Source organism: Vibrio sp. 10N.286.48.F5 (assembly GCF_041469785.1).
Taxonomy (GTDB): Bacteria; Pseudomonadota; Gammaproteobacteria; order Enterobacterales; family Vibrionaceae; genus Vibrio; species Vibrio crassostreae_C.
In genome coordinates this window covers 1-115,343 of sequence record NZ_JBFRLG010000004.1, presented here as the reverse complement: position 1 = coordinate 115,343, position 115,343 = coordinate 1, and the positions used below count along the sequence as shown (strand labels likewise).

The 115,343-nt window shown below is 44.7% G+C and carries 98 protein-coding genes, 1 pseudogene, 1 riboswitch and 1 other annotated feature (1 of these 101 running past the window's edge); of the genes and pseudogenes, 39 read left to right on the top strand and 60 right to left on the bottom strand.

What is annotated here, in order from left to right:
- From AB4185_RS03280 to AB4185_RS03265, 4 genes are all read right to left on the bottom strand, one after another.
- Window positions 1–1,135, bottom strand: the 5' portion of a protein-coding gene (locus AB4185_RS03280; RefSeq protein ID WP_017068753.1) for a lipocalin-like domain-containing protein. Its footprint begins 14 nt before the window's first position; only the first 1,135 of its 1,149 coding nucleotides appear in the window; the start codon lies at window positions 1,133–1,135; the stop codon falls past the left edge of the window.
- Window positions 1,125–3,578 carry an ABC transporter permease gene (locus AB4185_RS03275; RefSeq protein WP_017065398.1) on the bottom strand — a complete coding sequence of 818 codons (2,454 nt, stop codon included), beginning with the start codon at window positions 3,576–3,578 and terminating at the stop codon, window positions 1,125–1,127. The genes AB4185_RS03280 and AB4185_RS03275 overlap by 11 nt, the downstream gene beginning before the upstream one ends.
- Window positions 3,559–4,230, bottom strand: a complete 672-nt coding sequence (locus AB4185_RS03270) for an ABC transporter ATP-binding protein (protein WP_017060385.1) — start codon at window positions 4,228–4,230, stop codon at window positions 3,559–3,561. Before AB4185_RS03270 ends, AB4185_RS03275 begins: the two co-directional genes overlap by 20 nt.
- Before the next feature lie 122 nt (window positions 4,231–4,352).
- Entirely contained in the window at window positions 4,353–5,726 is a 1,374-nt protein-coding gene (locus AB4185_RS03265; protein ID WP_372134848.1) for an MATE family efflux transporter, read from the bottom strand.
- A gap of 98 nt (window positions 5,727–5,824) precedes the next feature.
- On the opposite strand from AB4185_RS03265, the gene AB4185_RS03260 reads away from it, so the two are divergent.
- Window positions 5,825–7,255, top strand: coding sequence for a DUF2867 domain-containing protein (locus AB4185_RS03260; RefSeq protein WP_372134846.1), 1,431 nt, complete (start codon window positions 5,825–5,827; stop codon window positions 7,253–7,255).
- 125 nt (window positions 7,256–7,380) lie between these two features.
- On the opposite strand, the gene AB4185_RS03255 is transcribed toward AB4185_RS03260, so the two are convergent.
- The 3 genes from AB4185_RS03255 to rsuA all read right to left on the bottom strand — a co-directional run bounded on the left by AB4185_RS03255 (window position 7,381) and on the right by rsuA (window position 10,153).
- Window positions 7,381–8,040 carry a DUF2913 family protein gene (locus AB4185_RS03255; RefSeq protein WP_017060382.1) on the bottom strand — a complete coding sequence of 220 codons (660 nt, stop codon included), beginning with the start codon at window positions 8,038–8,040 and terminating at the stop codon, window positions 7,381–7,383.
- The gene (locus AB4185_RS03250) at window positions 8,040–9,257 is read right to left on the bottom strand and encodes a Bcr/CflA family multidrug efflux MFS transporter (protein ID WP_017060381.1); all 1,218 of its coding nucleotides are present in this window, start codon (window positions 9,255–9,257) and stop codon (window positions 8,040–8,042) included. Before AB4185_RS03250 ends, AB4185_RS03255 begins: the two co-directional genes overlap by 1 nt.
- Before the next feature lie 200 nt (window positions 9,258–9,457).
- On the bottom strand, window positions 9,458–10,153 hold the full coding sequence (gene rsuA, locus AB4185_RS03245) for a 16S rRNA pseudouridine(516) synthase RsuA (protein ID WP_017060380.1): 696 nt from the start codon (window positions 10,151–10,153) through the stop codon (window positions 9,458–9,460).
- 97 nt (window positions 10,154–10,250) lie between these two features.
- On the opposite strand from rsuA, the gene AB4185_RS03240 reads away from it, so the two are divergent.
- The 4 genes from AB4185_RS03240 (at window position 10,251) to AB4185_RS03225 (ending at window position 14,744) form a co-directional block, all read left to right on the top strand.
- Complete coding sequence (locus tag AB4185_RS03240; protein WP_102320610.1) at window positions 10,251–11,993, top strand: DEAD/DEAH box helicase; 1,743 nt, start codon at window positions 10,251–10,253, stop codon at window positions 11,991–11,993.
- Window positions 11,994–12,173: 180 nt separating this feature from the next.
- Window positions 12,174–12,572, top strand: a complete 399-nt coding sequence (locus AB4185_RS03235) for a PepSY domain-containing protein (RefSeq protein ID WP_017066076.1) — start codon at window positions 12,174–12,176, stop codon at window positions 12,570–12,572.
- A 61-nt stretch (window positions 12,573–12,633) separates the two neighbouring features.
- On the top strand, window positions 12,634–13,293 hold the full coding sequence (locus tag AB4185_RS03230) for a response regulator transcription factor (protein WP_372134844.1): 660 nt from the start codon (window positions 12,634–12,636) through the stop codon (window positions 13,291–13,293).
- Between the two features lie 104 nt (window positions 13,294–13,397).
- The gene (locus tag AB4185_RS03225) at window positions 13,398–14,744 is read left to right on the top strand and encodes an ATP-binding protein (protein WP_017066077.1); all 1,347 of its coding nucleotides are present in this window, start codon (window positions 13,398–13,400) and stop codon (window positions 14,742–14,744) included.
- A gap of 77 nt (window positions 14,745–14,821) precedes the next feature.
- Here the strand turns inward: AB4185_RS03225 and AB4185_RS03220 are convergent, their stop codons facing one another.
- Window positions 14,822–16,129: an LssY C-terminal domain-containing protein gene (locus AB4185_RS03220; protein ID WP_017070602.1), complete on the bottom strand. Its 1,308-nt coding sequence runs from the start codon at window positions 16,127–16,129 to the stop codon at window positions 14,822–14,824.
- A 14-nt stretch (window positions 16,130–16,143) separates the two neighbouring features.
- Window positions 16,144–16,872, bottom strand: coding sequence for a glycosyltransferase family 2 protein (locus tag AB4185_RS03215; RefSeq protein ID WP_372058832.1), 729 nt, complete (start codon window positions 16,870–16,872; stop codon window positions 16,144–16,146).
- A gap of 367 nt (window positions 16,873–17,239) precedes the next feature.
- Between AB4185_RS03215 and rplY the strand changes: the two genes are divergently transcribed.
- Entirely contained in the window at window positions 17,240–17,518 is a 279-nt protein-coding gene (rplY, locus tag AB4185_RS03210) for a 50S ribosomal protein L25 (protein ID WP_017060373.1), read from the top strand.
- A 168-nt stretch (window positions 17,519–17,686) separates the two neighbouring features.
- Here rplY and AB4185_RS03205 read toward each other — a convergent pair whose 3' ends face one another.
- From AB4185_RS03205 to AB4185_RS03170, 8 genes are all read right to left on the bottom strand, one after another.
- Window positions 17,687–18,079 (bottom strand): NUDIX hydrolase, encoded by a 393-nt coding sequence (locus AB4185_RS03205; protein ID WP_017060354.1) that lies wholly within the window; start codon window positions 18,077–18,079, stop codon window positions 17,687–17,689.
- Between the two features lie 61 nt (window positions 18,080–18,140).
- On the bottom strand, window positions 18,141–18,902 hold the full coding sequence (locus AB4185_RS03200) for a nucleotidyltransferase domain-containing protein (protein ID WP_372134842.1): 762 nt from the start codon (window positions 18,900–18,902) through the stop codon (window positions 18,141–18,143).
- A gap of 14 nt (window positions 18,903–18,916) precedes the next feature.
- The gene (locus tag AB4185_RS03195; protein ID WP_372134840.1) at window positions 18,917–19,453 is read right to left on the bottom strand and encodes a GNAT family N-acetyltransferase; all 537 of its coding nucleotides are present in this window, start codon (window positions 19,451–19,453) and stop codon (window positions 18,917–18,919) included.
- Window positions 19,454–19,503: 50 nt separating this feature from the next.
- On the bottom strand, window positions 19,504–19,899 hold the full coding sequence (locus AB4185_RS03190; protein ID WP_017067223.1) for a DUF3465 domain-containing protein: 396 nt from the start codon (window positions 19,897–19,899) through the stop codon (window positions 19,504–19,506).
- A 58-nt stretch (window positions 19,900–19,957) separates the two neighbouring features.
- Complete coding sequence (locus AB4185_RS03185; protein ID WP_017067224.1) at window positions 19,958–20,209, bottom strand: TIGR03643 family protein; 252 nt, start codon at window positions 20,207–20,209, stop codon at window positions 19,958–19,960.
- 123 nt (window positions 20,210–20,332) lie between these two features.
- Window positions 20,333–20,854: a GNAT family N-acetyltransferase gene (locus AB4185_RS03180; protein WP_017079040.1), complete on the bottom strand. Its 522-nt coding sequence runs from the start codon at window positions 20,852–20,854 to the stop codon at window positions 20,333–20,335.
- Between the two features lie 146 nt (window positions 20,855–21,000).
- Window positions 21,001–21,813: a hypothetical protein gene (locus AB4185_RS03175; protein WP_372134838.1), complete on the bottom strand. Its 813-nt coding sequence runs from the start codon at window positions 21,811–21,813 to the stop codon at window positions 21,001–21,003.
- A 218-nt stretch (window positions 21,814–22,031) separates the two neighbouring features.
- Window positions 22,032–22,457: a hypothetical protein gene (locus AB4185_RS03170; protein ID WP_017065381.1), complete on the bottom strand. Its 426-nt coding sequence runs from the start codon at window positions 22,455–22,457 to the stop codon at window positions 22,032–22,034.
- 528 nt (window positions 22,458–22,985) lie between these two features.
- Between AB4185_RS03170 and AB4185_RS03165 the strand changes: the two genes are divergently transcribed.
- A complete protein-coding gene (locus tag AB4185_RS03165; protein WP_004734640.1) occupies window positions 22,986–23,177 on the top strand; it encodes a hypothetical protein in 192 nt (63 codons plus the stop codon).
- 205 nt (window positions 23,178–23,382) lie between these two features.
- A pseudogene (locus AB4185_RS03160) lies at window positions 23,383–23,802 on the top strand (BLUF domain-containing protein).
- A 106-nt stretch (window positions 23,803–23,908) separates the two neighbouring features.
- Here AB4185_RS03160 and AB4185_RS03155 read toward each other — a convergent pair.
- From AB4185_RS03155 to AB4185_RS03145, 3 genes are all read right to left on the bottom strand, one after another.
- Entirely contained in the window at window positions 23,909–24,859 is a 951-nt protein-coding gene (locus AB4185_RS03155) for an OmpA family protein (protein ID WP_372134836.1), read from the bottom strand.
- A gap of 62 nt (window positions 24,860–24,921) precedes the next feature.
- Window positions 24,922–28,437 (bottom strand): hypothetical protein, encoded by a 3,516-nt coding sequence (locus tag AB4185_RS03150; RefSeq protein WP_372134834.1) that lies wholly within the window; start codon window positions 28,435–28,437, stop codon window positions 24,922–24,924.
- A 27-nt stretch (window positions 28,438–28,464) separates the two neighbouring features.
- Window positions 28,465–38,859: a hypothetical protein gene (locus tag AB4185_RS03145; RefSeq protein WP_372135066.1), complete on the bottom strand. Its 10,395-nt coding sequence runs from the start codon at window positions 38,857–38,859 to the stop codon at window positions 28,465–28,467.
- Between the two features lie 306 nt (window positions 38,860–39,165).
- On the opposite strand from AB4185_RS03145, the gene AB4185_RS03140 reads away from it, so the two are divergent.
- Window positions 39,166–41,025, top strand: a complete 1,860-nt coding sequence (locus AB4185_RS03140; protein ID WP_372102264.1) for a helix-turn-helix domain-containing protein — start codon at window positions 39,166–39,168, stop codon at window positions 41,023–41,025.
- 28 nt (window positions 41,026–41,053) lie between these two features.
- On the opposite strand, the gene AB4185_RS03135 is transcribed toward AB4185_RS03140, so the two are convergent.
- The gene (locus tag AB4185_RS03135) at window positions 41,054–41,920 is read right to left on the bottom strand and encodes a LysR family transcriptional regulator (RefSeq protein ID WP_372134832.1); all 867 of its coding nucleotides are present in this window, start codon (window positions 41,918–41,920) and stop codon (window positions 41,054–41,056) included.
- 144 nt (window positions 41,921–42,064) lie between these two features.
- Between AB4185_RS03135 and AB4185_RS03130 the strand changes: the two genes are divergently transcribed.
- Window positions 42,065–42,439 (top strand): nuclear transport factor 2 family protein, encoded by a 375-nt coding sequence (locus AB4185_RS03130; protein WP_017060338.1) that lies wholly within the window; start codon window positions 42,065–42,067, stop codon window positions 42,437–42,439.
- A 204-nt stretch (window positions 42,440–42,643) separates the two neighbouring features.
- Here the strand turns inward: AB4185_RS03130 and proX are convergent, their stop codons facing one another.
- Genes proX through proV form a run of 3 tightly spaced genes read right to left on the bottom strand, consistent with a single transcriptional unit; the run spans window position 42,644 to window position 45,929 of the window.
- Complete coding sequence (gene proX / locus AB4185_RS03125; protein WP_017065955.1) at window positions 42,644–43,651, bottom strand: glycine betaine/L-proline ABC transporter substrate-binding protein ProX; 1,008 nt, start codon at window positions 43,649–43,651, stop codon at window positions 42,644–42,646.
- Window positions 43,644–44,738, bottom strand: a complete 1,095-nt coding sequence (gene proW, locus AB4185_RS03120) for a glycine betaine/L-proline ABC transporter permease ProW (protein ID WP_102393819.1) — start codon at window positions 44,736–44,738, stop codon at window positions 43,644–43,646. The genes proX and proW overlap by 8 nt, the downstream gene beginning before the upstream one ends.
- 3 nt (window positions 44,739–44,741) lie before the next feature.
- Complete coding sequence (proV, locus tag AB4185_RS03115) at window positions 44,742–45,929, bottom strand: glycine betaine/L-proline ABC transporter ATP-binding protein ProV (protein ID WP_372134830.1); 1,188 nt, start codon at window positions 45,927–45,929, stop codon at window positions 44,742–44,744.
- Window positions 45,930–46,571: 642 nt separating this feature from the next.
- Between proV and AB4185_RS03110 the strand changes: the two genes are divergently transcribed.
- Complete coding sequence (locus tag AB4185_RS03110) at window positions 46,572–47,309, top strand: HAD-IIB family hydrolase (protein WP_372134828.1); 738 nt, start codon at window positions 46,572–46,574, stop codon at window positions 47,307–47,309.
- Between the two features lie 29 nt (window positions 47,310–47,338).
- On the opposite strand, the gene AB4185_RS03105 is transcribed toward AB4185_RS03110, so the two are convergent.
- The 3 genes from AB4185_RS03105 to AB4185_RS03095 form a co-directional block, all read right to left on the bottom strand.
- Complete coding sequence (locus tag AB4185_RS03105; protein WP_017068050.1) at window positions 47,339–47,551, bottom strand: TIGR02450 family Trp-rich protein; 213 nt, start codon at window positions 47,549–47,551, stop codon at window positions 47,339–47,341.
- Window positions 47,552–47,692: 141 nt separating this feature from the next.
- On the bottom strand, window positions 47,693–50,140 hold the full coding sequence (locus tag AB4185_RS03100; RefSeq protein ID WP_017060333.1) for a molybdopterin guanine dinucleotide-containing S/N-oxide reductase: 2,448 nt from the start codon (window positions 50,138–50,140) through the stop codon (window positions 47,693–47,695).
- A 22-nt stretch (window positions 50,141–50,162) separates the two neighbouring features.
- Window positions 50,163–51,257, bottom strand: coding sequence for a NapC/NirT family cytochrome c (locus tag AB4185_RS03095; protein ID WP_017060332.1), 1,095 nt, complete (start codon window positions 51,255–51,257; stop codon window positions 50,163–50,165).
- Window positions 51,258–51,564: 307 nt separating this feature from the next.
- On the opposite strand from AB4185_RS03095, the gene AB4185_RS03090 reads away from it, so the two are divergent.
- Entirely contained in the window at window positions 51,565–51,840 is a 276-nt protein-coding gene (locus AB4185_RS03090) for a nitrogenase-stabilizing/protective protein NifW (protein ID WP_136979680.1), read from the top strand.
- A 135-nt stretch (window positions 51,841–51,975) separates the two neighbouring features.
- Window positions 51,976–53,100, top strand: coding sequence for a M14-type cytosolic carboxypeptidase (locus AB4185_RS03085; RefSeq protein ID WP_136974637.1), 1,125 nt, complete (start codon window positions 51,976–51,978; stop codon window positions 53,098–53,100).
- A 143-nt stretch (window positions 53,101–53,243) separates the two neighbouring features.
- Here AB4185_RS03085 and AB4185_RS03080 read toward each other — a convergent pair whose 3' ends face one another.
- Both AB4185_RS03080 and AB4185_RS03075 read right to left on the bottom strand, forming a co-directional pair.
- Window positions 53,244–53,600, bottom strand: coding sequence for a hypothetical protein (locus tag AB4185_RS03080; RefSeq protein WP_017060329.1), 357 nt, complete (start codon window positions 53,598–53,600; stop codon window positions 53,244–53,246).
- Between the two features lie 267 nt (window positions 53,601–53,867).
- Window positions 53,868–54,494 (bottom strand): LysE family translocator, encoded by a 627-nt coding sequence (locus tag AB4185_RS03075; protein WP_017060328.1) that lies wholly within the window; start codon window positions 54,492–54,494, stop codon window positions 53,868–53,870.
- A 209-nt stretch (window positions 54,495–54,703) separates the two neighbouring features.
- Between AB4185_RS03075 and AB4185_RS03070 the strand changes: the two genes are divergently transcribed.
- The 3 genes from AB4185_RS03070 (at window position 54,704) to AB4185_RS03060 (ending at window position 56,847) form a co-directional block, all read left to right on the top strand.
- Window positions 54,704–55,942, top strand: coding sequence for a DEAD/DEAH box helicase (locus AB4185_RS03070; protein ID WP_372134826.1), 1,239 nt, complete (start codon window positions 54,704–54,706; stop codon window positions 55,940–55,942).
- Between the two features lie 253 nt (window positions 55,943–56,195).
- Window positions 56,196–56,417 (top strand): hypothetical protein, encoded by a 222-nt coding sequence (locus AB4185_RS03065; protein ID WP_017057116.1) that lies wholly within the window; start codon window positions 56,196–56,198, stop codon window positions 56,415–56,417.
- A gap of 127 nt (window positions 56,418–56,544) precedes the next feature.
- Window positions 56,545–56,847, top strand: coding sequence for a thiamine-binding protein (locus tag AB4185_RS03060; RefSeq protein ID WP_017065764.1), 303 nt, complete (start codon window positions 56,545–56,547; stop codon window positions 56,845–56,847).
- Window positions 56,848–56,904: 57 nt separating this feature from the next.
- Here the strand turns inward: AB4185_RS03060 and AB4185_RS03055 are convergent, their stop codons facing one another.
- Both AB4185_RS03055 and AB4185_RS03050 read right to left on the bottom strand, forming a co-directional pair.
- Complete coding sequence (locus AB4185_RS03055) at window positions 56,905–57,072, bottom strand: hypothetical protein (RefSeq protein WP_017060325.1); 168 nt, start codon at window positions 57,070–57,072, stop codon at window positions 56,905–56,907.
- 109 nt (window positions 57,073–57,181) lie between these two features.
- Entirely contained in the window at window positions 57,182–57,445 is a 264-nt protein-coding gene (locus tag AB4185_RS03050; RefSeq protein ID WP_372134824.1) for a DUF1289 domain-containing protein, read from the bottom strand.
- 188 nt (window positions 57,446–57,633) lie between these two features.
- Between AB4185_RS03050 and AB4185_RS03045 the strand changes: the two genes are divergently transcribed.
- From AB4185_RS03045 to AB4185_RS03025, 5 genes are all read left to right on the top strand, one after another.
- Complete coding sequence (locus AB4185_RS03045; RefSeq protein WP_004734625.1) at window positions 57,634–58,080, top strand: META domain-containing protein; 447 nt, start codon at window positions 57,634–57,636, stop codon at window positions 58,078–58,080.
- 428 nt (window positions 58,081–58,508) lie between these two features.
- A complete protein-coding gene (locus AB4185_RS03040) occupies window positions 58,509–59,675 on the top strand; it encodes an ABC transporter substrate-binding protein (RefSeq protein ID WP_372134822.1) in 1,167 nt (388 codons plus the stop codon).
- A gap of 5 nt (window positions 59,676–59,680) precedes the next feature.
- On the top strand, window positions 59,681–61,381 hold the full coding sequence (locus AB4185_RS03035) for an ABC transporter permease (RefSeq protein WP_372134820.1): 1,701 nt from the start codon (window positions 59,681–59,683) through the stop codon (window positions 61,379–61,381).
- Window positions 61,347–61,997, top strand: a complete 651-nt coding sequence (locus AB4185_RS03030; RefSeq protein ID WP_017065359.1) for an ATP-binding cassette domain-containing protein — start codon at window positions 61,347–61,349, stop codon at window positions 61,995–61,997. Before AB4185_RS03035 ends, AB4185_RS03030 begins: the two co-directional genes overlap by 35 nt.
- On the top strand, window positions 61,987–62,604 hold the full coding sequence (locus tag AB4185_RS03025; RefSeq protein ID WP_017060320.1) for a CDP-alcohol phosphatidyltransferase family protein: 618 nt from the start codon (window positions 61,987–61,989) through the stop codon (window positions 62,602–62,604). Before AB4185_RS03030 ends, AB4185_RS03025 begins: the two co-directional genes overlap by 11 nt.
- 93 nt (window positions 62,605–62,697) lie before the next feature.
- Here the strand turns inward: AB4185_RS03025 and AB4185_RS03020 are convergent, their stop codons facing one another.
- From AB4185_RS03020 to AB4185_RS03005, 4 genes are all read right to left on the bottom strand, one after another.
- The gene (locus AB4185_RS03020) at window positions 62,698–63,651 is read right to left on the bottom strand and encodes a class I SAM-dependent methyltransferase (protein ID WP_372134818.1); all 954 of its coding nucleotides are present in this window, start codon (window positions 63,649–63,651) and stop codon (window positions 62,698–62,700) included.
- Window positions 63,652–63,659: 8 nt separating this feature from the next.
- A complete protein-coding gene (locus tag AB4185_RS03015; protein ID WP_017060318.1) occupies window positions 63,660–64,358 on the bottom strand; it encodes a TIGR01621 family pseudouridine synthase in 699 nt (232 codons plus the stop codon).
- A gap of 177 nt (window positions 64,359–64,535) precedes the next feature.
- Complete coding sequence (locus AB4185_RS03010; protein ID WP_065583883.1) at window positions 64,536–66,152, bottom strand: methyl-accepting chemotaxis protein; 1,617 nt, start codon at window positions 66,150–66,152, stop codon at window positions 64,536–64,538.
- Window positions 66,153–66,340: 188 nt separating this feature from the next.
- Window positions 66,341–67,774, bottom strand: a complete 1,434-nt coding sequence (locus AB4185_RS03005) for a sodium-dependent transporter (RefSeq protein WP_050546918.1) — start codon at window positions 67,772–67,774, stop codon at window positions 66,341–66,343.
- Window positions 67,775–68,140: 366 nt separating this feature from the next.
- Here AB4185_RS03005 and cls point away from each other — a divergent pair, with 366 nt between their 5' ends.
- Together cls and AB4185_RS02995 are read left to right on the top strand one after the other, a co-directional pair.
- Complete coding sequence (cls, locus tag AB4185_RS03000) at window positions 68,141–69,595, top strand: cardiolipin synthase (RefSeq protein ID WP_065583881.1); 1,455 nt, start codon at window positions 68,141–68,143, stop codon at window positions 69,593–69,595.
- Between the two features lie 188 nt (window positions 69,596–69,783).
- Window positions 69,784–70,968 carry a cystathionine beta-lyase gene (locus AB4185_RS02995; protein ID WP_017065338.1) on the top strand — a complete coding sequence of 395 codons (1,185 nt, stop codon included), beginning with the start codon at window positions 69,784–69,786 and terminating at the stop codon, window positions 70,966–70,968.
- 244 nt (window positions 70,969–71,212) lie between these two features.
- On the opposite strand, the gene AB4185_RS02990 is transcribed toward AB4185_RS02995, so the two are convergent.
- The 7 genes from AB4185_RS02990 to pspA all read right to left on the bottom strand — a co-directional run bounded on the left by AB4185_RS02990 (window position 71,213) and on the right by pspA (window position 78,537).
- Entirely contained in the window at window positions 71,213–71,779 is a 567-nt protein-coding gene (locus tag AB4185_RS02990; RefSeq protein ID WP_017065337.1) for a DNA-3-methyladenine glycosylase I, read from the bottom strand.
- Window positions 71,780–71,855: 76 nt separating this feature from the next.
- Window positions 71,856–74,966, bottom strand: coding sequence for an efflux RND transporter permease subunit (locus AB4185_RS02985; protein ID WP_017065336.1), 3,111 nt, complete (start codon window positions 74,964–74,966; stop codon window positions 71,856–71,858).
- Window positions 74,959–76,044, bottom strand: coding sequence for an efflux RND transporter periplasmic adaptor subunit (locus tag AB4185_RS02980; RefSeq protein WP_029222096.1), 1,086 nt, complete (start codon window positions 76,042–76,044; stop codon window positions 74,959–74,961). Before AB4185_RS02980 ends, AB4185_RS02985 begins: the two co-directional genes overlap by 8 nt.
- A 1-nt stretch (window position 76,045) precedes the next feature.
- Window positions 76,046–77,080, bottom strand: coding sequence for an efflux RND transporter periplasmic adaptor subunit (locus tag AB4185_RS02975; protein ID WP_065583879.1), 1,035 nt, complete (start codon window positions 77,078–77,080; stop codon window positions 76,046–76,048).
- 157 nt (window positions 77,081–77,237) lie between these two features.
- A complete protein-coding gene (gene pspC / locus AB4185_RS02970; protein ID WP_029222097.1) occupies window positions 77,238–77,624 on the bottom strand; it encodes an envelope stress response membrane protein PspC in 387 nt (128 codons plus the stop codon).
- Window positions 77,617–77,850 carry an envelope stress response membrane protein PspB gene (pspB, locus tag AB4185_RS02965; protein WP_004734605.1) on the bottom strand — a complete coding sequence of 78 codons (234 nt, stop codon included), beginning with the start codon at window positions 77,848–77,850 and terminating at the stop codon, window positions 77,617–77,619. The genes pspC and pspB overlap by 8 nt, the downstream gene beginning before the upstream one ends.
- A 15-nt stretch (window positions 77,851–77,865) precedes the next feature.
- Entirely contained in the window at window positions 77,866–78,537 is a 672-nt protein-coding gene (gene pspA / locus AB4185_RS02960) for a phage shock protein PspA (RefSeq protein WP_004734604.1), read from the bottom strand.
- A gap of 316 nt (window positions 78,538–78,853) precedes the next feature.
- Here pspA and pspF point away from each other — a divergent pair, with 316 nt between their 5' ends.
- From pspF to AB4185_RS02925, 7 genes are all read left to right on the top strand, one after another.
- On the top strand, window positions 78,854–79,876 hold the full coding sequence (gene pspF / locus AB4185_RS02955; protein ID WP_372134815.1) for a phage shock protein operon transcriptional activator: 1,023 nt from the start codon (window positions 78,854–78,856) through the stop codon (window positions 79,874–79,876).
- 102 nt (window positions 79,877–79,978) lie between these two features.
- Window positions 79,979–81,601 carry an ABC transporter substrate-binding protein SapA gene (sapA, locus tag AB4185_RS02950; protein ID WP_372073090.1) on the top strand — a complete coding sequence of 541 codons (1,623 nt, stop codon included), beginning with the start codon at window positions 79,979–79,981 and terminating at the stop codon, window positions 81,599–81,601.
- Window positions 81,601–82,563 (top strand): ABC transporter permease subunit, encoded by a 963-nt coding sequence (locus AB4185_RS02945; RefSeq protein ID WP_017060307.1) that lies wholly within the window; start codon window positions 81,601–81,603, stop codon window positions 82,561–82,563. Before sapA ends, AB4185_RS02945 begins: the two co-directional genes overlap by 1 nt.
- Window positions 82,550–83,437 carry a putrescine export ABC transporter permease SapC gene (gene sapC / locus AB4185_RS02940; RefSeq protein ID WP_017065331.1) on the top strand — a complete coding sequence of 296 codons (888 nt, stop codon included), beginning with the start codon at window positions 82,550–82,552 and terminating at the stop codon, window positions 83,435–83,437. The genes AB4185_RS02945 and sapC overlap by 14 nt, the downstream gene beginning before the upstream one ends.
- Complete coding sequence (locus AB4185_RS02935; RefSeq protein ID WP_017060305.1) at window positions 83,437–84,438, top strand: oligopeptide/dipeptide ABC transporter ATP-binding protein; 1,002 nt, start codon at window positions 83,437–83,439, stop codon at window positions 84,436–84,438. Before sapC ends, AB4185_RS02935 begins: the two co-directional genes overlap by 1 nt.
- Window positions 84,435–85,217 carry an ATP-binding cassette domain-containing protein gene (locus AB4185_RS02930; RefSeq protein WP_017060304.1) on the top strand — a complete coding sequence of 261 codons (783 nt, stop codon included), beginning with the start codon at window positions 84,435–84,437 and terminating at the stop codon, window positions 85,215–85,217. The genes AB4185_RS02935 and AB4185_RS02930 overlap by 4 nt, the downstream gene beginning before the upstream one ends.
- 36 nt (window positions 85,218–85,253) lie before the next feature.
- Complete coding sequence (locus AB4185_RS02925) at window positions 85,254–86,033, top strand: DUF2927 domain-containing protein (RefSeq protein ID WP_372134813.1); 780 nt, start codon at window positions 85,254–85,256, stop codon at window positions 86,031–86,033.
- 98 nt (window positions 86,034–86,131) lie between these two features.
- On the opposite strand, the gene AB4185_RS02920 is transcribed toward AB4185_RS02925, so the two are convergent.
- On the bottom strand, window positions 86,132–86,521 hold the full coding sequence (locus AB4185_RS02920; protein ID WP_004734596.1) for a DUF2750 domain-containing protein: 390 nt from the start codon (window positions 86,519–86,521) through the stop codon (window positions 86,132–86,134).
- 149 nt (window positions 86,522–86,670) lie between these two features.
- Window positions 86,671–87,576 carry a manganese-dependent inorganic pyrophosphatase gene (locus tag AB4185_RS02915; RefSeq protein ID WP_017065328.1) on the bottom strand — a complete coding sequence of 302 codons (906 nt, stop codon included), beginning with the start codon at window positions 87,574–87,576 and terminating at the stop codon, window positions 86,671–86,673.
- Between the two features lie 201 nt (window positions 87,577–87,777).
- On the opposite strand from AB4185_RS02915, the gene AB4185_RS02910 reads away from it, so the two are divergent.
- Window positions 87,778–88,992 (top strand): putative manganese transporter, encoded by a 1,215-nt coding sequence (locus AB4185_RS02910; protein WP_372134811.1) that lies wholly within the window; start codon window positions 87,778–87,780, stop codon window positions 88,990–88,992.
- Between the two features lie 370 nt (window positions 88,993–89,362).
- On the opposite strand, the gene torA is transcribed toward AB4185_RS02910, so the two are convergent.
- Genes torA through torE form a run of 3 tightly spaced genes read right to left on the bottom strand, consistent with a single transcriptional unit; the run spans window position 89,363 to window position 93,265 of the window.
- Window positions 89,363–91,825, bottom strand: a complete 2,463-nt coding sequence (torA, locus tag AB4185_RS02905) for a trimethylamine-N-oxide reductase TorA (RefSeq protein ID WP_017067667.1) — start codon at window positions 91,823–91,825, stop codon at window positions 89,363–89,365.
- A 24-nt stretch (window positions 91,826–91,849) separates the two neighbouring features.
- Window positions 91,850–93,031 carry a pentaheme c-type cytochrome TorC gene (torC, locus tag AB4185_RS02900; RefSeq protein WP_004734592.1) on the bottom strand — a complete coding sequence of 394 codons (1,182 nt, stop codon included), beginning with the start codon at window positions 93,029–93,031 and terminating at the stop codon, window positions 91,850–91,852.
- A gap of 51 nt (window positions 93,032–93,082) precedes the next feature.
- On the bottom strand, window positions 93,083–93,265 hold the full coding sequence (gene torE, locus AB4185_RS02895) for a trimethylamine N-oxide reductase system protein TorE (RefSeq protein ID WP_017060298.1): 183 nt from the start codon (window positions 93,263–93,265) through the stop codon (window positions 93,083–93,085).
- A gap of 438 nt (window positions 93,266–93,703) precedes the next feature.
- Here torE and AB4185_RS02890 point away from each other — a divergent pair, with 438 nt between their 5' ends.
- On the top strand, window positions 93,704–94,498 hold the full coding sequence (locus tag AB4185_RS02890; RefSeq protein ID WP_004734590.1) for an ABC transporter permease: 795 nt from the start codon (window positions 93,704–93,706) through the stop codon (window positions 94,496–94,498).
- Window positions 94,499–94,852: 354 nt separating this feature from the next.
- On the opposite strand, the gene focA is transcribed toward AB4185_RS02890, so the two are convergent.
- Both focA and AB4185_RS02880 read right to left on the bottom strand, forming a co-directional pair.
- The gene (gene focA, locus AB4185_RS02885) at window positions 94,853–95,695 is read right to left on the bottom strand and encodes a formate transporter FocA (RefSeq protein WP_065583873.1); all 843 of its coding nucleotides are present in this window, start codon (window positions 95,693–95,695) and stop codon (window positions 94,853–94,855) included.
- Between the two features lie 362 nt (window positions 95,696–96,057).
- Complete coding sequence (locus AB4185_RS02880; RefSeq protein WP_102332943.1) at window positions 96,058–97,365, bottom strand: ATPase; 1,308 nt, start codon at window positions 97,363–97,365, stop codon at window positions 96,058–96,060.
- Between the two features lie 257 nt (window positions 97,366–97,622).
- Here AB4185_RS02880 and AB4185_RS02875 point away from each other — a divergent pair, with 257 nt between their 5' ends.
- From AB4185_RS02875 to AB4185_RS02865, 3 genes are all read left to right on the top strand, one after another.
- Window positions 97,623–97,853 carry a TIGR02647 family protein gene (locus AB4185_RS02875; RefSeq protein ID WP_372134809.1) on the top strand — a complete coding sequence of 77 codons (231 nt, stop codon included), beginning with the start codon at window positions 97,623–97,625 and terminating at the stop codon, window positions 97,851–97,853.
- A gap of 114 nt (window positions 97,854–97,967) precedes the next feature.
- Window positions 97,968–98,822, top strand: coding sequence for an NAD(P)H-binding protein (locus tag AB4185_RS02870; protein ID WP_017060279.1), 855 nt, complete (start codon window positions 97,968–97,970; stop codon window positions 98,820–98,822).
- Window positions 98,815–99,480, top strand: coding sequence for a YdcF family protein (locus tag AB4185_RS02865; RefSeq protein ID WP_032545711.1), 666 nt, complete (start codon window positions 98,815–98,817; stop codon window positions 99,478–99,480). Before AB4185_RS02870 ends, AB4185_RS02865 begins: the two co-directional genes overlap by 8 nt.
- A gap of 149 nt (window positions 99,481–99,629) precedes the next feature.
- Here the strand turns inward: AB4185_RS02865 and AB4185_RS02860 are convergent, their stop codons facing one another.
- Entirely contained in the window at window positions 99,630–100,208 is a 579-nt protein-coding gene (locus AB4185_RS02860) for a thymidine kinase (RefSeq protein WP_017060277.1), read from the bottom strand.
- A 98-nt stretch (window positions 100,209–100,306) separates the two neighbouring features.
- Window positions 100,307–101,692, bottom strand: coding sequence for a cysteine--tRNA ligase (cysS, locus tag AB4185_RS02855; RefSeq protein WP_017060276.1), 1,386 nt, complete (start codon window positions 101,690–101,692; stop codon window positions 100,307–100,309).
- Window positions 101,693–102,057: 365 nt separating this feature from the next.
- Here cysS and AB4185_RS02850 point away from each other — a divergent pair, with 365 nt between their 5' ends.
- The 4 genes from AB4185_RS02850 to AB4185_RS02835 all read left to right on the top strand — a co-directional run bounded on the left by AB4185_RS02850 (window position 102,058) and on the right by AB4185_RS02835 (window position 105,354).
- Window positions 102,058–102,552, top strand: coding sequence for a peptidylprolyl isomerase (locus AB4185_RS02850; RefSeq protein WP_017060275.1), 495 nt, complete (start codon window positions 102,058–102,060; stop codon window positions 102,550–102,552).
- Between the two features lie 77 nt (window positions 102,553–102,629).
- Window positions 102,630–103,364, top strand: a complete 735-nt coding sequence (lpxH, locus tag AB4185_RS02845) for a UDP-2,3-diacylglucosamine diphosphatase (protein ID WP_017060274.1) — start codon at window positions 102,630–102,632, stop codon at window positions 103,362–103,364.
- Window positions 103,365–103,487: 123 nt separating this feature from the next.
- Complete coding sequence (locus AB4185_RS02840; protein ID WP_029235300.1) at window positions 103,488–104,705, top strand: EAL and HDOD domain-containing protein; 1,218 nt, start codon at window positions 103,488–103,490, stop codon at window positions 104,703–104,705.
- Between the two features lie 136 nt (window positions 104,706–104,841).
- Window positions 104,842–105,354 carry a YchJ family protein gene (locus tag AB4185_RS02835; RefSeq protein ID WP_017060272.1) on the top strand — a complete coding sequence of 171 codons (513 nt, stop codon included), beginning with the start codon at window positions 104,842–104,844 and terminating at the stop codon, window positions 105,352–105,354.
- A gap of 241 nt (window positions 105,355–105,595) precedes the next feature.
- On the opposite strand, the gene hisIE is transcribed toward AB4185_RS02835, so the two are convergent.
- The 9 genes from hisIE to AB4185_RS02790 all read right to left on the bottom strand — a co-directional run bounded on the left by hisIE (window position 105,596) and on the right by AB4185_RS02790 (window position 114,840).
- Window positions 105,596–106,246 (bottom strand): bifunctional phosphoribosyl-AMP cyclohydrolase/phosphoribosyl-ATP diphosphatase HisIE, encoded by a 651-nt coding sequence (gene hisIE / locus AB4185_RS02830; protein ID WP_017060271.1) that lies wholly within the window; start codon window positions 106,244–106,246, stop codon window positions 105,596–105,598.
- Window positions 106,243–107,016: an imidazole glycerol phosphate synthase subunit HisF gene (gene hisF / locus AB4185_RS02825; protein ID WP_017060270.1), complete on the bottom strand. Its 774-nt coding sequence runs from the start codon at window positions 107,014–107,016 to the stop codon at window positions 106,243–106,245. Before hisF ends, hisIE begins: the two co-directional genes overlap by 4 nt.
- Window positions 106,998–107,735, bottom strand: coding sequence for a 1-(5-phosphoribosyl)-5-[(5-phosphoribosylamino)methylideneamino]imidazole-4-carboxamide isomerase (gene hisA / locus AB4185_RS02820; protein WP_372134807.1), 738 nt, complete (start codon window positions 107,733–107,735; stop codon window positions 106,998–107,000). Before hisA ends, hisF begins: the two co-directional genes overlap by 19 nt.
- A 43-nt stretch (window positions 107,736–107,778) precedes the next feature.
- On the bottom strand, window positions 107,779–108,393 hold the full coding sequence (hisH, locus tag AB4185_RS02815) for an imidazole glycerol phosphate synthase subunit HisH (RefSeq protein ID WP_017060268.1): 615 nt from the start codon (window positions 108,391–108,393) through the stop codon (window positions 107,779–107,781).
- A 9-nt stretch (window positions 108,394–108,402) separates the two neighbouring features.
- Window positions 108,403–109,491 (bottom strand): bifunctional histidinol-phosphatase/imidazoleglycerol-phosphate dehydratase HisB, encoded by a 1,089-nt coding sequence (gene hisB / locus AB4185_RS02810; protein ID WP_017060267.1) that lies wholly within the window; start codon window positions 109,489–109,491, stop codon window positions 108,403–108,405.
- Between the two features lie 129 nt (window positions 109,492–109,620).
- Window positions 109,621–110,661 carry a histidinol-phosphate transaminase gene (gene hisC, locus AB4185_RS02805; protein WP_017060266.1) on the bottom strand — a complete coding sequence of 347 codons (1,041 nt, stop codon included), beginning with the start codon at window positions 110,659–110,661 and terminating at the stop codon, window positions 109,621–109,623.
- Window positions 110,662–110,670: 9 nt separating this feature from the next.
- Window positions 110,671–111,972 carry a histidinol dehydrogenase gene (gene hisD / locus AB4185_RS02800; protein WP_017065318.1) on the bottom strand — a complete coding sequence of 434 codons (1,302 nt, stop codon included), beginning with the start codon at window positions 111,970–111,972 and terminating at the stop codon, window positions 110,671–110,673.
- A complete protein-coding gene (gene hisG / locus AB4185_RS02795; RefSeq protein ID WP_017060264.1) occupies window positions 111,972–112,868 on the bottom strand; it encodes an ATP phosphoribosyltransferase in 897 nt (298 codons plus the stop codon). Before hisG ends, hisD begins: the two co-directional genes overlap by 1 nt.
- Window positions 112,869–112,921: 53 nt before the next feature.
- Window positions 112,922–113,057: a sequence feature (His leader region), on the bottom strand.
- 190 nt (window positions 113,058–113,247) lie between these two features.
- Window positions 113,248–114,840 (bottom strand): Na+/H+ antiporter NhaC family protein, encoded by a 1,593-nt coding sequence (locus tag AB4185_RS02790; RefSeq protein WP_372058799.1) that lies wholly within the window; start codon window positions 114,838–114,840, stop codon window positions 113,248–113,250.
- 112 nt (window positions 114,841–114,952) lie between these two features.
- A riboswitch (Lysine riboswitch) is annotated at window positions 114,953–115,130 on the bottom strand.
- Between the last annotated feature and the right edge of the window lie 213 nt (window positions 115,131–115,343).

Here is a 115,343-nt window from a genome sequence, read left to right as displayed (position 1 = left end):
ACTGCATAAAGCCTGTCGCTTCATGACTCCCGCTCGCCTTAATCGGCCCTTCCCAATATGGTATGACAAATGGAAGCCACATATCCCTGCGTATAATACGCGTTGTGAGGTTAATATCATGCTTAGGGACGTTAATGATCCACTGCAAAGGCATCCGTCTTCCATTCATCAACGTTGTATTTTGCAATGGTTGAATGGAAATGTCGGATTCCGTTAATTGGTAAACTTTGCCTGAGCGCGTTGCTAATGTCCCGAATATGTAAGGCAACTGTTGGTTATGACGATAGCGGTTAATGCTCAGCGCTGTGCCGTCATCGAGGTTAAATACAAACCAATCCCAACCTTGTTGGCCCACTCCAAGTAAGCCACTGCCCCACTCTTTATGTACCCACGCAGTTCCTTCCACTTCCTTGGTAACGCCGTCTAGGTTCAACACACCACTCAACGATAAAAATGGAGCGCTGAAGTTATAAGACGCGACAGGTAATAAGTCGTGCTTTTTCTGATAACCGTTATCGCCGTTGAGCACATAGGGCCCTTTTGCAATGGTGTCGAGTTCAAGTCCAAACGTGTCTGTTTGCACTTGAAGGCGTCCTGGGAATGGGGTGTTGCCGAGTGCACGCCAGTTCCAGTTATCAATCCAAAGCCTGAATGGACGATTAGTCATTCCCGCTTGGCCAATGCCGCCACGAGCCATGCGCTGTTCTTTCCATACTTTGGACTTAGAAGAGACCACTACATTTGAGATATAGACTTGAGGGCTTTGCCACCCTGGTGTTTCACGTTCGTCCGTTGCGATACGGAAAAAGCTCCACTGGACCGAATAGTCTTTACCATCATCACCTTTCAAAGATGCAAAGTAATGCCACCACTCGTGCTGAAACTCTGGGTGGAACTTAAAATCTTGTGGTAGCGAAACATTACGGTCTGGCAAAACAGGTTCGAACACATTGAAGTGTTCATTAACCAATATTGAGTTAACTTCATTCACGCCCTTTTCACCAGGATCGATGAAATAGGAGTAATAACCCCAAACACTTAAAAAGATGCCGAAGAAACTGATTAATAGCAGAGAAGACAGAATTCGTTGTCTTAACTTAGTTGAAGTATTCCGTAAAAACATACTAAAGCGCATCCCTCAGTGACTTCATCGGAGTGTTCCGAATCATTCTCATCACTGGTAAAGCACCAGCTAGCATCAATGCTGCCATGGCCCATGCAAATGTCTGCAAATAGTCCCAAGGAATCACTTGTAACTCGAGTGACCACCCAAAAGACTGCTTTATCACGATATCAACAATTAGGCTCGCTAACGCCAATCCGAGCGGAATCGCAATTAAGGAGGAAATAAGCCCAAACACAAACAACTGCAAACTACCTGTCAGGATCAGCTCTTTCGCCGAGACACCCAAACAGCGCTGCAAGGAAATATGCCTTTGGCGAGACACTTCTCCCGCAACCGTCGCGAAGAAGATACCGAAGACGGCGATAACCAAGGTGATGTTACCTAGTGTATCTGCAATCGCGAACGTCCTATCGAACACCCGCATTGCTTGACTGTGAATATTGTTGTTATCGAAAACACGCTCAGAACCAAGTCTAAATACGCTTTCTAATCGGCTGCGAAGCCCTAATGAATTCACATCGTCTTTGAGTATTACCCCAAGTCCGACATTACCCCGCCCTGCAAACCCATACAGCCAGTTTCGATGCGACATCATGACTTGATGGTAAGGGTTACCATAATCGTAATAAACACCGACAACCTGCCAACCAGAGCCGAGACTGTCATAGAGGTCAATGTAGTCGCCAGGGCGAATCCCCAGCTTGAGAGACATCGATTCACTGATCAACACACCTTTAGAGTGATGTAAGTGATACCAGTAATTCGGAATACCTAATTTGATCGTCAGCGCTTCTAGCTCACCTTCAGAAGGACCCGTACTGATCACCTGAATGCTACCAACTGGAGACGCCACATCTTTCTCCCAACGCCACCAAACCGAATCCACTTCAGGTTGGTCGGATAACCAATTACTCATACGAGCAGCGGCATTGTTGGTTGGGTAGATATACAGATCGGCAGCCAAACGCTGTGTTAGCCATTTATCAGTGGTATCTCTAAAGCTACCGACCATGGTTTCTACACCAATATTGGCTGTTAAGGCCAACATAAACGCCATCGTCGCCACGCCACGGTAACTCATACTGGAAGCAGCATCAGCAAAGAACCAGCGAGCGCGAACCCAACGCAAAGAATAAGAGAGGCTGTTAAATAACTTCCACATCAAAAACGGGGTAAATAGCGCCACACTGATCAGCATTAGCGCGATAATCGCAAAACCCGTCTCTTGAGTCTGAGGGGCTTGATACACGGCGACAGCGGCAACCAAGAAGCCACAGCCAATCAACGCTTGCCAAGTGAACTCGGTACCCGCAAAGCGCATCAAAGATAAGCGAGAGGTCAAACGAATCGGTTGTGATCTAAGCAAGCGCACCAATGGCCAAGCGCACGCTAAAAACGCACCAAGTAACGCCATCAATAAGCTGTAGCCGCTCCATCGCCAATTCCAGTCGATCGTTAAGCCAACGTTGGCGTCGTATAAGTCGCCTAAGCTTGAAGATACCGCTGGTAACAATTGGTTGGCTAACATGACACCGAATACATTACCGCAGATCCAGCTCAGTACGACCAATATCAACAATTCTAAGCAAAGCGCTTTAGCCAATTGCCAGCCCGATACACCTGTTTGTCTTAAGATTCCGACTAACGGTTGGCGCTGAATAAATGACAACGACATCGCTTGATAGAAAATAAATAAACCAACCACAAACGACAGCATACCCATCGCTTTTAGGTTTAAGTGGAACGCACTGGTCAGCGACTCAAGCTCTGCCTTAGAGCTACGAGAGATCGTCAAACCATTAGGTAACATATTTTTAAGACGTTCAAACTTCTCAGTGGGCATGTCTGAACAAGCAATCACTGAAAGCCCAGCACTGCGTTTAAGCATTCGGAGCAAGGAGATATCCGCAATCAACCTTGTACCATTAATCATATTATTTTGATCAACAACCACAGGACCAAGTTCAGAACCATCCATCAAAGGGATGTAATCACCGTTGTGCCATTCCATGTGTTCAGCAAGATCATCACTGACAAGGATTGGATATGGTGGCTTCATGAGGTTCAAAGCGGTGAGATCTTTTAACGCTATACCAGGTTGTAGCTGAAGCATAGAAACAGGATCTATACCGACAACCATGAAGTTTGCGCCATTTTCATCAGTGATACGATGGTGATCAAGAGGAGAACACTGTTGAAAACCTTCACGGCGAAGTTGGATATAAAAGCCTTGCGGGATTTTATTGGCGTTGTGTTTTGGTCGAATACGGTAAGGAAGAGGATTCGAAAAGAGTTTTTCGCCATGCGCATAGCTTTGCTTGGCGTGTTGGTTGATAGCAGTAACACCAACCAAAAGTGATACGCCGAGGGTTAAACCAAGCCATACCAAAATAATCTGCAGTGGGTAACGTCGATAGTGACCGAGTAGTGCCTTAACTACGGGCCATAACATGCAGTTGTCCTCCTTGTAGACGGATCCTACCATCCATATGCAGAGCTACTTTTTCACTGTGTGTTACCAACAGCAACGTACATTCTAATTGACGAGCCAAAGAGGTCAGCAAACGCATTACCGCTTCTGCATTACGCTCATCTAAACTACCGGTCGGCTCATCGGCCAGCAATATTTTTGGTTCCATATAAAGCGCACGCGCAATGGCCGCACGTTGTTGTTGGCCACCAGACGCTTCTTCAGGGTAACGGCCAAGTAAAGGCATAAGATCTAAAGCAGAGAGAATCTGTCTCCAGAGACCTTTGTCTTCAGGTAAGCCTTTTAACTGGCGGCAAAAACGGATGTTATCGGCAATATTTAACGTTGGCAGTAAGTTGAATTGCTGAAAAATATGGCCAATGTTGTTTCTGCGATAAGCGGTGCGGTCACGCTCGGTTGAGTCGTGCATATTGAAGTGAGGAAAAGCGATTTCACCTGAGTCCGCTAGGTCTAAGCCCGCGATAAGATTCAGTAAAGTACTTTTACCTGAACCGCTTTCTCCCATTAATGCCAGCTGGTCACCTTGGTTTAATGTTAATTCAGCACCTTGCAAAACAGGGTGAAACTCCCCCCCATCGACATAGCCTTTACATAGGTCTGACAGCTTTAACATTAAACAGCTCGCATTAGTTAGAATTTGGAAGGAGAATCTACACTAATTCCCTGTTAGGAGGAAGTATTTTGAAAGATAGATCACACGCCAACGATAAAGTGATGCGATTGGTGCGCCCTACTTCAACTTCCTATCAAGTTTTTAATCCATTTTCTTGTTTTCATGCGATAGAGCGACCCGCCCCACTTGAGGACTTCTTCCGTTAGGAAAAGCAGATATACCCACTCAGGTGGAAACTTAAAATAGATAGCCGCGATGGCTGCCAATGGGATACCGATCACCCACTGAGCAATCAAATCTTGATAGAGGCAGAACTTCACATCACCACCCGCTCTCAACACCCCAACGATCACAGTCAATGGCACCGAGCGAATGACAATACCCACACAGAGGATCAGAATGAATTTCTCTGAGAGGGCTCTGGTTTCTTCCGTCAGTGCGCTAAAGGCATTAAGTATTGGCGTTTGAACGAAATAGAGAAAAACGGCTACAACAATACTAGTTAAGAAACACAAAATTGTTAAGCCAAGCGCTTGATAGTAAACCGCTTCATTGTTTTTCGCACCAAGTTGATTACCCACCAAAACAGCTGCCGCATTCGAAAGGCCAATCAATAAACTCAATGAGATAGATTCAACCGGCGTCATGACCGATAGCGCAGCCAGACCTTGAACGCCCGATTGCCCCATGATCGCGTGGTAAGCAAACAAACCACCCGCCCATGCTAAGAAGTTAAACGTGGTCGGCAGAGACAGCTTCAAGAAGCGAACCACCTTATCAATCGAAGCTGCCGCTTTAATATCGCAAAACTTAAATGCTAATAAATGCTTAGAGAAATAGAGATAACCAAACAAAGTCGCGACTTCAATCGCGCCACTCAGTACCGTCGCAATCGCCGCACCTTTGATTCCAAGCGCAGGAAAGCCTAAGTTACCGAAGATCAGCACCCAGTTAAAGAACACGTTAGACAGGATGCCGATACCGCTGAAAAATGTACTTAGCCCGGGTTTGTGCATCGCTCTCAAACCCACAGCCATACTGCTGACACACGATACCGCTAGCATGCTAAATGACGTAATTACGATGTATTCAACGCCTAAGTTGATGACCTCTTGAGAGTCGGTCGTCACGCCCATGATTTGTGCAGGAAATGAAACGAAAAACGCGATAGTCAGTAAAGCAAACAGTGTCGACACCAGCCACGTCAGCGCAGTGCTTTCTCTCACACCTTGTCTGTTACCCGCGCCCCAATATTGAGCAGTAAGAAGAGCACCGCCCGTGGTAACACCCACCAGCATAATGGTCGTCACGAACATCGCTCGGCTCGCCACCCCCACAGCTGCGATGTCTGCTTCGCCAAGTTGGCCCAACATCAATACATCCACCAAGCCTCGGCTTGAAAACATAATGCTCTGCAAGGTGATGGGCAGTGCAATCGCAATAAGCCTGCGAACAAAATCACCTCGTGTGTGATGAATAATTGAAGAGAGCAACATAGAGAGATACCTAAACGGAACGTATTGATGAATAAAGATAAATATCGCGCTATTATATCAATGTTCGGTTTTTAACCACAGATATAAATGGAGTAACAATGAAGAAAGTACTGGTTTTAGGCGCTTCTGGATATGTTGGTTCGCAACTCCTCCCTCTCCTGCTTGAGCAAGGCTATCAAGTCACGGCAGCAGCAAGGCATATCGACTATTTAAAGGCACGGACCGAGCCTCACGAAAGCTTATCGCTTGAGTATCTTGATCTGGCCGATCAAGCTGCGACACAAGCCTTAGTCCCCGACTTTGATCTTATCTTCTTTCTCGTCCATGGCATGGCGGAAGGCCACGACTTTATCGATTATGAGCTGAACTTAGCCCGTAACTTTGTTTCTGCTCTTGGGCCAAAGAATCAACACGTCATCTACCTGAGTTCTTTACAGCCTCAGACTGGTGATTCAGAGCACCTTCAAGCGAGAAAGAAAACCGGCGAATTGCTTCGTAAAGGGCCTGTACCCGTTACCGAACTTCAAGCTGGCGTGATCATTGGCCCAGGATCTGCGGCATTCGAGATCATGCGAGATTTCGTGTACAACTTGCCGATTATGATTGCGCCAAAATGGGTTGACTCTAAAGCCAACCCGATTGCTTTGCAGAACCTGAACCACTATTTACTAAAACTCGCACAAGACACGCCTAGCGAAAGCCAAACCTTTGAGGTTGGCGGGCCGGATATTGTCTCTTACCGAAACCAATTTGCTCATATTGCCAAAACCGCCGATCGTCCACTCAAACTATGGGCGACATCGCTACTGACACCAAAGATTGCTTCATATTGGTTAGGTGTGGTGACTTCTGTACCGTCTAACATAGGTAGAGCACTACTTGCAGGCTTAAAGCACGACTTCATCGCCAGTTCGACCATCATTAGAGAAAAGTACCCTCAGAAGCTTATCTCGTTCGAAAATATGGTTGAACAAGCCATTCACGCTGAAGGAAACTTTGTCAAAAGCAATGTATGGGGCTTTGATAAAACCGCATTCAAACGCTGGCAAGCTGGGTATGGCTATTACCCGAAGAAAACAGGCGCAAGTATCACCTCAAGCGCTTCATTGGAATCGCTTTGGCATGTTGCTCAGCAAATCGGAAGCCCGAAGCAAGGTTACTTCTTTGCTAACACTTTATGGCGCACACGCGAATGGTTGGATGTTCTTTTCGGTGGCGGTGTACCGGTTCGACAAATGCCAAAAGGGCCCAACCTAAAAGTCGGTGACAAAATCGATTCATGGAAGGTCATTCGCTGTGAAGAGAATCAGTTTTTATCTCTGCTTTTCGGTATGAAAGGCCCCGGTTTAGGGCGACTCGAGATTACTGTCTCTGACCACGGTGGCTCTCGCGAGCTGAATATCTCGGCTTGGTGGCATCCAAAGGGGTTTCTAGGGTTACTGTATTGGTTTGCTATGATGCCAGCCCACCTGTTTATTTTTAAAGGCATGGTGAAGGCAATTGAGAAGCAGGCTAAAGAACAGGATTAAAAGCAGATGCGGGATTCGGGTAACGGGATGCGAAAAGACTTAACAGCAAATTAGCGACACGCGCTATGAGAGACAAAAAAGAGCGGATAATTCCGCTCTTCGTATCTCTCATCTCGAATCCGCTATTAGCCGATAACGCTAATTGGGATCTCAGCCAGTTGGTTGCCTTGGTTAGCAGGGTAAACGATGTATTCACCGTGATACTTCACCGCAGACTTATAGTCCGTTACTTTGTGAAGCATGAAGCCCGCTTCCATCGCCGCTTGGATGAACTCAGCATGGTTGCCACGAACAAACCAGTTCATTGGCTTAACCATCAACTCCCCGTCGAAAGAGTCGTCACACTGTTTACCGCATAAAGCAAAAGAGTGCTCGCCATCGGTGAAGAATTGAATCTTGCCGCCAGTCGTTAGCTCGTCTTCACTCGATACGCTCCAACCCATCTCGTACATTTTGTCCATGAACGCTTCAACATCACTGTCTTTTAGCGTTTTAGGCTCTTCGCCTTCAGGGAAAAAACGTCCGTAAAACGCAGAAATACGTTTAAAGGTAAAAGTTAAATCAGAGTTGTTGCCTTTTGAGCGACCCTGTTTCTGCCAGCGAACTAAGTCAGGCACAATCACGCGATCATAAGCTTGAGATTTAATCGCTTTTGTTACCCAACGAACAAGATAAAGGTTGTTCGCGATAGGTGCGTCGATCGCTTTACCAGACTTATGCAGAGCATACAGCTCGCCCAGCGCATCGTTCACTAACTTCTGAATTTCAATATAGTATTTTGACATTATGCCTTCTTTCCTAATGTCCAATATAGTAATGCTGACAGTATTGCACATGCTGCCATCATCATAGCCATTGGCCCTGCAGTGTCACTTGGTAGCATAGCAACAATTGCCCCCACTACAGAACCAGTACCAAATCTTAATGTGCCTGCAAGCGAAGAAGCTGTGCCGGCCATATTCGGGTATCCGCTTAAAAGCAGTGCCATTGAGTTACTACCAATGGTAGACAGTGTGCCGATAAACAGCATCACGAATGGCACAATACCCCACAAACCGATATCTAACATCCAACCGACTAACAGACCTAAGCCTGCAAACAGTTGAATGGTTAAACCGACTCTGAGCATAGCGTGAGAGCCCACTTTCTTAACGATTCGACCGTTGATGCTCGTCATCAAGATCATAGCAACAATATTCAAGCCGAACAGGTAGCCAAACAGATCAGGGCGAACGCCATAGATATCGATGTAAACGAATGAACCTGCCGTTAAGAACGCAAACATCCCTGAAAATGAGAATGCACCAGAGAAAATCAGGCCCATCGCCGTTGGGTTCTTACACAGTCGAGCATAGTTACGAATCGTTGTTTTAAAGCGCAATGGTTGTCGGTTTTCTGCAGGAAGCGTTTCTGGGATCTTCATCGATACCGCCAGAATCACGATCACCGCAAAAATAGCCAGAACCCAGAAAATTGAACGCCAACCGAACCACAACGCTAAGTAACCGCCAATCATCGGAGCAACCAATGGCGCAACTGTCATCACCAAAGTAACGAAAGACATGGTTCTTGCGAAATCTTCACGATCGAACATATCTCTTACCACCGCTTGGATGATAACGGCCGCCGCAGCACCAGCAAAACCTTGAGCGGTACGGATGTAAGTCAGCGCTTCAATGCCATGAGTTGTCGCACTCACCATAGAAGCGATAGCAAACAAGAACACACCAATAAGCAGTACAGGCTTGCGACCATAGCTATCCGCCAACGGGCCATGCAGCAACTGCCCCAGCGCGAAACCTGCGGTATAGGCTGTTAGCGTGATTTGTACCTCACCCGCCGTCACACCAAGATCTTTAGCAATGGTCGGCATCGCTGGCAGATACATATCAATGGCTAGCGGAGTAAGTGCACCAATCGCACCTAGAATCAAAAACAGCACTAAGCCTAATTGAGGTGTTTCTAGTTGGGAGCTTTGGCTCTGTGAGGTCGATGTTTGCATGGTTCTCCGAATGTTCAACTGATAGAGCTAGGGACTAGCGTGAGTACGCGAGTCAAAGATTGGCTGAGACTTTCCTAGTACCAGTCAACATCATCAGCCGACGCTATCCATGGTCGGCTTTACAACGAAAGGGCTATTTCCAGCAAAAGTGGTCTCTTGTTAAGAACAATTTCTTGTTAAGAGCAACTTCTAGCTAAGGACTACTTCCAGATTGAATCGACTTCTTCTTGCGTTAGGTAACGGTATTCACCTAACTCTAAAGATTCGTCCATCTCAATTTCGCCAATACGTTCACGGTGTAGTGCTTCTACCTTGTTACCAAGAGCAGCAAACATACGTTTAACTTGGTGGTATTTGCCTTCGTGAATCGTTAGCAGCACTTCACGCTCTGCACGAACTTCTAGGTGTGCAGGAAGTGTTAGGCCATCTTCGCTCTTAAGCTGGATGCCCTCTTTGAATTTTTCAACGTAATCGTCTTCAACAGGTTCAACCAACCACACACGGTACGTCTTCTCACACTTGTGCTTTGGCGAAGTGATACGGTGAGACCACTTACCATCGTCTGTAATCAACACAAGACCTGTTGTATCAATATCTAGACGACCAGCAAAGTGCAGCTTGTCCATTTTGATTTCATCAAGTAATTCAAACGCGATACGATTTGCGCCATCTTCATGCGAACAAACAAAGCCTTCTGGCTTATAAAGCATGATGTAACGTGGGCCGTGAACATTCAGTTCATTGCCTTGCCATTCCACAACGCACTCTTCAGTTACCTTGAGTGAGCCGCTTTTTTGAATGACATCATTTACTGTCACTGCCTTGGATTTTAATAAGTGTGTTGCTTCTCTTCGAGTGACGCCTAATGCATCGCACAGAAATTTATCTAAACGCATGAATACCTCAACTAATCTAAGTCGGGTATTATAGTCACCTTTGCTCAATTAGTTGAGCTATTTCACACTATTTGTTTTCCTTCTTACAAGACGCGATATGTATACACTCCGCCCGTACCAAGCTGATTCTGTAAAATCAGTGATTCATTACTTCAGAAAACACCAAACTCCGGCAGTGCTCGTGCTTCCGACAGGTGCAGGAAAAAGCCTTGTGATTGCAGAGTTAGCAAGGCTTGCGAAAGGTCGAGTGTTGGTGCTTGCTCACGTAAAAGAGTTGGTTGAACAGAACCATGAAAAGTATGAAGGTTACGGGCTGAAAGGCTCGATTTTCTCTGCGGGTTTAGGACGCAAAGAGACCGACCAACAAGTCGTGTTTGCTTCGGTGCAATCTGTGGTGCGAAATCTCGATTCATTCTCTAACCAATTTTCGCTGTTGGTTATCGACGAATGCCACCGTGTTCCCGATGAAAAGACCAGTAGTTATCAGAAAGTCATCACTCACTTACACGAGAATAATTCGGGCATCAAGGTGCTTGGATTAACAGCGACCCCATATCGTCTTGGGATGGGTTGGATTTATCAATACCACACTCGCGGTCAAGTGCGTTCAGATGAGCCACGTTTCTTCCGCGACTGTATCTTTGAGCTGCCGATTCGTTACCTGCTCGATGAAGGTTTCTTAACTCCTGCACGCATGATTGATGCACCCGTGTTGAGCTATGACTTTTCGCAGTTAAAGCCCGCGAGCACTGGTCGCTACAAAGAAGCAGAACTCGACATGGTGATCGAGCAATCGAAACGAGCGACCCCACAGATTGTCGATCAGATTATTCACCTAGCCCAAGATAAACTAGGCATCATGGTATTCGCTGCGACCGTTCGACACGCGCAAGAGATCCTCGGCTTATTGCCAGAAGGTGAAGCTTCAATTGTGATTGGTGATACACCAACTCTCGAACGTGACCAAATTATCAGCGACTTCAAAGAACGTAAAATCAAGTTTTTGGTTAACGTATCGGTATTAACCACAGGTTTTGATGCGCCACACGTCGATTTAATCGCGATTTTGCGCCCGACAGAATCCATCAGTTTGTATCAACAAATCGTTGGCCGTGGCTTACGCCTATCTCCGGGTAAAAAAGAGTGTTTGGTGCTCGACTATGCGGGCAACAGTTACGACCTCTACCAACCTGAGGTTGGCGACCCTAAACCCGATTCAGACAGTGAAATCATCACCATCCCTTGCCCTGCGTGCGGCTTCAATAATAACTTTTGGGGCAAGCTAGACAGCAATGGCTTCTTGCTTGAGCACTTTGGGCGCAAATGCCAAGGCTACTTTACCGATGAAGACACGGGCGAGCGCGAGCACTGTAATTATCGCTTCCGAGCGAAATATTGCGGTGAATGTGGTGCTGATAATGACATTGCTGCGCGCATTTGTCATGAGTGCGATGCAACCTTAGTCGACCCAGACAAAAAGCTAAAAGAAGCACTGAACCTAAAAGATGCCTTGGTATTTGAATGCTTGGAAATGGACCTCAACGTGCTTAAAGACGAGAAAGGTAAATCACAACTTAAGGTCACCTATCGCGGAGAAAACCAAGCGCAAGTGCATGAGTTTTGGTCATTAACCAGCAAAAAGCAGAAGCAGAACTTCAAAGACCAGTTTGTTCGCCCTCACCTTGCAGACAGACATCGCCCTTTCGAAGAAGCCTCACCGACGAAAGTGGTTGCTCACCAACATAGATTCCGCCCACCTCAATTCGTGATTGCCCGTAAAGTCGGACGCTTTTGGAAAATGAGAGACAAGATATTCGAAGACGAACTACAGCAGCGTTAAGGTTAAGAATAAAAGTAAGTCTTACGTTCTTAACACTCGGCAATTAATCTTATGTATTAAAGCCTGCGCCATTTAAGCGTTAAGTTTTTCGGTATCAAATTCTCATTATTAATCAGGTTCACTTTCTGTTCAGAATTACTTTTTTATACTGAACGCTATCAACCTTCTCTAGGATTCGCTATGTTTAGTAAAGCTATGATTTCTTTGTTTTCTATAAGCTTAGGCTTATTTGTTTCTGCTGGCGCATGGGCTGACTCACATCATAATGGTCATGAATTAGTGCAGGACGTTCATAAAGCAGGAACCAGCATCGAATTTGAAGAAGATCAAGACGAAGTCTATGAAGCCGTACGAGAAGGCTACATTCGCCCTTTCTCAGAAATGTATGCGGCGGTTGAAAACGATCTTCATGGCAGAATCATTAAAGTAGAACTAGAAGAAGATGACGACATTTGGGTGTATGAACTAAAAATCAATTACCAAAACAACATCATCAAAGTCGAATACAACGCTGAGACGTTAGAAATGCTTATGATCAAAGGCCGCAACTTTAAAGACGCAATTAAACACGGCGACTAGTTACGTACGACGAAGAGCTAAGCACGACGAACAGTCATTAGAAGAAATTAGAAGAACAATTATGAAAATTTTAGTCGTTGAAGATGAGCCTCGTTTGGGCCAACAAATTATTGAAACACTTGAGGGGCCCGACTGGGTTCCAGAGCTCTCTCAAGATGGTATCGACGCACTCTACCGTGCAACGTCAGAAGAATGGGACGCGATTGTCCTCGATTTAGGTTTACCTAAGCTTGACGGCCTAACGGTATTAAAAGGCATTCGAGACGAAAACATCAACACGCCAGTGATTATCTTAAGTGCTCGTGACACGCTAACTCAACGTGTTGAGGGCTTGAACGCCGGTGCTGATGACTACCTAACTAAGCCATTTGAGATGGTCGAGCTGATTGCCCGTATCCGAGCTCAACTGCGCCGAGCATCAGGCAGTGCTGCTCCGATACTTCAAATCGGTGATCTAAGCCTAGACACACGCAGTTCTAAAGTGTTGTGGCAAGGTCAAGCAATTAGCCTCACGGCGCTGGAATATAAAGTTGTCGCGTACTTCATGCATAACCAAAACAAGGTTATCTCGCGCACTGAGTTGGTTGAGCATATCTACAAGCAAGACTTCGACCGAGACTCAAACACGGTTGAAGTGTTCATCGGTCGTATTCGTAAGAAAATCGCACCAAAGATCATCAAAACCGTTCGTGGCCTTGGCTACCAACTGAATGCTGAATAGCTCAGTCGTCAATCACGCCAAGAGCAACCATTAATTAAGTGGACAGCCTGTTCTGATCATCGCAATACGATAAGTTACGATGAGCAAAGGCAGGTTGGAAATGCATGAATCTAAAGAAACGAACACTTAAAAACATCAGTTTAAAAAGCCGCTTGCTCCTTGCTGCGGCTTTTTGGCTAGGTGCGATGATATTAGCGGCTGGTGTCGGGATTCCGAAACTGGTTAACGACTACCTCGTCGATGACATGAAGCAGCAGCTTGGCTTAACCATGGATGAGTTAACCGCCAATATCGAAACCAATGACAGTGGTAACCTGATCATGGCAGAGCGTCTGTCTGATCCTAGGTTCAACCAGCCCTACAGTGGTATTTATTGGCGCGCCGCTACCCAAGAGCAGATCATTCGATCTCGCTCGCTATGGGATAAAGACCTCACCATCAAGCGTTCACCGATTCACACATCAGTCAAAGGGCCAGAGAAAGAAAAGCTGATTTACATCGAGCAAGATATCTACCTGCCTGAACTGAGCGACCCTGTCACGATCACCATTGGTATTGATGAAGATCCATTAGAATCCACACTGACAGAGCTTACTGGTCAAGTCTGGTTGATCCTAATGTTGCTGTTTGTTGGCGTGCTGATGTTGATCGGTATTCAAGTCAGTTGGTCGTTATTACCGCTCAGCAAGATGCAACGCGAACTGGTAATGCTAAGAAACGGCGAGCAAGAAGGGTTAAGCGATAACTACCCGAAAGAGGTTTCTCCATTAGTCTCTGACCTCAATGCCCTGCTCTTTCACTATCAAGAGTTATTAGAACGAGCTCGTAACCACGCGGGTAACTTATCTCATGCGTTGAAAACACCGCTTTCAGTTCTAAAAAATGAGATAGAGCGACTTCCAGAGGATGACAAGGCACTGCTGCAACAGCCCATTCATCAGATTCAAAGCCAAATTGATTATCACCTTGGCCGCGCTCGTATGGCAGGTGCAATGAACATTCTTTCGGTGAAGTCTTCACCTTGTGAGCGTGTCGAAGCTATCTCAATGGCGTTTGATAAAGTCTACGCTGCCAATGAAGTCACCATGATTAACGAGCTAGACTCTGAGATTGAAGTGGCAGTAGAAAAAACCGACCTTGATGAAATGGTCGGCAACCTACTCGAGAACAGTTACAAGTGGGCGGGCAGCATTATTCGCGTCCATGCAAATGAACTCGACGATGGCAACATAGAGTTGGTGATTGAAGATGATGGCCAAGGCATTCCTGAAGAGAAGCTTGAGCAAGTGACCAAACGTGGCGTCCGACTTGATGAAACCACACCAGGAACAGGCTTAGGGCTTAATATCGTAAATGAAATGGCACACAGTTACCGAGGCAGCCTAACGCTCAGCAAGAGCTCAATGGGCGGCTTAAAAGCTTCTCTGGTGCTTAAAGTAAGTAAAGGCTGAACAAGCTAAGTAAAAGTTAAACACAATAAGCCCTAACGTAATGCTAGGGCTTAATTCTATCGACCTTATATACAACTCTATATATCGTTCACAGCAACATCCAAAGTTTGTGAATTATCACTAAGGGTCGTTGCTCCAATCGTTAATACCCGGCCATCAGTGTAATAGTCATGATCGTCATTGATCACTTCCACCGTTGCTAATGGGTACTTGTCTAACTCGATGTCTGGTAGTAACGTTCGTATCTGATTAGCAAGCCGATCTCGCTCTTCATCAACATTAGGGTCAATGTTATGAAGCACGGTCACAATGCCTGAGTAAGGCGTGACTTTAAGGCCATCATCATAGCTAATTGCGCCTAACCACTGAGGCTGGTTAGTTTTAATATCAACACCTGCACGCCACCAACGAATATGGCTGCGCTTCATCAGGTTACCCGGCAATTGAAAAGCCATATCTTGCGGCTTGTCTCGCCAATATAAATCAGACACTGGCGGCGTTTTTTCTCTAAGCAATGCGAGATAACCAACCCATTCAATCTCATTTCGAGAGAAGGTTTGATTCTCTATCCAGCCTAATTGCTTCATTAAGTCTCTTGGGGTTGCTCCAACATAAATTACGTTGATCGCTTGCGCCGAGTAGAACGAAGATTTACCGGGGAACGCTTTATAGGTAACCGAGTTCCAGTCGACTTTGTTTATTTGAGCCGTCTCTGGTTGATTCTGAAAGTCATCCGCTTTCCAGAAAAAGTGAGCGTAGTTCGCAAACAATACCCACGCCAACAACAGCGCACTAGACTTAAGTACTAAGCATCGCCACTTCATTCGGTAACCGATAATGGTGAAGACTAATACCGCGAACACACCAACGATCAAGCTATTATGCTCCGAGATAAATATCTTAAGGCTATTAAGCCACGGGAAGTTTTCAACGCCGTGCGCCAGTAACATGCCCCAAGCAATGAACTGCCCTCCACCAAGGGCCAAACCGATAAACGCCAACACACTAAAATTACGCCACGGTACACGATGCGAGCCAGCTATAAATGGCACAACCCAAGCGATAGGCCCTAATAAACGAGCAAAAAGAATGATGTATGTGCCTTTGCGAGCAACCAGATAGCGGCAGCGCGCAATTAATCTTTTGGTTTTAGGGCGAAACTTAATGAGCCTTCGTTGCACCTTAACACCGTATTTATAACCAATGAAATAACTGAGTTGATCACCAAGCAAACCACCTAGCATCACCAAAACCAACGCCATCCATGCACCTGAATACAGTTGAAAGCCCGCTGCGATAAAGAACGGCTCTCCCGGTACAAATAGGTTTGGGCCAATGAGAGCATCACCCAATGCTCCCAGAAACAACCCTAGTCCATCAAACATAACAACCTCAACGCTTACTGTTCTTTGTAGTGACCAAACTTGTAGTTCATCTCGTTATTACGCATTTCTCCTTTAAAGAAGCGTCTTACATTGGCTTTAAGATAAGTAGAGCCTGTCTTCACAACGCCATCTTGGTCTAAGCGACGTGGGTCAAAACCAAAAGTCATATTTAGGAATCTAAATCGCCATGTTTTGCTCGCACGTTTTACGTAGTCACAATCTTCACACAGGACGATCTCTTCATCGAAACCACCGATCTCTTCATGTGCTCTTTTGGTTGAGAAAATACACGCGCCAATCGCGGTTGGGAAAAAGAACTGCGTCGCAAATAAGCCCGCATTAAACAGCCCATAACCGAGTTTATGAACCAGTTGCAGCCCTTTTGAACTCATGTATACGCCAGCAACTTCAAGCTTCTTCTCTTCTAGTTCATAAAGCGCTTTCGCAAGGAAGTTTCGAGGCAAGCTCACGTCAGCATCTAAGAAAAGGATTCGGTTGTATTGCGCCAATGAAGCACCCGTGTTTCGGCCAAGGCTCACACCACGGTTTTCCATGTGATGCACCGTTAATTTTGGCAACGCGTTTTCATAAGCTTGCGCCACTTCTCTGGTGTTATCTTCACTGTTCGAGTCGACAACAATCACTTCAAACTCTTGGTGGGTTTGCACGCTCAACTCTTCCATTAAGCGGCTAATGCGTTTCTCTTCGTTTAGCGTAATTACGACAATGCTTACCGGTTTCATATTTTCACCTATTCATTCTGCTGTTTAATTAACACTAAGATTAACGAACTAAGACTTAACCAAGTCTTAGGCAAACATTCATTTTCCGTTCATTAACTTGATGATTTAGCAGTGATATAAATAGATAAGGATTGCGATGTAAAAGGGAGTAAAATGCGCTAAACAAGCGTTAGCGAACGTTTTATCTCCAAACGAACCCATTATCGAAGGAAATTCACTTTGAGATGGGCTTCTGACTTGCTCATATTGGAATGTGATGTTAGTATCCGCGCTCGCTTAAGCATGAACTTTTATGTTTAAGCATTACCACACACTCAAGGTCGCATTGAGGTGTGAAGTTAATTTTTACTAATTTGAGAGTAAAACTATGAAATTTGAAGCAGTAGTACGTACTGAACTAGGTAAAGGTGCGAGCCGCCGCCTACGTCACGCTGGTAAATTCCCAGCTGTAATCTACGGTGGCGAAGCTGAAGCTGTAGCTATCGAACTTGTTCACGCTGACGTGATCAACCAAATGGACAAGCCTGAATTCTACGAAGCAATCACTCTACTGATTGACGGCGCAGAAGTTAAGGTTAAGCCACAAGACGTTCAACGTCACGCGTTCAAGCCAAAAGTTGAGCACATGGACTTCATCCGCATCTAATTCCCTACCAAGGAATAAGATTGGATTAATCCAGCCTTCTGCATAGAAAAGATAATCGATCTTACCAGTCGAGAAATCTAGAAATTCGAAACCCCGATGCTACCAACATCGGGGTTTCACCGTTTTTGAGCCCTCAAAAAACGTCCAAAACATCTTATCGAATCCAAACTAAAGATACCTACCCACGCGCTCTACTTCTTTCAAAGCAATACCATCGGCTGCTATACCAACAGGAGCTGAACCTAGTGAATACCACTTAACATCATCAGTCTCTTGAGCGGTGATATCTCCTTTCCAGTCACTCACGATAAAATAATGAATCAACTGAAGTTCCTTCGTAGGATGGTAAAGCGAACACAAGTATTGGTAATCAATCGGAACAACATTAAGCTCTTCATCAAGTTCACGAAACAGCGCCTGAACCTGGTTTTCACCGTGTTCAATATGGCCGCCAGGTATAGTGATTAAACCGGGATCGGTCTCCCTAGACTCACTACGCTTTTCTAGTAATACCTGCGATTCCTTCAGCATGATAAAAGAAACACACTCGTGGACATCCATCTAATTTTCCTAAAGCCGTTACAAAGGTAGTTAAGTTTGTTGTTCTAGCTTGTGTTAATGCTTAATTTACAACAAGCTTTTTACTCAGCCTTTCATACAATTCAAAAGCTTCTGTTTTAGATATCAAATTTCCGAGAGCGTATTGATGAGCTAGCTCAATATCGTCGCTTTGATTGGAGTAATAGCGCTTGGCGACTGCAGCACACTGGCTCAGGTTGGTGTACCAGCTGCCGTCTTGCTCAGCCACAAAGTAATACGCCGCTAGCACTAACTTTTTGCCAATTACCTTAACGACATCCGCATCAGTCATTGTTTTGAAACTCGAGGGCATTTGCTTAAGAAAAGTCGATAAATCGCCATTAAGAGCTTGGGCTATTTCATTACTGGGCTTATATCGTGGAAACTTTATAGATAAATCATTCCCCCAAACACAACTGCAACAATGCTTGAGCCAAAACTGCCAATGGAATTCTTCGTTGGGCTGCAGACCCTCTGAGACAGACCCTGGATCAATATCAAGCTTAGTCACTTGAGGATAGGTTTGGGGTATGGTGTCGGAAAGTAGGTTAAATACTTCCTTTTCTCTCTGACCAACAGGCGTAGCAAGTACGATAGAAACATCCAAATCAGAGCGACCAACAATGGCCGTTCCTCTAGGCACGCTTCCATACAAGTAGATACCATCAACTTGACCTGGAAGTTCTCTTAGCAGCGAATCAACGACTGCTGACACCACTTCTTGAAATTCAGGCGCAATGTTCTTTGGCGAATAAAGATTTTGAATGAACCCTTCTCTATCGAGCCCTCTATCTAGCTTCTGCATACCACTTTCCATCACTAAGCCTTTTTCCAATCAGAACGTAGAACCGCCAACACAACTGTATCCCACCATTGACCTTTGAAGAATCGATGATCTTTAAAACACGCTTCTTGTTTCATTCCTAGTGACTTACATAATTTAATCGCAGCCAAGTTCTTGCTGATGGTTTCAGCGTAGATACGGTGTATGCCTAACTCTGAGAAACCAAAATCAGCGAGGGCTTCAGAAGCTTCTATAGAAAGCCCTTTTCCCTGAATTTCCCTTGAGAAAGCACAGCCCATTGAAGCTTGTTTATCGCGTTCAAGACGTAAACAAACGATTCCAATAAACTTCCCCGAATCTTTGCTTTCAACCGCTAGCTGATAGGACTGGCGTGGTACTTCCAAAGCCTGTGCAACAAACAACTGGGTTAGCTCTCGATATTTGTTAGGTTCACAATCACTTTCATCATAGAAACGCTGATACTTAGCGTCTTGAGACATCGCAACAAAGGCACACTCGTCTTCGAGACTCATATCTCGAAGAATCAACCTGTCAGTTTCCAGCTTAAACATCAAAATTCCTTTTTATCTTATAGCCTTGAAAGGAAAAGTCTCGGAGGTGTTTACTCGTATACTTTCCCGTTATGCTTCAGCCAACCATGAGTGTGATGATTACGAGGGTCTTTGTGCGTCCAGTGCATTACGCCACCTTTCTTGTTCCATTCATATTCACCATAAAATTCAACTCGATCGCCCTTTGCCAACCCCTGAACACGAGGCGCTAAGTCAATATTATGTGCGACTAACAAGGTTTGTCCGCTATCGAGTCGCAAAATGAATTTCTGATGTCGAGAGCCTTTATTATCATCAGGAAGTACTCGATACACCGTACCCGATCCGCGCACCTGAACGTCGCTTTGGTGATTTTCGTAAGCTTGCTTAAGTCGCGTATCATTCGCTTGAACATGACTGATGCCGAAGCTAAGCAGCACCAAAAGTAGAGCGCAAAATTGTTTCATTCCTTTCATTTCCCATATCTGTGTGTTGATTTGGGATACTGGCTGGGCATCCCCTCTTTTAACGATGCTTGTACTGAGTCGGACAATAACCTCTCGAAACGTCCGAACTGCGCAGTTTTACATGCTTGGTCGAGCGCCCAGAAACACGTGAACGCCACAGCTTAAAACTGCCAAGCTTGAGATGGCTACGCATAAAACGAATCACTTGCGATTCATTTAAACCAAATTGGTGCTCTATTGCCTCAAATGGCGTTCGGTCTTCCCACGCCATTTCGATAATTCTTGATTCATTCTCTTTAGATAGCATCATGCATACTCTTCCTTTATAAACTGGAAGAAATACGCCCGTCTTAGATTTAAAGATCACAAGTGACCACTTTGAACTACACGACTTATAAAGTTCAATAAAACAACAAGCTAACTCAAATTATGGCTATTTGCTTTCCAGCCACTCAGAACGCAATAGACCATACTTAATCGAGTCATAATACTCGCCTTGGTAATAACGCACTTTTCTTAGCCTAGCTTCTTGCTGGAAGCCTAATTTGAGGGCTAGTGACATCATCCGCGGATTACCCGACCAAGTGGTTAAACCGACACGCTCTATCTGCTTGTTTTCGAATAGGTAAGATACCCAAAGAGGAAGAGCTAACGCAGCAATACCCTGACCCCAATAGTCGGAGTTATAAATGACTACTCCGGCTTCAAGCCAACGTGTCTCTTCACACTCCCAATAACAACTGACAGTACCTACAGGCACATCGTCTACAACCACCAACTGTAAGTCAGATCCATTGAGTAACCGTTGAAACGAACGGCTTTCAAACTCTTCTAGTGATGGCGGTGAGTATGGAAAATAAGGGCCGTTAAACTTCGTCCACTCATCGTTTGAGATAACCAATGCATAAATGGCGGCCAATTCGCTTGGCATTGCGGGCCTAATAGTTACTTGCATCTTCTCTCCTTGGTTTGGTGCTTAGGTATGGTTCTTGGTCTAACTTCTAGAGGGATTAATCTCGACCACAACAGCTAGTAATCTCATAATAACCATTAATAATAAAGTAACTAAATCGGATGATTACCAATCTAGCAACTAGGCAATCATGGGGTTAAATAAGCTTGTGCGAACTCTCTAAGCACTCTTGCATTATTGTGGTGTTTGCTATCTCCGCATTTTATGCCATCTACTCTGATGTCCGGGCTGGAATATGCAGGTATAACATCTCGCTCATAAGACATCACTGTCCCTCTGTCAGCACAAATTGCACCGAAGGAATATTGAGGAGCTCTTGGATACGTTCCAGAAATGTAACTTTCGATACTATCAAAATCTTTCAATAACGTTTTATAGTCATGATTAGCACCACTTAAATGGCCAATTTCATGCTCCATTAAGTAATCAGGGCAGTTTATCGCTAAAGAAAAAAAGTAGGATACCGAAGATGACATACCACAATAATCAGACTCAAAGCTAAAATTATAATTAGAAAATACTATCCCAGTAAAAATGGGGACGCCGTCTTCTGTTGTTTCTGGAATCGGTTCTTCCATCGAGAGTTTTAATAACCTCTCTGCTGCGCCCAAATCTTGAAACCAAAGGCTGTCGATTTCAGACGTATAAGTCACCTTAGTGACTTTTCTCGTCATAGGGACGCAGGAGTTTTTTAACACCAGATTCGAATAGCTTTCCCATGTCGCTATTTTAGAGGCTATAAATGCTTTGGAATATTCATCTAACACCGATTCATCAACATAAAGGTGGATTTCTGTATTCAAAACCTCGCTCTGTACACAAGTAGGAAACTCGATGCTTTGAGCATTGGAGAGTCGACTATTGCTCAACACTATAATCAAAACACAACCAACTAACTGGATGAGCCTTTTAAAAGAACTCTCACTGACTCGTGTATTCATTTCCACCCTCTCCCTATATTCAAAACCACAAAGAGCATCAAAAACGCCGTGACTTAAGATTCATATCAACCCCCATTACACATATAAGCATTGGCCTCTCAAAGTAACCTGCACTACCTGTGTTTTTCAGAAAATAAAAAGCTCGCCATACAATGACGAGCCTTGTTGATTATGGGAGCTTAACGCTTATAAGACCTTAACCTTAACAGATCTAGCCACTAAGACAGCTGATCGCGTAAAGCCAATTCAACGTTTTTCAATACTTTGAACTCTTCTCGAGTACAACCGCGCGCCACGGAAACCCAATGGTCGCCAGTTTCATCGGCCCCTTTAAACTCTGCACGCAACTCATATCGTCGCCATGTAACAAACGCCAAAATAAAGGTCAGTGCAAGCATTGGTAAACCGAACTGAGGAACAAATGCCCAAGTCGCCGCCGAGAGGACTAAAGCCAACGAAACGATATTGATTGCGTTTTCTTTAAGACCCAATTGACGAATTTCTAACTGTTTGATTTTACGTAAGCTATACACATCTTTTTTAACTCGGAGTTCATCAGAACCCACCAGAAAGTCTGATGCTTTGTATGACCTACGAAGTCGCACTAAATTCGCTAACCTGTTGCGTGTTTGGTTCTTATTCATCGCCTTTCTCCATGTTATTTAAAGGTTAGTAAAAACTAATATAATCATGAAGTTAATGAACGAATGATTGTTTTATAAATCAAACCAATATTAAAATCAAGCCTATGCAATTAATAACAATTATAACAACACCACTTAGCATATAAAATTCAAATAAAAAGAAGGCTTATTGAGGAGTCTACTCATCGTAAATCGATGTACTTTAGTTAAGTGAGATATAGGCCGATAATATTTCCAATAACCGACCAAACATACCAAACGGCGGGCATAATTCCTCCTGCTTTGTAACCACTTATTTCAACGCGATTTTTGCGACAAACTTCGTGTTCAAGGAATGCTGAACAGTGGTCACATAACGCTCCACTTGTCATAGGTCGCATAACTCCCTTGCCCACTATCCATCCGACTTTTAAATACCTGAATCACTCAATTGAACATATCAATATAGCTTATCGATTAAGCAATTGATCTCATAATGTAGAGTCTGTACGCTTACGTTATGCACACGGTTACCTAATGGAGATCACGATGAATGAACTACTGACATGCGCTATGGAACAGAAACAACGAACAACAGTGACGAGTTTATTCGCAAGAAATGGATTCAAGATCGCGGCTACTGACTTTGATGATGTGACTTTCGAACGAGAGAGTGTGTTGGTCAATGTTCGTTTTGATGCGTCTTCAAACGTTGAATCGATTTCAATTCTAAACAACTAACGAGATCACTAGCAGGCCGCTAAAATGATTGAATAACCAACATTCGAGTCATTTTAGCGTATCTTGCGACCAGTTCTTTTCTACGTCATCCCATCCTCTTCTCTTCCAAAAGCCTCCGAGTGACAATTAGATCAATAACTCGCAATTCCATCAGCTTGGCTTATATTTATTAATACCCTTTGAACAAAAATTCGAAATGATGCCTATGTTCCTAACTCGGTTAATTTATGTCAGTACGCTTTCCGAATGTTGTGATTCCAAAGCATTGGAGGAGATACTCGCTATCTCGCGAGATCATAATCGGCAAAGCCATTTAACGGGGCTCCTCAGCCATAATCAAAAGTACTTTCTTCAATGTATTGAAGGATCTAGAGAGGCCGTTAACCACACGTACAATCATATTCTTAACGACGAGAGACACAATCACGTCGCAATACTTTATTTTAAAGAGATTGATAGCAGAGAATTTGGAGATTGGTCGATGGGAGACATTCCGCAGTCCAATTTAACCGAGCTGTTGAACTTACAGTTTTCAACATCTGATCAATTTAACCCCTACTAAATGTCTGGCGAAAGTGCTTACCGAATGCTTTTAGAGTTAAAGCAAAATTTGCCATCTGAATAGATCTTCGACCCGACTTAATCCCTAGAGTTAGCAACAAAAAGCCCCAACGTGTGGGGCTTTTTGCGTTTTATTGTAGAGGCGTCTATTCGTTATTCTTCGGTGATCTCTAATCGCTCTCGCTGCTCGACGTCTCTTGTTCACTGCCAGCAAGAGCTTGCTGTTCGGCGGTAATATCAGACTCTTTGAACACAATGAACGCGCGGCGGTTTAATGCATCGGCTTTTTCAGAGCGTTCATTAATCGCAGGCTGCAACTTACCAAATGACTTCACTTCCCAGTTGAACTGCTTAGGGTCAAGTTTGGTTTTGAGGTATTCAACCACCGTTTCTGCGCGGCGCTCTGCCAACTTTTCATTGTAAGAAAGTGAACCCGCTTGGTCGGTGTGCCCTGCCACCATTATGCTACCTTGCAGGCCGCTCAACTTCGTTGTGAAGTCATCTAACTGAGTTAGGTCTTCTTGCTTGAGTACTGACTTATCGAAATCGAAGTGCGGCGTCATTGCCATATAAACTTTACGTTCTGGTTTTGGCGGCTCACAGAAAGGCATCTCTTCGTACTTCTGAGCTTCTTCAAACACGATAAATGCACGGCGGTTCTCCGCTCGGTCTTTATCTGTCTTACCAAACAGAAGAGGTTGAGTCTCACCAAGATGTTTCACTTCCCAGTCATATTGCGTTGGGTCTAGTTGCCCTTTCAAATAATCTGCGACCGATTTAGCACGGCGCTGTGAAAGGCGCTCATTATATTCGAGAGAACCCTTGAAATCAGTATGGCCGACAATCGTGATGCGCCCTTTTAAGCCTCTGATCTCTTTAACAAAGGTATCTAAGTTGATCTTGTCGAGGTCGCGTAATTGATATCTATCAAACGCAAAATGCTCTGCGATGGCGATATGCACCTCACGCTCTGGCGCCAAACACTCGCTGATTAAAAACTTAGACACATCGATACCAGCAAACTTGTCTCGGTTCTCCTGACTCACATAGGTGTCGGTTGCACAGCCGGACAGCAGCAAAGTACTCATCACTGCGCTTATTAGGAAAATAATTGTTTTCATCTTACTCTTAACTGTCACTTCGAATTCTCAACTCTTAACTTTCAACCCACTTTGGGGCAGGCTTAGATCTTACCGACTAAGTTAATGAACACACCGGATGCGTCGTAGTCGTCATCATTGGTTAAGTCACTATCAAACGCAGAGAAGTTATAACCAATCCCCATTTTGAAGTTCTCGCCAATGTGCTTGTTCACCGAAACTAGCGCACCGTGTTCTAGCTCATCGTTGAGTGTGTCTGTTTTCCAGTGGTATTCACCCGTCACATCCCACTCTTTCATCACGCGATAAGAAGCGCTAAGTCCATATAGGTCGATGTCACTTTTAACCATCTCATTCGCACCAGATGCTCGTTCAAAAGCTTGCTGTTTGTCTTTATGGGCGTACTTAGTACCGACGTCCCAATGTTGGTCAATCGAATAGATCGCTTCAACTTCAATGATCTGACTGGTTTCGTCTTGATAATCCACATCGCGATCCAGTTGATCGAAATCTGCAATATACGTGTAGCGGCTCAGTAAATTGAGTCGATCGTTGTAGATCGGACGATACGCGAGGCCGCCAGTGGCTTCAGTAAATTGCGCCATGGTTTCGCCCGTAGTCTCGCTTTCGGTAATGGAGTAGTTGTACTTGCCGAACAATGTGTACTCTTCCGTTAAGTGATGCGTATAACGGTTGGTCGTCACGATTTGTTGAAGTTCTCGCTGAGCGATGTCAGGGTCGTCTTCACTCTTATCCACTCGGTATTCAAATTTGTGGCTAAGGGTTATGTCATCTAGGTCAATTGAGGCATTGAAACTGATGGATTCACGCTCTGTGGTAATGTTCTGGTCATCTTCAATTTCACCAAGCTGATAACCAATCCCCATCTCGACATCTTCCGTCACATCGTAGCCAAAGCCGTATGAGTCGATACGGCCATGACCATCATTTTCATCAACAAACTGGTTCTCTTGGTAAAAATCGACACTGCTGGTGAGGTCTGCACGCTGACCAACAATCACGTTGTTTTGGCCTTCGTAGTTATCATCTACATAAGTTACGTAGGTTGAGTGGTCATCGGATACATCGTAAGTCACAGTCGCTTCTGCTACTTGGCCTCGGTCGCCATCGGTGTATTCGCCACCAAGAGACAAGTCTTCCAACACTTGGAATTCAGCGCCAATCGACGCGCTGTCGTTTTCATCATAGTCATCCGACTGATCGACGGTCTTTTGCCCTTTAACGTAAACGCTGTTCTCGCTGTCCCACATGTATTCCAAACGCACACCCGCTAAGGTGGCATCACTGTGCTCGTCGTTTTGGTTAAGCTCTTCAGTTTGTTGCCCTGCCGCCGAAACCTTAATGTGCTCGGTGATTTTAACTTGAGTCTCAATCTCAATCGTTTCAGTATCTGTTTCTAGATTACCATCGACATCGCGCTCTTCATTGGTCGAGAAGCGAGAGAGAACCGCCAAGCGATCGGTAGCTTGCAAACGAAGTTCAGCACCGTATGCCTCTTGCTCTAAATCATCGCTGCTGCTTGCGTAGCTGTATCCCGCGTCTTTGTCTCGATACCAAAGTTTCAGGTCATTACCAACAGCACCAAAAATGGTTGGAGCAAGATCATAAAGGCTGGTGACAGCTGTGATTTGGACACTGTCGCCCTCGCGGTCTTCCAATGTGTCGCCAATTGGCGTAAAGGTTAAGCCGCCATCAACAGAGACAAAATTCGACTCAGTTTGAGTACCTTCACTGTGTGCAAACTCAGCCTTAATGTAGGTACCTTCTGTTGCACGCAACGTTAAGTCCGTACCGTAAGACTCGTAGTCTTGGTTGTCCTTTTCTTGAGTTGCATACGTCACGCCAACACCAACGTAATCGTTGATCCAACCTTTAGCACGACCACCGTAAGACATCGCGTCTAATGAATCTGAACCTTGTGGAACATACTCATAATCGACAACCAGAAAGTTTTCGTAATCATCGCCGTTTTCAATCACGCTACCAAAGCTATCGGATAGGATGTTGTCGAGTGGCTTGGTCAAAATAATTCGACCTTGGTATGGGTCAAAATCATAGTCGACACCCGGCTCAAGTGGGATTTCATTCTGCACTAGGCCAGATTCATCTTTTACTTTTACATAAACCTTGTCGCTTCCTGGTACCGCTTCACCATGACGAAGAAAGTACAGAGAACCGCCTGTGCCCAAGAACTCATCGTGTGCATACAACGAGTCTGCTTCTGCGGTAAAACCAACCACGTTCAAACGATCTTCACCATATTGTGTAGTATCGCGAGTGCGATAATCGGCTTTGAAACCATAGAGGCTACGGTTGTAATCGTTGTTCTCGGTGCCTGTTAAACCCGTGTTGTAGTTACCCCACAAGTATTGAGACTTATCGTATTCAACATTGAGGTAAACCTTGCCTTTGGTGTTGACCACTTTTTCGATGTTTGAGCTGTCACCATAGTTACCGTAATAAAGCTCATCGTCGTCTTCGAGGATATCGAACACATCCGAATCGTCGGAGGCGAACGGATGTTTGAACATGTCTTTGATTTCACTTTCTCGCGTATCAAAGTGAGTCGTTACACGAAGTTTGTCGCCAAATTTACCCTGACCAAAGTACGCTAAACGACCTTGGTTATAGATGTCATCTTGGTACTGGTCATCGACACTTAATGCATCGCTATTACCAGACACATTGTTCTTACCAACATAAAGATCAGCCAAGCCGGTTTGTGCGTAGTAAGTATCTGGAATACGAACGTACAGCTTGTAACGACGTTCATCACCGTTATCAAACACAACCTTGGTTGGGAAAATGTAGGAGTCTGTAGGTAAGTACTGCTCTGCGTATAAGTTGCCATCTTCGACATCAAATTCATCTTCACCGATGATGACTTTATCTACGCCCTTTAAGCCGGTGCCGATAAATTTCGCTAAGCCCGCATTGGTCGGGATGTTGTGACGCATCAACTTAGCTTGGCCGTAGCTTTTATCTTTGCTCTCTTCATCGTCGTTATCGTTTCGGTCGATATCGACTTCAGAGTCCGGCTTGACTAAGTCAGTCACACCAACGGTGGTCACATCCATGTTGCCATCTTTGTCCCACGCTTTTAGGCGGAACATCAGCTGCTCACCGACCTCAAACTGATAATCAACATCAGTTTGACCATCCCAATTGATGTCAGAGTCGTTCGCCAGTTTATCGCCTTCAAGCACAGCGATTGGCTCAGACAGACCAAAGTCACCCACTCGGTACACTTCCAACTGGTACTTTTTGATGTAGTAACCGTAGTTGGTGGTAATGGTGAAACCGACGCTGTCACGCAGTGTGCCTTGTTCGACTTCTAATTCATCGCTGACACTGACATCTAATACTGGGTCAAAGCGAGTGATGTCACGGCTTGCCCAAATAGCGCCTTGCTCTAAGTAAATACGCGAGCTGTCTTGGTCTTGGTTCGGCTTGGTGATTTCAATGCCAGTCGTCTCAGAACCGAGTTTTTCAAGCTTACCTGTGTCTTTCGCTACCGCCATCACAGGAATGGCCGTTAACACACACGTCGCTAAACGAGACTTACTAAATACTTTCATACAATTTCCAGTTACGGTTCCAATGGCTTACTTCTGTTCACTTTGTTGGTCTTTGCGATGAACGCTAAAGTTGAACTTGGTGAGCTTGTTCGGGGTAATTCGCAACACTTTTGGGTTTTCGCTCACCACTTCCATGGAGGTGGAGAGCGAATCAGTGTCCAACTTCACGAGGAAGTTCTTACCTTTCTTATTGAGTACCCATTGGTCGGGCACGTGGTAACGACCGTACTGGTCTGTGTAAATAACGATTCCCTCAACCGTCATCAACTTAACGCCCGGAATACCATCTTCGTAAATACCTTTGTTCTCGATAACGATTTCCCACAGGTAATCCTCACCATCGCGATACAGGTTTCTGGTTACGTTGAGATTTTCCGCGCTCAGTCCCTTCTTCTTATCGGATTCATGCTTAAACTGAATCTGACCTTGTGCGTCGAACTCGATGCGAGAGCCCGCATCAGTCGTGACGTAGAAATCAAAGCTTTGCTGCGTGCGAGTTTTAAATTGAATCACCACTTTGCTGGTTTCTGGCAGTGTTCGGTTCACTGAATGTCCCCAAAGGTCACCAAGCTCCAAACCTTGTTCAAGTGCAGTGGTTATCGCACCATCTTGAATAGCAACGTCTTGACCATCACGAATGATGTGCGTCGAATCAGCGATGTAGCCTTGTGTTGCTAAGTTTGCAGTTAGCTCAACATCAAACGCGGTTGCATCAGCTTGGAATCCATCTTTGTTATGATCTTCAAAAACTTTACCGATGATCGATGAGGTATCGAACACCTTGTCCGGCTCAATGGTCACTTTGGCGGTGTCTTCATTAGAAACAGCCGAGCCATCAACCTTCGCTACTGCGGTGTTGATGTAATCACCAAAAGTGGCACCTACCGAGACACGCAATAAGTAACGAATACGCAGCTTCTCGCCCGGTTCAAAGCTCAACGATGTGAACATTAACTTGCCCGTATCTGATGGATCTTGAGAGATAACCTGATCGTCTTCCGTACCGAACTCACCATCAATGCCGCTTAGCACAACTTCTGATGTATCCACGATGTATTTCAGACCACCTGGGTAACGGTCTTCCACAGTCACGTTCTTAAAGTAAGATTCATTGTTGTTCTCAACGATGATCTCGTACTCAACCGCATCACCCACTTGCGCGGTATCTTGCAACGCAGACTTGGTCAGCTCCAACTCTCCAGAATTATCAGGAATCTTCTTGATATGAGTAGTTACACTGTCGCTGGTTTCGGTACCGTCAGATTCGGTCGCCGTAAAGGTATTGGTAATGTCGTCATCCAAGCCCTTACCTAGCGTACCCACGACCTCAAACGCGTAAGCATTTCGTTTGTTGGATTTCAGGTTAACGGTAGTGTCTAAGTCTTTATTCGACGGGAAAGAATGACGCTGAATAACCGCGCCCGAGTCGTCGACTTCCACACCTTCAATTGTCCAATCGATAAAGACTTTATTAGCAGTGCTGTTTTGTAGCTCACTGATCTCATCGGTTAGACGAACATTAGCCGCGTTACCTTGACCGTTGTTGGTCACGGCTAAGTAATAAGTGACACTGTCGTCATCTTCGGTGTATTCAGGCTTATCAGAACGTTTTTCAACAACCAGATCAGCACCCACTGGCGGCAAATCCAAAGCAGATACTTGATCTGCCACTGCCTGCATCGAGGTTTCAGAGGCCAACATGCCTTTAGAACGAGCGCGCATCGCTGGGCTACCAGTTAAGTCGAGGTAGTATCCAAGCACATCGATATTAGTCAGCATGTCTTCGTTGACCGTCAATGTGAACGTGTAATCAATCTTGCCGCCCGGCGATATGTCGACCAAGGTGAACAGGTCTTTGTCGTCATCAAAGGTGCCAGGTTGAGTTTCAGCCCCTTCTGATGTTGCCGTTAGTGTCCATTCATCAAACGCATTACTAAAATTACCATCAATATGATCACCCATGGATTCAGAGAACTGGGTGTAAAGCGCGACATCTTTGGCTATACCTCGGCCTATGTTTTGCACCACTAAGTGATACTCAACCTGCTCTCCCGGCACGTAATACGGGGCATCGGTAAACAGCTCAGCTTGAACCACAGCCGCAACTGTTTGAACTGGAGGACTGATAACATCGCCGCCATCTACTTGCGCAGTATTAATGATGTGTCCGGTCGCGGTATCGACTACGGTGCCTTTTGAGCGGAACACAACTGTGCCGTGCGGTGCAATATCCACACTGTACTCAATTGGGCTAATTTGCTCCGTCGTCGTTCCTACCGTGGTTGACTCAACAACCAAAGAAGTGGTTCCAGCAACAAAAGCAGGCCCAGTGGTACCATCGTAATAGCCCACCTCTATCGTGCTCATGTCATCGACAACACTTAAATCGCTGATGTAGTTGTTAGAGGTGTTTTCAATGGTAATCAAGAATTCCAGCTCACCACCCGGCTCATACTCGGTTTGTACGTTAGTTTTCGTCGCAACAAACTCAGAGTCTTTCGGTGTCATGACTACCGTTGAGTCTTGTGGTGTTCCGTTATAAGTGATGGTTGCCGTGTTACTGATATCGCCAATCGCCGTCGTACGAATCAACGCCTTAACATGGAATGTCACGGTACTTTGTGGCGCCACATCCATACTCACATCGATATCTTCACTCAAGTCGAACGTCTTGGGAGTGACAACAGAGCGATCATCCGAGGCGTCAAAGCTCACTTCCCATAGTAGGAATGCCGACTCTTGTTTATCCGCGGTCGTGTCGACTTGAATGTCACTGATGATGTCTTGAAGTTGAACACCAGATGCAAACGCATCAGAGCTGTTGGTTACGGTGATGTCGTAGTTAATCAGCTTGGTTACTTCATACGATGGCGTATCAACCGTCTTCTTGACCGAAACCGTCGCCAACACTGGTGTACTGGTAGCACTGTCATCAAATGTTGTGCCGTCAAAGGTCGCTGATGCGATGTTAGTAATATCGCCTGTCGCCAACGGATTAGTCGCAACTTGAATAGTGAAAACAATACTGTCTTGAGGCGCAATATCGAGCGTCTCATGAAGGCCTTCACCACGGGTTGCATCCGGTACTGGGGTTTCACCGGTTGTCGATACCGCCGATATTTGGATTGAAGCAGGGTCAAAAGCTTGTTCAGTCGTACCACCTGCAATCGTGGTTTCAACCGACTTCAGCGCATCTTCAATAGCAACATCTTCAGCCCAACCTAAGCCGTTATTCTTAACGGTCACGGTGTACTGAAGTGTTTCTCCCGGAAGGTACTCTGCTTTATCGACATCTTTAGTGATCTCAACTTGCGCATCTTCTGGAATGTAGGTCGCGTCTGCAGAGTGCTCACCGTCGTCGCTATCAACTTTAACGACGTTAGTGATCTCGCCTTTGGCCTTATCATTAACAGTGTTGGTCACGACAAATGAATAACTGTCACCCGGGTGAATGCTGTAAGTCGCACTATAACCCTGTGCGTTATTAACCACATCTTTGCGAGCGTTCAGGGCTGGATCGCCACTGCCATCAAGCTGTTCGTCGCTAATGATCCAATTACCTGTCAACGCTTGCTCTTGATCTGGGCTGTTAGCCACCTCTGTCATGATGGTATCGATGCGATCCGTCAGGACTTGATCGACAAGGTAACCTTCACCTGTGTTAGCCACGGTGATCTTGTATGAGATAGGTTGACCCGGTTGATACTTAGCATCAGGTTCTGCAATTGGCGTCGTTTCTTTGGTTAGAACCAATTGACCCGACTTCGGAGTGAGAAAGCCTTCTCGTAAGCGAGCGATCTTCGAATCGTCCAAACCATGTCGTAGATAAGCCGTATTGGTAAAGCGCCCAATCGCATCATCACGAACCTTACCTTGAACGTGAATACGGACAGCTGTGTACTTATCACCACCACCCGTACCAGCATCGTCACGCCCAGCCATCTTGATCGATTCAACAGGTAAATCGATGTCTGGACTGTTTTGACCAACTAGCTTATCTAACTCTGAAAAATCATTAGCGTCAGGGTCTGATGGCGCGGAGTTATAAAGCACATTGTAATCGACGCTCCACTCCGTGAGTGCGGTTTGCATCGAACCATCGACAGTTTCGACTTCGAAGCCACTGATGATGTCACGAATCGAAAACAGGCCAGAATCCACATCGTCATTGGTGATGTCGATATAGTAATTCACTGTTCCACCCGGCACGTACTCAGGCGTATCCGTCCATTTATCAATCAGGATATTCGAGCGGCCAGGGTTGAGGGCAATATCGTTGGTGTTATCGCCATTCACTTGTGCTGTATTGGTGATGGTACCTGTCGCTGACGTAGAAACTCTGCCTTTCACGTCAAATACAATGTGCTCACCTGGGCGAAGGTCGACAGTTGCATTCAATGGTACACTGCCGTTGTAGTTACCTCGTACGTCATAAGAACCAACAGGTTCCACAGCAATCGCGGTGGTCCATTCAGAGAACGCATCATCACCATCTTCGGTTTTGATGGTATGAATAGCATCGATAACACTCACGTCATTCGCGATGCTATCACCCGTATTCTCTAGCGTAACTTGATACTCAACATCCCCGCGAGGTGCGTAGGTACAGCTACTGCCATCGTTTGAAGGAACTGAACAACCAGCCGATTCACCATCGGTGTAAACCAAGGTTTTGAAATAGTCGAGCTCAGCTTCTTGAGGTGGGATAGTTTCTGACGTCGCAGACTCATTTTCTGCCGTCACTCGGTTGGCTTCGATAGTTCCCAAAGCGTCATCACGGATAACACCCGTTAAGTTAAACGTCAGTATTTCACCTGCGGCAATATCGGTTTCAATATTCAGGTTATTGTTTGGGTTATAGCTAGGAACATAGGTATCGACGTTGGCATCAATACCATTACTGATTTCGTGAATGATATCGCCCGAAACAAAGGCAGACTCCATTGTTCCGCCAATAACCTCAACTTGGATATCCTTTACCGTGTCTTTGATTTGAATATCATTCGCCCAACCGTTTTCAGTGTTAGTGACCACAAATTCATACTCAACTTCGTCACCCGGCAGATAGGTATCCCCATCATTGAACGGGTTGCCGTTAATCGACACCACGCGTTTTTCAACACTGATATTATTTCCTAGTGGCATTAGAGTCGCAGTACGAACCTTACCGTCATAATTCGCTTTGTTTTGAATATCGCCCAACGCATCCTCACGAATCTCAGCATGGATGGTGAACGTTAGGCTTTCTTGAGGCGCGATAACAATGTCGTTATCAATATTGACGTTATTACCAGAAACGAAGTCAACCGCGTCTGTAATCGAACCTACCGCTGCCGTTTTTTCTAGCTGCACTTCCCAACCAGATAAAAATGGCTGGCCGACAGGGTCAGTGCCAGACGTCGAGGCATCTTCTGCAATGCGAGTCTGAATTGCAGAAATAGTATCTTCAAGGCGAGAACCATACTCAATACCATTACCCGTGTTCTTAATTTGAACTCGGTAGTAAACCTCACTTTCACCAGCGACTTGAGAATACTCAGTCTTTGCCGAGGAGAGGCCTGCGTCATAAAATGCTTTCTTAGAGAACGAAATTTCAGGCTCAGCCATCTTTGCAGGTGGAGATACGGCAATTAGTTCATTTCCGTCATCTTCATCGATGTACGCTCGGTTAGTGAAAGAACCTACTGCTTTCGGACTGATTTTGGCCTTGATGACGTAACGCACAAACGATGACAATACTACACCGCCAAAGTTGTCTGCCGATATATCAAAGTGCGTATCAATCGGTTGATTGTCTTTAATCGAGTTATCTACATCAGGATCTGAAATCCCCGATCCATCAGCGAAAGTTTCAATCGTCCAACTATCAAACGCCGAACCGCGAGTTCCATCGTAGTATTGAGTCGTTATCTGGTCGATATCATCACGCAGGCTAATGTCATCAACGTGCGCCGATGCGATGTTCTCGATTAGGATTTCATACTCGATGTAGCCGCCAGGCATGTAATTGGTAGCACCAACCAACTCATTACCATCCGTGTCGTAGTAAGCCAGAATGTTTTTTTCGTAATCAATTTTGCGACCAGTTTGCGAAATATTATGAGATATCGTGTCGCCATCGACGGTTAGAACGTTAACAACATCGCCATTGGCTTTGTCATTGATGGTCGCGACAACTTGGTACTCAAGCTTAGCGCCCATCGGAATATCGGCTTCAACATTTAGGTTACTGTTGGTTGATGTGTAAACATTGCCAGCACCTGCGCCCGCATCCACATACTCAGAATCAGTTCCAGTTGCGATCGATGTGATGGTCCAATCTGAATACGCTGGTCCTGTATTACCATCCACTAAGCTGACCGTAATATCTTCGAGGTTATCGACGATTGGAATATCGTGAGCGTTACCTTTGCCGTCATTCTCAATCACTAAGTGATAGGTCACGGTTTGAGCGGGCTCGTACACCGCTTCATCAGTCGTTTTATCAAAATCTAAATGGTAGCCATCGGGAATCACGACGGTATCTCGATAATGAATATCACCGACCGCATCCGGTCTTACGGTACCTGTTACTGTGTAAGTCACGTCTTCGCCAGCATCGATATCAATCGAGGTTACGATGTCAGTGTCGTTCGCAACATCACCGTCTTTGGTACCATCTGTTGTACCCGCGTTCGCAGGATCGCTCTTAGCAACCGCCACCGTAAACTTGTTTGAACCTACCGAATCATCGAAAAATGGATTACCTGAATTGCCATCTTGTAGCTCCACTGATATGTCATTAATCAGTTCGTTAACGTCTACGTTGTTTCGATAACCATGTCCATCTTGAGAGTTGTACCTAATGGTATAAGTCAACTCATCTCCCGGAGAGTAGCGGTTAATGTTAGTAGTGCGAACAACGCCGCCGTTATTATGTACCTGATGGTTTTCAGCCACGGCACGTTTGGCATACTCACAATCGTCAGTACAACCGGCATTATCATCATGAATCAGCACGGCTTCGTTGCGGATTATGCCGCCGTCTCTGTCCGCTACACCGTTAGATACCGCATTGTCTTTGACATGCGCCTTAATACGCACCGTGACAAAGTCTTTGGCCGGAATTGAAACTGGGAACTCCACATCTTCAGTCGTTTGAGGGCCGAAACCAGAGCCAGTATCAACAGACCAATAGTCAAACGGGTTTTGATTAAGAACATCTTCTACTTCACCATCTTTATCATTCGCTAGCGTAGTAGTGATCTCACTCAGGCGATCCATGAAGATAAGATCGGTCTCATCAGTGTCGCTGTTATTGCCAATAACGATGGTGTAGGTGAGATCTTCACCCGGCGTGTAGCGGACAACATCGGTCGTTTTGGCTAATGAAACATTGATGTCATAGGTACTGTGTGAGTTATCTATTTGAGCGGAAGAGCTGTGGTCACGGTCTGTAATAGGATCGTAAACATCAACACGGTTCGATACTTGTTCTTCTTCATAGTCAGACTTAACAATGCCGCTCACCTCATAGTGAACCCACCCTCCGGGAGTGATATCAACGTCGGTATCGATGTCAGTGTCGTTAGCAATGTCACCGTAACGAGAACCCGGTTTATCTGTGTTGGTCGAACCTACAATTGTCCAACTATTAAAGAAGTTAAGCGCTGAAATACTATCTTGTACCGTTGCGTCATTTGCATAGCCAACACCGCGGTTATAGATATAAATATCGAACGTAGCGCGCTCACCTACAACAAAGTCGGTATTTTGAGCGGTCTTAGCGACTACAAGATTCGGCTCGCTAGGATAGGTACGTACCGTATCCGATAGATTAGTATCTGGTCCCGTCACTGTTGCGGTATTGGTGAATGCTCCCCAAAGAATCTCACTGTCGACACTGCGATCGAGTGTCCCAACAATGGTATAAGTAATCGTCGCACCTGGCGGGAGCTGAGCGGTGGCATCCAGATCATTGTTATCCGAGAACGATCCAGGGTCAGTCACGGCTTTCACCCACGGGGAGTCTGCCTCTCTTTCTGCACTGATCGTCCACGAAGAGAACACGGGCTTGGTATCACCCGGCTCGTGAAGTAACTCTGCTTCTATGGTACTGATTTCATCTTTAACATTGATGTTAGAGGCGAAACCGTTCCCTGCTGGGTTGGTAATGCTGATCGTATAAGTGACAGTATTGGTGGTGTCGGTATACGCGTTTTGTTCGTCATGACCATCAACACGCTTATCCAATACTAAGTAGTAATCTCGTGGGTATGAGCCTCTATCGGAATAAAGTACGCTGTCAACCGTCACTTCATTACGGATTTCATCATCGGCAATGGGGTTTACGATCGCGGCAATGCTATAAACGATCTTATCGTGTGGAGCTAGCTTTGCCTTCACATCTAAGATCTTTTGATTCTTCTGATTACCTTCTATGTCATCAGTAAAGCCGGGATCACTGTTTGTCGAAATTGAGCCGTCAGAGGCATAAGATTTCGCAGTAATAATCCAGCTCAAATACGCTTTAGTCGGTGTATCATTAATAGACTGAGTCATGACAGAGACTAAATCATCATAAACCGGTATATCAATCGCATAGCCGTCACCGTTATTCTCTACCGTGATGTCGTAGTTCAGGGTACCGCCAGCTGAGTAGTAACGAGAATCCACTTCCTTTTGGACCTTTAATTTCGAGTTTGGCATTTGGACGCCAGAACCCGACTCGCCTAAGTTATCCCCTAAGCACAAGCCGGCATCGGTACCATCATCAACAATCTGCCCCACACTGGTGTCTGCCACTTTTGCGGTCAGCTTATAATGAACGAAGCCCTCAGGTGCGAGGTCGACTTTCAAATTGATGTCGTTTGTTGTCCAAGTATTGTAATTAAATGAACCATAATTCGATCCTTCACCACTTCTATCAGCGACTTCAAGCTTCCACTCGGAAAATGCTGAAGCATTAGAGCCATCCGCTTGCTCTGTCACGATACAAGCAAATTTATCGACAACTTCGATATCGTTGGCGAAGAACTCTGTGTCCTTGTTAGAAATAACAATGTCATAGACCACTTCGTTATCACCGACTATCCCCGGAACATAAGTCGTATCTGTGGTGTTCTTATTACGTGTAATTTGACTTGATGACGTCGTCAGAACGTCTTTCGAATCGAGAATATTGGCCAAAGCATCGCCAGAATCTGCGTGGCCATCAGCATCAACCACTCGGGCTGCAACTTGGGGAATTTGACCAATAGACACAGGGCTAACGTCCACCACAACGGAATAAACAATCTGCTCACCGGGATAGATAGACACTTTGTCTTCTAGTGACTTGTTGGACTCCTTTCCAGATGCATTGAGTTCAGAAAGGCTATTAGAACCGATCGAGGTCACTTCATTGGTCCAAAAATCGTAAGGGTTACCAACCGTGTCAGTTGCGTTCTTTTCGTTGCTGACATCGTTACCTAGATCGGTTTCAAGATCCGCAAGAAACTGCTGAACCGAATAATAGTACGCGATACCAGTGTTTGCTTGATTAGCAACCGTGACCGTATAGGAAAACTCATCGTCGACTAGGTAGTTATCCGATTGGTTCAAGGTATGTGTCAGGGTGATACTAGGCTCAGTGGGTGGAGTGATAACCTCATCAACTGTGACCAAGTCATCGCGTGTTTCAGCGATTATACCGTCATTAACGATGTCGCCGACTAAATTGTCGGCAACGGTCGCTTTAATTTCGTAAGTCACAGAACCGCCTATATCAATCGACGCATCACTTACTGATAAGTCCCCTGATTCGGCGAAGGTGCCTGGATCGCTTTTGCTGCCTTCAACCTTGGTGGCAGAGTTAACGTTGTCAGTAAAAGCTTGTTGCAAAGCCCCTTCAATATTGAGTGCCTTTATATCTGAAATGATATCTTGAACGTCGAGCGCCTGAATAAACGTATCGCCAGTATTCGAAACCTTAATCTTATAGGTGAGTTTGTTATTGAGTTGATAGTTCGCTTTATCGACCGAAACAACAACATCATGTTGATACACACCACGCTGAATGGATTCTGTATTTGATTCAACAGCATCCAATAGTCCAGTGCTCGCACTTGCGAAGTTATCAATCGTACCGGCTGCGTTAGCAGAAACGGTGGCGACCATGGTGTAGGTCACTGACCCACCAGCCGCAATACGCACACCTGATGCATCTAAGTTTCCGAAGCGACTGTAATCACCTGGAGATGACAGGAAGGAGGATTGCGCTTGAGTCGAGACTTGCGAGAACGCGCTGACATTATTCCCTTGGTCATCTGTCGTTAAGATATTTAACAGCTCATCCTTAACGTCCAACTCAGCAATAGCTTTATCCGACTCATTCGTTAAAACAAGCGTATAAGCCACCTCTTGGTCGTTGTCGTAAGACGCGCTGTCAACAGACAGATCCATAACAAGACCCGTTGTGTCCGCATAGGAGGCAAATGGAATCAATAAAATAGATAAGAAAAAGGCAAGGTTGTATCTGAACATTAACGCGCACTTCACAGTAGATTGACAAGTGTCTAGGCAAAAAGCCATAGATTTGACGTCACTAATTTGGCACTTAGCCTATTAGGGACATGCGCAACATACAGTTCAAATAATCCGAACAATTAACATCTGTAAAAAACAAATTACTGAAGATGTTAAATAGAGAATCTGATGTCTAAATTAGAATCAAGACATTGAGTTAATTATCAGAAGGTTAATGTTTTAATGAGTGAGTTTTCACAGTTGTTACGTAACTTCAGAAAGGAACTTCAATTTACACAAACAGAGTTTGCAACCTACTTAAATCAGCTGGACGACGAGTTTAATGCGGTTGACGTCGTAACGATAAATCGTTGGGAAAACAGTAAGGTAAAGCCTAGTACATACAAAGCACTCAAGATCTTACAGTACCTTGGCGGAGATTTGTTTGAGACAATAAAGAGCTTTAAATCCGAACAAAAAGACACACTAATCGAACTGTTTTTAAACGAATCCTATGGCTCATTTCAAAGTAGAATTTCAGCTCTATCAGGCCTGAATCAACAACAAGGCAAACGCAACTTTAAGTCACGGCCTTTAATGTCAGAGCCGTGTGACACTGGCGTTATCGACAGAATCAAACTACTTTCTAAATTCACAAAAGTCGATATTTCGCCATTGGACCAAATTGATTTATATCTCTACTACTGTGAGAAAAAAGCACATGGTCACAAGCTGATCAATGTTGATGGCGACATTGTGAGTCACAACGTAGGCTTTTTCTTTGAAGACCATCAATTTGAAACATTAAAAACTCAAGAGCTAGATCTAAGAATGGCCTGCTCTTTAAATTCAAGCAAAAGCATAAATTATTTTAATATAAGCTCACACTCAGAGACAAAAGATCATGTTATTGAGCATATAGTTTCAGACATACAGTTACTTTCTCAGAACAAAAACATTAAAAAATATTCTGTTTTAGTAAAAGACCCCAATATGATGAGACTCTTGAAGAGTGTGGGGTTTGAAGTATTTAAATTTTCAGAACCTTCTGCTAAAAAATGTAATATTACATTCAAAAATAAATATTATAGCTACTGTATATTAACGATTGATAAAATAGACTATCTGACTAATCGGAACGTAATGTCACTAATCAAAGATGAATATTCTACCATGATGAAATTTCCGCAATTACTGCGCGAAGCGCGCAAGAAATTGAAGTTAACGCAAAAGGATTTTGCGGCATACATTAATCACTTAGATGATGAATTCAGCTCTGTAGATGTCGTAACGATAAATCGATGGGAAAATAGCAAAGTAAAGCCAAGTAATTACAAAGCCCTAAAGCTACTGGACTGCCTTGGTCTGGACTTGTATACAACGTTGAAATCCTTTGATTCAGAAGATAACGAAGACAGTGCATTACTTGAAGACTTCCTTCGTGAGAGGTTCTTTTCGTTTCAAAGCCGAATATCGTCTATCACTAAAGGGGAAATAGAAGAAGGCTGCGACTGTCAGATCATGCCACTAATGACAGATCAGAATGACAAATCAGTAATAGATAGAATAAAGCTGATTTCACAATATACAAAGGTGGATCCTTCAGCTCTTGATACTATCGACCTGTTTCTCTATTGCAGTGAAAAAAAGGCGCATGGCAGAAAAATGGTCGATGTTAATGGCGATATTGTTAGTCATAGCCTAGGTTTTTTCTTCAACGAAGAGGTATTCGAGCAATACCAAAATAAACATCTACATATTAAGCAAGCCTGCTCTTTAGATTCTAATCATAACTTAAATTACATTGTGGTTAGCGGTCACTCTGAGAAGCGTGAACAATCTATTGCGAACCTGATTTCCGATATGAAGCTTCTTGCAAGAAATACTAAGATTAAAAAGTATTCCATGATCATAAAGAACCCAAGTGCATTGGAACTTATGAAGAACATCGGATTTGAAATATGGAAGTTTTCAGAACCAACAGAACAAAAGTCGAACATCACCTTCAAGAACAAAAACTACCGCTATTGCGTACTGACTATCGACAAGATCGAATTACTGAGTAATAAACATGTTATTTCTTTTATTAGTAAATATGGTTAAGCACCGGATTTTACCAACGATAGAAAGCTTATACTAAATTCTGCTTAAGCTTTTCTTCCAACGCTTGGATACACAGCTTGATGGCGATAGGCGTATTTGAAGCAAATGGGTTTAGCGCATAAACCGTGTTGGTGGGTAATTCAAAGCTTGGCAGCACGTCGACAACATCACCAAATAACTGAGGAATGCAGAAATCTGGAATCACACCGATACCAACACCTGATTTAATCAGTGCAAGGCAACTGTGGAACGAATTGGTGACGCAACTAGCTTGCTGTTGGTAGACAAAGTCCTGCTCAGTTTGAGAACTAAAATGATGAGTCACCTGCTTTCCCTGCCAAGAGTTTGCAATGTAAGGAATCGATTCAAGCTCACGTTTACGCATGCTTTCAACGCCACATAACACATCTTTAAACTCACCTAAACGCTTTTGCTTTAAGTTACTGTCACGAGAACTGCCCACTCGTACCGCGAGATCAATATCGTGCTCCATGAAGTCTAAATGCTGATCGTCGCTTATCAGTTCTGGCTTTAACTTCGGATATTGTTTCATCAGATCGGCAATAACAGGCGCTACCAATAAATCCATCAAGGCATTCGGAGCTGTGATACGAATCCGGCCTTGTGGCTCTTCTAGCTCGGCTTTTGCCATATCCCAAGCCGATTCAGCGATCACATTGATGTCTTTGCAACTCAAATAAAAGCGCTCACCCATGCTTGTCAAAGTTTGTCTTCGTGTTGTGCGTTTAAGGAGAGAGGCGCCTAACTCTTGTTCTAGAATTTTGAGATGTTGACTGACGACAGATTTAGACAACTCTAACTTTTCAGCCGCAGCCGAGACTGAACCCTGCTCTACGATATGAGCGAAAATCGACATCTGCTTTAGCTTACTCATCTTATTGTTCTCTTTTTACAAACAGTATTTTCTATTATCTCTGTTTTTCAAATCAATTTCCAAGACTAAACTCAATTCAACTTATCGAAATACCAAATAAAAAAGACAGTGCTCGAAACAACAAGACTGTTATGGAGAAAGACAATGTTAGACAACCAAATTTTAGAAGCATGTAAGCAAGGCATTAACGCGTGGCAAAAGGCTTTCAACAACCAAGATGCGAAAGGTTGTGCCGATCAATATACTAAAAGCTGTGTAATGGAAGCGCGTCCATTTGGTACTTTTGAAGGTCATGAAGCGATTCAAGCATTTTGGCAAAACATCATCGACCAAGGTTTCAAAGACGTTGATTACACCGATGTAAAATGGGAAGAGCACCCAGACGGCGGTTACATTCTTACCGCGAGTTGGACAATGAACAAAGCGTTTGGCGTTGTACATCATGAACACTGGGCACTTGAAGCCGATGGCTGCGCTCGCTTAGTCAGCGACAACTTCGAAGTTCAAGGCGAACGCTAGAGCTGTAATTAACAGCTAGAAGCTCAAAAATAGAAACAGAAAACAAAAAGCCAGCAATCCAAATGGACTGCTGGCTTTATAATGTTCACTCTTGTCGCCCTTTCACTTGGTTTGAAGGTGATTGAGTGACTCTACACAATCACTCAACACGCTCATCATTTCAAATCAAAGTGTCTGGTAAGACAGAACAAATCCAAGTCAAAGTTACAGTGCTGCTTTCTTCGCTTCTGTAATCCAACCATCGAACGTGCTTTGGTTCGCTTTGATCCAACCGTTTACGTGCGCTTCGATATCAGCAGAGCTGTTCTTACCTTTACTCATCATCATGTTCTGAGCGCTTACATCATTGATGTTAAGTTTGATGATTTCAAAAAGCTTCGCTGCTGATGGGTTGTTCTTAGCAAACTCTTTATTCGCAATAATGCGCATTGAGTTCATTTCGAAGCCGTAGTTTTTGCCGTTAGATAGCGTCGTATCCACGTTCGAACGCTCGCCAGGAAGTGCTGAGAAAGGAACTTCTAACCAAACTACATCTTCGTTAGGCACCAATACGCCACTTACCCAGTAAGGTGTCCACGTGTAGTAAAGGATTGATTCACCCTTTTGGTAACGAGAAATTGTATCTGCAATGATTGCAGCGTAGTTACCTTGGTTGTGAGTTACCGTATCGTCCAGTTTGAACGCTGAAAGTTGGTGTTCAATCACCATCTCACAACCCCAACCTGGGTTACAGCCTGTTAGGTCTGCTTTGCCATCACCGTCCGCATCAAACAGCTTCGCGATTTTTGGATCAGTTAATTGACCAATGTTGGTGATGTTGTACTTTTCAGCCGTTTTCTTATCAATTAGGTAACCTTGAGCAGCGCCGCTTACATATTGGCCTTCACGGTAGAATTTCTCATCACCACCTGCCATTGTGTATTTATCAGCATGAAGCGGGAACCAACCTACCGTTAGAAACGTTGCGTCACCCTTTGCAATCGAGGTGTAGCCTACGTTGTAGTCCACTTCTTGAGTTGATTTCACGTCATAACCCAGTTCTTCTAGAGCACGGTTAACGATCAATGTTTGGAATGTCTCTTCCGCTACAGACGATTGAACAGGCTGAACTGATACGCCATCACCCGGTAGGCTTGCTGCCCACACGTTAGTCGATACCGCTAATGTAGAAACGATGCTTACTGCGAGTTTACTCTTCCATGAATTATTCATTGGTGTTTTTCCTTAATTGAAGTTCTGATTTGTTACCGCGATTAAGTACATTCAGTACAAGGGAAACAGGTCCCATGCGATACCAGCGTAATTTTGTATTACCAGCATTGACACCCAGTACTTGGGTGATTCTGTCTAATAAGATGGCTAAGATAACGATGCCTAAACCACCAACAGCGGCCAGTCCCATATCCAAACGGCCAATACCTCTCAGTACCATTTGACCTAAACCACCTACCGCAATCATTGATGCGATAACCACCATCGATAACGACAACATCAGTGTTTGGTTCACGCCCGCCATGATAGTTGGTAATGCAAGTGGCAGTTGAATTCGGTAAAGCATCTGCTTTTTGCTTGCACCGAATGAGTGACCCGCTTCGATCAATTCTTCCGGAACTTGCTGAATACCCAAGATGGTCAAACGAACAACAGGAGGAAGTGCGAATATGATGGTCACCACGACACCCGGAACGTTACCGATACCAAACAACATGACGATCGGTACTAAATAAACGAAGGCTGGTGTGGTTTGCATAGCATCCAAAATTGGGCGCACGAATTTAGCCGCCGTGTTACTTCGAGCGAGCCATATCCCCATGGGTAAGCCAATCAATAGGCAGAAGAATACGGATGTCATGACCAGTGACAATGTGGTCATTGCTTCAGACCAAGCGCCAATCAAGCCAATGAAAGTCAAAGATACGGCCGTTGCAACGCCAAGCTTCAAGTTTGAAAACTGCCATGCCACCAAGAACAAAATGATGAGCATAAATGGGGCTGGCGTAGACACCAATGCCGTTTCAAATGAACTTAGAATGAAATCGATAGGTACACGAATTGCCTGGAATAATGGGCGTCCGTGCTCAACTAACCAATTCAGTCCAGACTCAACCCAAGTGTCAACAGGCAGCACAGCCTCTGCAAAAGGGTTAAGTGGATCAAAAGGTGTCGTTTCAACGGTTTCGCTGCTTAACCAATCCGCTGACGGTGAGGTATCAGCGGATTGACCCCAAGGATCACTTGCAGGTTGAGCTGGAGGAGCCGATTGAGACCATGGGTCATTATTTGTTTGTTCAGACGACATGATCTACCCCTTATCCAATGTTTGTAACAGTCGTGACTGAGTCACCACGCCAAAGTAATTACCTTGCTCATCCACAACAGGCACTGAGTAAGGCACACCACCAACTAGGCCAAGCACATCATTGATTGGTAAATCAGGGTTTAGCGTTAATCCATCATCGAGCTGCGCGCTCACTAATGATTTGTTCTCTTTGTGAGCTTTACGAAGCGAGTCAATAGAGACAATGCCGGAGTAACGGCTGCTCTTCTCAACTACGATGCCGTATTCGCGGTCGTTATCCATTAAAATTTGCAGAGCGGACGCCGGGCCATCGTGTTCTGATTTTTTAAATACCGCGGCTGGCTTCTTACGCGCAATGTCTTTCACAGTAAGCACGCTTGCCACGTTCACACCGCGGAAGAAAGCTTCGACATAATCGTTGGCTGGGTTATTAAGAATATCGTCTGGAGTACCTACTTGAACCACTTCGCCATTTTGCATAATCGCAATTCGGTCACCGATACGCATCGCTTCATCCAAATCATGCGAGATAAAAACAATGGTTCGTTTATCGTCATTTTGAAGGCGAATAAGCTCATCTTGCATTTCTGTACGAATCAAAGGATCGAGCGCCGAGAACGCTTCATCCATCAACAAGATATCTGGGTCACATGCTAGTGCACGAGCCAAACCAACACGCTGCTTCATACCACCAGACAACTCATCTGGGTAAGATTCTGAATATGCGCCAAGGCCAACACGTTCAAGTGCTTCAAGTGCTGACTGCTTTCGTTGCTCAACTTCAACACCCGCAAGCTCTAGACCAAATGCGGCATTCTCGATGACCGTCATATGCGGCATCAAAGCGAAATTTTGGAAAACCATCGAGATGTTGTTGCGGCGAACTTCGCGGAGTTCATCTTCTGAGATGTGGGCAATGTCTTTGCCTCGAAGAAGCACATTGCCTTTGGTTGGTTCGATCAAGCGGTTAAGAAGGCGTACTAGGGTTGATTTGCCAGATCCTGACAGTCCCATTATGACGAAAATCTCGCCTTCTTGGATACTAAGAGAAACATCGTTAACGCCGATCGTTAGCCCTGTTTCTTCGAAAACTTTATCTTTATTTGCGCCTTCATTAATCATTGTAAAAGCACGGTCGGTGTCTTCACCAAACACCTTGTACAGTCCCTTAACTTCCAGTATGGGATCCATGTAATCTAATCCTTTCTCAGTTATTTAAACTTAAAAATGGTTATTTAAACCCGAAAAACAATTAGCACTCTAAGTAATTGGCACATGTAAATCAAGGAGCTTCGTGCGGTAAAACAAGGTGACAGACCGAAACCAGACCAGTGACAGCAAGACCAAAAAACAAGCAAAAATATAACAAACCATTGATAATTAAAGGGATAGATTAGACAGATGCACTACCAACATTATGTATTACTTAGTCGTAGATTATTGAATATTAATTTTACATTAGAGTAATTAATAGGCTGAATGAACCAACAAAAGCCACAATTAGTTCGTACACAAATAATTCGAATACGAACTATTTATTAAGCTTTCATGATGTTTCCGAGGCGAAAGTTCGCTCGGTAGAAAAGATAAGATCAACTCTCAATCTCTACCTAAAAACCAAAGGTCAACCGGCCTAAAGTCAGCGAGTTGAAATCAACCTTTTCAACCAAGAATTTTAATACATCACACCAACTGTGATACTTGCTGCAAACTCTCAATTGGCGATTACCTAAGCTGGAATTCAACTTGTAGAGTGCTCACTGCTGAGCCATTCTTTATAAAAGAAATAGACATTTCCCCGCGATGAATGAGAGAAAAAGACAAGGAATTCGAATGATAAAAATGTTGGTGTGTGACTTTGACGGTACGCTTGATGGAGGCTCATCTCACGGTGTTAACCAGCTATTTGATTACCTCACAGAACAACCTGATATTCGCTTTATCATCGCGACAGGAAGAACATTACCTTCGATTCGAATGGGTTTAGAATCGGATAACTACCCGAAGCCACACAGTATTATTAGCGATGTGGGCACCAAAATTCATCATGTTCATTCCCAAAAACCAGACCATGTTTGGCATAACCAACTGGAAGCTTCTTGGAACAAATCAAAGGTAGAGACGGCTCTCGCCCCCCTTGATTTTATGGGTGAGCGCATAGAAAACCATCAAGGCGATTACAAGATCACCTTTGAAGGAAAGCTTTCAGAGCCTCAACACGAACTGATTGAATCTAGCTTGGAGATGCACGGCTTAGATGTCCACCTAACGTATTCACACGACTGGTATCTAGACATCACACCAAAGGGAGTCAACAAAGCAACCGCTATCCACCATCTTTTGAAGCAACACGATTTGAGCGTTGCAGAAGTGTGCGTCGCAGGTGACTCAGCTAACGACACCTCAATGCTCACCATTGAAGGCGTAAACTCGATACTGGTTGCTAACCATTACCCAGAGGTTGCTCACCTATCGGATAGAGACAACGTATACACGAGTAGAGCAACACATGCTGAGGGTGTCTTAGAAGGCCTTAAATACTGGCAAGGACGTGCAGCAGCGGGTAATTAGAAATAAGGACTGCTCCCTACTTGCTATCCTTATTTCCAACCGGGAAGCCAATGATCCTTGTCGGTGAGATCCCGCCAGTTGATGTCTTCCTCTCGTTTGGTCATCACCGCTTCTATCAAACAACGAATAACCTCCCCTTCTTCAAACTCTACCTCTGTGACCATAAAGTGTTTTTCTTTCTTTACAGGGCTAACGGCCGTCCATTTACTGCGAAGTAGTTTCTTTGGATTGATTCGATTCATGAGTTAATTTCTCGCTTAGATGTCATTGATTATTATGGATTGTCTAGCCGACACTGAGTAATAGTCTTCGTCGCAAGAAAAGGATCAAAAAAAGCCAGCGATTAGGCTGGCTTCATTCAGTTAGCTATTACTTGTTAAAGATTAGCCGTTTTTAGGTGGATCAAATGCCGTGAGTTCTAATACTGGACCTGTGTATTTTTCAATCTTCACAAGCGCAGAGTTTGCAGCACAGCCATTCGCCAAACGAGAAGTCGGGATATCCAACGTAAGCACGTTACAGCCACCGTTTTTACATAGACCTGTGTCTTTATCTAAATCAGGCCAACCGCCTTCATGGATACATACAGAGCCTTGTTTGATGCCATCCGTCACTAATGCACCCACCAATACTTGTCCACGACCATTATGTGCACGAACCAAGTCACCCGTTTTAATGCCTCGAGCTTTCGCATCTTCAGGGTGAATTGAAATCGGCTCACGGTCTGCAATCGCATACTCTTCGCGGATCTTCGCGTAGTTGAACTGGCTATGCAGACGGTGCGCGGCGTGCGCTGTCATCAGTTGCAGTTCGCCATCTTTAGCGTTGCCTGTGTACTCTGTTGGTTCTAACCAAGTTGGGTGTGCAGGGCAATCATCTAGTTGGTAACCTTCAATGGTTCTTGAGAATATCTCGAACTTGCCACTTGGTGTACCTAGTGGGTTCATGATTGGGTTCTCACGAAAATCAGCGTAACGAACAAACTGTGCGTTCTTCTCGTTCCACTTCATCTCGATCAACTGATTATCTTCCCAGAACTTGCTGAAGTTAGGCATTACGATACGCTGACCACGACCACCTTGCTGTGCGGTTTTGTAAAAACCATACAGCCATTCCATCTCGGTCTTGCCTTCGGTGTACACATCACGACCACCCGGAGCAAGTAACTCAGACATGTCCGCAAATACATCGAAATCGTTACGAGCTTCACCTTGTGGCTCAACCACTTTCTTCATTGGCACTAAGTGTTGGTTACTGTAGTCACCCGTCATCGTCATATCATTACGTTCAAACGATGTAGTAATTGGCAGAACAATATCCGCGTGCTTAGCTGCTGCTGTCCAGTAAGGTTCTGAGATAACAATCAGCTCAGGCTTTTGCCAAGCTTTGATCAAGCGGTTGGTATCTTGGTGGTGAGTAAAGTTCGCACCGCCTGCCCACCAGATCATTTTGATCTCTGGGAACGTTAGGTTGTGACCATTGTGATGGTAGCTTGAACCCGGGTTTTCTAGCGCTTCAACAATACGCGCTACAGGGAATGCGTTCACAGATCCTGAAACAGCCCAATCGTTACCCGCCGAAGAACCACCGCCAAGTGACGCTGAAATCGCAGGAAGTACGCCTGCATCACGAGCAGGGTTACCACCGTTTGAGTAGTGGTAAGAAAGACCGAAACCACCACCAGGCAAGCCAACTTGACCTAGCATTGTCGCTAGCGTAACCAACATCCAGTGACGTTGTTCACCGTATTGTTGACGCTGCATACCCCAGCCAGACATCAGCATAGTACGGTTCTTACTGAAGATATCCGCAAGTAGCTCAAGCTGCTTCACTGGCACACCACAGATCTCAGACGCCCACTCAGCAGATTTTTCTACGCCGTCTTCCTTACCCATCAAGTAAGCTTCGAATACGTCGTAACCTGTTGTGTATTTACCCAAGAATTCTTTATCGTGCTTGCCCTGTTTCACTAACGTGTGTGCGATACCCATCATCATGGCTACGTCAGTCATTGGGTGAGGAGCAATCCACTCTGCGTTGTCACCAAAAAACTCGATAGTCTCAGAGCGCATTGGGTCAATCGCAATCACTGTCTTGCCCGACTTCTTCAACTGGTGGAAGAACTCAAGACCTGCACAGTCGGTTGAGCTCCAAGCGATCTTCAAGGTGTTAATTGGGTTTAGGCCCCAAAGTACCACCACATCACTGTGCTCAAGGATAACTGGGTAAGTCGTCTGCTGTTCATACACCTCAATCGAACCCACAACGTGCGGCATGATAACTTGCGCAGCACCTGTTGAGTAATCACCTAAGTGACCAGAGTAACCACCAGCCATGCTCATGTAACGTTGTAGAAGCGTTTGCGCTTTGTGCAGAACACCACTTGAACGCCAGCCATAAGAGCCTGCGAATACAGATTCCGCACCGTGCTCTTGACGAATACGTGAGTGTTGTTGGTGAATCAATTTGTACACTTCATCCCAAGAGATACGAACAAATTCATCACTACCACGTACACCTTCAGGTGCAGATGGGTTAGCCAAGTAGCCTTTACGAACCATAGGGTACTTAACACGCGCTTTGGTGTGTACTTGATCAGGGCCTGTGGTCTGCAGGCTATTTGGAACCGTTTGTGCCAGTGCATTCGTCGTCGACACTAACTTACCATCTTTCACTTCACACAGCATTGGTCCCATACGACCTGATGTTAGAACACCAGAACCACGTTTGTCCGAAGCAATTGCGCTCATCGGCGTCAAAGATGTGAATGCCAACGCACCAGCTGTAATACCTGTGCCTTTCATAAATCCACGACGTGTCATATTAGTCATAATTTTATCCTTCTAATTCTCTTTAGTGACCAACAACGTCTTTCGCGTGGTTTTGGAAGTACTTAGTCAGCAGCTCAAGGTTTTGCTCAGAAATGTCTGTACGGTCGCCCATACTTTTCGCAACAGGTCCCCAAGCATTCACAGTGAAGTGGTTTGAAGGAATTTTCGCGTGACACGTTGCACAGTAAACGTTGTCCAACTCTTCTGCGTAAGACCAGATTGGGTCTAGTTTATCGACAACTGGAGAAGTGATATCACCCGTTAGCGCAACTGAACGCCACTCGTTACCGTAAGCATCGGCTTTATAGTCACCAGTAGTCAGTGCTTCTTGACCTTTGTCTGTCAATGTCGCAACGATTGCACGTTGGCCTTCACCGAAGTAAAGCACTTGCTCTGCACCTTTCATTTGGAATGCATTCAAAGTCACAGTACGGTTGTCGCCTTCAGCCTTGACCACTTGCAGTTCTGCTGTTGGGTTTACACTGCCGAAGTCACCCATTGCGATATCGGTTACTGGGTAAACCACTTTCGCATCTGCTGGCGTGTTTTTCGTAAATGCGATCAGGGTATCGAACGCTTTGCTATCTAGCTGAGCTTCAGGAGCAAAATGTGCAACGCCTTTGTGACAATCGATACACGTTTGGTTATTTTCGCGACCATAAGCATGCATTTTTGCTGCATCACGAGATTGCTCGAACTCTTCCATTGCATCGAATTCGTGACAAGAGCGACAAGTCGCTGAGTCATTCTCGCGGAATTGAGCCCAAACTGTCTCAGCCATCTCTTCACGGTGTGCTTCATATTTCTCAGGCGTGTCTATCTTACCTGAAATAAATTCGTGGTAGATGTCTTTGGACGCTCTTACTTTGGTGATCACGTAGTCAATCGGATCAGTTGGAATGTGGCAATCGGCACATTCAGCTCGAATGCCTTTTGCGTTACTGAAGTGTACAGAACCTTGGTATTCTTTGTGGGGTGCTTCCATTGTGTGGCAAGAAACACAAAACTCAGTGCTCGATGTATAGTGCATAACGGCTGCAGTTCCCCCTAAGGTTAACCAACCAATACCTATACCAACCGCCGCTATTAGTGCGATATAACGTTTTTTTATTGTCATAATTCTTAATCATCTTCAACAATTGGTTACAATTAAGATCAGAATAGTACTTTAGGGGTAGATCAGTTTGATTTGGATCATAAATCGCATTCTGAGGAACAAAGATTGAACCTTTATGAGAACCCAAGGGCACTTCACGAAATTATTCCCCACCAGATACAATCGCCCACCAAATAAGAATCGACGGTTAAATATCTATTATTGATTAATCTAACATCAACGAGACAAAACGGCTTTCTAAGTCAAAGAAGTAAATTGTAAATCTATTACAATATTGGCTATCTATTTTTCATAAACTCCTCACTCAATGAACCAAACAGAATTCCAACAAAAAATAGCGAGTTTCACCGCCATCGAACAAGCGCTTGATTACTTCGAAATTGGCTTTGATAGCAAGTTTATCGACCAAAATAGAATAGAGCTTGTGAAGCGCTTTAATGGTTATCTGATCCTATCGAAACCCGATGATTGGTTCTCAGGAAGAAGAGCGCTGAAAAACGCTTATTGTAAGGTTCAACGCAGCAAGTTAGATCGCCACACACGTTCAGCCTGTCGTGGGTGTACAACTTGTCAGCGTCGATAGATAGGAAGTACTGCTCAAAGTAGAGAACTAAAAAGTAGATAGTTGAAATAACATCTCATTACGATTTAGTTAGTGGTTTGCTCGAAAAAAAGTGTGCTAGTCTTACGGCAACTCAACTACGAGATAAAAACTACAATGAAAATTTTCAGCAATTTCGAAAGCGGCAACATTCACGTCGTTTCTGCAGATTCACCACAAAACATTCAACTGACTATCCCAGCAGACTACCAAACTGAAATCTCTCAGTGGTTTCACTTCCGCTTAGAAAGTGAAGCTCAACAAGCTCACCACTTTGAAATCGGTCAATTGGCAACATCTGCCTACCCTGAAGGCTGGAAAGATTACGATGTGGTTGCATCGTATGACCGTGAAGAGTGGTTCCGTATCCCATCTCAGTTCGATGGCGATACATTAAGCTTCGATATCATCCCTGAACACGATTCAATGTACTTCGCGTACTTCGCGCCGTACTCATACGATCGTCACCAAGATCTTCTGCACAATGCTCAAACGCACCCTGCTTGTAAGCTTGAAACTCTAGGTCAGACGCTAGACAACAACGACATCACTTTGCTAACCATCGGCGAGCCAAGTGAAGAGAAGAAAAACATCTGGGTTATTGGTCGCCAACACCCTGGCGAGACGATGGCTGAATGGCTGATCGAAGGCCTGCTACAACGCCTACTTGATGAAACAGATACGGTTGGTCGCTCTCTTCTAGACAGCGTTGTGTTCAGAGTTGTACCAAACATGAATCCAGATGGCAGCATCCGCGGTCACCTGCGTACTAACGCGATTGGCGTAAACCTGAACCGCGAATGGCAATCACCTTCTATGGAACGCAGCCCAGAGGTATTCCTTGTTCGCGAGCGTATGCTGGAAACGGGCGTTGACCTGTGTCTAGATATTCACGGCGACGAAGCGATTCCATATAACTTTGTAGCAGGTAGCGAAGGCACACCTTCTTACAACGAGCGCATCGCGAAGCTAGAGAGCCACTTCAAGCAAGCACTGCTCACTATCACGCCAGAGTTCCAAGATGAATTTGGTTACGATAAAGACGAACCAGGCAAAGCAAACATGACAGTTGGCACAAACTGGATTGGTGAGCAATTCAAGTGTTTGGCTTACACCGTCGAGATGCCATTTAAAGATCACATCAGTCACGCTGACGAACTTTACGGCTGGTCTCCAGAACGAAGTGTCGCGTTTGGTCACGATATGCTAGCCGCAGTTTGGGCTACAGTAGACGAGCTATAAGGCGAACTAAGCTCATTAGCTTTACCTGTATCGCCTTTGGTTTATAAGAATCTGGGCTATAGATAGAACAAAGCCCAGCACTTGTGAAAGTGCTGGGCTTTTTAATATCGGCTTGGATGAGTGAATCTAACTTTAAAAGCTTTCTATGCCACTCTGAGGCTAGCAAAAAACACTGGGTATCTTTGCCTAATGTGGCGTTGTTCAGACACCATATCTTTGAAGCTCGGACCTTGTGATAACTGAACGATCACTTCGTCACCTTCTTGTCGCAATACAGCACCGCTAATATCGATACTGTTGTTGTCATGCAACCTCAAGGTGCCGGCCATTGAAAAGCCACGATAAACCGGAATGATGTTACGCATCATCAGGCGTACACCCTTTTCAGAAACTTCGCTGACATGAAAAAGCTCATCCTTAATTCGCATCACCGGACGAGCCTTTTGAGGGTACTTTAAGCGGTAATATTTGCGTTTCTGGGTGAATGAATCTTCACGCATTGGTGACTCCCTGTCTCTGTTATTTCGGTCAAGCAATAGGCTGTAGCTTCAATTGGTCTCAAATAAACACATTCACCAAATTGATAGCTAATAATTATATCGACTTCCCGAGCTAATGCTTTAGAGATTTATACAGAGAAACACTGATTGCTTAGCATTCAGTAAAAAATGAGAACTGAATCGGAAATGAAAACTAAGATGGAAACGAGAACTAAGCCGGAAATGAACTGAACCAATAGCTAAAAACCCAATTCTTCGCATCGCACCCTAAAGCTGAAACAATGCCAACTGAATGCTGAAGCCCACGAATAGAATCCCACACACAATGTTCATCATTTGCGAGGTGCGCTTTTGAACTAACAAGCGCTTAAAGGTATCCGCCATTAAGATCACAACTAAGAACCACATCGACACCACTGACGCTTGAATTGCACCAAGTATCAAACTGTCTGTCACAATCGCATCTGTTGAAACAAATTGAGGGAATATAGAAAGATAAAACAGGACAATTTTAGGATTCAGTAGATTAGTGAGAAGCCCTTTGAAAAATTGCTTATAAAGCTTACTTCCCGATGCACTGACCACAGAGAGCACGCCCTCTTGAGCGCGCAGCGCCGCACGAAAATGGTTATACCCAAGCCAGACAAGATACAAAACCCCAGCCCACTTTAGCCCTTCAAAGGCCATGGGAGTGTTCGACAGTAATAAGCTTATGCCGTTAGCCGAGATAAAGGCATGAAAAAAGAAACCACATGACACGCCCAACACGTTCACAAATGCGAACAGCTTCCTTTGAGTTAAGGCTGTGCTTAATACCAACAGCGCATTTGGGCCCGGGATAATGGCAATAAAAAACACGATAACGATAAACAGCCAGATACTGTCCCAACTCATTTCGATCTCATTTCATGAACATTTTTAGGGCGGACATTGTACGTCCATTCAGTGCCATTACAATATGATAAACGCTTAATTATCGCGTATAGCTAACAGACACAATTCGCGCGTATAATGAATGTGTTTATCGTCTAACATACAAAACTGATTCTCTAACATTTGTAGCCCTGATAGACTCCACCTCCTTTTTGATACTTGGTTCATTTATGTCATTTGATAGCCTAACCCTTAACGCAAAAACCGTCTCCGCGCTCTCATCTCAATTCAATAAGCCGACAGAGATACAGCAAGCGGTAATTCCTACCATTATTGCGGGGAAAGACGTACTCGCATTGGCTCAAACGGGCAGCGGTAAAACATTGGCGTTCGGCTTACCTTTACTGAATAACATCAACCAAGATGTGAATGAACTGCAAGCACTGATCATTGTTCCAACCCGTGAACTTGCATCTCAAGTGACCAAATCTTTAGAACCGATCGCGACAACGCTCAATATCAAATTGGTAACGCTAACGGGCGGCGTAAATACTGATGATCGACAGCAACAATTATCGACTAAACCACAATTAGCCATCGCCACACCGGGCCGCCTACTTGCTTTAATCAAAAGTGATGAACTGGATATAGCTCGGTGTTCATCATTGGTTCTTGATGAAGCCGACCGCCTGATCGACATGGGATTTTGGCCAGATATTCAAGCGATTACTTCAGCACTACCGAGCAAACGTCAGTCACTGTTGTTCTCTGCGACACTTCCGCCCGAATTAGTAGGTCAGGCTGAAGAGCTTCTTTCAAATCCAGTTAAGGTCACGACACATCAAGAAAACAGCGTGGTCGCGGCTATTGAAGAAACCCTGTATTTAGTGAACAAAGGCAGTAAAGCTCAAGCGCTCATCGCACTACTCAATCAACACACATGGCCGCAAGTATTGGTATTTATTGGCGCAAAAGACAATGCCGATGCATTAACCAAACGATTGAATAAAGCCAAAATCAGTGTGAGTGCGTTACATGGAAATAAGAGCCAAGAAGAACGAGAGCAAGCATTAGAAAGTTTCAAAAATGGCGAGACTCGTGTGCTTATCGCGACAGACGTGATGGCTAGAGGCATTCATATTGATCAATTACCTGTCGTAATTAACTTCGAATTACCTTCTCACTCAGCAACTTACGTACACCGCGTTGGTCGTACAGCAAGAGCAGGAAGTACTGGCTGCGCGGTCTCTCTGGTTAGCCACAGCGAAACTGACTACCTCAATGCGATTCGCACCTTGACCAATAAGCCGTTAGTGCTGCAACCATTAGAGGGTTTCCCGGTTACCGACAAACCTGCATCTGAAGTGACCGCTCGCAAGCGTCCACCTAAAGATAAAATGGCCAATCGAAGAACAGCTAAAAAGAAAAGCATTAAGCAATTTAAAAGCAAACCAAATAGCTCTAAGTAACCAGAAATAACTCTAAGTAACCAGAAATAGAATGGTCAGCTCAGTTTGTACTGGGCTTTTTTATATGCAACAAAATACAAATTCACACCCAAAAACTTCCCTAAAGTTGCCAACTTAAATGACACTTTTGTGAATTATGATGCCAACGTATTGATTCTTGGTTGCTCAAAAAAAATACTCTTAAATCACGTTGACGCCCCTATATCTAGCAACTAGATTTTTCTATTAGTGTCTACAACAGGAGGTCATTGAAATGAAACGTGCTAGCTCTACATATCGATTACAACTGATTAAGGAAGTGGCAACTCGCCGAGATCGTCAACGTTCCAATGACCCGATGGCAAACTACATACAAACCCTAATAGATAATAAAGATGATTGTGATACTTCGGTTGAACGCAACCAGAGGTTCAGTGGCAGTCATTTTGATGAGCACATAGGTGGTTGGGTAAGTGACCACTGGGGTAACAAGTAGGACAAAGAGAGTAATCCAACCAGCATAATCGCTGTAGAATTCGTCTCCGAATTAACCTATCATCTGCAACAATTCCCTATCCTAGAGTAAGCAGAAAGTGTCTGAGTTAAAAAGAGAAAAAGAAGTGATGGTTGCCTTCCAAGTGATACCTCGCGTTAAAGAAGGCAACAACTTCGAAGTGGTTGATAAAGCCATTGAAGTTGTGAAAGCTGCCGATGTGCCTTTCCAAGTCGGTGCGATGGAAACTACGATGAAAGGTGAACTCAACCAATTACTCGATATCGTTAAAAAAGCAGAACAAGCTTGCTACGATGCAGGGGCGGTAGAAGTGATCACAAACATTAAGATTCACAGTAAAACCACCGAGGCCGATGATACATTTTGCACGTACCATCGTGGTGTAACGAAAGCGAATCACATGTTTGTTTAATCACATTTTTGTTTCTGAAAACTGAGCTTTAAGAAAGGCTCTGAAGAACCAGTGGTGTTATTGGAAAGGCATGTCTGAGAGGTGAGAAAGGATTTCCATTCGTTCTTCTTCTGACATCGAATGCCAATCACGCGGAGTCTCTTCAGGGTCATCTTTTGCCCCGATCGGTTTTCGGTCAAGTGCTTTGACTGGCTCTTTTTTGATTTTTACGTTCTTTTTATTCATACCGACACCACTCCTTCAGGTACAAAGGTACCTACTTTAATATTACACCCCAACCATTATGTAAAGTAATAGTTACTTCGGAGTTAAATAAAATCTAAATACTTCCTCTTTAGCCAAAAAGATCTCTTTGGGGACTGGTATTTCCCTCTTCATCGACCTGCTTACCAATCAAGTTTTTTTGATTCATTATTTTTCTTCTATAGCGCTGACGACACAGCTTTATCACGTGCAATTGTTCTGACGGTGTCATCGACATCCAATTAAAGCGCTCTTCTCTCTTGCGCATACAACCGTTGCAATAGCCTTTGTCATCGCTTGAACAAACCCCAACGCAAGGGCTTGAAACTTGGAAAAACTCTAACTGCTCCACCATGCCTCCTTACACATTCAAAATTACGCTTACTCTCTCAAAAATAAGCGATTAATTTGTCGCCTGGCTCGTGAAATCCATACTAAACTATGACCTTATACTGACACATATAGTGTTTTGTAAACTATACTTTGAACCCATCAAGTTACACTTATCCGGTAACTTCGTTCTTTCCTTTGGAGCCTTATAATATGAAGTTTAGTTCAAAAAAATTACTAGCAGTAGCCGCTTTACCTATGATGCTAGCAGCATGCACAACAACAGGTGACAACGCGATGCAAGTAACACCAACCGATCTACAGCACCATAATTGGGAACTTGCGCAAATTGATGGCAAGGACATTGTGAAAAGCGAAGACCAAGCAGCTCCTCGTCTAGAGATCGGCGAAAAGATGACTGCAAACGGCATGGCTGGTTGTAACAACTTCTTCGGTCAAGGCGAGCTGAAAGACGGTCAATTCCGTATCAAGCAAATGGGCATGACAATGAAAATGTGTCACGGCTCTGCGATGGAAATCGAACAATCGGTTTCTGCTACTCTAAGCGAGTGGAGCGACGTAACGCTAACAAACGATACGCTAGTACTGAAAAACGATGTACACACGCTAACGTACACAATTCGTGACTGGGTAAACTAATCCGTCATCGAAACCAAATACTGATTAAAGGAGCCTGATGGCTCCTTTTTTATTGTCAGCTTGCCCTCACTACTTCTTCAAAATTGACACTCATCGCCGACTTTTCGTACCAGCCTCCAATAAACCTCAAAAATCTCTCATTTAGATGCAATAAATTCAACGGTTCAGCGGTCTGTTGCTAGGATGGCAAAAGCCTAGAGTCTGTCGAGTTTTCGAGGTGATTACAGATCGAACAAAACTCAACCGAGAACTCCCTGCTTGTTCTCAAGTAATTGATTGAATTTACTGTTGAATTAGAATTTATTTCAGAAACAGATAGAATAACTATTAGGGCATGTTGATCTTTCGTTAACCACGAAGGGTCAACACGCCCTAGGGAGTTTGACAATACAATGCTCTTGCCCGTTCACTACCAAATGGAAAAGTTTATGAACAATATAGTAAGTACGTTAGGAATCATGGCAACCGTTGCATACAGCGCAACCATTTATGCTGATGAAGCAACATCCATCGACAGCTGGAACCAAATAGAACAGCAGGCAGAGGGAGAAACTGTCTACTTTCACGCTTGGGGCGGAAGCCAAGAGATCAATCGTTACCTACAGTGGGCAGGCAAGAAATTACAAAGTGACTACGGTGTCACGTTAAAGCATGTGAAAGTGACCGATATTGCGGAAACCACCACTCGACTGCTTGCTGAAAAAGCGGCAGGAAAGAACAGTGAAGGCAGCGTCGATATCGTCTGGATTAATGGCGAGAACTTCCGTTCGATGAAAGACAACGCGCTATTGTTTGGGCCATTTACGGAATCACTTCCAAATTGGCAGTATGTCGATAAGTCTCTGCCAATTGATGTCGATTTCTCAGAGCCGACAGAAGGCTTAGAAGCACCGTGGGGCGTGGGACAACTGGTGTTCATTCATGACCAAGAAACACTTCACAACCCGCCACAATCATTCTCTGAGATGTTAAGCTACGCTCAGGCTTTCCCGAACCGCTTAAGCTACCCTCGCCCACCAGAGTTTCATGGCACGAGCTTCATTAAGTCACTACTGATTGAACTAACAAACAATAACCCTGCGCTGGCTCAGCCGGTTTCAGAAGACAACTTCCAAGAAGTAACGGCACCACTGTGGGCTTACTTAGATAAATTCCATAAAGTGGCGTGGCGCGGTGGAAAGCAGTTCCCAGCAGGCACATCGGAAAGCATCCAACTTCTGGATGACGGACAGATCGATCTCGCGATTACGTTTAATCCAAACTCTGTTTATTCAACACAAGCCAGTGGTCGCTTAGCCGAAACCACTAAGGCTTATGCTCTAGAAAGCGGCGCTCTATCTAACATTCACTTCCTTGCGATTCCTTGGAACGCCAATGCAACCGCGGGTGCTCAAGTGACCATTAACTTCTTACTGAGCCCTGAAGCACAGTCTCGCAAGGGGGACCTCAATGTTTGGGGCGATCCTTCGGTTCTGAGCAGCAAGTACCTCACTGGCAGCGCTAAAAACACCCAGCAATTTAAATCGGTTGATGAACCACACCCTAGCTGGCAAAACGCGCTCGAGAAAGAGTGGCTTAAGCGATACGGTAACTAGTCTTCATGCTACGCGCTCTATATTTTGTTGTTATAGCTGTATGCATTATCCCGACCATTCCTGGGGTAGCGGGAGTCGTGGCTTCGTCACTGAGTTTCATCCCGCCCCTTGGTTTAGAGGAGCCGACACTCAACGGTTTTAGCCAAGTCTTTCAATGGGAAGGGGCTTGGCACTCTATTGGCTTAAGCCTAGGTTCAGCAATTGCAAGCAGCTATATAGCCTGCTTCCTGACCTTTTGTATTCTTCAAGCCTCTTGGGGAAACAAGTTTTGGAGAAAGATTGAGTTTACGCTATCGCCAATGCTTGCCATTCCACATGTAGCTTTCGCTATCGGCTTTGCTTTTCTGTTTAGTCCAACGGGGCTTGGCGCAAGAGCGGTACATCACTTGCTCGGCGAATCGGCTACCAGCTCTGAATTGGCGTTATTGGTGAAAGACCCATACGCGTTCGGCTTAATTATTATGCTCGCACTCAAAGAAGTCCCCTTCTTATTGCTGATGAGCATTTCGATACTTCAGCAAATTGATGTAGAGCGTATCACCAAGGTCAGTGCATCGCTCGGTTACAGCCGCGCTCAGATCTGGTGGAAATGTATTTTCCCACAATGGTTTACTAAGCTTCGTTTCCCAATGCTGGCGGTACTCGCTTACAGTGTCTCGGTTGTCGATATTGCTTTGATCATAGGCCCAACCAACCCGCCGACCTTTGCCGTTTTGGTATGGCAATGGTTCAACGATCCGGATCTTAACCTACTTCCGCGAGCTGCTGCTGGTGCCATCGTTTTGTTTGGTTTAGCTTCGTTGATCATCGCCTTGGCGCGTTTAGTTGAATGGGCGGTTCTTAAGTACTTTCGAACTTGGCAGTATTCCGGAAGAACAGGGGCAAACCTTCCGGGGAAAACGGTATTCACTGTCCTTGCTAGCCTTTCACTGCTGATCATTCCTTTAATGGTAATTTGGAGCGTTGCTCAGCGTTGGCGCTTCCCTGATTTACTGCCGAGCCGCTACAACATGCGCTTCTGGGAGTTCGAGTGGGATGCCATCATGAGTACTGTGGGTCAAAGCTTATGGATTGGTCTGATTGCCGCTTCAGTCGCTTTGTTGCTTGCGCTGGTGGCTCACGAATACAGAATCAAATACAAGTGGCAAGTTCCGGGCTTCATTATCGCTATTCCAATGCTAATACCACAGCTTTCAGTGTTGTTTGGTATGCAAGTCACGACCCTCTACATCGGCAGTAGTGCCTATGAGTTCTGGGTGATTTGGGCGCATGTTTTCTTTGCTTTCCCGTTCGTGTATCTGTCTTTGGATGGCCCGTGGAAAAGCTTCAATGATGGGTTGATTAAAGCCTCGCTGAGCCTAGGTAAATCGCCATTTCAGAGTTGGTATTCGATCAAACTACCAATCTTGCTTCCTGCGATTGCCTTTGCTTGGGCGGTCGGGATCAGCGTGAGTTTGGCCCAATACCTTCCAACATTAATGCTCGGCGCGGGCCGTATTAGCACGATCACCACAGAAGCCGTTGCACTTACCAGTGGTTTCGACCGCAGGGTGACAGCAATCTATGCCATTTGGCAGGCCTTGTTGCCTCTGTTCTTTTTCTCTTTAGCGATATTAGTCAGCCGACTTCAACTCAGATATCGCCGTCTTACTTTTAAAGGTTTCCTAAGTAATGAGTCTGTACCTCAACGACCTCGCCATCCGTAAAACCGATGGAGATTCGCTGTTCTCAGCGCTAAACGTCACATTAGAATCTGGCCAAATACTGGCTTTGATGGGGCCGAGTGGCTGCGGAAAGTCGACCTTACTGGATGCGATTGCTGGTCACTTAAGTGAAGAGTTTTCGTACTCTGGCACCGTTGTGTTGAACAATATTCAGCTCGACGAGCTTCCATCACATCAGCGTGAAGTCGGTATTTTGTTTCAAGATGACTTGTTGTTTCCGCACCTCAAAGTATGGGAAAACTTGGCCTTTTCGTTACCGAACTCTGTTAAAGGTTCCGCTCGCCAAAAACAAGCAATGGCTGCACTAAAAGACATAGAGCTAACTCACTTAGCTGAATCTTTCCCGGATCAAATATCCGGCGGTCAACGCGCAAGAATAAGCTTGACTCGTATGTTGTTAGCCAAGCCTAAACTCGCCCTGCTTGACGAACCGTTCAGTAAGTTAGACCAAGAGCTCAGAGCACAATTTCGCGATTGGGTCTTCGAACAGCTGACCAAAGCGAATATCCCTACATTAATGGTCACGCACGACGAAGCCGATGTACCTCAAGGGGCAGAAGTACTGTCTTGGCCATGGAGAAGTAACCATGCTGGATAAGTACTCCATTAAGGTCATTAAGTGGCCATTAAATCAGTCTGCTAAGTTATTAAACCAATTGGGTATCACGGCCAATCAAACCACGTTATTCGGATTTCTGATTGGGTGTTTAGCGTTTCCAGCGTTGGCATTTCAACAATATGAGTGGGCGTTAGGCTTCATTGTGTTTAATAGAGTATGTGATGGGCTTGATGGAGCCTTGGCTCGAATCCAAGGCATTAGTGATGCGGGCGGTTTCCTCGATATCAGCCTAGATTTCCTATTCTACTCGCTGATCCCTTTTGGATTTGTCATTGCCAACCCAGAACACAACGCCATTGCCGGTGCATTTTTGATCTTCTCTTTTATCGGCACAGGCAGCAGCTTTTTAGCGTTTGCGGTTATGGCAGGCAAGCGAGGCATTGAAAACCCAGTCTATAAGCATAAGTCTCTGTACTACATGTCAGGGCTAACCGAAGGCACTGAAACCATCGCTTGTTTCATCGCGTTTTGTATTTGGCCTCAACACTTTGCGGTTATCGCTTACACCTTTGGTGCAGCTTGTTGGCTAACCACGTTCATGCGTATTTATTTTGGTTTTCAGACACTAAAAAACCAAGCTAGTTAATAAATGAGTTAGTTTCTTGCACCTATAAAAACGCCGCTCATTGTGAGCGGCGTTTTCTATATTAGTATGGATAATGCCCGCTAAATCATGACATCAATCTTCAGCTGAAGCCGTGATTTTAAACCTCAATACCTTTAGGCTTGAATCAAGGTCGACATCGACAAACTCAGGCGGGTTGTCTAGGCGTTCAATAAACTCAACGCTTGGCGCTTCTTCTGCCATCGTCTCAATCAGGAAGTTTGGTGAGACTGCTGGTGAGTTCACACACGCAATCACTTCACCGCCTTCCGTTAGAAGCTCCGGCAAACGGCGTAAGATCTTTTTGTAGTCTTTAGTTAGGGCGAAGCTGCCTTTTTGGAACGAAGGTGGATCGATAATCACCAACTCATAAGGACCGCCCTTCTTGATTTTGCCCCACGACTTAAAGATATCGTAGCCAAGGAAGTTAACCGAGCGCATATCGTGATCATTCAGACGGTGGTTATCGCGGCCTTTATTCAACGAGCCACGTGACATATCCACATTCATGCACTGACGAGCGCCACCAGCGATAGCCGCGACAGAGAAACCACAAGTGTATGCAAACAGGTTAAGAACGTTCTTATCCTTGGCATTATCTTGTACCCACTGACGACCATTACGCATGTCTAGGAACAAACCGAAGTTCTGATTACGGCCAATGTCTAATTGGTACTTAAGGCCATACTCAACCACAACCGGAGAGTCATTCAACTCACCCCATAGAACCTCTGAAGGCGCACCATCGGCATAACGGTGTTGCAGAACAATGCTTGTGCCCTGCTTTGATTGCCAGATATCTTTGTTGGTGAGTTCAACCAATCCAGCTTTAAGAGATGACAAGAATTCATCGTCGACTTCTTTAAACACGTTAACCAGTAGCTGTCCATCAACCCAGTCACATGTCAGTTGCTCTAGACCAGGCCAAAACTTACCGCGCCCGTGGAAAATACGGCGTAGTTCGTTTGGTACTTCATTAAGTTGCTGTTCAATATGACTAAAAAACAGAGGTAAAGCTGATGCTTCCATTATTTCACTCACTTAGTGTTTAGCTTTGGCCAAGTTAATGACCAAGGTTCAAGCCAACTGTCCAAACCGTTCGACACGGTTTCTTGATGCCACTTCTCACCCAAGGAGTTTAGGCTTCTTGGATCGCAGACATATTCGTAGGCTTGTGATTGATAGGCAAATCGAATCGCGAAGGCATGCAGATAACCTCTGTCAGCCTCACTCGATGGATTATAAATAGGGTCACCAACAATGGCTGAGCCGATCGACTTCATCGCGACACGGATCTGGTGAGTTCGCCCCGTATAGGGTTTGCATAACAGCAGACGCTCACCGGGTTCAGCCGTTGCTGATAAAAACTGAGTAATCGCAGGGTTCTCTTTGGATGTCAGAAGTTTCCAACTTGAGCGTCGTGAGCGCTCCATGTCTCCTGAGATCAAACCTTGCTTTTTCTTTGGCTTCTTAGAACCGATCGCAAGGTAGTATTTCTCTACTTCACGCTTTGCAAATAGCTGTGAAAGCTCGCTCGCCGCCGACGCATTTTTTGCCAGCAGCAGAATGCCCGAAGTCATTTTATCTAGTCGATGAACGAGATACAGCTTAGGCTCATTAATTGCCTTAGCAACTTCTTGAAGCAACATGGTATCGCCATCGTCTTTGTGGACGCTGACTCCAGGGTGCTTATTGATAAGTAAAAAATCAGAGTGGTTCAGAAGAATATCGAACATTAAAGGCTAGCTCCATTGTAGAACGTGGAGTATACCTCGTCTGAACCCAGATTCCAGCTACGAAAAAGCCCAACTCACTCAATAAATATTGAATCGTTGGGCTTCTTTTCAGCAACTAGCGATCAGTGCGTGGTCTTTACTCGATTACCAATAGGTAAATAGAACCAAGCTACCGCTTTACCCCAGTTTAAACTTACCAACTAATGCTTCTAGCTCAGCAACCTTAGCGTTCAAGCCTGATGTATTTTCGGAGCTACGAGTTGCTAGCTGCAGAGATTGCTCAGAGATATCGCTAATCGCGGTAATGTCCGCTGCAATTTCTTTGGTCACAGCCGTCTGTTCTTCTGCCGCAGTCGCAATAGAGTTAACCATGCTTTGTACATTGCCCGCACCGCTCACAATCGCTTCTAGAGCCGAAACAGCACCTGAGCTTTGCTCAACACCAATCTCAACTAAACGACAGTTATCTTGAGTGTAAGTCACCGCTTCTTGAGTGCCCGATTGAATCGATTGAATGATGCCCGAGACTTCTCGTGTCGCTTTGGTTGTTCTTTCTGCTAGCGCTCGCACTTCATCGGCTACCACAGCAAAACCACGACCAAACTCGCCTGCACGTGCCGCTTCAATTGCAGCGTTAAGAGCTAACAGGTTAGTTTGCTCAGCAATGTCTTCGATTACCTTGATAACGCTACCAATCTGCTCACCGTGAGAACCTAGAGTATTCATTTGCAACGACATATCGCTCATTTGAGTCGACACTTGTTGAATACTCGCCACCATCTCAACAATCACGTTGCGGCCATCTTCTGCAGAGGTTTCTGAGCGACGTGCTTCTTCATAAGTTGAAGTACCTTGCTGCGCCACTTCAGAAATGGTCAAGCTTAGCTCTTCAGCAGCCGTTGCAATCAAGTTAGCTTTGTCTGCTTGAGCTGATGCACCAGTAACGATGTCTTGGCTAATAGAAGAGAGCTCCCCTGTCACCGATTGGACTTGGTGAGTCACAGACGAGATTGAACCTAATAGGTCTACTAGTGATTTCTGCATCTGGTTAATCGACTTAGCCAGTTCAGCCAATTCATCACCAGAATCATCAATAATGTCGCCTGCCGTTAGGTCACCATTTGCTACACGTCGTGCTACTTGTTCTACACGAGTAAGACGATTGGTAATAGAGCTAGACAATAGATACGCAATCACACAACCAAAGACAATCGCAATAGCAGACAACACCATGATAGTGCGCTCGATGGTAGTAAACGTGTCGGTTAGTGTCAGTAGTGACTGTTCTGTATCTGCGCGCTCACTTGCTGACGCTTGATCCAGTAAGTTCTCAATAGGGATAAGATTGCTCTCATACAAAGATCGTAGCTGTTGAATATTGGCTAGTAGCGCAGCTTCATCATTGATCTTCGGCACAAGCTTTGATTCAAACTCTTGAGTGAAACGCCCCATCAGGTCTTCAATTCGCTGAATACGGCGGTGGTCTTCCGAACCTCTACTCTCCAAACGCTTAGCCTGCTCGATAGCTTGAGCAAATTCGTTCTTGCTGGTTCGATAATCATTGAGTGCGTTATCAACCAGTGTAATTGCACCAAGCGCATCTCGGTATACATCACCCGCTTCATCAATCAGTACCAGGTAGGTAACAGTACCCGGAACATCGTCCATTCTAATTTCATCTGCGCTCTGGTGCGCGCCGATAACTTCTATCCATACAATACTGACTAACGTAACAAGCACCGCCAATATAGAGCCAAAACCGGCATACAGTTTCTTTCTCACTGACAATTTCACACAACACCTACCTAAATTAAATACCGATCAAAAATTCTTGATATTCAATATATCGGCTAGGTGACGGATAACTTTAGTGAATGTAATGTTTTATTTTTTGATAAGAATTAAGTATTTGAATAAAAAAACGGGAGCCATTGGCTCCCGTTTCTTAACTTACTTTAGCTCGCGATTGTAGCTTCTTAAAACTATAGCTTCTTAGAGATAAGCGCAGAGCCAGCAATAATACCAATACCTAGTAGCATGATTGCACCTTTACCGCTGTCGAAGCCAGAAGAGATACCCATGAATGCAACGATTGCGATAGCTACTGGGATGATGTACTTAACTAGCGTGTACCATAGACCGAATAGTGGGAAAGATACTTCACCATCGTTAGTGATTTCTTTCTCTAGGTCAGCACGGTTTAGTCTCCAACCAGCGAAGATACATACCAACATACCGCCAACCGCTAGGAAAATCTTATCCGTTAGTAGGTCGAAAATGTCGAACGCGCCAGTATCAAACAGTGTTGGACCGAAGCCGCCAAGTGATAGAGAAGCGAAGATACATAGAATCGCCATTACAACACTTGCAGACAGTACCGCTGTTACACGCTTCATGCCTTTCTCATCGATTAGGTAAGAAACCACAACTTCAAGTAGAGATACTGAAGATGTTAGTGCCGCAACACTCAAACCAACGAAGAACATAAGAGCAAATAGAAGACCAACTACGCCGCCCATTTCAGCGAATAGCTGAGGAACAACAACGAATACTAAACCAGGGCCCGCTGCAGGTTCCATACCGAACGCGAACATTGCAGGGAACATTGCAACACCAGCTAGAATAGCAACACCAGTATCCATTGCGGTTACCATTGCTGTTGTCTGAACTAGGTTCTCTTTCTTCTTAAGGTAAGAACCGTATGTCATCATACAACCCATACCAAGACTTAGAGAGAAGAATGCTTGACCTAGAGCGGCTAGGATTACATTGCTGTCTACTTTAGAGAAGTCAGGACTGAATAGGAACTCAAGACCAGCCATCGCGCCCGGAAGCATAATGCCTTTGATTGATACTACAATAAGGATAATGAAAAGAAGCGGCATCAGGATCTTACCTGCTTTCTCAATACCACCAGAGATACCTTTCATAACGATAACAACGTTAAGTAGTAGGTATAAGCCCATCCACATTAGTGGTTGAACTGGGTTTGAGATAAAGCCACCAAAGCTATCACCAATTGCTTCTGGTGCGTCTAGAAGACCACCTGCAATTTTACCGATGTATGCGATTGACCAACCGCCTACTACTGGGTAGAAACCCATGATAAGTAGACCACTGAATACGCCGATAACGCCAGCGAACGTCCAACGACGGTCAGTTGTTTTAAATGCACCTACTGCTGATTTTTGCGTATGACGGCCAATCGCAAATTCAGTCAGCATGACACTGAAACCAATAAAAATTACAAAAAACAGGTAAATGGCAACGAATGCACCACCGCCACTTTCGCCTGCTGTGTATGGGAATTTCCAAATGTTACCTAAGCCAACAGCAGAACCTGCTGCAGCCATTACGAATCCTAACTTCGAACCCCAGGTATCGCGGGGTGTTGTGGTTGTATTACTAGTAGCCACGTGTACTCCAAACTTTTGTGTTATGTGATGTTGTGTTTTGCTTTGGGTGGCGTCTTTAAAAGGAAGGTGTATAAATAAATTTACACACCTAAAAGATTTGATTGACGCTCGTTGTCTAGCAAGTAAACCAGTTTAAGAATAAAATTGGAAGAGCATACCGTACAAATTTCGTTAAAGATGTAAATTTTTATGGTTAAATGCCGACTTTTCATACAAAACAATCGTTTTCTTCTTAAGTTGACCAAAACTTAACAACTTTAACCTATTTACATCTTTTGCTCTATTTTGTAAATAGTTGAATCCTTAAATTCCCATATACGTTAAATAGCATTACTATCTAAGTGTCTCTTTTTTCGAGTATTCAATGTGGATAAGCTTTATCATTTTTTAACTTTGGCCTCTGTTGTTTTGTACTGGGTTCTCGTAGCCGGTGTGACGTTTCGTGTTGTACTAAAACGACGCTCTGTCAGCGTTTCTCTTGCTTGGCTAATGGTTATCTACATTATCCCGATTGTTGGTGTAGCTTGTTACTTCCTTTTTGGTGAGCTAAACCTAGGCAGAAAAAGGGCTGAACGCGCTCATCGTATGTTTACCCCTTTCGGCGACTGGTTCCGTCAATTGAATGATTGCCAACTTCACCAACCAGGGAAAGTCGGCTCCCCTATCCATAAGATTGACGAGCTTTGTAACAATCGAATGGGCATCCCTGCACTCAGTGGAAACACTCTATCGCTGCAATCTTCACCAAACGAGATCCTACACGCAATTATCGAAGATATAGAAAATGCACAAACCAGTATCAAGATGGTTTTCTATATTTGGCATCCAGGTGGCCTGACCGATTCGGTTGCCTCTGCGCTGATTCGCGCTGCAAAACGTGGCGTAGATGTTAAAGTTTTGCTCGATTCAGCCGGTAGCCCTCGCTTTTTCAAAAGCCACTGGCAGTCAATGATGAAGGACGCAGGCGTTCAAGTCGTACAAGCACTAGAAGTGAGCCCATGGCGTATTTTCTTACGTCGCCTAGATTTAAGACAACACCGCAAAATCATTGTGATTGACGAGACTATCGCCTATACGGGTTCAATGAACATGGTCGATCCTGCTCACTTCAAACAAAGTTCCGGCGTTGGTCAGTGGATTGATGTAATGGTCAGAGTGACTGGGCCAACCGTTAATGTGTTATCCGCTATTCATGGCTGGGATTGGGAAGTTGAGACTGGTGAACGCATTCTCCCTGATATACCTGAATGCCCAGTTGAAGAAATCATGACACATCATCCGGTTCAAGTAGTGCCGTCTGGCCCTGGCATGCCGGAATATTTGATCTTACAAGTACTGACCATCGCCATCAATCAAGCGAATCATTCTGTACGTATTACTACACCTTATTTTGTGCCAAGTGCTGACTTACTCGAAACACTTAAGATGACAGCTCAACGCGGCGTAACTGTAGAACTGATCATTCCACACAATAACGATTCACTAATGGTTAAATGGGCTTCTCGTGCGTTTTATACCGAGTTGCTTGAAGCTGGCGTAAAGATCTATGAATTTTACGGTGGCCTTCTTCATACCAAATCGGTAGTGATCGATGAAGAGTTTTGCTTGATCGGAACCGTCAATATCGACATGCGCAGTTTGTGGCTCAACTTTGAAGTAACCCTTGCCGTTGACGACGTACACTTCACCAAGCAATTGTTTGATTTACAGCAATCCTATATTGAATCATCTCATCCCGTGGAATTAGAGCAGTGGGAACAGAGAAATTTACGTAACCGCTTCTTTGAGAGACTGTTCTATTTATTCAACCCGTTGCTCTAATACTCCTCGCTCGCCGACCACCATTGGCAACGAATAGTATCTTTGCGATCGCTTTTTCACTTTTCATCACAAATCGAGGAAAAGTTAAAAAGCAAAAGAAAACGTTAAAAACTCTCTCTTCCCTCTTGCTTTGATGGCTACTCGCATGTTTTAAATAGGACATAACCGATTGATAAGGAATTCACAGCATGTCCGAGAACAAAACCACTAAACTTATCACTGCCGGTCGTGATAAGAAGTGGACCAATGGTGTTGTTAACCCACCAGTACAACGCGCTTCAACTGTCGTATTTAACTCAGTAGAAGAGAAGCGTAAAGCTACGATTAACCGCGCTAACAAGACCCTTTTTTACGGACGTCGTGGAACCAACACTCATTTTGCCTTCCAAGATGCGATGGTTGAAGTAGAAGGCGGCGCGGGTTGTGCACTGTACCCGTGTGGTACAGCAGCAATTTCGAATGCCATTCTCTCTTTTGTAGAAACAGGTGATCATATTTTAATGGTTGACACCTGCTACGAACCTACTCGTGATTTCTGTGACACCATCATGAAAAAGATGGGGGTAGAGACAACTTACTACGAGCCAACGATTGGTGAAGGTATCCAAGACCTTATCAAGCCAAACACTAAGGTGCTGTTTACTGAGTCTCCAGGCTCTGTCACCATGGAAGTGCAGGATATTCCAACACTAGCGCGTATCGCTCATGAACATGACATCATCGTTATGCTAGACAATACTTGGGCGGCTGGCGTGAACTTCTCACCGTTTGATTTTGGTGTTGATATCTCGATTCAAGCAGCGACCAAATACATCGTGGGTCACTCTGATGTGATGCTAGGTACGGCAGTCGCCAATGAGAAATGCTGGGATCAACTAAGAGAGCAAAGTTACTTGATGGGGCAATGTGTCTCACCTGATGATGCTTATTTAGGGCTTCGCGGCATTCGTACTCTTGATGTGCGTCTACGCCAACACGCAGAAAGCAGCTTGAAGGTCGCAAAATGGTTAGAGACTCGTCCTGAAGTTAACCACGTTCGTCACCCTGCTCTTGAGTCTTGCCCAGGCCATGAATTCTTCAAACGAGATTTTACTGGCGGTAATGGCTTGTTCTCTTTTGTACTAAACAACTCTAATATCAAAGCGACGACAGCGTTACTTGATGGAATGACACATTTTAGTATGGGTTACTCTTGGGGTGGATTTGAAAGTTTGATTCTAGCTAACGAACCAAGCAGTTTTGACAGCTTGAGAACTGTTGCCAATCCTAATTTCGAAGGTACCTTGATACGTGTTCATATTGGGTTAGAAGATGTTGATGACCTGATTGCTGATCTAGAGGCGGGATTAGAACGTTATAGCGCTCTGATTTAATCTGAGACGATAGGTCTAATATGCAAAAAAGGCAGGATATTCCTGCCTTTTTCTGTTTAAAGCATAACTCAAAATACTCATATTCAGATACTTCAGCTCATAATACAAACCGCTCATAGTCCAGAAGCTTTCAAAGCCAATATTGAACCTTAAAGCACATCTACTTAAAGATCTCAGAGCGATGAAAAAATGGCTATGAATTTTTCAATTTCTAAGTGATTGTTCCGCTGAAATAAATAACACTTTATTTGTGTGGGCAACCGACTAAATGATCATTGACCATACCTGTTGCTTGCATAAATGCGTAACAGATTGTTTCTCCTACAAACTTAAAGCCTCTCTTCTTCAAAAACTTACTCATCGCTTTAGATTGCTCGGTAGAAGCGGGAACTTGAGACATCTCAGTCCATTGATTCACGATCACTTCATTATCAACAAATTGCCATAAGGCATTAGAAAGAGAGCCGAACTCTTTCTGTAATTCAAGCGTTGCTCGTGCATTGTTGTATACCGAAGCAATCTTACCCCTGTGTTTAACCACATCGAAGTTTTCAATGATGTGCGGCACGTTGTCTTCATTCAGCTCAGCTAGCTTGTTTAGATCGTAATTATCGAACGCGGCACGATAGCCTTCACGCTTTTTAAGGATCGTAATCCAACTCAGACCTGCTTGAGCGCCTTCTAAAGTAATGAACTCAAACAGAACTTGGTCATCATAAACAGGCACGCCCCACTCTGCATCGTGGTACTCCCTTTCAAGCTCATGTTTAAGCGCCCATGCACACGTTCTATCCACTGTATTCGCTTCCATTTCGATAGTCTCTTTTAGTAATCGTACATAAAAATAATGCCCCAATTAGGGGCATTATTTCAAAGGTCAGTTGACGTTAAGCCACTTCAATTTTATGGAACAAACGATACAGCACAGGCACTACGATTAGCGTGAGTACAGTCGCAAAGCCTAAACCAAACATGATGGTTACTGCCATTGGTTTGAAGAAGATATCCGGTAGTAGAGGGATCATACCTAGAATGGTGGTAATCGCCGCCATACATACCGGGCGAACACGACTCAGAGCCGCATCAACAACCGCTACATACGGATCTTTACCAGATTTCATCTCAATCTCAATTTGATCAAGTAGTACGATACCGTTCTTCAGAAGCATCCCAGATAGACTCAAGAAGCCCAACAGCGCCATAAAGCCGAATGGTGTATTCAAGGCTAGCAAGCCTGTCGTCACCCCTATCAACGCCAATGGAACCGTTAACCAAACGATCAGAGGCTCTTTCACCGAGTTAAACAAGAACACAGTGATTAAGAACATGAACAAGTAACCCAGAGGCATGGTTGTGAACAGTGACGCCTGTGCATCTGCTGACGACTCATATTCACCCCCCCATTCCAATGAGTAACCCGGAGGCATCTCAATCGCTTCAATCTGTGGTTGTAAGCGTTTCTGTAGAGTTGAGGCCGTCTCTTCACCCAATAGATCAGGATCCGCCATTACCGTTAGCATACGCTTACGGTTCTTACGGATGATCAGTGGATCTTCCCATTCTAGCTCGTAACCTAACGTTACTTGTTGAAGTGGGATGTACTCACTTAATGCTGGGCTCCAGATCTTCATGCCTTCGATGTTACGAATATCGACACGCTCGTCTTCAGGCAAACGAGCCACAATCGGCATTAACGTTGTACCATCACGATACACACCAATCGACTTACCAGAGAAAGACATTGCTAGGAAATCATCAACGTCAGATTTAGTAATACCATAACGACGCGCTTGGCTTTCATTGAACTGAGGCTCTAATACCTTAGTTCTTTCACGCCAATCGTGACGAACGTTAAATGCGCCTTCATCAGCACGCATGATGTCCATCACTTGTGCAGCGATTGAACGTAAAACCGTTGGATCAGAACCCACAATTCGCGCTTCAATTTTCGCACCGCCACCAGGACCTAATTCGATCTGTTTAAGCTTGTAGTCAATCTCTGGGAACTGACCATTTACATGTTCACGGAAGCGTTTCATTAGCCCTTCAAGTACTTCATAACTTTTCACACGAACCGTTATCTCGCCGTAAGCGCTATAACTTTTCTCTGGCGCATAAGTCAGCATGAAACGTTGCAGGCCTTTACCCGCGGTTGTCGTGATATGTTCAACTTCGTCCTGCTCAGCTAGCCAACTCTCAAGCACTTTAAGCTTGGTATTGGTCGCTCGAATATCGGTACCTTCTGGCATCCACACATCCACTTGGAACATAGGTGTGGTTGAAGACGGGAAGAAGGCTTGCTTAACGAAACCAAAACCGTACACACTCGCGCCTAAACCAATAATCAGAACAAACATGGTTAACCAAGCACGCTTCATACAGAACTCAAGGAAGTTTTTGTAGATAACAAAAACCATCCCGTTGTATGGGTCCTTACCTTCGTTATCTGGATCGACCTTCTGACCTTTAAAGAACATGTCGGCAAAGAACGGCGTGAGCGAGATGGCAGTAAACCAACTCAGCATCAAGGAGATCAGTAGCACCGTGAACAATGTGCCACAGTATTCGCCTGTTGAGTCTTCAGATAAACCAATTGGAGCAAACGCAGTCACCGCAATAACCGTCGCACCAAGCAGCGGCCATTTGGTTTGGGTTACGATATCGGTGGCGGCCTGCATCCGGGTTCGCCCCTTCTGCGTGCCGATCAATATCCCTTCCACCACCACAATGGCATTATCCACCAGCATCCCCAAGGCGATAACCAACGCGCCCAGTGAAATACGTTGTAGGTCGATCTTGAAGTACTGCATGAAAATGAATGTACCGAATACGGTCAATAGCAGTATCAAACCAATCAATAGGCCCGATCTTAGTCCCATGAAGAACAGTAACACCACGATTACGATCGCAACCGCCTGCCCTAAACTCACCACAAATCCGCTTACCGACTTGTCTACCTCTTTAGGTTGGTTATAAACCTCGGAGATGTCGATGCCGACGGGTTGTTGATACTTTAGCTCGGCCAATCTTCGATCAAACGCTTCACCAACCGCTACTACGTTCACGCCTTGCGCAAAAGAGACACCAAGGTTAAGTGCGAGCTTGCCGTTATAGCCAATGATGTTACTTGGCACTTCAACATAACCACGAGTTACATTCGCCACATCTTTTAAATAGATGAGACCTTGAGCACCACCTTCTGTCAGAATTAAATCGCCAAGCTGCTCAACATTCTGGAACTCACCCGTTGGATGAATTCGAATGTATTCGTCGCCAATTCTTACCGCACCCGCACTTGATACAATATTTTGAGTCGATAAAAGATTAAATACCGTGCTTGGAGACAGACCTAAGGAGCTTATCCGCTTCATCGATATCTCAATGAATACTTGCTCTTGTTGTTGACCAGAAACGGAGACTTTACTGACCCCATCAACCAACTCTAGCTCTCGCCTTAGGTAATCAATGTAATCCAGCAGCTCTTTGTAGCTATAGCCATCCCCCGTCACCGCCAGCAAAATACCGTAAACGTCACCGAAATCATCGATGACTTGAGGATCATTGACGCCGGGTGGCAGTTCAACCTTGAGATCATTCACTTTTCGGCGAAGTTCATCCCATATTTGCGGAAGATCATCTGGGCCGTAGTTGTTCTTCATCGTCACCGTTACCTGTGATAGGCCGCGGCTAGAGATAGAGTTCACTTCGTCCACATAGGTAAGTTGTTGAATCGCTTTTTCTAGTGGGTAAGTAACTTCTTCTTCAACTTGTTGAGGTGTGGCCCCTGGGTAAGAGGTCACAACCATCGCATCTTTGATGGTAAAGGCAGGATCTTCTAAACGACCCAAGCCGAAAAAGGCAGAGACACCACCAATAAGAAAGATCAGAGATAGCATCCAGCTAATGACTTTGTTACGTATAAAGTAAGAAGCAACACCTGTGATCTGATCATCACCCTGTTGATCGTCATTTTGGGGCTTGTTATTTACTTCACTCATTGTTCGTCTCCTGAGACAATACTTCCACTGTCATCCCATCTCGCAATCGCGATACGCCTGCAACAACGACATGCTGCCCCATTTCTAATCCTTTCATGATCTGCAATGTTTTCTGATTGGCTTTTCCTATTACGACTTGCTGTTTTGAGACGGTACTGTCGTCATTAAGCACCCATACATAAGAGTTCTGGCGCGTTAAATCATCGCCATCCGCATTAAACACAGCTTCGATTGGGATAAGTACCCCAGCTTTTAACTCCAAGCCGATATCTCGCCCATTTGACGTCACCTCAACGGCCATACCATCCAGAATCAAATCATCTTCCGGCATAGGTAGAGCAAGCGTCACCGTGAACGTGCCCGTGCTTGGGTCAGGTTCAGTGGTAAACTCCTTAATAGCCGCCGTGTATTCATTGCCACTGGGTACTCTTACCACAGCCTCAACATTCGATAACAGCTGTTCGCTAGGCTGATTCACGTAAATCTGGTCAGGCAGTTGGATAACAACCTCAACATCCTCGACACTGTGAATGTTCACGACCTGCTGGCCTACCTGAATATTTTCATATTGATCGACACTGACACGAGAAATGATCCCATCAACAGGAGCACGAAGCTTAGTGAACGACAAGCGCAGTTTTGCGAGTTCCAGCTCGGCATAAGCGATCTGGCGTTGAGCAGCAATTTCATCAAACTGTGACTTCGCCAATAAGCCTTTCTTCACTAGCGGACTTGAACGTCTGTATTGGCTGTTAATTACCGTGTAACGCGCCTGAGCATTGTCGACATCCAGTTGATAATCGGTAGGGTCAAGCTCTGCAATGATGTCTCCTTGTGAAACACGCTCACCTTCTTTCACATCAAGCTTATTGATTTCACCAGCGACTCGAAAGCTGAGATGAGCCTTCTCGGCAGCGTTTGCAACCGCTGGGAAATAGAGTTTGTCGCTAAAGTCGATGACTGAAATCTCGATAGCTTTAACCAAGGGCGTGTTATTCACTTCTACAACTTGTTTATCTTCACAAGCCGTAAGTAAAGCCAAACACGACAGTCCAGCGGCCACTTTAAGTGTTTTCATGTTATAGCCCCCTTTCCTTGATCCACTCTCGAACTTTAACGCCCGGTTCAAGACCATTAACACCAGAAGTTACGATGCGATCACCATCGTTCAACCCTGAAACAATATGGCGCTTTTCATCGATGATGATTGCGACATTTTCAACAATACCGTCGCTATTCACGCGCCACACAGAGACATCATCGCCATCAGTCATCATTGCTGATGTGGGAATTTTTGTGGCGGCTGCTAACGCTGAAACTAAATGAACTGTGCCTGACATACCCGGCAAAATACCAACATCGGTGGGTCTTTCCATTACCATGGTGACTTTGTACGACCCGGTTTTGGGATCCGCTTCAGTATCAACTTCTTGGAATGCTAAAGCGTAGGAGCTACCAGGGAAAGCATCAAAAACCATGGTTGCATCCGTCTCAAACCCTGAAGAAAAGCGCGTGATAAGTTGGTCGGGTAATAAGAATACGACTTTGAGGATTTGATTCGTTTGAATATTCATCACGCCTTGTTTAGCCGCAATGTATTCATGGTTTTCAGCAGGAATGATGGAGATAGTACCATCGTAAGGCGCAACCAAAGTGGTATAACGTAGGTTGGCTTTTGCTTGGTTAAGCACCGCTTTAGCAGAATTATGATTAGCTTTCGCTTGGTCGAAGTCTTGCTCAGATACGACGCGATCTTTGCGCAACTTAATGGAACGTTGGTATTGAACATCGGCAAGCTTAAAGTTGGCTCTCGCTTGCTTCTCTAACAACTGATATTCGTCAGGATTAAGCGTTGCAAGCCCATCACCTTTGGTAACCTGTTGACCAGATGTGACATCGATAGTCTGAAGTAGCCCTGGAACACGAAATGCCAGTACTGCTCTGTCACCAGCTTCTGTGGTGGCTGGAAAGCTACGTTCAAAAGCATTACTACCGACGGAGACAGTGAAGAGTTTGGCGGGTCTAGAATCAGGTTCAGGTACGGGAGGAAGCTCCTTACCACACCCAGACAACCCAGCTAAGGCTGTCAATAGGACAACGGAGGCTCTATACATTAGTGATCATCCATAACTATAAATATTTTTATAACATAGATTAATTACATGTAACTTACCAGTTATCGTAAGATTTATTTAGACAAAATTATTAAAAAAAATAACGGCTTGGAATAAATTTTCCTAAACCGTTATCTAATGTTTTTCAGGTTTACCACTACATGTTCTTAAATGCGCGGTCGACTTTGAAAGTATCCGAAGTCACATAAGCTTCCATATTGCGGACACTGGTCTCTAATTTCTGGAAATCACCCTCTAAAGTGCCCAGTAACGACTCTGCGGTTTGCCCTTTTTCCCAAGGTTTTTGCTTGAGCGTGTGCTCTTGTTTGGCCTTCATCTGATCGACATACTGAGGTGGTTGTTTTTCAAGCATAAATGTCAAAGCTACATACGCTAATAACACCAAAAAGCTACCACCAAGCAGTGCCGCCGAGATAACCAAGATGCGAACCAACCACACTTCAAGGCCAAAGTAGTTCGCTAACCCTGCACACACTCCAGACAACTTACCGTTAATAGGATCGCGATACAGTTCTCTACTCATAGTTTCGTCTCCAGTTAGGTGACTCCGCATCCAGTATTTTTTCTAGCGTTTTCACTCGATCTTGCATCGATTCAGCTTGAGCAGAAAGCTTGTGCAAACGCTGAAGATCCGTTTCTGAAAGACCATTACTGGATTTCTTCTTGCTGCGGTAATGTAAGAACAACCATAGCGGTGCCACGAAGATTAAAAAGACAATCAGTGGGCCTGCAATTAGAAATGTTGACATAGACAACTCCTAAAATTATTTATCGCGGTTTTCAACTTGTTGCTTCAGTTTCGCCAGCTCTTTTTCAATTTCATCTTGAGCTTGTAGATCTGCAAATTCTTGGTCTAACGATTTTGCGTTACCTGTTTTGGCGTAAACATCTGCTTCAGCTTCTAATTCATCCACTTTACGCGAGAATTGCTCAAACTTCGCCATTGCTTCGTGGGTTTTGCTTGAATGCAGATGCTTTTGAACATCACGACGATTGCTTGCCGCATTATTACGAATCATTAATGCTTGCTGCTTCGCACGTGTTTCTGCGATTTTGGTTTCAAGCTTGCCAATCTCACTGGTCAGCTTTTCGATGGTTTCGTGAACCAAGGTTTGCTCTGTGTGAAGGCTTTTGATTATATCTTCAAGTTTTTGCTTTTCTATTAGCGCCGCTCTAGCTAAGTCTTCACGTTGTTTAGTTAGTGCTAGTGTCGCTTTATTTTGCCAATCTAGAATCTGAGTTTCGATAGCTTCAACTTTACGCGCTAACTCTTTTTTATCTGCGATAGCTTTAGCGGAGTTAGTGCGAACCTCAACCAGCGTATCTTCCATTTCTTGGATAATCAGGCGAATCATCTTTTCAGGATCTTCAGCCTTGTCTAAAAGTGCACTGATGTTCGAATTTACAATGTCTGCAAAGCGAGAAAAAATACCCATGAGGAACTCCTTAATTACAATGATGGCAAATGTGCTTTAAAGCGTTATTCGATTTCTCAATCCACTTGCTCAAAAATTTACGTTTGTTGTTAAACCTACCATAAGTAATCCAAGTAACGTGCCAACTTTTAAGCCATTTATTATCAGATACTTACAATAAAATGGTGATTAACCCGAACCATGCTATGATGAATTTAGCCAAGTATTGGTATTTTTCACCACTACGACTCTTATACTTAAGCTATTTACATGATGTGATTTAAATAAAGCCCTCTAAATCACATCCATCGGCGCTCAAATCACACAAGGACCCGCTATGCAGCAGAACCTCATTGGTGAATCACCTAGCTTTCTCTCTGTGTTAGATAAAGTTTCCCAACTCGCACCAATAGAAAGACCCATTCTGATCATTGGCGAACGTGGCACAGGTAAAGAGTTGATCGCACAAAGACTGCATTACCTTTCAAGACGTTGGGATCAACCTTTGATCTCATTGAACTGCTCAACCTTAAGTGAAGGTTTGATTGATTCAGAACTGTTTGGTCATGAATCAGGATCCTTTACGGGTTCGAAAGGGCGTCATCAAGGTCGTTTTGAAAGAGCAGAAGGCGGAACGCTGTTTCTGGATGAGCTGGCGACCACTCCCCTTGCGGTTCAAGAGAAACTACTGCGCGTTATTGAATACGGGCAATATGAACGTGTCGGTGGGCAAAAGGCGCTAAGAGCCAATGTCAGACTGGTGTGTGCAACCAATGCCGACTTACCAGACATGGCATTAAGGGGCGAATTCAGAGCCGACTTATTGGACAGGCTCGCGTTTGACGTGATTACTATACCCCCTCTTCGAGAGAGAAAAGAAGACATCACGCTGCTGGCAGAATACTACGCCATTAAGATGTGCCGTGAATTAGAATTGGAGTTGTTTGTTGGCTTTGCTCCGTCTGCCGTTGAGGCGCTGCTGGATTATTCATGGCCGGGGAATGTGCGAGAACTCAAGAACGTTATTGAGCGCGCAGTCTACCAGCACGGTAAAGACCCATATCCTATTGAATCTTTGGTGTTTAACCCATTCAAACCCGCATGGAAAATAGATCAAGATTCCACGCATGAAATTGGCAATGCGCCGTCCAACAGCCATACTTCATCAGAGAGCTTGTTTTCTTTGCCGCTTGATTACAAAGCATGGCAAGAACAACAAGACATCAAGCTACTCAACCAAGCCCTCAAACAGAGCAAATATAACCAGAAACAAGCCGCAGAATTACTTGGGTTAACCTACAACCAATTACGTGGAATGGTGAGGAAGTACGCGATTGTCGGACAAGCTAACGATAAATAGCTGTCCACGCTTGATTATTATTTGGAGCCGAATAAATAAAATGTTAAATTGTCCGGATCTTGAGGCTCCTCTAACGCCTCGTTTCGAAAAGTATTTCTTTTTATGAAAGCACTAATAAGACTATCACTGAGCATCTGCACGTTGAGCTTTCTCGCTGGATGTGGTGAGAGTGTGAATCACGAGCAAATCCGTGAAAAAGGCTTCATTTATTGCGGCCAAGGTAATCCTAGTACCTTCAATCCACAGCTAGTTGATAGTGGCATTACCGCAGAATCGCTGAGTCCTCAAATCTTCGATACACTGCTCACTCTTGATCCGATGACGTACCGACCAAAACAGAACTTAGCGACAAGTTGGTCTGTTGATAAATCAGGTACAGAATACACGTTCAAACTGCGCCCAAATGTTGCGTTCCAAACCACAGACTGGTTCACCCCAACTCGTAGCATGAATGCACAAGATGTGGTGTTTAGCTTTGAACGTGTCATTGATAGTTCAAACCCATTTCATTATGTGGGTGGCGGCCTATACCCATGGTTTGCCGGAATCGACTTCAAAAACCTGATTGTCGATATCACCGCAGTTGATGACCTAACGGTGAAATTCCAATTAAGTCGCCCAGACAATTCGTTTCTCAACAATATCGCCACCAGCTATGCAGTCATTCACTCTAAGGAGTATGCCAATCAGCTCATTGCAGCGGATGAGAAAAATCGAATCGATTCCAATCCAGTCGGCACTGGCCCTTTCTACTTAGATGAATACCAAATCAACGACCTAGTGCGCTTGAAAAAGAACAAGCACTACTGGAAAGGTGAAGTACAAATGGACCAAGTTGTGTTCGATACTTCGCAACGTGGAACAGGCACACTTGCCAAGCTTCTGCGTAGTGAGTGTGACGTGCTCAACTCACCAATTTCTAGCCAAATCCCTATTATTCAGGCTCATGAAGAGTTGAAGATTTCTGCTACTCCGGCGGTTAATGTCTCTTTCATCGCGCTGAATACTGAGCACCCTGCACTGCGTGACTCTCGAGTTCGTAAAGCGCTCAACTTAGCCATCAATCGTCAGAACATTCTTGATTCTGTGTACTACGGTACAGGTACAAAAGCCTACACCTTGCTTCCCCCTACTTCTTGGGCTTATCAAAAAGACAGCGTTCAAGTTCGCTATGACCGCAACTACGCTGTTGCGCTTCTCAAAGAAGCTGGCGTTGAACCTGGGTTAGAGCTTTCAATGTGGGTACCACTAGAGCCACGCGCATACAATCCAAGTCCAAGAAAAACGGCAGAACTTATCCAAGCAAACTTAGCCGATATTGGTATTGAATTGAAACTCTATACCGACGACCGATTTGACCGCACACAGTTGTCCTCTATTTCCTCAACAGACTTGTTGCTTACAGGCTGGATAGGCAATACCGGTGACCCGGACAACTTCTTACGTCCGCTGCTCTCATGCAGCTCTGAGCGTGCAGGGTTAAACGTCTCGATGTGGTGTAATTCAGACTTTGATTTCCTTCTCGACTTAGCATTAGAGATCAATCAACAAAGGCACCGTGTGAACTTGTACCGACAAGCCCAAAACATTCTCAATGAAGAAGTTCCTGTGATTCCTTTAGCTCATGGCGTGCAATTTCGCGTGCACGATCGTTCGCTAACAGGCTTTAAAGCAAGTCCTTTCAATGCCCAACCTTTTGATCAAGTCAGAAGAGAGGTGCAGTAATGTTTTGGTATACATTAAGACGTGTAAACTTATTCGTTATTACGCTAGGAATTCTGACCTTGGTAGGTTTTTCCCTGCTTCGATTAGACCAAACCTCACCTTGGGCAATTCAAGATTTTTGGCCCGGTTGGATTAGCTATATCACTGAATTATCGACGCTAAACTTTGGCCTAAGCAAACACGGTGTGCCTATCATCGATGAGTTGGTCCTGGTGTTCCCTGCAACGCTAGAGCTGTGCTTCTTTGCCTTTGTGTTGGCACTCATCATCGGTATCCCTTTCGGCACCATTGCTGGTATGAGACAAGGTAAATTTGTTGATACCACCATATCGTTCACCTCAATGGCCGGTTACTCTGCGCCTATATTTTGGGTCGCGTTGCTGATGATCATGGTGTTTTCACTGCACTTTGAAATGTTCCCAGTTGGTGGCCGATACGACCTACTTTACGAGATTGAACACGTGACTGGATTCGCGATGATTGACGCCTTTTTTGCCGAGGGTCGCTACCGTGCGCACGCACTACAAAGTGTTATCGAGCACATGGCGTTGCCTTGTCTTGTTTTAGCACTGGCGCCAACGACTCAGGTCATCCGATTGATGAGAGCGTCAGTGGCTGAAGTAATGACGCAAAACTACATCCGCGCTGCGCGAATTAAAGGTCTTTCCACTAGAGAGATCATCACGCAGCACGTGCTAAGAAACGCGATACCTCCGATTATTCCTAAGGTCGGTGTTCAGCTATCGAGTATGTTAACGCTTGCTATTGTTACCGAGTCTATCTTTAACTGGCCGGGCATTGGCCGCTGGTTATTGGATGCCTTATCGAATCAAGATTACGTTTCAATTCAAGCTGGTGTAATTGTGGTGGCTACCTTAGTTTTGACCGCTAATATTCTGTCCGATCTACTGGGCGCGATGATCAATCCACTGGTAAGGAAGGAATGGTATGCTAACAAATAACGTCTACCAAGAAGAACAGATTCCAACCCAGTTCGAACGTTTCTGGCGCAGCTTCCGCAGCAATAATCTAGCTATGTTTGGCTTGTGGTGTTTGGTGCTTATCATTCTGGTCACCGTCACTTCACCGTGGCTAGCCCCGCATGATGCACAAGAACAAACCGGTCACCTATTAACGCCGCCCTCTTGGGATCCTGCGGGAACGGTAGAATACTTTTTGGGTACGGATGACTTAGGCAGAGATATTCTCTCTCGCCTAATAATTGGCTCTCAGTTAACCTTCGGCGCCGCGGTGGTGATTACCTTTATCGCAGCCGTCATTGGTTGTCTGATTGGCGTACTTGCTGGTATGACGCGCGGTTTACTATCAAGCACGCTAAACCACCTGCTTGATACTGTTATGTCGATTCCATCTCTTCTGCTGGCGATTATCTTCGTGGCATTCCTTGGCTTTGGGGAGTTTAATATCTTGCTCGCCTTGTGCTTGGCACTGATCCCGCGCTTTATACGCTCGGTGTACATTGCCGTGCATGCTGAAGTAGAAAAAGACTATATTCTGGCTTCTCGCCTTGATGGTGCGAACGATTTTTACCTGCTATGGAACTCAATCCTTCCGAACATCCTTACCGTGATCGCTCTTGAAGTTACGCTGGCACTGTCAGTCGCAATTCTTGATATCACGGCTTTAGGTTTCCTAGGGCTTGGCGCTCAAGCACCGAGTACCGAATGGGGCTCCATCTTGGGTGATTCGGTCGAGTTGATTTACCTTGCGCCATGGACAGTTACCCTACCCGGCTTAGCTATTATGTTTACAGTTATCGTGATTAACCTCGTCGGTGAAGGTGTTCGCCAAGCGCTAAATGCAGGAATCGAATAATGCCGTTACTTGATATTCGACATCTAACCATCGAGATTGAGACCCCTCAAGGGATGGTTAAAGCCGTAGATCGAATGAGTATTACCCTCAATGAAGGGGAAATTCGTGGCTTAGTAGGTGAATCAGGCTCAGGTAAGAGTTTGGTTGCAAAAGCGATCGTCGGAGTATGTAAAGAAAACTGGAAGGTTTCTGCAGACCGAATGCGCTTAGGTAATATCGACCTACTGCAACTGACGCCGAAAGAAAGACGCCGAGTGATCGCCCGCGATATCGCAATGATCTTCCAAGAGCCATCAACGTGTCTTGACCCTTCTGAAAAAGTAGGTAACCAGCTCGTTGAAGCGATCCCTTCCCATTCGTTTGAAGGTCGTTGGTGGCAACGATTTAAGTGGCGTAAGAAGCAGGCCATCGCATTACTACACAAAGTCGGCATCAAAGACCACTCTCGCCTAATGGACAGTTACTCTTATGAGCTGACAGATGGTGAGTGTCAAAAAGTCATGATCGCAATGGCGATCGCTGCCAAGCCAAAAGTCTTGATTGCTGACGAGCCAACCAACGATTTAGACCCAATTACACAGTCTCAAATATTGCGTCTTTTGAGTCGTATGAACCAGATCAATAACACCACCATCGTGTTGATCGGCCATGACTTAACCACCATTACCCAATGGGCGACTCGCATTACCGTGATGTACTGTGGTCAATCGGTAGAATCCGCTGATACACCGAAGCTGTTGGATGCACCAAAGCACCCGTACACCGTTGCTTTGTTAAAAGCGATGCCAGACTTTAACGACTGGATTCCCCACAAGGAGAAGCTCCAGTCTTTGCCGGGGTCAATTCCACCGCTGCAACATCTTCCTATTGGTTGTCGATTAGGGCCTCGCTGCCCATACGCACAAAGGCAGTGTGTCGAGATCCCACATACGAAACGTATCAAGAACCATAAGTTCAACTGTCACTTCCCTCTGAATATGGAGAAGAAAAAGAAATCATGAGTGCATTATTAGAAGTCAGTGATTTGTCTAAAGACTTTACGACTCGCTCTGGTCTTTTCCGTAAAAAGATTCATCAGGCGGTGAAGCCAGTTAGCTTTTCTCTTGAAGCAGGCCAGACAATTGGTTTTATCGGCCAGAATGGTTCTGGCAAATCAACATTAGCCAGAATGCTCGCAGGCATGGTGGAGCCAACCGCAGGCGAGATCCGCGTGAATGGCGAAAAGCTAGAGCACAAAGACTACTCGACTCGTTGTAAGCTGATTCGAATGATCTTCCAAGATCCGAATACGTCACTTAACCCGCGCATTCAGATCGGTCGAATTCTTGAAGGTCCATTAAAGCGAAACACCAACATGCCTCCAGAAGCTCGTATGCGTCGTGTGAAAGACACACTACTGCGCGTAGGCCTTCTACCGGAACATGCGTATTTCTACCCTCAGATGCTTGCTGCAGGCCAGAAACAAAGGGTTTGTTTGGCTCGTGCCTTAATACTTCAGCCATCCATCATTGTTGCTGATGAAGCTTTAAATGGTTTGGACATGGCAATGCGCTCGCAAATCATCAATCTGTTCTTAGAGTTACAAGAAGAGATGGGCGTATCGTTCGTTTATGTATCTCAACACCTCGGTATTGTTAAGCACATTACCGACAAGATTATTGTCATGCATGAAGGCAATGTGGTTGAGAGTGGGGAAACAGATCAAGTGCTAACCAATCCAACTCACCAAATCACCCAAAGATTGGTTGAGAGCCATTTCTCCAAAGCGCCGAACCACTAACCTGGAATCACGCTACGTTCAACAAAGGGGAAAGGTATGTTATTAAGAGCTTCAATGCTTCCCCTTTTGTTGGCGCTGTTTTCCTTTAACGCAACAAGCACACCCCTCACCTGGCTAGATAGAAGCTTCGTCGAAACTGCCTTTTATAACGTCGCACTTCAACACGAATATTCCCAAGGCAACAAACCGCTCGCCAAGTGGAAACAACCGATCAAGATTTGGATCGATCATCGAGTGGGCGATGAGGAACTGCATCAAGAGATCACAGAGCTTCATATCAAACACTTATCTGAAGTCACCCAACATCCAATAACAATCGTCAGTAAAGAGTCCGAAGCGAACGTTAAATGGATATACACAAGGCAGAGCCAGTGGGTATCTGAGGCGAAATCGGTGCTCAAGCTCAAATCAACTCAACATTTAAATAGCGCCATCTGCACGGCGGGCTATAGAACCAATTCTAAAGGCGAGATTGTATACGCTGGGATTGTAATCCCGGTTGATCAGGCAAGATCGCGAGGTAAGCTGGTCGCCTGTATCGTGGAAGAGATCACACAAGTTCTAGGCCTGCCGAATGATTCAGATAAAGCCTACCCTTCTATTTTCAACGACCACACGCCAGAAGACTTATTATCGCCGTTAGACGTAGTGCTACTGCAATTGCTGTATGAACCAGAATTGAAAGCTGGAATGACAAAATCTGAAGTAAAACCTATCGTTCGAAAGATACTCAAGAGATACAGCAAAACAGGTGTGCTTCAGCAAGCTTCTAAAGCCGCACAGCAAGCGCCTTTGTATCAGTTGATTGGGTATTGACGAATATACGTTGGAAGTAACTTAGATGGGATAATTGAATGATAGCGCTGCCTAAGAAAGGCAACGCTGACTTACGATGTTACTGTATTACGAAAGAACTAGCGCTTAGCTGCCTGCTTTTTCAATTCGAAGTCGAACTCATCCGGGAACAAGATAACGCCTTCTTCTTGCTCGTTCGGGAATACTACAACAGCAAGTTCGTCGTCTTCTAGACCGTTCGTCCAGCGACTGTGCCATTTGTTCAACGAAATAGACTCAGCTTTACACTCAGACCAATCACCCGTTGCCCATGATTCTGCGAACTCTTGGTTTGGCCATACTGGAACACAATCTTCATCTTCTGTGTTCAGCATTACACAACCGTGTTCATCGGTTAAGATCCATACTTCACGGTTTGCTACGATTTCTTTCACACAGTATTTCAGGCGTTGCTCGCCCGTATACTTGTTGATTTCAGCGATTTTTTTATCGTCTAGCTGTGTAGTCATCTTAATTTCCTACTTTAGTCAGTAACTTTGCTCTTAAAGCTATTTTATGCCGAGTGTTGTTAACTTCAAACATTATCGATGAAGAAGAAAGTCTACTTCAAAGAAAAACGCCTGCTAAATAAGCAGGCGTTTAATATTAAGCGACTTGATTAAACAAGCTCACCTTGTAGCCAAGGCCAGCCTTGCTTCTTACGGCTTAGTGTATTTTCCATCATTAATACGCCGCCTTTCTCGTGCTTAACCAATTTCTCAGCCCACTCACCTTTGTATAGAAGACGAGTTTGAGCAGTAGTGATATCTGTTAGCATTACCGCAGCGAACGCTAGACCGTCTTTCTCACAACGCTCTTCAAGATCAGCTTCTAGCGCTTCGATCATGCCGTCTACTTGCTCAAGAGTCGCAAGTTCAACTTGACCAACAACAACATCACGACCGTTGAATGGGTAGCCTTTAAGGTCTTTTTCTACTAGCTGTGCAGCAGATAGGCCTTCGATGTTTGTTTTTGCGATTAGAAGCGCTTTGATGAATGCATCAACGTCAGTTACGCCAGCAATTTCAGCAAGCTCAGCAACCGCGTCTTTGTCTTTTTGAGTACATGTTGGAGAAGCGAAACCAACTGTGTCTGAAAGAATTGCAGACATCATTAGTTTAGCGATTTGTTGAGAGATTGCGTGACCTTCAATCTTGAACATGTTGAAAAGTACAGTGTTTGTACAACCAACAGGCCAGATCCAAGCTTCCATTGGGTTTACTGTCATCACGTCGCCTAGACGGTGGTGATCAACAATACCTACGATCTCTGCATCAGCAACATCATCTGGTGCTTGTGCTAGATCTGAGTAGTCTACTAGCCAGATTTTCTCACCAGCAACAGAAGTACGAAGCTCTGGCTTTTCAGCACCAGCGACTTCTAGAATGTGTTGAGTTTCGCGGTTGATCTCGCCTTGGCGAATTGGTGTCGCTTCCTCGCCACGAGCCTTAAGAAGCTCAGTTGCAACTAACGCACTACAAATACTGTCACTATCAGGGTTTTTGTGACCAACAACTAAAATCATGTTTCTTCCTATTACACTAACAATTATGACTCTACCTTTAGAGCCTCTCTTTATTAGCCATACTTTACCTCATTTTTTTAGATTGGTCATGTTTCGTGGGTTTAGCCAATAGTAACAATAGATAAAAAAACAACAAATGCAATTGATAATTATTATCATTCGTATATATTTATCTTAAGCCACTAATTTTGAGTAACACCTATGGATCGACTAATCTCTTTTTTGCCAAGCAGTAGTGCTGCGAAAACAACTCAGTTTTCACTGTCATTTAAGCGCCTGCTTTTGCCTGTCTCACTTGCAGCTTTGGTTGCAGCCCCAGCTACACGAGAGCTGACGGTGACTACTTTGTCAGACGCGTTTTGGGCAGTGTCTTGTTATGTTGCTTTAACCTTGGCTATTTACCACTGGTTAAGTCTGTACATAAACAAAGATAACGTCTTCAATAAGCTCGTCCATCAATCTCGTTCAAACCAAGTGGTATTCGCGGCTCTCATGGGCGCGTTGCCCGGCTGTGGCGGTGCGATAGTGGTAACCACACAATTTATCTCGGGAAAACTCGGATTTGGTGCGGTAGTTGCGGTGCTCGTCTCAACCATGGGTGACGCGGCGTTCCTGCTCATAGCGAGCGAGCCTAAGACAGGTTTAGCCATGATGGCGATGGGCGTGATCGTGGGTACTGCGTCAGGCCGAATCATTAACTTGTTTCACGCAGACGACTTCTTACGCCCAAAAAAAGCAGAGAAAAATGAAGTGGTGAGCAGCTGTGCTTCTCAATCTCAAGACAAAGAATCGGTCTCTAAAAAGGCGATCAACCTGCAAGGTTACCTATGGTCAGTGCTGATTATTCCCGGCGCTGCAGTAGCTCTACTTGGCTCTTTTCAAGTCGATGTGAACGAGCTGCTCGCTTTGCCTGAAATGTCGATGGAATGGGCGGGGACAGTTTTGCTGATCAGCTCGATGTTTCTGTGGGGGCTAACCCGTGAAATTGAGGATTACAAATCAGCCGTGAGTGAGGACGAAAAGTGTATAGGCTCTCACCCATTGCAAAAGACCGCTCAAGATACAAACTTTGTCACCGCTTGGGTGGTGGTTGCCTTTCTTTTCTTTGAATTTGGCTCTGTGATAGCAAATGTCGATTTTGCGACGCTATTCTCAAGCTGGGGCATGATGCTCCCCCTGGCGGGAGTATTGATGGGCTTGCTACCGGGGTGTGGTCCGCAGTTGCTGGTCACTAGCCTGTACCTTTCTGGTGCACTGCCACTGTCAGCTCAAGTAGGTAACGCAATTTCGAATGATGGTGACGCGCTATTCCCTGCGATTGCAATGGCACCAAAAGCAGCGCTTGTAGCGACCTTGTATTCCAGTGTACCCGCGTTAATCTGTGCATACGGTTATTGGTTTATGTTCGAGCTGTAGCTTTACGTTCAAGGCTTAGGTTTATAATCGAAGCTTGAGTTTTTATCTAAGGCTCCGGTTTGTATCCAAGGTTCAAGCTTAACTCCATAGGTTTCTATTAGGTCGGTACTTTGTATCGGCCTTTTTGTTTCCAGTAATCTAATTGCTTCCAGTAACCTAAGCTTCTCAAAAGAGATTCTTTTGACTTACCCTCTCGGCTCAATTGCTTAAGTCGCATCACATTATAGCGCTTCCCATATATGCCTCCATAAGCGTCGCTACAATGCTTATTTAGAAACACCAACACTGATATCAAAAATACAAAAAGCCCCTGTAAGAGTGCTTACAGGGGCTTTAATTCAAGCTTTAATCTTGGTTCTTAAGACAAGACTTAAGAAACTTCGATTGGACCACCGAATGAAGTTACTGGAGGCAGTTTGCCTTGGAACTTCTCGAAATCAACCAAACATGTGTTTGCTGACGTTGCTTGAGCAAGTTCAGACGTACCGATATCTTGAGTCAGTGTGTTTGGATCGCCGTATGTATCTAGCGCGCCCACTTTCTCGTTGATCGGACCGTACCAAGCACCTTCTTCGATACGAACAACACCAGGAGCGTAGCTATCCATTAGAACAGCACCTGCTAGTAGTTGACCACGGTCGTTAAACACACGTACTACATCGCCATCTTTGATGCCTTTCTTCTTAGCATCTACTGGGTTGATGTAGATTGGCTCACGGCCTTGTACCGCGTAAGTCGCACGCCACTCTTCAGATTCACACATCTGAGAGTGAAGACGCTTGTCTGGGTGACAAGATTGTAGCCAGTACGGGTGCTTGTCAGAGCCTGGACCACCGTGTGAACGTTCAGATTTCTCGAACCACATTGGGTGTTCTTGACAGTGCTCGTAACCCATGTTGCCAACAGTACGGCTTGTGATTTCGATGAAACCAGAAGGCGTGCCTAGTGCGTTGATCTCTGGATCTTCACGGAATGAAGCGTGACGAGTCCATGGCTTACCTTTGCCGAAGTCTAGGAAACCTTTCTCCCAGAACTCAGCAAACTCAGGCATTTCGAAGCTACCTTCGTTTGATGCGCGACATTCGTCGTACAGAGATTTAACCCACTGCATTTCGTCCATACCACGCGTGTAATCGTCGTAACGACCCCAACGCTTAGTTAGGCTAGACATGATCTCGAAGTCAGTCTTAGACTGGAACAGAGGATCCACTAGCTTGTGCATTGCGATCAAACCACGGCCAGAGTACGCGCCGTAACCATCGATATCGTTACGTTCCCACTGAGTACAAGCTGGAAGAACAATATCAGAGTGACGACAAGTTGCAGTCCAAGCGAAATCAACAGCCACTACAGTTTGTAGGCTCTTGAATGCTTTACGCATCTTGTTGCGATCTTGGTGGTGGTGCCACGGGTTGTTACCACTGAATACCATCATCTTGATGTCAGGCAGTGTCACTGTTGCGCCGTTTGCTTTGATCTTCTTACCTGGCTCTAACAGGCTATCTACCCAACGAGCAACAGGGATTACGCGGCTGTAACCGTTGTAATCAGTGTTAGTGTGCTTAGGCGATTGACCTTTGTCGATGTTCAGCGGGAATGAACCCGGAGCAGCGAAGCCAGTTGAAGATACACCGATACCAGAGTAGTGGTGACCGTAAGAGATACCACCGCCCGGTAGACCAATTTGGCCAACCATTGCTGCGATAACTGCACACATCCAGTAAGGCTGTTCACCGTGCTCTTGACGTTGGATACTCCAACCAACAAGAATCTGTGTACGACCGTTAACCAGCATCTTAGCGAAGTCACGAATAGAGTCCGCGCTTGCGCCACAGATAGCAGAAGCCCATTCTGGCGTCTTCTCAACTCTGTCTTTCGTTTCACCTTGAACGTACTTGATGAAATCTTCAAAACCTAGACAGTAAGTTTCGATGAACTTCTTGTCGTATAGGCCTTCGTTGTAAAGAACGTGAGCAACACCAAGCATGAACGCCACATCAGTTTGTGGGTTGATGTACATTTGCTCGTTTTCTAGGTAACGACCTGTTTTGTTTTTAACAGGGTCAACAGAAACAACGTTGATCTCTTTCTTAGCAACTTTTTCTTTCAGCTGTTCTAGGTATGCGAACGACTCGTGAGTCTCACATGTCCAACCTACTTGAAGGTTTTTAACTGGATCGTTACCCCAAAGAACAATGTTGTCACTGTTTTCTAGGATAAGTTCCCAAGATGTACCTTGTGCGTAAACTTCAGTAGAACCTAGCACGTAAGGCATGATCGTTTGACCAGCACCTGTTGAGTAGTCACCGATTTTCTTCACAGAGTAACCGTGAAGTGCCATTGCACGTTGCATGTGGTTAGTACAGCTGTGGAACTGACCAGTTTGTCTCCAACCAGTTTGACCGGTGTGAAGCGCCCATGGACCGTAATCTTTCTGTACGCGCTCTAGTTCACGGTAAACAAGGTCTAGTGCCTCATCCCAAGTCACACGAATAAAGCGGTTGTTACCACGCGTATCTGCGCTGTATTTATGCTTCTTCAACCAATCTAGGCGAACCATTGGGTAACGCACACGTGATGGGCTGTAGATAATACCTTTAATACCTTTCAACATCTCAGTTGGGTGTTGATCGATTTCTAGAGGTTTAATTTCTTGTACTTTACCCGCATAAACACGAGCTCGGAATGCACCCCAGTGAGAACCAGAGACTTTCCACGCGCCGTCTGTTTCTGCAGCAGACGCTGATGCCGACGCCAATAAGCTTGGACCGATAACCGATGCCGCACTTGTAGTAGCGACACCTTTCAGAAAACTTCTTCTTGTAATTGCCATTGTGTTACTCCAATTGACGTCTTATTAGTGATGGCCTTCAGAAAAATCTGATGAGTGCTTCTGTAGATACTTAAGAACAAGTGCTTCTGTATCTGTATCGAAGTTAACGAACGCAATCATACCATCTAGCATGCCTACCCAACCGTTAGCGCTGAAGTGAGCTTCATCTGGCTGTGAGTGACACGTTGAACAGTTAGATTGGTACGCTTGACCAGCTGCGTTCCAGATTGGATCGAAGTTATCAACCATAGACTCTTTCTTCATCCAAAGTGCTAGGTTAACTTCTTCCCAAGGAAGACCAGTTAGCTCATCTTCTTTCTTCTCACCAACAGTGATTACGTCACTTTGAGATACTTCTTTCGTCAAGATTGCAGTCGAGATGTTCATACCGAAGTCTTCTTGGATTACACGTCCGAAGCCTTTCGCTTTACGCCAACCGTCGATTTGAATCTTAATCATGTCGCCTTTTTCGTCGATCACTGCAACTTTACTTGCAGGGCTTAATAGACCCGCTTCAACTGTTGCTGTCTCATCCGTATACATTGGTAGGTGACGAATAGAGATTACGTCTGAACCATTTGCGTAAGATGTGCTGCTTGCTACATTTTCTAGCTCGCCAACAATACCGCTCGCTGATGCCATATCTAATGGAAGGTTGTGAGCAATACCTTTGTGACAGTCAACACAGCTTTGATCACGCTCTGCCGCGTTCTTCATCTGGATACGCGCTGTTGGGCGCATGTTTTCGAAATCCATTGAATCGTAGTTGTGGCAGTTTTTACACTCTAGAGATTTGTTCGAAGAGAAGCGATCCCATTCGTGTTTAGCCAGTTCGATACGACGAGCTTCGAATTTCTCAGGCGTATCTAGGTCACCAAATACTTGAGCGAATACTTCTTTAGAAGCTTGCATCTTACGAGCGATTTTTGCTGTCCATTCATGTGGAACGTGACAGTCAGGACAAGTAGCACGTACACCAGAAGTGTTTTTCCAGTGAACCGTTTCTTGTAGTTCTACGTATACGTTGTCACGCATGGTGTGACAGCTTACACAGAATTCTTCTGTATTTGTGTGCTCTAGAGCTGTGTTAAAACCGCCCCAGAAAATAACACCGGCGATAAAGCCACCCATAGTTAGTACACCAAGACTGATGTGTACTGCTGGGCGAGTCATTGTGCGCCATAATTTAACTAAAAATGATTTCATGTTTAGCTCTCTTAAATATTGATTTTAAAAAATGTTGTTACTTAGAGGGCATTACATGCCGCCGTGAGCACCAGGAGGTCCGAATACAAACACTTGCAGTGCCCAAACTAGGAAGCCGTAACCGCCTACAAAAGCCACACTTAATATTGGGAAGAGAACCACCGCGATGAAGAGGAAAGACTTCCACTCCAGCGAATGTTTTTCGCTAGTTTCAATTTTATTAACATCACTCATACATTTTGCCTATTTTGTATTTAGTAATTTCGAGTAACCCATTCTATGGGGCTAAAGTTCTTAAGTATCTAACGACAAATTTTAGACCATACTCAAAGTAGGGTTCAATCAAATCTCCCGTTATAACCCTTGCTAATCAATACTTTTTTGAGCTCATCCAAAGTTGTTTTTAGTTAAACAAAGTTATTAAAAAGTATTAACAAATGTGAAGAATTAAGTATATTTCACAAATGTTAAATTCCAACATTTACGCAACCGTATTGTAACCAATTTTAACGTTTTACCTACTAAGTAGTAGCCAAAAAACCCTCAAATAACCATTATTTTGTACTTTGAATGTTAAATAATTGAGCCTTTTTTGAGTTCGACAGGTATGACTCTGAAATGCATCATTTGGCACTTTCAGATATGATAGAAGCCTTATTAAAAGGAAGCATTATGCAAGACGTTATTGATATATCTTGGTGGCAATTATTGTTTTTCAGTTCACTTCTCTTGCTACCAATTGTAATCAACCACAAGCTAAAACTTGGCCTTGGAAAAGAGGCTTCTATCAGCATCATTCGCATGACTGTTCAGCTATTTCTGGTTGGCCTCTACCTAGAATACCTGTTCACTTTGAATAGCTTGTGGGTCAATTTACTGTGGTTATTTACGATGATTATCGTTGGGGCAAGCTCGATTGTTGAAAAGTCCAAGTTACCCCGAAACCTCTTGTTAGTGCCTGTCGCTGTGAGCCTAGCGGTAACCTGTGTACCCATTGTCTTGTTCATCTGCTTATTTATCATTAAACCAACACCGGTTTTTAACGCTCAGTACCTTATCCCGATCGCAGGGATGTTATTGGGTAATAGCTTAAGCAGTAACATCGTGGCATTGCAGAACTTGTTCGGTGCTTTTGAAACGCAGAAATCAGAGTACGAAGCGGCTATCGCTTTAGGTGCCTCTCCTTCCTATGCTGCAGCGCCTTTTGTGCGTAATGCTATACAGAAAGCGATGTCTCCTATTATGGCCTCAATGGCAACCACAGGCTTGGTAACGCTACCAGGAATGATGACAGGACAAATCTTAGGGGGTGCTTCACCAATGATCGCGATTAAGTATCAACTGATGATCATGTTGGCTATTTTCGTGATGATGAGCTGCTCCTTAGCGCTTGCACTTCACCTATCGTTAAAGACTTCTCTGACCAAAGAAGGGCGAGTTCTCGCTCAAATACAGCCTTCAAAATAACCTCCCGACTCATCTTAGATCTGGTTACTCACTGAATTTGATACAGGTTATCCACAGAAATTGTGGATAACCAAATCAATATAGATCCTTTTTTGTCCATTTCGGCTCGCGCAAAGATCATTGCTATTGATCCTTGGGTGATTTCAAAGACATATACACACGTGCAGAACTGCGTTGTTAAGCGTTCAAATGATAATTTAAGAATTCAACGAGTAAGTTTTCCACAAATAAAAAACGGCCTGCAATGCAGGCCGTCTTGTAAATGTCATAAGTCAGTTCAATGTTTCCACTCTGAGCTTTAACTAATCTTGTCACTGAGCTAGTCACACAAGCTTTGTTGATCCGCCATCTTTATTAATCGCGTAAATAAATCAACCAATACCACATGCCAACAAAGATACCGCCGCCGATGATGTTACCGATAGTAACGGGCAGCAAGTTGTTCATCAGAAAGTCCATCATGTTTAGGTCAACATAGTCTGCTGGATTAGCCCCTGTCATTGTCCAGAATTCAGTTGGAGCAAATGTTTTGATACCGATAGCTAAAGGAACTTGGAACATATTCGCAATACAGTGCTCAAAGCCCGATGATACAAACATCGCGACAGGTAAAATCAGTACTGCAATTTTGTCAGTCAGTGTTCGTCCACTAAACGTCATCCATACCGCGATACAAACCAATACGTTACACATGATGCCAAGCGCGATAGCTTGGATAAAACCATGGTGCATTTTGTGCTGAGAGATGGCCATGGCATTCAAACCCACTTGCCCATGGTCGAACATGTACTGTTTAGTCAGAAGCATGCATGCCACTAGCAATAAAGCACCAATAAGGTTACCGATATAAACGGTCGCCCAGTTCTTTACTAGGGTTCCCCAGCTAATCTTGCCACTTGCACGAGCAACAAGAGTGAGCACCGAACTGGTAAATAGTTCACCGCCAGTAACAACAACGAGGATTAGGCCCAAGCTAAATGCAAGGCCACCTAGGACGCGAGTAATACCCCAAGGTAAATCACCAGCGCCAGTGGTTACAATTGTGTAGAACACAAACGCAATACCGATATGTATGCCAGCTGAAATCGCTAGGAGAAAAGATTTGGTTGGATCTTTGGTTGCTTTACCTACGCCAATATCTGCAGCGCGCTCAGCCATTTGTGGCGGTAATAATGAGTCAAATTGGTTTAGATTCATGATGATTTACATTTTGAAACATGTTGTCGGGAGCGCGATAATCCTCTCTTTCATTTCTGAATTCAAGAGCTATTTGGGACTCAAAATACCTCCCACAACCTTGTGGAAAGGAAATAGCCCAAGTTATTCAAAATTCATACGACTTTAGTAGTAAAAAGAAAACTATGCTGAATGATTAGTTATCAGCATAGAAAATAACACATCTATAAATATCAACAAGTTACGTTAAAAATAAAAGAATAACGTACACTAAAATGGCTCACAGAGCGCTTTTATTTCTAGATTTTGACATAGATCAACAGAACGTAAAAAAGCGCCCTAAGGCGCTTTTAACTCAATCACAAATAAAGAAATTAGTGATGCTAAACCGAAGGTTCAATCACTTCTTCTGATGATTGTTCTAGGGTTGAATCCTCTAGAGTAGATTCAACAGCTGGGGACATCACATCAGAGTCACTTTCGTTGGCCACTTTGCCACCTAAGCTTTTCAAACTATCCACTAACTCTTCTAAGCTTTTAATGTGAGCATCACTCTTGGTAATCTGCTCACCGAGCAACTCACTGTGCTTGGTCGCTTCAACCAATTTCTGTGTTTGTTTCTGATTCTCACTTTCTAACTTAGCGAGTCGTTCAGTCAAAGTTTTAATCTCTGACTTTAATGACGCCGTCATGTCTGAGCCTTTCAGCGCTTTAACACTCGCTACAATTTTTTGAGACTGAAGGCGCAATACAACATCACGGTGATCTTCATCATTAACCACTTGTGAAATGCTCAGCAACTGATTCTCTGCATTCAAAACCGATTGTTCGAACTTGTCGCCTTTTACACTCGCGAGCACTTTTACTTCATGAGCGACACTGCGCACGTGGTTCAACTCAAACTCCGCAGCGTGTACCGCATCTTCAATGATCGACTTTTCACGGGGACTGGCTTTGACTTGGCTTTCTGCCAAAGCAATTTGAGATGCTGCTTTAGCAAACGTCAGTGGAGCAACGTCATCGAAATCTTCATCTTCCAAGAACTCTAATTCGTTCTTCAAAGGTTCGATGTATTTCTTATGTGCCACTTTAACTTCTAGTAAGCGAGCATTGTTAAGAAATTCCACCTGCGCTTCTTGAGCGTCTTCAAGCTCATCGACCAGAACATACTCAAACAACTCGCTGTATTCTGAATACAAACGTTTGTAGCTCGAGGTAAACATGGTATCTGCGCCAAGAAACTTCAGGTAATCCATTTGGACAATCGAATCCGCGAGTACTCGATCAGCCTTCTTCTTTAACACTAAGATCGAGTCATAGTTTGATTTGATCAAAGCGATTTTTTCATCGAAGGCTTCAGCGTAAGTTAGGCTCGAAAAAATGGAGTAACTCTTGGTTATCCGAGTTTCGTCTTTAAGTAAGTCCGCATAAATGCTTTCAGCATCATCCCATGCGTCTAATAGTTCATTGTAATTCTCTGGTGCATAGAGAGACAATTGAGCATGGTCTTCAAGCTTAACTTCCCATTCGGAGTAAACGCTTTGGACAGACTGAAATGAACGGACCTCTATTGTCGATTCATTATTGTTGTTTGTGGTTTGGTTCGCGTCTGTCTGCTCTGAGGGTGTACTTTGACAACCTGAGATAGCAAATAGCATACTGATCGTTAATGCTACTTTGTTCGCTCTCACTTATGCATATCCTTTTTATACAATATTCGCTCAATGCAAATTATTTCTAGTCACAATATATTACAACCACTTAGCAATAAACATCACTGATGATTTAAGTGGGTGCAAATCACCCAATATAACCAAAATAAACTCATCACTCGATGATTAATCAATCAATTTGGTATCACTTATCAATTCTCTTTATTTGCTATTGCCTGAGCCGAGAATGCGCACTAAGGTGAAGGTAGAGAACGTTATGAATATATAGGTCAATTATGAAGTACAACGCTGAACATATTGCTGATTTAAACCTCCTTCTTCAATTTAATGTAAGTAGTGCAGCTACTGGAATTAAAGTCCATCAAGAGGCAGCTCAAGAAACTCAAGACGCTGTTAAGCGCCTATTCGAAAAAAACCTTTGTACTCAGCCAGACGGCGGTTACCTAACAGATGAAGGTATCGAGATGGCAGAGCGCGCAGACAAGCTTCTTCGCGTACTAAACTAAAGCTCCATTGTTCTAGTAAAAACTCCACTTGCTTCGGCCGTGGAGTTTTTTCATTTTTGGGCAAAGCTTTGTTAGGCTTATTGTAAATTCGTCATTTGCAGTTGTGAGGAACACATGGCTTCTATATTTATTGTCGGTGCAGGATGGGTAGGTGCACCTTTATCTGAACATTTAGAAAAACATGGTAACCGAGTAGTGGTCACGAAAACGACCCAAGCGGGAGCAGATGCCATTGGTAGCGAACAAATTCCATGTGAAGTGTTTAGCTTTGATTCATCCGATCCACAACAGACTATCGGGCGACTCTATTCATTGTTACTCGAAAACAACACTGAAATTGTGATTGGCAGCTTCCCTCCTGGCTTTAGAAAAGGAGCAGGACAAGAGTATGCCGACTACTGGCAGCAACTCACCAATGCATGCCAAAAGGCCAACATTAAAAAGCTCATTATGGTTAGTTCAACTACGGTATACCCAACTAAGCCGGGTGTGCTGAACGAGCTGGATGCATCACTCCCCCTTTCGACCTCAGATAACGAGCACGCGTCTTTATTTTCCGATAACGCACGAATCATGCTGCAAGCTGAACAGTCAGTGATTGATTCCGGTATCGACTACACCATTCTTCGCTTTAGTGGCTTAATCGGCCCAAGCCGTCACCCATCACGCTTCGCAAGCAAGTTAAAACAAGTCAGCACTCAAGCTCCAGCCAACATGCTGCACCTTGATGATGCAATTGGTGCTGTCGATTTCGCTATCAGTCAACTGCACAATGAAATAGTTAACGTGACCACACCAAATACAGTCAGTAAGGCGGAGTTTTATGCCGCGGCACTGAAAAGCGCCAACAGCAGTGAGCCTCTGCCCGCTGTTGTTGATACCCCAGACAAGTTAATCTCTTCGAAGAAGATTCTCGACTTAGGTTATTCATTTAAATTCGAATCCACACTGGACGCACTTCATGACTGAACAATCTATTGCTAACAAAAATCCCAACATAAAACTGCATCGCTCAGTCGACACCCTTTGGAACTTTATGTCGATGGGTCACAAGGTTACGCCTTCCGACTGTATCTTTGTATTGTGTAGCAACGATACTCGCGTAGCTGAATATGCAGCCGAGCTTTATCACCAACAGATCGCGCCTTACATCGTTTTTTCTGGCGGTGTGGGGCGCTTTACCGAAAGAAGCTTTGAACGCTCAGAAGCAGAAACATTCGCTTCTATCGCACGAGATTGTGGCGTGCCTGACTCTGACATTATCATAGAGAAACACGCAACAAATACTGGGGAAAATGTACGATTCACTCATGAGTTGCTGACAGAAAAAGGGTTATCGCCGAAGAGGCTAACCTTAGTTCAGAAGCCCTTCATGGAGAAACGTACCTACGCAACCTTCAGTAAACAATGGCCTGACGAAACTTCCGAGATTACCGTGACGTCGCGATGGCAAACTTGGGATGATTACTTTAACGAAGAGTTGCCGTTAGATATGGTGTTAGGCGCATTAATTGCTGATTACGAGCGAATCAAATCCTACCCAGAGAAAGGCTTTCAGATTGAGATGCCGATCCCCGACGACGTTGACCACGCCTATCAAGCATTGAAGAAGCTCGGTTTCGAATAAGCAAAAGTTAGACTTTGAACAAAGTAAAAGCTCGGCAGGAAATAAAACAAAAGCTCGGCTTGGAAGAAAGCAAAACACAGGCCCAATAAACAAAAACGGTGACACTTGGTCACCGTTTTTCGTTCTTTCGCGTTAGCAAATAGAGCTGCTTATTTACCTAACGCTTCTTTGTAGTGCAGACGGCAAACAGAAACGTATTTGTCGTTACCGCCAATAGCCACTTGGTCGCCCTCAGCAATCGCCACACCGTGCTCGTCGGTACGAATTACCATGTTCGCTTTACGGCCACAGTGACAAATTGTTTTAAGCTCAACAAGTTTATCTGCCCAAGACAGTAAGTAACGGCTACCTTCAAACAGTTCACCCAGGAAATCGGTACGTAGGCCGTAACAAAGTACAGGGATGTGCAGCTTATCAACCACTTCTGTTAATTGGTACACCTGCTCCTTCGATAAAAATTGGCACTCATCGATCAAAACACAATGACGCTTTTCTTCCTCATTGAGCTTTTTGATCGCATCAAACATGTTGGTGTCATTTTTAAACAGCTGAGCTTCAGATTGCAGACCAATTCGTGAGCTCACTTTACCGATACCATAGCGATCGTCCAAAGCTGCCGTAAAGATCACTGGCGTCATGCCACGTTCTTGGTAGTTGAATGAAGATTGAAGAAGCGTTGTTGATTTACCCGCATTCATTGCCGAGTAATAAAAATACATCTGAGCCACAGAAATATTCCTGTTAATTAAAAGTTGAAGATAGAAAAGGTGAAAATAGAGAATTCGTGCTAGAAAAAAGGGCTGAAAATCAGCCCTTTTTATAAGATTTACTTACGACGCCAAGTCGTACCTTCTGGGCCATCTTCCAGAACAATACCCAACTCGTTTAGCTTATCACGTGCAAGGTCGGCATTTGCCCAATCCTTTGAAGCACGAGAGTCGTTACGCAGTTTGATCAACGCTTCGATTTCAGCCACTTCGTCGTCGTTACCTGCCGCATCACCTTGTAGGAAGGCTTCTGGCTCTTGGTGAAGAATACCGATGATGTCTGCTAGTTCACGCATCAATGCACCCAGTCCGCTTGCTTTTTCAATGCTTTCAGGCTTGATACGGTTGATTTCACGAGCCATTTCAAACAGTACTGAATAAGCTTCAGGTGTGTTGAAATCATCGTTCATCGCTGTAGAGAATCGAGTCACGTACTCTTCGCCACCGGCAGGAGCGGCTGTAAGGTCTAGGCCACGAAGTGACGTGTATAGACGCTCTAGTGATGCGCGAGCTTGGTTTAGGTTATCTTCGCTGTAGTTTAGCTGGCTACGGTAGTGACCAGACATTAGGAAGTAACGTACCGTTTCAGCATCGTAATGTGCTAGCACGTCACGGATAGTGAAGAAGTTACCTAGTGACTTAGACATCTTCTCTTTGTCTACCATCACCATACCACTGTGCATCCAAGTATTTACATACTGAGTGCCGTGCGCGCAGCAAGACTGTGCGATTTCGTTTTCGTGGTGAGGGAACTGCAGATCTGAACCACCACCGTGGATATCGAAGTGGTTACCCAGAATAGACGAGTTCATTGCTGAACATTCGATGTGCCAACCTGGACGACCCGGGCCCCATGGCGATTCCCATGTAGGTTCACCTGGCTTAGACATCTTCCAAAGAACGAAGTCTAGTGGGCTGCGTTTTGCAGATTCAACATCAACGCGAGCACCCGCTTGAAGCTGATCAAGGTCTTGCTTTGAAAGCTTACCGTATTCGTCGAATTTCTTTACTTCAAACATCACGTCGCCGTTGCTTGCAACGTATGCGAAACCACGTTCAATCAGCTTTTCAACAAGCTCGATGATTTCAGTGATGTATTCTGTCGCACGAGGCTCAACATCTGGACGCTTCATGTTCAATGCATCAAAGTCAGCGTGCATCTCACCGATTAAACGCTCAGTCAGAGAGTCACAAGACTCACCGTTTTCGTTAGCGCGTTTGATGATTTTGTCATCGATATCTGTGATGTTACGAACGAAATTCAAATCGTAACCAAGGTAACGAAGGTAACGAGTTACTACGTCGAAAGAAACGAACGTACGACCATGACCAATATGACAGAGATCGTATATGGTTACCCCACAGACATACATGCCGACTTTGCCAGCTGTAATTGGTTTGAATTCCTCTTTCTGTCTTGTGAGCGTGTTATATATCTTCAGCATGATCTCTATCTATTTTATGGATTAATCAAAATAAGCTCGCAGTATAACAAGTCATACCTTAATAGGTAATCCCTAAAAGCAGGAATTATACCCATCACGGTAAGTAGATGGTTATAAATAGCGCAGAAAAAATGCTTGAGAACAAGGAAGCTCTTTTCGACAAAAAGTTTCGATAAGTAGTTATTCTACATTCAAAATTTCTAACGACGTTATCAAGTGTTTTAACAAGCTAGGATGGCCAGTTATTTACTACGATTGGTATTACCTCAAACATCCGAGTTAAGTTAATGATTTGGTGATTTGAAAGTCTGCCAACATGCGCTAGAATTCGAACTTCATATTAAAAAGACAGTAAGGTAACAATCATGATCATCCTTCACACAAATTTTGGTGATATCAAAGTTCAACTTAACGAAGAAAAAGCACCAGAAACAAGCGCAAACTTTCTACAGTATTGCCGTGACGGTTTCTACGACAACACACTATTCCACCGTGTTATCGATGGTTTCATGATTCAAGGCGGCGGCATGACTTCTGGCCTTAAAGAAAAGGCAACTCGTGCAACGATCAAGAACGAAGCAAACAACGGTCTAGCGAACAAAGTTGGTACGCTAGCAATGGCTCGTACTATGGAACCGCATTCAGCCAGCTCTCAGTTCTTCATCAACGTTAACGACAACTCTTTCCTAAACTTCCGTAGCGAAAGCCTAGACGGTTGGGGCTACTGTGTATTCGCAGAAGTTGTTGAAGGCATGGACATCGTAAACAAGATTAAAGGTGTTAGCACTGGTTCTATGGGTATGCACCAAGATGTACCTCTAGAAGAAGTGATCATCACTGGTACTACAATCGAAGCTTAATTCATCGCTTTCGGTTAGTATTGATGAGCCGATAAAATCAGGATATAGGGAGCGAATCGCTCCCTTTTTTTAGACCTATGAAAACATATTTTATATCAGATCTGCACCTTTCTCCGTCACGAGAAGACATCACAGACTGCTTCTTAACCTTTATGAAGAAAGAAGCCGTAGAAGCGGATGCACTTTACGTATTAGGTGACCTTTTCGAATTCTGGATTGGTGACGATGATAAGAGTGAATTCGCGACTTCTATCCGCCAAGCGTTTATCGACTTAGTGAAAACAGGCGTGCCTTGTTACTTTACTCAAGGGAACCGCGACTTCTTAGTCGGCAAAAAATTTGCTAAGCAAACGGGCGTACAACTTCTCGACGAAGTTTCTACGATCGATATCTACGGGCAAAAAGCGGTAGTATTGCATGGAGACACTCTATGTACTGAAGATGTAAAGTACCTCGCCTTTCGCGAAAAAGTGCATCAGCCATGGTTACAATGGGTCTTCAACCGAATTCCATTTTTCATCAAGAAGAAAATTGTTTCAAAGGTTCAATCAGATATCAAAGATGACAAGCAGACCAAGTCTCTCGACATCATGGATGTGACACAGCAAGAAGTCGAAGATGTGATGGAACGAAACAATGTCGATCTGATGATCCACGGCCATACTCACCGCCCAGACATCCATACATTTAATGCTAACAATTGCACTAAAACCCGTATCGTACTTGGCGATTGGTATACGCAAGGCTCAGTGCTGGTGTTCACGCCGCAAAGTTTTGAACTACAGAATCGAGCGTTTAGCAATAGCTTTTAACATAACGCTTAAACTTTCACTTTGATTATTATTGTCGGTCAGACTTTCTTAGAAAGTGTATGGTAATTTCTAGTGAATTAGCTATTATCTCTCTACCAGAAATAAACCGAACACAGTACCAAGTTGAAATATTCATACGTAGCGCGTCAACCAATACTCGACACAGGCAAGAAAACCATAGGTTACGAGTTGCTATTCAGGGATGGTCCTAAGAACACTTTCCCTGAAGTAGAGCCGGAGCTCGCTACTAGCCGTTTGCTTTCCGATCACTTCTTATCGACCCACTATAATACGTTGGGTGATAAGCTTGGGTTCGTGAACTTCCCATATGCAAGCCTAATCAACTTAGTCCCTACTCTGTTCCCCAAAGAAAGCCTCGTTGTTGAGGTTCTTGAAGACTGCGAACCAACAGACGAATTACTTGAAGCAATCAAAACCATCTTTGACGCGGGTTATACCATTGCGCTAGACGACTTTGTGCCAAGTAAAGCTTGGAAGCGCTTCTTACCCTACGTTTCAATTATCAAGTTCGATATCCGTTTGACGCCAATTGCCAAAGCAGCGATGTTTATGAACTCTCTCAAAGGGCTAGATATCAAGTTCCTTGCTGAGAAAGTAGAAACGTACGAAGAATACCAAGAAGCGAAAAAAGCAGGCTTCACCTACTTTCAAGGTTATTTCTTTAGCAAGCCAGAGATGATCCAAACGCGTGCGCTCAACCCGGCATTCCTGACGACCGTTCAGCTGTTAAAAGAGATTGCGCACGACCCTATCGACTTTGGTGAAGTAGAGCGTTTGATTACGCTCGATGTGACCATGTCGTATAAGCTACTTACCTACGTAAACTCCGCTGGCGGTTCACCAACAACGATTCGTTCATTCCGCCAAGCGCTTATTTACCTTGGTGAACAAAAGCTGCGTAAGTTCGTTTCACTTGTGGCGATCGCATCAGCGAAAGAAGACAAGCCGGACTCACTCTACGGTTTAGCGGTATTACGCGCGCGTCAATGTGAGCTCTTAGTCGAGAAGATGAATGTGAAGGTTGAGCCAGGACAAGCCTTTTTGACCGGTATGTTCTCGCTACTGGATTCACTGTTTGACCAACCGTTGAAGCAAGTACTGGACTCAGTGCCAATCGACGATGAGATTAAACAGGCCCTTATCCAACGTAAAGGCGTGTTAGGTGCGATTTTGGCCATGGTTATTGCTTATGAACAAGCCCGATGGGACGAAGCAACGCGCATTCGTAAACTTCTCAAGCTCAGTGAGGCTCAACTAGGCCAAGCTTACGATGAAGCAACGACTTGGGCACAAGAGCTATTGTCTCCAGCCTTGAAATAGTAAACTTCGCGCTAACACTTTGATAATTTCAATAACTTCAACAGAAACCAAACTTTGGTGAGCGATCGTTTCTTGGTAAACTCCCACGCATTCACTTATGGCCTCTTAATAGAGGCCATTTTTACAGGATCTGACTATGTCTTTATGCCCATGCGGTAGCAAAAATACTTACCAACAGTGCTGTGAATCAGCGCACCTTCACCACAGTGCTGTTGAAACGCCTGAACAGTTGATGCGCTCTCGTTATTCAGCGCACGTGTTGGGTTTAGTTGACTATGTTGTTGCGACTTACCACCCTAGCTGCAACGCAGAAGCGCAAAGAGAAGGCATTGCCGAATCTATCAACAGTGATTGGGCAGGACTAGAAGTCATCGATACTGCGGTAGGCTCGCACCAAGACGAAGGCTTTGTTGAGTTTAAAGCTTACTTCAATGAAGAAGGCGCACAATACTGCATGCAAGAACGCTCTCGCTTTATACGTGAAGACGGTCTTTGGTACTACATTGATGGTACCTTCCCAGAGCAGGAACAAACTACACAACCAGAAATTGACCCACGTTTAAATCAAACCGTTGAGAGCTTTAAAATCGGCCGTAATGATCCGTGTATTTGTGGCAGTGGTAAGAAATACAAGAAGTGCTGCGGGTAACTCGTTCGACTAAGAAGTCAGATTAAGAGAAGAGATTCCTGATGTCGCTTAGGCTCCTCGGAATGACGCAAAGTCAGAGGTTAGAAAAGTGACGTAGGGCTTAGAAATCTTGAAATCTTGAAATCTTGAAATCTTGAAATCTTGAAATCTTGAAAATTAAAAAACTAAAAAGCCCCGTAAACATGTTTGTTTGCGGGGCTTTTGTCTGTCTTTTACGCGGTTCTATTAATCTAAAGAGAGCTTACTTATGACGCTCTTTCAGCTTGTTTACCACATCATCCATCGATAAGCCTTGGTCTTGAAGAAGAACCATTAGGTGGTAAATCAAATCTGCGGATTCACACACTAACTCCGCCTTATCGCCCGACGTCGCCGCAAGCGCGACTTCAACGCCTTCTTCGCCCACTTTTTGTGAAATACGCTTGGTGCCACGGGCATATAGACTGGCAGTATAAGAAGATTCAGGATCGGCGTCCTTGCGGGCAGCCAATAGCTGCTCAAGCTGATGAAGCCACACCATCTGAGACTCTTCTTGCTTGTCTCCATCCCAACACGTTGTTGTACCTGTGTGGCACGTTGGACCAATGGGATTAACTTTAACCAGTAAGGTGTCGCTGTCACAGTCCAAGGCGATGTTTTGCAGTTGCAATACATTGCCCGACGTTTCACCTTTCGTCCAAAGACGCTCTTTTGTGCGAGAGAAAAACGTCACATTGCCAGTTTCACCCGTTTTCTCAAGTGCGGCTGGGTTCATGTATCCCATCATTAGCACTTGGCTTGACTGGTAATCTTGAACAATCGCTGGCACTAAGCCATCTACTTTTTCCCAGTTAATACGCTCTGACAATGCGCCTACTTCTGTTTTTGATAAGCTTACGGGTTCAAAACTCATAGTCGCACCTCTACATCTTGTTGTTTTAAATACTGTTTAAGTTCACCAATATTGATGACTTGTTTGTGGAATACCGAAGCCGCAAGTGCTCCATCCACGTTGGTCTTTTTATAAGCTTCAGCAAAGTGCTCCATTGCACCAGCGCCACCAGAGGCAATCAATGGCACATTACACACTTCACGCACCATGTTTAACTGATCGATATCATAGCCGTTACGAACGCCATCTTGGTTCATCATGTTTAACACAATCTCACCTGCGCCACGCTTCTGTACTTCCTGCACCCAATCTTTGGTTTCCCATTTGGTTGCTTTAGTACGCGCTTCATCGCCTGTAAATTGGTAAACCTGATATTTACCGGTTTCTTTGTCGAAGTATGAATCGATACCGACAACGATACACTGAACGCCAAACTTATCAGCAAGGTCAGTAATCAGCTGTGGATTAGCCAATGCCGGTGAGTTGATTGACACTTTATCCGCACCAAACTCAAGAATGCGCGCTGCATCTTCTGCTGATTTAATACCACCAGCGACACAGAAAGGGATATCGATCACTTCAGCTACGCGTTTCACCCAGCTTTTATCGACCACACGGCCATCACTTGATGCGGTGATGTCATAAAATACCAATTCATCGGCGCCCTCTTCTGCATAGCGTTGTGCTAGCGGAACGATGTCACCAATAATTTCGTGGTTACGGAACTGAACGCCCTTAACCACTTGTCCGTCACGGACATCCAAACAAGGGATTATGCGCTTTGCCAACATGCAAATGCCTCCTCTGCGGTAAACTTGCCATCAAGTAGCGCACGACCCACAATCACACCCGCAACACCGCTGCCTTTAAGCGCGTCGATATCAGCTAGGCTGCCAATGCCGCCCGATGATTGGAATTGCACTTGTGGGTACTGCTTACAAAGATCAACATAGAGCTCTACGTTTGATCCTTCTAGCGTGCCGTCACGTGAAATATCGGTACACAGCACGTGTTTAAGGCCAACCGTGAGGTAGTCTTCAATCAGCGCTTCAATAGTCACACCTGAATCTTCTTGCCAACCTGAAATCGCCACTTTACGTGTGCCGCTTTCATCAATGTTGATGTCTAGAGCCAGCACGATTTTTTCCGCGCCATACTTCTCCATCCAACCTTTCACCAACTCAGGTTGCTTAACGGCTGTAGAACCAACCACAACGCGCTGTGCGCCAGCTTCTAGCAGATCAACGACATCTTGTTCGTTACGCACGCCACCACCAATCTGGATGTTCGCAGGCGTGCTAGCAAGGAGCTTAGCAATCAAGTCTAACTGACGAGCCGTTGTGTCTTTTGCGCCCGTTAAGTCAACAAGGTGCAGCCAGCCAGCGCCAGCTTGGTGGTACAGATTAAACTGCTCTGCTGGGTCTACTTTGTATTCTGTTACTTGCCCGTAGTCTCCTTGGAATAAGCGAACTACTTGGCCTTCAATTAAATCTAACGCGGGAATAATCATTTACATTCCTTATATGGCAACGTTAGCCGCTGCCTAATCCTTATTACAATTCCAAGAAGTTCTGAATCAGCTTAGAGCCAGCTTTCGAAGATCGCTCTGGGTGGAACTGAACACCATAATAATTGCCACTTTGAACCGCCGCAGTGAACGGATTACCGTAATCACATTGTGCGATTGTGTAGTCGCCCACTGGCATTGCGAAGCTATGAACAAAGTAGAAGTATTCGCCTTCTTCAATGTCTTTAAATAGCGGGTGATTAGGCGTTGCTGTTACTGTGTTCCAACCCATGTGTGGTAATGGTAAGTCGCCCGTTTCAAGTAAACGAACTTCGCCATCACACAAACCTAGGCATTCAACTAACTCATCAGCCTTTTGACCTTTCTCTTGAGACAGTTTGCCTAACAGCTGCATACCTAAACAGATACCCAGCAGAGGCTTCTCAACTTGCTTGACAAGGGTAACAAGGTCACGCTCTTGCAGGTTCTTCATTGCCTCACTTGCTGTACCTACACCGGGTAGGAATAGCTTGTCGGCAGCAAGAACAACTTCTGGTTCTTTTGAAATTTCAACTGCGTAGCCCAGACGTTCAATCGCAAACTTCACCGATGAAACGTTGGCACAACCAGTATCAATAATAACGACTTTTTGCTCTTTCATACCGAACCCTTACAGAACGCCTTTGCTGCTTGGTAACTCGTTACCTTCAACTTTGATTGCTTGGCGAAGAGTACGGCCAAACGCTTTGAACAAGCTCTCAATGATGTGGTGATCATTATTGCCATCAGAAGAAAGGTGTAGCGTACAAGCCAATGTATCAGTTAGAGAACGGAAGAAGTGAACCACCATCTCGGTTGAAAGATCACCCACTTGCTCACGGCTGAACTTAGCATCGAACTTCAGGTATGGACGACCAGAAAGGTCTAACGCACACTGAGCCAAACACTCATCCATTGGTAGGCTGAAACCAAAACGGCCAATACCACGTTTGTCGCCTAGTGCATCTTTCAATGCTTGGCCTAAAGCCAGAGCGGTATCTTCGACTGTGTGGTGATCATCAATGTGCAGGTCGCCCTTCACAGTCAGGTTCATTTGGAAACCACCGTGTGTCGCGATTTGATCAAGCATGTGGTCGAAGAAACCCATGCCGGTATCGATCTTGTTGCCACCGGTTTCATCAAGGTTTACTGCAACCTTGATATCGGTTTCTTTAGTAGTACGAACTACTTCAGCAATACGCGCATTAACCGTCAGATCTTTAACGATTTGTGGCCAGTTAAGCGTGCCTTCAGTTTCCGCATCCGGGCCATATTGAATACCGCGGATAGCCATGTTCTCTGCCAGTTGAAGATCCGTCATTCGGTCGCCAATCACAACAGAGTGTTGGAAATCGACTTTACCGCCTTGTAGGTACTCTTTAACCATACCCAGTTTAGGCTTACGGCAAGAGCAGTTGTCTTCGTCAAAGTGAGGGCAAATAAGCACGTCGTCAAACTTAACGCCTTGAGATTCGAAGAACTCCATCATCATATTGTGTGGTGCATCGAAATCTTCTTGTGGGTAGCTATCGGTACCTAGACCATCTTGGTTAGTCACCATCACTAGACGGTAACCAGCGTCTTGCAGTGCAAGTAGGCTAGGAATTACTCGCGGTTCGAATTTTAGCTTGTCTAAACGATCTACTTGAAAGTCAACTGGCGGCTCTACAATTAAGGTGCCGTCACGGTCTATAAAAAGTATTTTCTGTTGTTTACTCACTTGAACTTCCTTTTAATTTTAAATCTGGTGGCCTAGCTAAAATCAAACGCTAACCCAAAATATTGGTTTCACTTGCCAGCCCAATTAATCAACTCAAACTGGCAAATGTTATTACTGGTAAGCCTTTCATTACTGATAAAAGTTACGAATGAATCCAAGTGTCTTTTCGCACTCTTCGCGGTTACCAATACTAATACGAACACAGTCTTCAATAGGTGAATTACGCAAAATAATGCCCGTATCCCAAGCCGCTTTAAATAACTCATCGCCGTTCGGGAATTTCACCAGTAAGTAGTTACCCCAGCCATCAAAAACCGTCACTTGAGGCATACCTAATAGACCCGCCTGCAAATACGCTCGGTTAGCACTTAAATCTAGAACTTGGAACTTAGCTCGCGCTAGTCCTTGCTCTGAGAGAGCTTGAACGGCAATGTCAGCAACAGGGATTGGCACAGGATAAGGAGCGATCACTTTCAACAGTACATCGATAAGCTCTTTATTCGCTAGCGTAAAGCCACAACGTAAGCCCGCCAAAGCAAAGGCCTTCGACAAGGTGCGCAGAATCGCTAGGTTTGGATATTGCTCAAGCAAATCAACGGTTGACGCTTCTGGACAAAAATCGATATACGCTTCATCCATCACCACAATCGCTTTGTCTTGTGTCATTTCAAGCAGCTTGATGATGTCTTTACGATCAACTAAATTACCGGTTGGGTTATTTGGGCTACAAACAAACACCACTTTTACGTTGTCGAGCTGAGCTTCGATAGCTGGAAGATCCAATTGCCATTCAGAAGTCAGAGGCACAACCTTACGCTCAACACCAATCGTCTCTGCACTGATTGCGTACATACCGTAAGTGGGTGGGCAGTAAAGAATAGCGTCTTCGTTCGGCTCACAGAAAGCACGAATCAGTAATTCAATACCTTCGTCAGCACCACGCGTTGTCAGAGTTTGCTCTGATTTCACGCCTGCGTATTGAGCGTAAGCATCAATCAGCTCTTTTGGCTGACATTCGCTGTAACGGTTAAGACGAGACAAGTTCAGGTTGTACTCGTTATCAAACGGAGATTCGTTGGCGTTTAGCCATACATCACCAGTACCGCCTATGCGTCTTGCAGACAAGTAAGGTGTTAGAGCCTGAACTTGTTTTCTTGCTAACTTTTCCATGCCCTACCCTTATTTCGCTTTATTTAACTTTTCAACTCGGATAGTCACAGCGCGTTTGTGTGCATCCAAACCTTCGGCTTCCGCCATTGTTACTACTGTTGGCGCTAGGCCTTTCAACCCATCGGCTGTTAGCTCCTGCACCGTCATTCGCTTAGAGAAATCAGCCAAACCTAGGCTTGAATACGTCTTGGTATAACCGTAAGTCGGAAGAACGTGGTTTGTGCCGGATGCGTAGTCACCTGCAGATTCTGGAGACCAGTCACCAAGGAAAATTGAGCCTGCATTATCTAGCAATGGCAGCAATTCACGTGGGTTCTTGGTTTGAACGATCAAGTGCTCAGGACCGTAGAAATTCGAAATCGCAATCGCTTGAGTGATCGATTCAGCAATGATGATTAAGCTTGAAGCCAATGCTTGCTGAGCGATGTTCGCACGAGACAGTTCTTTCAGTTGCTTTTGAACCGCTTCTGTTACTTGGTCTGCAACCACTGGAGATGGAGTTACCAATACTACTTGAGAGTCAGGCCCGTGTTCCGCTTGGCTCAACAAATCCGCTGCAATGAAGTCTGCATCAGCCGTTTCATCAGCAATCACTAACACTTCAGATGGGCCAGCTGGCATATCAATAGCTGCTCCGCGGAAGTCATTACTCACTTGGCGCTTTGCTTCCGTAACGTAGGCATTACCTGGGCCGAAGATCTTATCGACTTTAGCCACACTCTCGGTACCGTAAGCCATTGCTGCAACCGCTTGACCACCACCAACGTTGTAAACTTCGTCGATCTTACAAAGCTTAGCGACATACAAGATTTCATCAGCGATTGGCGGAGGTGAACAAAGCACAACCTTACGACAACCCGCGATTTGAGCAGGAACACCTAACATAAGAACCGTTGACGGTAGTGGCGCACTGCCACCGGGAATATAAAGGCCAACAGTATTAATCGCGCGCGTCACTTGCTCACACACAACACCAGGCTGTGTCTCAACCTTAATTGGCTGCGGCTTTTGAGCTTCGTGAAACTTAGCAATGTTGCTATAAGCTTGCTCTAACGCTTGCTTCATCTCTGGTGTTAGACGAGCACACGCCTCTTCAATCTCACCCGAACTGACTCGGATAGATTCTGGAGTTACACCATCAAACTTTGCAGTCAGCTTTTTAAGCGCGGCATCGCCTTCATTTCGTACTTTTGCAATAACATCAGAAACAGTCGCTGTGATGTTTGCACCTTCAGTAATAGCTGGACGCTCTAATACCGAGTCTTGCTGTGATTCACTTAAAGATTGCCAAACAACGGTTCTCATCGTCACTACCCCATCATTTTTTCGATTGGTAATACTAGAATCGAGCTTGCACCCAACTCTTTCAGCTGTTCCATTGTTTCCCAGAACAAGTTCTCTGTACTTACTAGGTGCACGGCAACTTTGTCTTTGTCTGTAGATAGAGGAAGAACCGTTGGATCTTCAGCACCAGGCAGTAGTGCTTTGATTTGCTCTAGTTGAGAGGTTGGCGCGTGAAGCATGATGTACTTCGACTCTTTCGCTTGTTGAACACCCTGCATACGAGTCAGTAGTTTTTCAATCAGTGCGGTCTTGTCTGCGTCGAAGTCGCCAACACGTTGAATCAGTGTTGCTTTCGATTGGAAGATAGCTTCTGCTTCTTTTAGGCCGTTCGCTTCAAGCGTTGCACCTGTAGAAACTAAATCAGCGATAGCGTCTGCAAGGCCAGCGCGAGGCGCGACTTCAACCGAACCTGTTAGCATACAAGTGCTGAACTCAACACCCTGCTCGTCCATGTAGGCTTTAAGTAGTTGTGGGTAGGTTGTCGCAATACGTTTGCCCGCTAAGTCTTGTGGCCCGTTGTATTCTTCGTCTTTATTAATAGCGATTGAAAGGCGGCAACCACCGAAGTCTAAACGACGTAGTGTGCGGAACTCTGAAGGCTCTTTAAGAGCAACACGATCTAGACGAACTTCTTCTAGTTCATTTTCACCGATGAAACCAAGGTCAACTACACCATCCATGATAAGACCTGGGATGTCATCATCACGAACGAGTAACAAGTCGATTGGCATATTTAGTGAATGAACAACTAGGCGCTCACCCATGATGTTAAATTTAACACCACATTTTTTAAGTAGGTCTTGGCACTCTTTACTTAAGCGACCTTTCTTTTGAATTGCGATTCTTAGGCGTTGTGTCTGCATTGCTGTATCCCTGTGCAAATATTTGAATTTATTGATTATTTAAAAGCGCTAAAACTAAAAAACCCTCGGAAGACTTTGTCATCCCGAGGGTTTAAATCTAAATTCTTTGACTTAACCTCCGGGAGTAATCTTGCTCCCGGGTATACGTAAATCTCCCCGAAAGACTAGATAGGGTGATGATGGTGATGAATGTTCATTACTAATTTACGCATACTTATCAGCTCTTAGGTTGTTTGCTGTCTTGTCTCCACACTAACTAAGCTGACATCCTTTTTCAACCATTTATTCGAACTTTTTTCACGAAACTTAAAATTAAATTAACAGGCACAAAAAAGGGAGGCAAACGCCTCCCTGATAGTTTACTGATTAACTTTCAGTTTTAGCTTTTGCACGTCGCCATTTTGCAGCGAGAGAAGTAAGCCAATGCAAAACATACAGCGACAAACGTTAGAGACGCTGCGCCAAATGCGATGCCAATTGAAGATGTCATACCTAGAGTGATGAAACCAATGCACGATACGAACGCTACAGACAACGCGTATGGAAGCTGAGTCGAGACGTGGTCGATGTGGTTACAACGAGCACCAGTAGAAGACAGAATCGTCGTATCTGAGATTGGAGAACAGTGGTCACCAAATACTGCACCCGCTAGAACCGCACTTAGCATTGGAAGAATCAGTGCGATATCCGATGCTGCAGCCATATCACCCGCGATTGGTAGCATGATACCGAACGTACCCCAAGATGTACCTGTAGAGAACGCCATAACGCCCGCTAGAAGGAACAACATAACCGGTAACCAGTGGTAATCAATGCTGCCTGTTACTAGAGACGATAGGTAAGAACCCGTTTTCATGTCGCCGATAACAGAACCGATAGTCCATGCAAACACAAGAATCAGAATCGCGCCAAACATAGAGCTAGCACCGATCCACATTGTTCTTGCGATATCAGTCATAGATAGCTTTTGCTTGAATACTGTCGCTAGTGCTACTAGTAAGCCGATAACACCACCGTAAACAAGAGATTTACCAACATCTGTATTTTCGAATGCACCAAGTAGGTTAAACGCTTGACCATCAGCAGCTAACGCTTGACCGCCTGTGTAAAGCATCGCAGCTACAGTCGCTACGATCAATGAAACGATCGGCATGATTAGGTCAGAAACAGAACCGTTCTCGCTCTCTTCGATGTCTAGCTCTTCGTTTAGATCGTGAGCTTGCTGGCTATCGTTGTCGCCTTCAAAGCCACGACCTTGAGACGCTTCGATCTCGTGATCGCGCATCTTACCAACATCTAGACCGAACCACGCCACTGCGAACACCATCAATAGTGCAAATACCGCGTAGAAGTTCATTGGAATAAGACGAACATAAGCACCTAGAGCAGAATACTCTGTCACACCATGTGTTACTAAGATGCCACCAATAATAGTAATGATGTAAGCACCCCAACTAGAAGCTGGCATGATCACACACATAGGAGCCGCAGTAGAATCAAGAATATAAGCTAGCTTAGCGCGAGATACGTAGAAACGGTCTGTAACAGGACGAGAGATTGCACCCACTGCCAAGCTGTTGAAGTAATCATCAACAAAGATGAATACACCTAAAAATGCAGCAAGCAGTTTTGAACCACGCTTGCTCTTAACTCGAGACTGAGCCCACTCAGCGAATGCACGAGTACCACCAGAAAGCGTTAATAGCGCTGTTGTCATTCCAAGAATAATTAGGAAAGCAATGATGCTCATGTTCCAAGTATTGATACCACCATCTTCGATGAAAACACCAGATGCTTTAGTAAATACGTAGCTAGCGGCATTACCTACTGAATAGTCAGCCAGTAAGATGGCACCCATAACGATACCGACACCCAAAGAAACCAATACACGGCGGGTAACAATAGCAAGGCTCAGAGCCACAAGGGGCGGAAGCAAAGATAAAGGTGATGTTGCAAAATCTATTAAATTCATGATCTTCAAAAACCAGTTTTTTATTTGGCTAGAGATCTACTGCAGACAAACTTGATACGGCTGACCAAGCTCATGTTGAACTAAGCGAAAGGGAAGTGAACACTTCACCCAACCCTACAGTAGCGCTCCATAGTTTAAAATTAAGACTATGGCAGTGTTGTACCTATTGAGCACAACCCCAGCAAATTGCTTAGATATACAATTTACTTCGGCAATTACACCTTTCATTCCCGTTCATTGGCATCACCCCAACGGAAGTTACTTTTTATAATTGCACCTCTACGTGCGATAACATTATTAACCGTGTAAACCAGAGTTTAACAACAAATTAACCAACACCTCGCATCAGGTAGCCGCAATTGTACTCATCAAGAGCAACAATGCAACATATCATTCCGAGAAAAATAGCTTTTTGTTAATGAACTAATCAATAGAAGAATAGTCTACATAAGTTGACTACTCCACCTGTCACATATCATTTTTTAAGATATTCTTAATAATTA

Excerpts from the sequence above, each read along its gene's own strand:
- AB4185_RS03135 (WP_372134832.1), bottom strand. The coding sequence starts at position 41,920 with ATGAGTAAGCTAAAGCAGATGTCGATTTTCGCTCATATCGTAGAGCAG.
- pspC (WP_029222097.1), bottom strand. The coding sequence starts at position 77,624 with ATGAGTAGAGAACTGTATCGCGATCCTATTAACGGTAAGTTGTCTGGA.
- torE (WP_017060298.1), bottom strand. The coding sequence starts at position 93,265 with ATGAGTGATGTTAATAAAATTGAAACTAGCGAAAAACATTCGCTGGAG.
- AB4185_RS03035 (WP_372134820.1), top strand. The coding sequence starts at position 59,681 with ATGCTACGCGCTCTATATTTTGTTGTTATAGCTGTATGCATTATCCCG.
- AB4185_RS03060 (WP_017065764.1), top strand. The coding sequence starts at position 56,545 with ATGGTTGCCTTCCAAGTGATACCTCGCGTTAAAGAAGGCAACAACTTC.
- AB4185_RS03190 (WP_017067223.1), bottom strand. The coding sequence starts at position 19,899 with ATGAAACAATTTTGCGCTCTACTTTTGGTGCTGCTTAGCTTCGGCATC.
- AB4185_RS03050 (WP_372134824.1), bottom strand. The coding sequence starts at position 57,445 with ATGGTGGAGCAGTTAGAGTTTTTCCAAGTTTCAAGCCCTTGCGTTGGG.
- hisF (WP_017060270.1), bottom strand. The coding sequence starts at position 107,016 with ATGTTGGCAAAGCGCATAATCCCTTGTTTGGATGTCCGTGACGGACAA.
- AB4185_RS02910 (WP_372134811.1), top strand. The coding sequence starts at position 87,778 with ATGGATCGACTAATCTCTTTTTTGCCAAGCAGTAGTGCTGCGAAAACA.
- AB4185_RS03055 (WP_017060325.1), bottom strand. The coding sequence starts at position 57,072 with ATGAATAAAAAGAACGTAAAAATCAAAAAAGAGCCAGTCAAAGCACTT.
- sapA (WP_372073090.1), top strand. The coding sequence starts at position 79,979 with ATGAAAGCACTAATAAGACTATCACTGAGCATCTGCACGTTGAGCTTT.
- AB4185_RS03105 (WP_017068050.1), bottom strand. The coding sequence starts at position 47,551 with ATGAATCGAATCAATCCAAAGAAACTACTTCGCAGTAAATGGACGGCC.
- AB4185_RS02920 (WP_004734596.1), bottom strand. The coding sequence starts at position 86,521 with ATGACTACACAGCTAGACGATAAAAAAATCGCTGAAATCAACAAGTAT.
- AB4185_RS03235 (WP_017066076.1), top strand. The coding sequence starts at position 12,174 with ATGTTTAGTAAAGCTATGATTTCTTTGTTTTCTATAAGCTTAGGCTTA.
- lpxH (WP_017060274.1), top strand. The coding sequence starts at position 102,630 with ATGAAAACATATTTTATATCAGATCTGCACCTTTCTCCGTCACGAGAA.
- hisG (WP_017060264.1), bottom strand. The coding sequence starts at position 112,868 with ATGCAGACACAACGCCTAAGAATCGCAATTCAAAAGAAAGGTCGCTTA.
- AB4185_RS02995 (WP_017065338.1), top strand. The coding sequence starts at position 69,784 with ATGTCCGAGAACAAAACCACTAAACTTATCACTGCCGGTCGTGATAAG.
- torC (WP_004734592.1), bottom strand. The coding sequence starts at position 93,031 with ATGAAATCATTTTTAGTTAAATTATGGCGCACAATGACTCGCCCAGCA.
- AB4185_RS03015 (WP_017060318.1), bottom strand. The coding sequence starts at position 64,358 with ATGTTCGATATTCTTCTGAACCACTCTGATTTTTTACTTATCAATAAG.
- AB4185_RS03065 (WP_017057116.1), top strand. The coding sequence starts at position 56,196 with ATGAAACGTGCTAGCTCTACATATCGATTACAACTGATTAAGGAAGTG.
- AB4185_RS03045 (WP_004734625.1), top strand. The coding sequence starts at position 57,634 with ATGAAGTTTAGTTCAAAAAAATTACTAGCAGTAGCCGCTTTACCTATG.
- AB4185_RS02850 (WP_017060275.1), top strand. The coding sequence starts at position 102,058 with ATGATCATCCTTCACACAAATTTTGGTGATATCAAAGTTCAACTTAAC.
- sapC (WP_017065331.1), top strand. The coding sequence starts at position 82,550 with ATGCTAACAAATAACGTCTACCAAGAAGAACAGATTCCAACCCAGTTC.
- proX (WP_017065955.1), bottom strand. The coding sequence starts at position 43,651 with ATGAATAATTCATGGAAGAGTAAACTCGCAGTAAGCATCGTTTCTACA.
- AB4185_RS03095 (WP_017060332.1), bottom strand. The coding sequence starts at position 51,257 with ATGACAATAAAAAAACGTTATATCGCACTAATAGCGGCGGTTGGTATA.
- AB4185_RS03230 (WP_372134844.1), top strand. The coding sequence starts at position 12,634 with ATGAAAATTTTAGTCGTTGAAGATGAGCCTCGTTTGGGCCAACAAATT.
- AB4185_RS03260 (WP_372134846.1), top strand. The coding sequence starts at position 5,825 with ATGAAGAAAGTACTGGTTTTAGGCGCTTCTGGATATGTTGGTTCGCAA.
- pspA (WP_004734604.1), bottom strand. The coding sequence starts at position 78,537 with ATGGGTATTTTTTCTCGCTTTGCAGACATTGTAAATTCGAACATCAGT.
- AB4185_RS03185 (WP_017067224.1), bottom strand. The coding sequence starts at position 20,209 with ATGATGCTATCTAAAGAGAATGAATCAAGAATTATCGAAATGGCGTGG.
- AB4185_RS03100 (WP_017060333.1), bottom strand. The coding sequence starts at position 50,140 with ATGACTAATATGACACGTCGTGGATTTATGAAAGGCACAGGTATTACA.
- hisH (WP_017060268.1), bottom strand. The coding sequence starts at position 108,393 with ATGAAAGAGCAAAAAGTCGTTATTATTGATACTGGTTGTGCCAACGTT.
- AB4185_RS03040 (WP_372134822.1), top strand. The coding sequence starts at position 58,509 with ATGAACAATATAGTAAGTACGTTAGGAATCATGGCAACCGTTGCATAC.
- hisA (WP_372134807.1), bottom strand. The coding sequence starts at position 107,735 with ATGATTATTCCCGCGTTAGATTTAATTGAAGGCCAAGTAGTTCGCTTA.
- AB4185_RS02985 (WP_017065336.1), bottom strand. The coding sequence starts at position 74,966 with ATGAGTGAAGTAAATAACAAGCCCCAAAATGACGATCAACAGGGTGAT.
- AB4185_RS03275 (WP_017065398.1), bottom strand. The coding sequence starts at position 3,578 with ATGTTATGGCCCGTAGTTAAGGCACTACTCGGTCACTATCGACGTTAC.
- AB4185_RS03025 (WP_017060320.1), top strand. The coding sequence starts at position 61,987 with ATGCTGGATAAGTACTCCATTAAGGTCATTAAGTGGCCATTAAATCAG.
- AB4185_RS03110 (WP_372134828.1), top strand. The coding sequence starts at position 46,572 with ATGATAAAAATGTTGGTGTGTGACTTTGACGGTACGCTTGATGGAGGC.
- AB4185_RS02930 (WP_017060304.1), top strand. The coding sequence starts at position 84,435 with ATGAGTGCATTATTAGAAGTCAGTGATTTGTCTAAAGACTTTACGACT.
- AB4185_RS03255 (WP_017060382.1), bottom strand. The coding sequence starts at position 8,040 with ATGTCAAAATACTATATTGAAATTCAGAAGTTAGTGAACGATGCGCTG.
- AB4185_RS02790 (WP_372058799.1), bottom strand. The coding sequence starts at position 114,840 with ATGAATTTAATAGATTTTGCAACATCACCTTTATCTTTGCTTCCGCCC.
- rplY (WP_017060373.1), top strand. The coding sequence starts at position 17,240 with ATGAAATTTGAAGCAGTAGTACGTACTGAACTAGGTAAAGGTGCGAGC.
- AB4185_RS03080 (WP_017060329.1), bottom strand. The coding sequence starts at position 53,600 with ATGCGTGAAGATTCATTCACCCAGAAACGCAAATATTACCGCTTAAAG.
- AB4185_RS03215 (WP_372058832.1), bottom strand. The coding sequence starts at position 16,872 with ATGAAACCGGTAAGCATTGTCGTAATTACGCTAAACGAAGAGAAACGC.
- AB4185_RS03085 (WP_136974637.1), top strand. The coding sequence starts at position 51,976 with ATGAAAATTTTCAGCAATTTCGAAAGCGGCAACATTCACGTCGTTTCT.
- AB4185_RS03180 (WP_017079040.1), bottom strand. The coding sequence starts at position 20,854 with ATGCAAGTAACTATTAGGCCCGCAATGCCAAGCGAATTGGCCGCCATT.
- AB4185_RS03200 (WP_372134842.1), bottom strand. The coding sequence starts at position 18,902 with ATGCAGAAGCTAGATAGAGGGCTCGATAGAGAAGGGTTCATTCAAAAT.
- AB4185_RS03270 (WP_017060385.1), bottom strand. The coding sequence starts at position 4,230 with ATGTTAAAGCTGTCAGACCTATGTAAAGGCTATGTCGATGGGGGGGAG.
- hisC (WP_017060266.1), bottom strand. The coding sequence starts at position 110,661 with ATGGAAAAGTTAGCAAGAAAACAAGTTCAGGCTCTAACACCTTACTTG.
- AB4185_RS02925 (WP_372134813.1), top strand. The coding sequence starts at position 85,254 with ATGTTATTAAGAGCTTCAATGCTTCCCCTTTTGTTGGCGCTGTTTTCC.
- rsuA (WP_017060380.1), bottom strand. The coding sequence starts at position 10,153 with ATGCGTTTAGATAAATTTCTGTGCGATGCATTAGGCGTCACTCGAAGA.
- AB4185_RS02935 (WP_017060305.1), top strand. The coding sequence starts at position 83,437 with ATGCCGTTACTTGATATTCGACATCTAACCATCGAGATTGAGACCCCT.
- AB4185_RS02945 (WP_017060307.1), top strand. The coding sequence starts at position 81,601 with ATGTTTTGGTATACATTAAGACGTGTAAACTTATTCGTTATTACGCTA.
- AB4185_RS03265 (WP_372134848.1), bottom strand. The coding sequence starts at position 5,726 with ATGTTGCTCTCTTCAATTATTCATCACACACGAGGTGATTTTGTTCGC.
- AB4185_RS03250 (WP_017060381.1), bottom strand. The coding sequence starts at position 9,257 with ATGCAAACATCGACCTCACAGAGCCAAAGCTCCCAACTAGAAACACCT.
- AB4185_RS03090 (WP_136979680.1), top strand. The coding sequence starts at position 51,565 with ATGAACCAAACAGAATTCCAACAAAAAATAGCGAGTTTCACCGCCATC.
- AB4185_RS03155 (WP_372134836.1), bottom strand. The coding sequence starts at position 24,859 with ATGAAAACAATTATTTTCCTAATAAGCGCAGTGATGAGTACTTTGCTG.
- AB4185_RS03130 (WP_017060338.1), top strand. The coding sequence starts at position 42,065 with ATGTTAGACAACCAAATTTTAGAAGCATGTAAGCAAGGCATTAACGCG.
- AB4185_RS02980 (WP_029222096.1), bottom strand. The coding sequence starts at position 76,044 with ATGAAAACACTTAAAGTGGCCGCTGGACTGTCGTGTTTGGCTTTACTT.
- AB4185_RS02915 (WP_017065328.1), bottom strand. The coding sequence starts at position 87,576 with ATGATTTTAGTTGTTGGTCACAAAAACCCTGATAGTGACAGTATTTGT.
- AB4185_RS02890 (WP_004734590.1), top strand. The coding sequence starts at position 93,704 with ATGCAAGACGTTATTGATATATCTTGGTGGCAATTATTGTTTTTCAGT.
- hisIE (WP_017060271.1), bottom strand. The coding sequence starts at position 106,246 with ATGAGTTTTGAACCCGTAAGCTTATCAAAAACAGAAGTAGGCGCATTG.
- AB4185_RS03195 (WP_372134840.1), bottom strand. The coding sequence starts at position 19,453 with ATGTTTAAGCTGGAAACTGACAGGTTGATTCTTCGAGATATGAGTCTC.
- AB4185_RS03220 (WP_017070602.1), bottom strand. The coding sequence starts at position 16,129 with ATGTTTGATGGACTAGGGTTGTTTCTGGGAGCATTGGGTGATGCTCTC.
- AB4185_RS03240 (WP_102320610.1), top strand. The coding sequence starts at position 10,251 with ATGTATACACTCCGCCCGTACCAAGCTGATTCTGTAAAATCAGTGATT.
- AB4185_RS02990 (WP_017065337.1), bottom strand. The coding sequence starts at position 71,779 with ATGGAAGCGAATACAGTGGATAGAACGTGTGCATGGGCGCTTAAACAT.
- torA (WP_017067667.1), bottom strand. The coding sequence starts at position 91,825 with ATGGCAATTACAAGAAGAAGTTTTCTGAAAGGTGTCGCTACTACAAGT.
- AB4185_RS03205 (WP_017060354.1), bottom strand. The coding sequence starts at position 18,079 with ATGGATGTCCACGAGTGTGTTTCTTTTATCATGCTGAAGGAATCGCAG.
- pspB (WP_004734605.1), bottom strand. The coding sequence starts at position 77,850 with ATGTCAACATTTCTAATTGCAGGCCCACTGATTGTCTTTTTAATCTTC.
- proW (WP_102393819.1), bottom strand. The coding sequence starts at position 44,738 with ATGTCGTCTGAACAAACAAATAATGACCCATGGTCTCAATCGGCTCCT.
- AB4185_RS03225 (WP_017066077.1), top strand. The coding sequence starts at position 13,398 with ATGAATCTAAAGAAACGAACACTTAAAAACATCAGTTTAAAAAGCCGC.
- AB4185_RS03140 (WP_372102264.1), top strand. The coding sequence starts at position 39,166 with ATGAGTGAGTTTTCACAGTTGTTACGTAACTTCAGAAAGGAACTTCAA.
- AB4185_RS03150 (WP_372134834.1), bottom strand. The coding sequence starts at position 28,437 with ATGAAAGTATTTAGTAAGTCTCGTTTAGCGACGTGTGTGTTAACGGCC.
- cysS (WP_017060276.1), bottom strand. The coding sequence starts at position 101,692 with ATGCTGAAGATATATAACACGCTCACAAGACAGAAAGAGGAATTCAAA.
- AB4185_RS02835 (WP_017060272.1), top strand. The coding sequence starts at position 104,842 with ATGTCTTTATGCCCATGCGGTAGCAAAAATACTTACCAACAGTGCTGT.
- AB4185_RS02865 (WP_032545711.1), top strand. The coding sequence starts at position 98,815 with ATGACTGAACAATCTATTGCTAACAAAAATCCCAACATAAAACTGCAT.
- AB4185_RS03020 (WP_372134818.1), bottom strand. The coding sequence starts at position 63,651 with ATGGAAGCATCAGCTTTACCTCTGTTTTTTAGTCATATTGAACAGCAA.
- AB4185_RS03165 (WP_004734640.1), top strand. The coding sequence starts at position 22,986 with ATGAATGAACTACTGACATGCGCTATGGAACAGAAACAACGAACAACA.
- AB4185_RS02875 (WP_372134809.1), top strand. The coding sequence starts at position 97,623 with ATGAAGTACAACGCTGAACATATTGCTGATTTAAACCTCCTTCTTCAA.
- AB4185_RS03170 (WP_017065381.1), bottom strand. The coding sequence starts at position 22,457 with ATGAATAAGAACCAAACACGCAACAGGTTAGCGAATTTAGTGCGACTT.
- AB4185_RS02870 (WP_017060279.1), top strand. The coding sequence starts at position 97,968 with ATGGCTTCTATATTTATTGTCGGTGCAGGATGGGTAGGTGCACCTTTA.
- AB4185_RS03145 (WP_372135066.1), bottom strand. The coding sequence starts at position 38,859 with ATGGATCTGTCTGTTGACAGCGCGTCTTACGACAACGACCAAGAGGTG.
- focA (WP_065583873.1), bottom strand. The coding sequence starts at position 95,695 with ATGAATCTAAACCAATTTGACTCATTATTACCGCCACAAATGGCTGAG.
- AB4185_RS03175 (WP_372134838.1), bottom strand. The coding sequence starts at position 21,813 with ATGAATACACGAGTCAGTGAGAGTTCTTTTAAAAGGCTCATCCAGTTA.
- AB4185_RS02975 (WP_065583879.1), bottom strand. The coding sequence starts at position 77,080 with ATGTATAGAGCCTCCGTTGTCCTATTGACAGCCTTAGCTGGGTTGTCT.
- proV (WP_372134830.1), bottom strand. The coding sequence starts at position 45,929 with ATGGATCCCATACTGGAAGTTAAGGGACTGTACAAGGTGTTTGGTGAA.
- pspF (WP_372134815.1), top strand. The coding sequence starts at position 78,854 with ATGCAGCAGAACCTCATTGGTGAATCACCTAGCTTTCTCTCTGTGTTA.
- AB4185_RS03075 (WP_017060328.1), bottom strand. The coding sequence starts at position 54,494 with ATGAGTTGGGACAGTATCTGGCTGTTTATCGTTATCGTGTTTTTTATT.
- AB4185_RS03070 (WP_372134826.1), top strand. The coding sequence starts at position 54,704 with ATGTCATTTGATAGCCTAACCCTTAACGCAAAAACCGTCTCCGCGCTC.
- AB4185_RS03030 (WP_017065359.1), top strand. The coding sequence starts at position 61,347 with ATGAGTCTGTACCTCAACGACCTCGCCATCCGTAAAACCGATGGAGAT.